Source organism: Microbacterium sp. LMI12-1-1.1, from assembly GCF_040676455.1.
In the GTDB taxonomy this organism is placed as follows: domain Bacteria; phylum Actinomycetota; class Actinomycetes; order Actinomycetales; family Microbacteriaceae; genus Microbacterium.
Genome location: NZ_JBEGIA010000016.1, coordinates 1 through 112,771, shown reverse-complemented (window position 1 = coordinate 112,771; position 112,771 = coordinate 1). Strand labels below are relative to the sequence as shown.

The 112,771-nt window shown below is 70.7% G+C and carries 107 protein-coding genes (1 of these 107 cut by a window edge); 73 read left to right on the top strand and 34 right to left on the bottom strand.

Going from position 1 to position 112,771, the window contains the following annotated elements:
* On the top strand, positions 1-311 hold the final stretch of the coding sequence (locus MRBLMI12_RS18635) for an ATP-dependent 6-phosphofructokinase (protein ID WP_363357732.1). The gene continues 718 nt to the left of window position 1, outside the view; 311 of the gene's 1,029 nt are visible here — the last part of the coding sequence; its start codon lies off the left edge, out of view; it ends in the stop codon at positions 309-311.
* A gap of 343 nt (positions 312-654) precedes the next feature.
* Here MRBLMI12_RS18635 and MRBLMI12_RS18630 read toward each other — a convergent pair whose 3' ends face one another.
* Complete coding sequence (locus tag MRBLMI12_RS18630) at positions 655-2,799, bottom strand: S9 family peptidase (RefSeq protein WP_363357731.1); 2,145 nt, start codon at positions 2,797-2,799, stop codon at positions 655-657.
* Between the two features lie 156 nt (positions 2,800-2,955).
* Between MRBLMI12_RS18630 and MRBLMI12_RS18625 the strand changes: the two genes are divergently transcribed.
* The 5 genes from MRBLMI12_RS18625 (at position 2,956) to MRBLMI12_RS18605 (ending at position 7,919) form a co-directional block, all read left to right on the top strand.
* Positions 2,956-4,272 carry an inorganic phosphate transporter gene (locus MRBLMI12_RS18625; RefSeq protein WP_363357730.1) on the top strand — a complete coding sequence of 439 codons (1,317 nt, stop codon included), beginning with the start codon at positions 2,956-2,958 and terminating at the stop codon, positions 4,270-4,272.
* On the top strand, positions 4,269-4,598 hold the full coding sequence (locus MRBLMI12_RS18620; protein ID WP_331908233.1) for a peptidase: 330 nt from the start codon (positions 4,269-4,271) through the stop codon (positions 4,596-4,598). Before MRBLMI12_RS18625 ends, MRBLMI12_RS18620 begins: the two co-directional genes overlap by 4 nt.
* A 58-nt stretch (positions 4,599-4,656) precedes the next feature.
* Positions 4,657-5,625, top strand: a complete 969-nt coding sequence (locus tag MRBLMI12_RS18615; RefSeq protein ID WP_363357729.1) for a phosphodiesterase — start codon at positions 4,657-4,659, stop codon at positions 5,623-5,625.
* 149 nt (positions 5,626-5,774) lie between these two features.
* Positions 5,775-7,256: an aspartate ammonia-lyase gene (locus tag MRBLMI12_RS18610; RefSeq protein ID WP_363357728.1), complete on the top strand. Its 1,482-nt coding sequence runs from the start codon at positions 5,775-5,777 to the stop codon at positions 7,254-7,256.
* A 60-nt stretch (positions 7,257-7,316) separates the two neighbouring features.
* The gene (locus MRBLMI12_RS18605; RefSeq protein ID WP_349427006.1) at positions 7,317-7,919 is read left to right on the top strand and encodes a DUF4190 domain-containing protein; all 603 of its coding nucleotides are present in this window, start codon (positions 7,317-7,319) and stop codon (positions 7,917-7,919) included.
* Positions 7,920-7,982: 63 nt separating this feature from the next.
* Here the strand turns inward: MRBLMI12_RS18605 and MRBLMI12_RS18600 are convergent, their stop codons facing one another.
* Complete coding sequence (locus tag MRBLMI12_RS18600) at positions 7,983-8,846, bottom strand: fumarylacetoacetate hydrolase family protein (RefSeq protein ID WP_363357727.1); 864 nt, start codon at positions 8,844-8,846, stop codon at positions 7,983-7,985.
* Positions 8,847-8,931: 85 nt separating this feature from the next.
* On the opposite strand from MRBLMI12_RS18600, the gene MRBLMI12_RS18595 reads away from it, so the two are divergent.
* The 3 genes from MRBLMI12_RS18595 (at position 8,932) to MRBLMI12_RS18585 (ending at position 11,470) form a co-directional block, all read left to right on the top strand.
* On the top strand, positions 8,932-10,158 hold the full coding sequence (locus MRBLMI12_RS18595; RefSeq protein WP_349427008.1) for a PrsW family intramembrane metalloprotease: 1,227 nt from the start codon (positions 8,932-8,934) through the stop codon (positions 10,156-10,158).
* 197 nt (positions 10,159-10,355) lie between these two features.
* Positions 10,356-10,724 (top strand): FKBP-type peptidyl-prolyl cis-trans isomerase, encoded by a 369-nt coding sequence (locus tag MRBLMI12_RS18590; protein ID WP_331912438.1) that lies wholly within the window; start codon positions 10,356-10,358, stop codon positions 10,722-10,724.
* 182 nt (positions 10,725-10,906) lie between these two features.
* Positions 10,907-11,470, top strand: coding sequence for a YceI family protein (locus MRBLMI12_RS18585; protein WP_308869745.1), 564 nt, complete (start codon positions 10,907-10,909; stop codon positions 11,468-11,470).
* 64 nt (positions 11,471-11,534) lie between these two features.
* Here MRBLMI12_RS18585 and MRBLMI12_RS18580 read toward each other — a convergent pair whose 3' ends face one another.
* Complete coding sequence (locus MRBLMI12_RS18580) at positions 11,535-12,182, bottom strand: NAD(P)-dependent oxidoreductase (RefSeq protein ID WP_363357726.1); 648 nt, start codon at positions 12,180-12,182, stop codon at positions 11,535-11,537.
* 99 nt (positions 12,183-12,281) lie between these two features.
* Between MRBLMI12_RS18580 and MRBLMI12_RS18575 the strand changes: the two genes are divergently transcribed.
* Entirely contained in the window at positions 12,282-13,229 is a 948-nt protein-coding gene (locus tag MRBLMI12_RS18575; protein WP_363357725.1) for an AraC family transcriptional regulator, read from the top strand.
* Positions 13,230-13,250: 21 nt separating this feature from the next.
* On the opposite strand, the gene MRBLMI12_RS18570 is transcribed toward MRBLMI12_RS18575, so the two are convergent.
* Entirely contained in the window at positions 13,251-14,192 is a 942-nt protein-coding gene (locus MRBLMI12_RS18570) for a DMT family transporter (protein ID WP_414686236.1), read from the bottom strand.
* Between the two features lie 308 nt (positions 14,193-14,500).
* On the opposite strand from MRBLMI12_RS18570, the gene rpsO reads away from it, so the two are divergent.
* A complete protein-coding gene (gene rpsO, locus MRBLMI12_RS18565; protein WP_056121136.1) occupies positions 14,501-14,770 on the top strand; it encodes a 30S ribosomal protein S15 in 270 nt (89 codons plus the stop codon).
* A gap of 108 nt (positions 14,771-14,878) precedes the next feature.
* Here the strand turns inward: rpsO and surE are convergent, their stop codons facing one another.
* The 4 genes from surE to MRBLMI12_RS18545 all read right to left on the bottom strand — a co-directional run bounded on the left by surE (position 14,879) and on the right by MRBLMI12_RS18545 (position 19,186).
* Positions 14,879-15,673 (bottom strand): 5'/3'-nucleotidase SurE, encoded by a 795-nt coding sequence (gene surE, locus MRBLMI12_RS18560; RefSeq protein WP_363357724.1) that lies wholly within the window; start codon positions 15,671-15,673, stop codon positions 14,879-14,881.
* Positions 15,670-16,749, bottom strand: coding sequence for a 1-phosphofructokinase family hexose kinase (locus tag MRBLMI12_RS18555; protein ID WP_363357723.1), 1,080 nt, complete (start codon positions 16,747-16,749; stop codon positions 15,670-15,672). The genes surE and MRBLMI12_RS18555 overlap by 4 nt, the downstream gene beginning before the upstream one ends.
* 70 nt (positions 16,750-16,819) lie before the next feature.
* On the bottom strand, positions 16,820-17,881 hold the full coding sequence (locus MRBLMI12_RS18550) for an isopenicillin N synthase family dioxygenase (protein WP_363357722.1): 1,062 nt from the start codon (positions 17,879-17,881) through the stop codon (positions 16,820-16,822).
* A 153-nt stretch (positions 17,882-18,034) separates the two neighbouring features.
* The gene (locus MRBLMI12_RS18545; protein ID WP_363357721.1) at positions 18,035-19,186 is read right to left on the bottom strand and encodes an epoxide hydrolase family protein; all 1,152 of its coding nucleotides are present in this window, start codon (positions 19,184-19,186) and stop codon (positions 18,035-18,037) included.
* Between the two features lie 67 nt (positions 19,187-19,253).
* Between MRBLMI12_RS18545 and MRBLMI12_RS18540 the strand changes: the two genes are divergently transcribed.
* The gene (locus MRBLMI12_RS18540; protein WP_363357720.1) at positions 19,254-20,204 is read left to right on the top strand and encodes a helix-turn-helix transcriptional regulator; all 951 of its coding nucleotides are present in this window, start codon (positions 19,254-19,256) and stop codon (positions 20,202-20,204) included.
* Positions 20,205-20,237: 33 nt separating this feature from the next.
* On the opposite strand, the gene MRBLMI12_RS18535 is transcribed toward MRBLMI12_RS18540, so the two are convergent.
* Complete coding sequence (locus MRBLMI12_RS18535; RefSeq protein WP_363357719.1) at positions 20,238-21,413, bottom strand: acyltransferase family protein; 1,176 nt, start codon at positions 21,411-21,413, stop codon at positions 20,238-20,240.
* Between the two features lie 131 nt (positions 21,414-21,544).
* Here MRBLMI12_RS18535 and MRBLMI12_RS18530 point away from each other — a divergent pair, with 131 nt between their 5' ends.
* The gene (locus tag MRBLMI12_RS18530; RefSeq protein ID WP_363357718.1) at positions 21,545-23,137 is read left to right on the top strand and encodes a carboxylesterase/lipase family protein; all 1,593 of its coding nucleotides are present in this window, start codon (positions 21,545-21,547) and stop codon (positions 23,135-23,137) included.
* A 13-nt stretch (positions 23,138-23,150) separates the two neighbouring features.
* Positions 23,151-24,032, top strand: coding sequence for an alpha/beta fold hydrolase (locus MRBLMI12_RS18525; RefSeq protein ID WP_363357717.1), 882 nt, complete (start codon positions 23,151-23,153; stop codon positions 24,030-24,032).
* A gap of 56 nt (positions 24,033-24,088) precedes the next feature.
* Here MRBLMI12_RS18525 and MRBLMI12_RS18520 read toward each other — a convergent pair whose 3' ends face one another.
* The 4 genes from MRBLMI12_RS18520 to MRBLMI12_RS18505 are packed head-to-tail and all read right to left on the bottom strand — an operon-like array spanning position 24,089 to position 29,436.
* On the bottom strand, positions 24,089-25,006 hold the full coding sequence (locus tag MRBLMI12_RS18520; protein WP_414686235.1) for a carbohydrate ABC transporter permease: 918 nt from the start codon (positions 25,004-25,006) through the stop codon (positions 24,089-24,091).
* Positions 25,006-25,941, bottom strand: coding sequence for a carbohydrate ABC transporter permease (locus MRBLMI12_RS18515; RefSeq protein WP_414686234.1), 936 nt, complete (start codon positions 25,939-25,941; stop codon positions 25,006-25,008). Before MRBLMI12_RS18515 ends, MRBLMI12_RS18520 begins: the two co-directional genes overlap by 1 nt.
* Position 25,942: 1 nt before the next feature.
* Complete coding sequence (locus tag MRBLMI12_RS18510; RefSeq protein ID WP_363357715.1) at positions 25,943-27,229, bottom strand: ABC transporter substrate-binding protein; 1,287 nt, start codon at positions 27,227-27,229, stop codon at positions 25,943-25,945.
* Between the two features lie 38 nt (positions 27,230-27,267).
* Positions 27,268-29,436, bottom strand: coding sequence for an alpha-galactosidase (locus MRBLMI12_RS18505; protein ID WP_363357713.1), 2,169 nt, complete (start codon positions 29,434-29,436; stop codon positions 27,268-27,270).
* 125 nt (positions 29,437-29,561) lie between these two features.
* On the opposite strand from MRBLMI12_RS18505, the gene MRBLMI12_RS18500 reads away from it, so the two are divergent.
* From MRBLMI12_RS18500 to MRBLMI12_RS18485, 4 genes are all read left to right on the top strand, one after another.
* Complete coding sequence (locus MRBLMI12_RS18500) at positions 29,562-30,677, top strand: ROK family protein (RefSeq protein ID WP_363357712.1); 1,116 nt, start codon at positions 29,562-29,564, stop codon at positions 30,675-30,677.
* A 24-nt stretch (positions 30,678-30,701) separates the two neighbouring features.
* Complete coding sequence (locus MRBLMI12_RS18495; protein WP_363357711.1) at positions 30,702-32,474, top strand: glycoside hydrolase family 13 protein; 1,773 nt, start codon at positions 30,702-30,704, stop codon at positions 32,472-32,474.
* A gap of 178 nt (positions 32,475-32,652) precedes the next feature.
* On the top strand, positions 32,653-33,852 hold the full coding sequence (locus MRBLMI12_RS18490) for an LLM class flavin-dependent oxidoreductase (RefSeq protein WP_349429116.1): 1,200 nt from the start codon (positions 32,653-32,655) through the stop codon (positions 33,850-33,852).
* 1 nt (position 33,853) lies between these two features.
* Entirely contained in the window at positions 33,854-34,498 is a 645-nt protein-coding gene (locus tag MRBLMI12_RS18485) for an FMN reductase (RefSeq protein WP_363357710.1), read from the top strand.
* 12 nt (positions 34,499-34,510) lie between these two features.
* Here the strand turns inward: MRBLMI12_RS18485 and MRBLMI12_RS18480 are convergent, their stop codons facing one another.
* Positions 34,511-35,350, bottom strand: coding sequence for a DNA/RNA non-specific endonuclease (locus MRBLMI12_RS18480; RefSeq protein WP_363357709.1), 840 nt, complete (start codon positions 35,348-35,350; stop codon positions 34,511-34,513).
* Positions 35,331-35,990, bottom strand: coding sequence for a DedA family protein (locus tag MRBLMI12_RS18475; RefSeq protein ID WP_363357708.1), 660 nt, complete (start codon positions 35,988-35,990; stop codon positions 35,331-35,333). The genes MRBLMI12_RS18480 and MRBLMI12_RS18475 overlap by 20 nt, the downstream gene beginning before the upstream one ends.
* A 139-nt stretch (positions 35,991-36,129) precedes the next feature.
* Here MRBLMI12_RS18475 and MRBLMI12_RS18470 point away from each other — a divergent pair, with 139 nt between their 5' ends.
* Complete coding sequence (locus MRBLMI12_RS18470; RefSeq protein ID WP_363357707.1) at positions 36,130-38,103, top strand: glycosyltransferase; 1,974 nt, start codon at positions 36,130-36,132, stop codon at positions 38,101-38,103.
* Between the two features lie 46 nt (positions 38,104-38,149).
* On the opposite strand, the gene MRBLMI12_RS18465 is transcribed toward MRBLMI12_RS18470, so the two are convergent.
* Entirely contained in the window at positions 38,150-38,833 is a 684-nt protein-coding gene (locus MRBLMI12_RS18465; RefSeq protein ID WP_363357706.1) for a response regulator, read from the bottom strand.
* Entirely contained in the window at positions 38,830-40,089 is a 1,260-nt protein-coding gene (locus MRBLMI12_RS18460; RefSeq protein ID WP_363357705.1) for a sensor histidine kinase, read from the bottom strand. The genes MRBLMI12_RS18465 and MRBLMI12_RS18460 overlap by 4 nt, the downstream gene beginning before the upstream one ends.
* A gap of 184 nt (positions 40,090-40,273) precedes the next feature.
* On the opposite strand from MRBLMI12_RS18460, the gene MRBLMI12_RS18455 reads away from it, so the two are divergent.
* Complete coding sequence (locus MRBLMI12_RS18455) at positions 40,274-41,725, top strand: cation:dicarboxylate symporter family transporter (protein ID WP_363357704.1); 1,452 nt, start codon at positions 40,274-40,276, stop codon at positions 41,723-41,725.
* Positions 41,726-41,814: 89 nt separating this feature from the next.
* On the opposite strand, the gene MRBLMI12_RS18450 is transcribed toward MRBLMI12_RS18455, so the two are convergent.
* From MRBLMI12_RS18450 to MRBLMI12_RS18440, 3 genes are read right to left on the bottom strand one after another with little or no spacing between them, the layout of a single operon-like run.
* On the bottom strand, positions 41,815-42,501 hold the full coding sequence (locus MRBLMI12_RS18450; RefSeq protein ID WP_363357703.1) for a YrhK family protein: 687 nt from the start codon (positions 42,499-42,501) through the stop codon (positions 41,815-41,817).
* A gap of 35 nt (positions 42,502-42,536) precedes the next feature.
* Positions 42,537-42,722 carry a hypothetical protein gene (locus MRBLMI12_RS18445; RefSeq protein WP_363357702.1) on the bottom strand — a complete coding sequence of 62 codons (186 nt, stop codon included), beginning with the start codon at positions 42,720-42,722 and terminating at the stop codon, positions 42,537-42,539.
* Between the two features lie 15 nt (positions 42,723-42,737).
* Positions 42,738-42,920, bottom strand: coding sequence for a DUF5302 domain-containing protein (locus MRBLMI12_RS18440; protein WP_308869768.1), 183 nt, complete (start codon positions 42,918-42,920; stop codon positions 42,738-42,740).
* A 335-nt stretch (positions 42,921-43,255) separates the two neighbouring features.
* On the opposite strand from MRBLMI12_RS18440, the gene MRBLMI12_RS18435 reads away from it, so the two are divergent.
* The 3 genes from MRBLMI12_RS18435 (at position 43,256) to MRBLMI12_RS18425 (ending at position 47,651) form a co-directional block, all read left to right on the top strand.
* Positions 43,256-45,547 carry a polyribonucleotide nucleotidyltransferase gene (locus tag MRBLMI12_RS18435; RefSeq protein ID WP_349427043.1) on the top strand — a complete coding sequence of 764 codons (2,292 nt, stop codon included), beginning with the start codon at positions 43,256-43,258 and terminating at the stop codon, positions 45,545-45,547.
* A gap of 316 nt (positions 45,548-45,863) precedes the next feature.
* On the top strand, positions 45,864-46,925 hold the full coding sequence (locus MRBLMI12_RS18430; RefSeq protein WP_363357701.1) for an aldo/keto reductase: 1,062 nt from the start codon (positions 45,864-45,866) through the stop codon (positions 46,923-46,925).
* Between the two features lie 123 nt (positions 46,926-47,048).
* The gene (locus tag MRBLMI12_RS18425) at positions 47,049-47,651 is read left to right on the top strand and encodes a histidine phosphatase family protein (protein ID WP_349427045.1); all 603 of its coding nucleotides are present in this window, start codon (positions 47,049-47,051) and stop codon (positions 47,649-47,651) included.
* Between the two features lie 23 nt (positions 47,652-47,674).
* Here MRBLMI12_RS18425 and MRBLMI12_RS18420 read toward each other — a convergent pair whose 3' ends face one another.
* Complete coding sequence (locus tag MRBLMI12_RS18420) at positions 47,675-48,148, bottom strand: GNAT family N-acetyltransferase (protein WP_349427046.1); 474 nt, start codon at positions 48,146-48,148, stop codon at positions 47,675-47,677.
* Between the two features lie 72 nt (positions 48,149-48,220).
* Between MRBLMI12_RS18420 and dapB the strand changes: the two genes are divergently transcribed.
* Complete coding sequence (gene dapB / locus MRBLMI12_RS18415; RefSeq protein WP_363357700.1) at positions 48,221-49,036, top strand: 4-hydroxy-tetrahydrodipicolinate reductase; 816 nt, start codon at positions 48,221-48,223, stop codon at positions 49,034-49,036.
* Positions 49,033-49,482 carry a tetratricopeptide repeat protein gene (locus MRBLMI12_RS18410; RefSeq protein ID WP_363357699.1) on the top strand — a complete coding sequence of 150 codons (450 nt, stop codon included), beginning with the start codon at positions 49,033-49,035 and terminating at the stop codon, positions 49,480-49,482. The genes dapB and MRBLMI12_RS18410 overlap by 4 nt, the downstream gene beginning before the upstream one ends.
* A 40-nt stretch (positions 49,483-49,522) precedes the next feature.
* On the opposite strand, the gene MRBLMI12_RS18405 is transcribed toward MRBLMI12_RS18410, so the two are convergent.
* From MRBLMI12_RS18405 to MRBLMI12_RS18390, 4 genes are all read right to left on the bottom strand, one after another.
* Entirely contained in the window at positions 49,523-50,452 is a 930-nt protein-coding gene (locus MRBLMI12_RS18405; RefSeq protein ID WP_363357698.1) for a TIGR01777 family oxidoreductase, read from the bottom strand.
* Entirely contained in the window at positions 50,445-50,870 is a 426-nt protein-coding gene (locus tag MRBLMI12_RS18400) for an OsmC family protein (protein ID WP_363357697.1), read from the bottom strand. The genes MRBLMI12_RS18405 and MRBLMI12_RS18400 overlap by 8 nt, the downstream gene beginning before the upstream one ends.
* A 103-nt stretch (positions 50,871-50,973) precedes the next feature.
* Positions 50,974-51,585 (bottom strand): DUF4395 domain-containing protein, encoded by a 612-nt coding sequence (locus tag MRBLMI12_RS18395; protein WP_363357696.1) that lies wholly within the window; start codon positions 51,583-51,585, stop codon positions 50,974-50,976.
* Complete coding sequence (locus MRBLMI12_RS18390) at positions 51,578-52,015, bottom strand: TlpA family protein disulfide reductase (RefSeq protein WP_349427053.1); 438 nt, start codon at positions 52,013-52,015, stop codon at positions 51,578-51,580. The genes MRBLMI12_RS18395 and MRBLMI12_RS18390 overlap by 8 nt, the downstream gene beginning before the upstream one ends.
* A gap of 141 nt (positions 52,016-52,156) precedes the next feature.
* Here MRBLMI12_RS18390 and MRBLMI12_RS18385 point away from each other — a divergent pair, with 141 nt between their 5' ends.
* The 16 genes from MRBLMI12_RS18385 to MRBLMI12_RS18310 all read left to right on the top strand — a co-directional run bounded on the left by MRBLMI12_RS18385 (position 52,157) and on the right by MRBLMI12_RS18310 (position 67,623).
* Positions 52,157-52,966, top strand: coding sequence for a thymidylate synthase (locus MRBLMI12_RS18385; RefSeq protein ID WP_363357695.1), 810 nt, complete (start codon positions 52,157-52,159; stop codon positions 52,964-52,966).
* Positions 52,963-53,496: a dihydrofolate reductase gene (locus MRBLMI12_RS18380; RefSeq protein ID WP_363357694.1), complete on the top strand. Its 534-nt coding sequence runs from the start codon at positions 52,963-52,965 to the stop codon at positions 53,494-53,496. Before MRBLMI12_RS18385 ends, MRBLMI12_RS18380 begins: the two co-directional genes overlap by 4 nt.
* Before the next feature lie 10 nt (positions 53,497-53,506).
* Positions 53,507-54,271 (top strand): SDR family NAD(P)-dependent oxidoreductase, encoded by a 765-nt coding sequence (locus tag MRBLMI12_RS18375; RefSeq protein ID WP_349427056.1) that lies wholly within the window; start codon positions 53,507-53,509, stop codon positions 54,269-54,271.
* 52 nt (positions 54,272-54,323) lie between these two features.
* Positions 54,324-55,301 (top strand): 4-hydroxy-tetrahydrodipicolinate synthase, encoded by a 978-nt coding sequence (gene dapA, locus MRBLMI12_RS18370; protein WP_363357693.1) that lies wholly within the window; start codon positions 54,324-54,326, stop codon positions 55,299-55,301.
* Between the two features lie 72 nt (positions 55,302-55,373).
* Positions 55,374-57,050 (top strand): ribonuclease J, encoded by a 1,677-nt coding sequence (locus tag MRBLMI12_RS18365; RefSeq protein WP_363357692.1) that lies wholly within the window; start codon positions 55,374-55,376, stop codon positions 57,048-57,050.
* A gap of 117 nt (positions 57,051-57,167) precedes the next feature.
* Positions 57,168-57,662 carry a GNAT family N-acetyltransferase gene (locus MRBLMI12_RS18360; RefSeq protein WP_363357691.1) on the top strand — a complete coding sequence of 165 codons (495 nt, stop codon included), beginning with the start codon at positions 57,168-57,170 and terminating at the stop codon, positions 57,660-57,662.
* Positions 57,663-57,772: 110 nt separating this feature from the next.
* Positions 57,773-60,517, top strand: coding sequence for an FtsK/SpoIIIE family DNA translocase (locus tag MRBLMI12_RS18355; RefSeq protein WP_363357690.1), 2,745 nt, complete (start codon positions 57,773-57,775; stop codon positions 60,515-60,517).
* Between the two features lie 68 nt (positions 60,518-60,585).
* On the top strand, positions 60,586-61,158 hold the full coding sequence (gene pgsA, locus MRBLMI12_RS18350; protein ID WP_363357689.1) for a CDP-diacylglycerol--glycerol-3-phosphate 3-phosphatidyltransferase: 573 nt from the start codon (positions 60,586-60,588) through the stop codon (positions 61,156-61,158).
* A gap of 53 nt (positions 61,159-61,211) precedes the next feature.
* The gene (locus MRBLMI12_RS18345; RefSeq protein ID WP_349429117.1) at positions 61,212-61,673 is read left to right on the top strand and encodes a CinA family protein; all 462 of its coding nucleotides are present in this window, start codon (positions 61,212-61,214) and stop codon (positions 61,671-61,673) included.
* Between the two features lie 168 nt (positions 61,674-61,841).
* The gene (locus MRBLMI12_RS18340) at positions 61,842-62,150 is read left to right on the top strand and encodes a helix-turn-helix transcriptional regulator (RefSeq protein WP_308869790.1); all 309 of its coding nucleotides are present in this window, start codon (positions 61,842-61,844) and stop codon (positions 62,148-62,150) included.
* 45 nt (positions 62,151-62,195) lie between these two features.
* Positions 62,196-62,420 (top strand): DUF3046 domain-containing protein, encoded by a 225-nt coding sequence (locus MRBLMI12_RS18335; protein ID WP_349427062.1) that lies wholly within the window; start codon positions 62,196-62,198, stop codon positions 62,418-62,420.
* A 258-nt stretch (positions 62,421-62,678) separates the two neighbouring features.
* On the top strand, positions 62,679-63,734 hold the full coding sequence (recA, locus tag MRBLMI12_RS18330; protein WP_363357688.1) for a recombinase RecA: 1,056 nt from the start codon (positions 62,679-62,681) through the stop codon (positions 63,732-63,734).
* Positions 63,734-64,588 (top strand): regulatory protein RecX, encoded by an 855-nt coding sequence (locus MRBLMI12_RS18325; protein ID WP_363357687.1) that lies wholly within the window; start codon positions 63,734-63,736, stop codon positions 64,586-64,588. The genes recA and MRBLMI12_RS18325 overlap by 1 nt, the downstream gene beginning before the upstream one ends.
* Before the next feature lie 107 nt (positions 64,589-64,695).
* Positions 64,696-66,246, top strand: coding sequence for a tRNA (N6-isopentenyl adenosine(37)-C2)-methylthiotransferase MiaB (gene miaB / locus MRBLMI12_RS18320; protein ID WP_363357686.1), 1,551 nt, complete (start codon positions 64,696-64,698; stop codon positions 66,244-66,246).
* A gap of 7 nt (positions 66,247-66,253) precedes the next feature.
* Positions 66,254-67,204, top strand: coding sequence for a tRNA (adenosine(37)-N6)-dimethylallyltransferase MiaA (gene miaA / locus MRBLMI12_RS18315; RefSeq protein ID WP_363357685.1), 951 nt, complete (start codon positions 66,254-66,256; stop codon positions 67,202-67,204).
* Positions 67,201-67,623 carry a GNAT family acetyltransferase gene (locus MRBLMI12_RS18310; protein ID WP_349427067.1) on the top strand — a complete coding sequence of 141 codons (423 nt, stop codon included), beginning with the start codon at positions 67,201-67,203 and terminating at the stop codon, positions 67,621-67,623. The genes miaA and MRBLMI12_RS18310 overlap by 4 nt, the downstream gene beginning before the upstream one ends.
* Here MRBLMI12_RS18310 and MRBLMI12_RS18305 read toward each other — a convergent pair.
* Positions 67,610-69,265, bottom strand: a complete 1,656-nt coding sequence (locus MRBLMI12_RS18305; RefSeq protein WP_363357684.1) for a cytochrome b — start codon at positions 69,263-69,265, stop codon at positions 67,610-67,612. The two genes, MRBLMI12_RS18310 and MRBLMI12_RS18305, sit on opposite strands and share 14 nt — an antisense overlap.
* A gap of 124 nt (positions 69,266-69,389) precedes the next feature.
* On the opposite strand from MRBLMI12_RS18305, the gene dapF reads away from it, so the two are divergent.
* Positions 69,390-70,262, top strand: a complete 873-nt coding sequence (gene dapF, locus MRBLMI12_RS18300) for a diaminopimelate epimerase (protein WP_363357683.1) — start codon at positions 69,390-69,392, stop codon at positions 70,260-70,262.
* 6 nt (positions 70,263-70,268) lie between these two features.
* On the opposite strand, the gene MRBLMI12_RS18295 is transcribed toward dapF, so the two are convergent.
* Complete coding sequence (locus MRBLMI12_RS18295) at positions 70,269-70,916, bottom strand: class I SAM-dependent methyltransferase (protein ID WP_363357682.1); 648 nt, start codon at positions 70,914-70,916, stop codon at positions 70,269-70,271.
* 104 nt (positions 70,917-71,020) lie between these two features.
* Between MRBLMI12_RS18295 and hflX the strand changes: the two genes are divergently transcribed.
* On the top strand, positions 71,021-72,538 hold the full coding sequence (hflX, locus tag MRBLMI12_RS18290; protein ID WP_363357681.1) for a GTPase HflX: 1,518 nt from the start codon (positions 71,021-71,023) through the stop codon (positions 72,536-72,538).
* A 52-nt stretch (positions 72,539-72,590) separates the two neighbouring features.
* On the opposite strand, the gene MRBLMI12_RS18285 is transcribed toward hflX, so the two are convergent.
* Positions 72,591-74,552 (bottom strand): S9 family peptidase, encoded by a 1,962-nt coding sequence (locus MRBLMI12_RS18285; RefSeq protein ID WP_363357680.1) that lies wholly within the window; start codon positions 74,550-74,552, stop codon positions 72,591-72,593.
* A gap of 275 nt (positions 74,553-74,827) precedes the next feature.
* Between MRBLMI12_RS18285 and MRBLMI12_RS18280 the strand changes: the two genes are divergently transcribed.
* Both MRBLMI12_RS18280 and metE read left to right on the top strand, forming a co-directional pair.
* Positions 74,828-75,790, top strand: a complete 963-nt coding sequence (locus MRBLMI12_RS18280) for a methylenetetrahydrofolate reductase (RefSeq protein WP_363357679.1) — start codon at positions 74,828-74,830, stop codon at positions 75,788-75,790.
* A gap of 95 nt (positions 75,791-75,885) precedes the next feature.
* Positions 75,886-78,216, top strand: coding sequence for a 5-methyltetrahydropteroyltriglutamate--homocysteine S-methyltransferase (gene metE, locus MRBLMI12_RS18275; RefSeq protein ID WP_363357678.1), 2,331 nt, complete (start codon positions 75,886-75,888; stop codon positions 78,214-78,216).
* On the opposite strand, the gene MRBLMI12_RS18270 is transcribed toward metE, so the two are convergent.
* Both MRBLMI12_RS18270 and lexA read right to left on the bottom strand, forming a co-directional pair.
* Entirely contained in the window at positions 78,213-79,751 is a 1,539-nt protein-coding gene (locus MRBLMI12_RS18270; protein WP_363357677.1) for a hypothetical protein, read from the bottom strand. The genes metE and MRBLMI12_RS18270 overlap by 4 nt on opposite strands.
* Before the next feature lie 106 nt (positions 79,752-79,857).
* A complete protein-coding gene (gene lexA / locus MRBLMI12_RS18265) occupies positions 79,858-80,538 on the bottom strand; it encodes a transcriptional repressor LexA (protein ID WP_349427076.1) in 681 nt (226 codons plus the stop codon).
* 383 nt (positions 80,539-80,921) lie between these two features.
* On the opposite strand from lexA, the gene MRBLMI12_RS18260 reads away from it, so the two are divergent.
* The 7 genes from MRBLMI12_RS18260 (at position 80,922) to MRBLMI12_RS18230 (ending at position 86,831) form a co-directional block, all read left to right on the top strand.
* The gene (locus tag MRBLMI12_RS18260) at positions 80,922-81,266 is read left to right on the top strand and encodes a LysM peptidoglycan-binding domain-containing protein (protein WP_349429118.1); all 345 of its coding nucleotides are present in this window, start codon (positions 80,922-80,924) and stop codon (positions 81,264-81,266) included.
* A gap of 71 nt (positions 81,267-81,337) precedes the next feature.
* Positions 81,338-82,432 carry a histidinol-phosphate transaminase gene (locus MRBLMI12_RS18255; RefSeq protein WP_363357676.1) on the top strand — a complete coding sequence of 365 codons (1,095 nt, stop codon included), beginning with the start codon at positions 81,338-81,340 and terminating at the stop codon, positions 82,430-82,432.
* Entirely contained in the window at positions 82,429-83,037 is a 609-nt protein-coding gene (hisB, locus tag MRBLMI12_RS18250; protein WP_363357675.1) for an imidazoleglycerol-phosphate dehydratase HisB, read from the top strand. The genes MRBLMI12_RS18255 and hisB overlap by 4 nt, the downstream gene beginning before the upstream one ends.
* Entirely contained in the window at positions 83,034-83,705 is a 672-nt protein-coding gene (hisH, locus tag MRBLMI12_RS18245; protein WP_363357674.1) for an imidazole glycerol phosphate synthase subunit HisH, read from the top strand. The genes hisB and hisH overlap by 4 nt, the downstream gene beginning before the upstream one ends.
* A gap of 73 nt (positions 83,706-83,778) precedes the next feature.
* On the top strand, positions 83,779-84,525 hold the full coding sequence (priA, locus tag MRBLMI12_RS18240) for a bifunctional 1-(5-phosphoribosyl)-5-((5-phosphoribosylamino)methylideneamino)imidazole-4-carboxamide isomerase/phosphoribosylanthranilate isomerase PriA (protein WP_349427080.1): 747 nt from the start codon (positions 83,779-83,781) through the stop codon (positions 84,523-84,525).
* Positions 84,509-85,300, top strand: coding sequence for an SseB family protein (locus MRBLMI12_RS18235; RefSeq protein WP_363357673.1), 792 nt, complete (start codon positions 84,509-84,511; stop codon positions 85,298-85,300). The genes priA and MRBLMI12_RS18235 overlap by 17 nt, the downstream gene beginning before the upstream one ends.
* A 136-nt stretch (positions 85,301-85,436) precedes the next feature.
* Positions 85,437-86,831: a pyridoxal phosphate-dependent decarboxylase family protein gene (locus MRBLMI12_RS18230; protein ID WP_363357672.1), complete on the top strand. Its 1,395-nt coding sequence runs from the start codon at positions 85,437-85,439 to the stop codon at positions 86,829-86,831.
* A 116-nt stretch (positions 86,832-86,947) separates the two neighbouring features.
* Here the strand turns inward: MRBLMI12_RS18230 and MRBLMI12_RS18225 are convergent, their stop codons facing one another.
* A complete protein-coding gene (locus MRBLMI12_RS18225) occupies positions 86,948-87,316 on the bottom strand; it encodes a DUF1844 domain-containing protein (protein WP_163620451.1) in 369 nt (122 codons plus the stop codon).
* A gap of 348 nt (positions 87,317-87,664) precedes the next feature.
* On the opposite strand from MRBLMI12_RS18225, the gene infC reads away from it, so the two are divergent.
* The 10 genes from infC to pheT all read left to right on the top strand — a co-directional run bounded on the left by infC (position 87,665) and on the right by pheT (position 97,201).
* Positions 87,665-88,339 (top strand): translation initiation factor IF-3, encoded by a 675-nt coding sequence (gene infC, locus MRBLMI12_RS18220; RefSeq protein WP_349429119.1) that lies wholly within the window; start codon positions 87,665-87,667, stop codon positions 88,337-88,339.
* 71 nt (positions 88,340-88,410) lie between these two features.
* Positions 88,411-88,605 (top strand): 50S ribosomal protein L35, encoded by a 195-nt coding sequence (gene rpmI / locus MRBLMI12_RS18215; protein ID WP_349427083.1) that lies wholly within the window; start codon positions 88,411-88,413, stop codon positions 88,603-88,605.
* 30 nt (positions 88,606-88,635) lie between these two features.
* Positions 88,636-89,019 (top strand): 50S ribosomal protein L20, encoded by a 384-nt coding sequence (rplT, locus tag MRBLMI12_RS18210; RefSeq protein ID WP_045297244.1) that lies wholly within the window; start codon positions 88,636-88,638, stop codon positions 89,017-89,019.
* 250 nt (positions 89,020-89,269) lie between these two features.
* Entirely contained in the window at positions 89,270-90,070 is an 801-nt protein-coding gene (locus tag MRBLMI12_RS18205; RefSeq protein WP_363357671.1) for a TrmH family RNA methyltransferase, read from the top strand.
* Between the two features lie 87 nt (positions 90,071-90,157).
* Positions 90,158-90,949: an amino acid ABC transporter ATP-binding protein gene (locus MRBLMI12_RS18200; RefSeq protein ID WP_414686233.1), complete on the top strand. Its 792-nt coding sequence runs from the start codon at positions 90,158-90,160 to the stop codon at positions 90,947-90,949.
* A 62-nt stretch (positions 90,950-91,011) separates the two neighbouring features.
* Positions 91,012-91,926: a glutamate ABC transporter substrate-binding protein gene (locus MRBLMI12_RS18195; protein WP_349427086.1), complete on the top strand. Its 915-nt coding sequence runs from the start codon at positions 91,012-91,014 to the stop codon at positions 91,924-91,926.
* A 72-nt stretch (positions 91,927-91,998) separates the two neighbouring features.
* Complete coding sequence (locus MRBLMI12_RS18190; protein ID WP_363358228.1) at positions 91,999-92,655, top strand: amino acid ABC transporter permease; 657 nt, start codon at positions 91,999-92,001, stop codon at positions 92,653-92,655.
* Positions 92,652-93,551: an amino acid ABC transporter permease gene (locus MRBLMI12_RS18185; RefSeq protein ID WP_363357670.1), complete on the top strand. Its 900-nt coding sequence runs from the start codon at positions 92,652-92,654 to the stop codon at positions 93,549-93,551. The genes MRBLMI12_RS18190 and MRBLMI12_RS18185 overlap by 4 nt, the downstream gene beginning before the upstream one ends.
* A 54-nt stretch (positions 93,552-93,605) precedes the next feature.
* Positions 93,606-94,646 carry a phenylalanine--tRNA ligase subunit alpha gene (gene pheS, locus MRBLMI12_RS18180; RefSeq protein WP_363357669.1) on the top strand — a complete coding sequence of 347 codons (1,041 nt, stop codon included), beginning with the start codon at positions 93,606-93,608 and terminating at the stop codon, positions 94,644-94,646.
* Positions 94,646-97,201, top strand: coding sequence for a phenylalanine--tRNA ligase subunit beta (pheT, locus tag MRBLMI12_RS18175; protein ID WP_363357668.1), 2,556 nt, complete (start codon positions 94,646-94,648; stop codon positions 97,199-97,201). The genes pheS and pheT overlap by 1 nt, the downstream gene beginning before the upstream one ends.
* A gap of 71 nt (positions 97,202-97,272) precedes the next feature.
* Here the strand turns inward: pheT and MRBLMI12_RS18170 are convergent, their stop codons facing one another.
* Positions 97,273-98,703: a PLP-dependent aminotransferase family protein gene (locus tag MRBLMI12_RS18170; RefSeq protein WP_363357667.1), complete on the bottom strand. Its 1,431-nt coding sequence runs from the start codon at positions 98,701-98,703 to the stop codon at positions 97,273-97,275.
* Between the two features lie 80 nt (positions 98,704-98,783).
* On the opposite strand from MRBLMI12_RS18170, the gene MRBLMI12_RS18165 reads away from it, so the two are divergent.
* The 9 genes from MRBLMI12_RS18165 to argH all read left to right on the top strand — a co-directional run bounded on the left by MRBLMI12_RS18165 (position 98,784) and on the right by argH (position 108,665).
* Entirely contained in the window at positions 98,784-99,356 is a 573-nt protein-coding gene (locus MRBLMI12_RS18165) for a dihydrofolate reductase family protein (protein WP_363357666.1), read from the top strand.
* Positions 99,357-99,432: 76 nt separating this feature from the next.
* On the top strand, positions 99,433-100,413 hold the full coding sequence (locus MRBLMI12_RS18160; protein WP_363357665.1) for an NAD-dependent epimerase/dehydratase family protein: 981 nt from the start codon (positions 99,433-99,435) through the stop codon (positions 100,411-100,413).
* 246 nt (positions 100,414-100,659) lie between these two features.
* Complete coding sequence (locus MRBLMI12_RS18155) at positions 100,660-101,835, top strand: N-acetyl-gamma-glutamyl-phosphate reductase (RefSeq protein WP_363357664.1); 1,176 nt, start codon at positions 100,660-100,662, stop codon at positions 101,833-101,835.
* Positions 101,832-102,989, top strand: a complete 1,158-nt coding sequence (argJ, locus tag MRBLMI12_RS18150) for a bifunctional glutamate N-acetyltransferase/amino-acid acetyltransferase ArgJ (protein WP_363357663.1) — start codon at positions 101,832-101,834, stop codon at positions 102,987-102,989. The genes MRBLMI12_RS18155 and argJ overlap by 4 nt, the downstream gene beginning before the upstream one ends.
* Entirely contained in the window at positions 102,986-103,885 is a 900-nt protein-coding gene (gene argB, locus MRBLMI12_RS18145) for an acetylglutamate kinase (RefSeq protein WP_349427095.1), read from the top strand. Before argJ ends, argB begins: the two co-directional genes overlap by 4 nt.
* Positions 103,882-105,096, top strand: coding sequence for an acetylornithine transaminase (locus MRBLMI12_RS18140; RefSeq protein ID WP_363357662.1), 1,215 nt, complete (start codon positions 103,882-103,884; stop codon positions 105,094-105,096). The genes argB and MRBLMI12_RS18140 overlap by 4 nt, the downstream gene beginning before the upstream one ends.
* Positions 105,093-106,016: an ornithine carbamoyltransferase gene (gene argF, locus MRBLMI12_RS18135; protein ID WP_349427097.1), complete on the top strand. Its 924-nt coding sequence runs from the start codon at positions 105,093-105,095 to the stop codon at positions 106,014-106,016. The genes MRBLMI12_RS18140 and argF overlap by 4 nt, the downstream gene beginning before the upstream one ends.
* 28 nt (positions 106,017-106,044) lie before the next feature.
* On the top strand, positions 106,045-107,238 hold the full coding sequence (locus tag MRBLMI12_RS18130; RefSeq protein ID WP_363357661.1) for a heparan-alpha-glucosaminide N-acetyltransferase domain-containing protein: 1,194 nt from the start codon (positions 106,045-106,047) through the stop codon (positions 107,236-107,238).
* Positions 107,235-108,665 carry an argininosuccinate lyase gene (argH, locus tag MRBLMI12_RS18125; RefSeq protein ID WP_363357660.1) on the top strand — a complete coding sequence of 477 codons (1,431 nt, stop codon included), beginning with the start codon at positions 107,235-107,237 and terminating at the stop codon, positions 108,663-108,665. Before MRBLMI12_RS18130 ends, argH begins: the two co-directional genes overlap by 4 nt.
* A 21-nt stretch (positions 108,666-108,686) precedes the next feature.
* On the opposite strand, the gene MRBLMI12_RS18120 is transcribed toward argH, so the two are convergent.
* Together MRBLMI12_RS18120 and MRBLMI12_RS18115 are read right to left on the bottom strand one after the other, a co-directional pair.
* A complete protein-coding gene (locus tag MRBLMI12_RS18120) occupies positions 108,687-109,283 on the bottom strand; it encodes a hypothetical protein (protein WP_363357659.1) in 597 nt (198 codons plus the stop codon).
* 79 nt (positions 109,284-109,362) lie between these two features.
* Positions 109,363-109,980 (bottom strand): DNA-binding protein, encoded by a 618-nt coding sequence (locus MRBLMI12_RS18115; protein WP_363357658.1) that lies wholly within the window; start codon positions 109,978-109,980, stop codon positions 109,363-109,365.
* Between the two features lie 204 nt (positions 109,981-110,184).
* On the opposite strand from MRBLMI12_RS18115, the gene tyrS reads away from it, so the two are divergent.
* Both tyrS and MRBLMI12_RS18105 read left to right on the top strand, forming a co-directional pair.
* Complete coding sequence (tyrS, locus tag MRBLMI12_RS18110) at positions 110,185-111,471, top strand: tyrosine--tRNA ligase (protein WP_404909887.1); 1,287 nt, start codon at positions 110,185-110,187, stop codon at positions 111,469-111,471.
* 42 nt (positions 111,472-111,513) lie between these two features.
* Positions 111,514-112,362 carry a DUF4184 family protein gene (locus MRBLMI12_RS18105; protein WP_363357656.1) on the top strand — a complete coding sequence of 283 codons (849 nt, stop codon included), beginning with the start codon at positions 111,514-111,516 and terminating at the stop codon, positions 112,360-112,362.
* Positions 112,363-112,771 lie beyond the last annotated feature (409 nt).

Sequence of the window (112,771 nt, the reverse complement as noted above, 5' to 3'; positions counted from 1 at the left end):
CGTTCAACCGCCCGCGCCTCGGCGGTATCAGCGAGGTCCTCGCGCCCGAGATCGAGCGCATCACCGGCATCGAGACGCGCTCGACCGTGCTCGGCCACATCCAGCGCGGCGGCTCGCCGTCGGGCTTCGACCGCGTGCTCGCCACCCGCCTCGGCCTGCACGCCGCCGACGCCATCATGGACGGCGCGTGGGGCCAGATGGTCGCCATGCGCGGCACCGACATCGTGCGCGTCCCCTTCGCCGAGGCCCTCGGCGAGCTCAACACGGTCCCCCTCTACCGCTACGAGGAAGCCGCCGCCCTCTTCGGCTGACGTCTCTGGCGTCGAACCGGACGACGAAGGGATGCCTCGCCTCGAGGGACCCGCTCGATCTGCGGGATCCGCTGGTCGGCCGGCGGGATCTGGCGCTCGCATCGCGACCCAGCGAGAACGTCGATGAACTTCCGGTTCGCACGGTTCACCTCAGGTCGGTGGGCACCAGGATGTCGATGAACTTCCGGTTCACACGGCTCACCTCAGGGCTGTGTGAACCGGAAGTTCAGTGGCGATTTTCAAGTGTTCGGACCCGCGGTGCCGGTATCGCCCCTCTCTGGGAGGAATCGAGACCACTCACCGGGCGGAGTCGCGACTGACCGCCGGCGTGCCGCGCCGCCCGTCAGGCGTCGGCCACGCCGAGCACGTCGAGGAGCCAGGCGAGCTCGAAGGAGCGCTCGCGCCAGGCGTTGTAGCGACCGCTCACGCCGCCGTGACCGGCCACCATTTCGCACTTCAGCAGCGCGTCGGCACCGACCTCGCGCAGCCGCGCGACCCACTTGGCCGGCTCGACGTACAGCACGCGGGTGTCGTTGAGCGAGGTGACGGCGAGGATGCGCGGGTAGGCGACATCCGTCCGCACGTTCTCGTAGGGCGAGTACGACTTCATGTAGTCGTACACGTCGGCGTTGTGCAGCGGGTCGCCCCACTCGTCCCACTCGATGACGGTCAATGGCAGCGACGGGTCGAGGATCGTCGTGAGCGCGTCGACGAACGGCACGTCGGCGAGAACGCCGGCGAACAGCTCGGGCGCCAGGTTCGCCACCGCACCCATCAGGAGTCCTCCCGCCGAACCGCCCTCGGCGACCAGCTGCGACGGGGTCGTGTAGCCGTGGTCGATGAGATGCAGGGCGCTGTCGACGAAGTCGGTGAACGTGTTGCGCTTATTGAGCAGCTTGCCGTCCTCGTACCACTGACGGCCCATCTCGCCCCCGCCGCGCACGTGGGCGACGGCGAACACGACCCCGCGGTCGAGCTCCGACAGGCGCGGAACCGAGAACCCGGGCTCGATCGAGTGCTCGTACGACCCGTAGCCGTACAGGTGCACGGGGCGCGGCGCGGCGCCGGCGTCGCCGAACGACCGCTTGTAGACCAGCGAGATGGGGAGCTGGGTGCCGTCCTGGGCGGTCGCCCACACTCGCGCCTGCGCGTAGTCGTCGGGCTCGTAGCCGCCCAGCACCGGCTGGCGCTTGCGCAGGTGCAGCTCGCCGGTCGCGACGTCGAGGTCGTAGACGGTGCCCGGCGTGACGAATGATCCGTAGCCGAGGCGCAGGAGCGGGGGAGCCCACTCCGGGTTGCCGCCGGTCCCCACCGAGTACAGCGACTCGTCGAACGCGATCTCGCTGACCTCGCTGGTCGCGTAGTCCAGCATGCCGAGCCGGGCGAGCCCGCCACGGCGATAGCCGACGACGCCCCAGTCGCGGAACGTCGACACGCCCAGCAGCCGCTCGCCAGGGCGATGCGGGATCACGACCGCGCGCTCACCGGCCGGGTCGGATGCCGCCACCCGCACCAGCTCGAAGTCGAGGGCGTCGTCGTTGTGGAGGATGAAGAGCACGTCCTCGCCGTCGACGACGGCGTGCTCGGAGTCGTACTCGACGCCCTCGGTGCGCGGCCACACGACGCGCGGCTCGCCCCGCAGGTCGTCGGCATCCAGCAGCCATTCCTCCGAGGTGATCGACGAGCCCAGGCCGATGACGAGGAACCGGTCGCTGCGGGTGAATCCGGCGCCGACCCAGAACCTCTCATCGGATTCGTGGAACAGCTTCGCATCGTCCTCGACGGCCGTGCCGAGCTCGTGGAGCCACACGGTGTCGGGCCGCCACGCGTCGTCCACGGTCGTGTAGACGATGAAGCGGCCGTCGGGGGAGAAGGTGGCACCGGCGAAGGTGTCGGGGATCTCGTCGGGCAGCTGCTCGCCGGTGACGAGATTGCGCACGCGCACCGTGTAGCGCTCGTCGCCGGCGACATCGACGCCGAAGAGCATCAGGGTGCCGTCGCTCGTGACCTCGAAGCTGCCCAGCGAGAAGAACTCGTGACCGTCGGCCTCGATGTTGCCGTCGAGCAGGATCTGCTCACCGGGCACCTCGACGTCGGGGGAGAGCTCGGGCGGCGTCCAGTCGTCGGGCGAGGCGAGCGGCGCACGGCACTGGATGCCGTACTGCTTGCCCTCGACGGTGCGGCCGTAGTACCACCACTGGCCGCGGCGGGTCGGAACCGACAGGTCGGTCTCGAGCGTGCGGCCCTTGATCTCGCCGAAGATGCGCTCGCGGAGCCCCTCGAGGTGGGCGGTGCGCTGCTGCGTGTAGGCGTTCTCCGCCTCGAGGTGGGCGATGACAGCGGCGTCCTCCTTCTCACGGAACCACTCGTAGCGGTCCTCGACGTCGTCGCCGTGGTGCGAGCGGACGGTGATCCTGCTGTCGGCGACCGGAGGACGGATGCCGGCGGCAGGGGCGGACGGGGCGGGTACGGGGTCGCTGAGAGTCACCGTTCCACGCTAGTCGCCTCCGAGTTGACCGTCAGGGTCGCCGATGTAGGATTCTTCCTGGCCGGTTGCCGGTACCTGAATTCTTGGTGAACTGTTCGTTCGTCGCGCCGATCTCGTCGGCACCATCTCTCCACTCCTCCTCACCGAAAGCGAACGGTGGAAACCGCAACCCTCATCATCGTTCTGGTGATCGCGCTGGCGCTGTTCTTCGATTTCACGAACGGCTTCCACGACACGGCGAACGCGATGGCCACGCCCATCGCCACCGGTGCACTCAAGCCCAAGACCGCGGTGCTCCTCGCAGCGGTCCTCAACCTGGTCGGCGCGTTCCTGTCGACGGAGGTGGCTCAGACCATCTCGGGCGGGATCATCAACGAGGAGCAGATCTCCCACGACATCTTCCCGGAGATCATCCTCGCCGGCCTCATCGGCGCCATCACCTGGAACATGCTCACGTGGCTGCTGGGGCTTCCCTCATCGTCCTCACACGCGTTGTTCGGCGGGCTCATCGGCGCCACGATCGTCGGCGTCGGCGTCACGGCGGTCGACTTCGGTGTCGTGATGTCGAAGGTGATCCTGCCGGCGTTCATCGCCCCGGTCACCGCCGGGCTCATCGCCTTCACCGCGACGAAGCTCGCCTACGCGCTCACCCGGCGCTACGACAGCAAGCCCGACGGGCGCGACGGCTTCCGCTTCGGGCAGATCTTCACGTCGTCCCTGGTCGCTCTGGCGCACGGCACGAACGACGCGCAGAAGACCATGGGCATCATCACGCTCCTGCTCATCACGGCCGGCCTGCAGTCCGCATCGAACCCCGAACCGCAGACCTGGGTGGTGTTCGCCTGCGCGATCACGATCGCCCTCGGCACCTACATGGGCGGCTGGCGCATCATCCGCACGCTCGGCAAGGGGCTGACCGAGGTCAAGCCGGCTCAGGGCTTCGCGGCCGAGGCGTCGACGGCCTCGACGATCCTCGCCTCGAGCGCCCTCGGCTTCGCGCTGTCGACCACCCAGGTCGCGTCGGGCTCGGTCATCGGATCCGGCCTCGGACGCCGGGGGTCCCAGGTGCGGTGGCGCACGGCGGGCCGCATCATGGTGGGCTGGGTCCTGACCCTCCCTGCCGCGGGCGCGGTCGGCGCCGTGGCTGCTCTGATCGTCGTGTGGCTGCCCGTCTGGGGCGTCATCATCGACGCCGTGCTCGCCGTCGCGATCATCCTGTTCCTCTTCCTGCGCTCGCGCCGCGACGAGGTGACGGCGGCGAACGCGATGAGCGAGGTCGCCGACTCGGGCCGCGCGGTCAAGGTCAAGCGCAACCCGCCGCCCACACGCCGCCAGCGTGCCATCGCCCGTGAAGAGGCGCGGCGCGTGGCAGCCGCGCAGACCGCGGCCAATACCGCGGCGAAGAAGGCGGCGAAGGCGGCGAAGGCCGCCGAGCGATCCGCGAACGGCCCGAAGAGCGGAGGCCCGCGATGACCATCCACTGGGAATCGTTCGTACAGGTCTTCATCGCGGCCTTCACCTCGGCCGTCCTCGTCGTCGGCTTCTACGCGCTCGGCCTGCGTCTCCTCGTGCGCGCCGGCCGCGCGCCGGTCGTCGCGCCCGCCGAGTTCACCGACGCCATCACCGTGATCACCGAGAAGGAAGCGCGCCGCGCCGAGAAGGCTGCCGCGAAGGCCGCCAAGCGCAGTCCGCTGACCGATGGTCAGAAGCGTGTGGCCCTCGTGGCCGCCTATCTCTGCTTCGGCGTCTGCGCCGCCGCCGTCCTCGGCGGGCTGCTCCTCATCCTGTTCAACCACTGAGGCGCAACGGCCGTCCGCCGCATGAGCGGTGTCGGCACGAGCGCCTAGGCTGGGGCCCATGGTCCCCACGCCCGCTTCCGGCGCCGCCGGTGCAACGCCCGATTCCGCCGGGCGCGTGGGTTCCGCCGCGTCCGTGCAGTTCGGTCAGCATCCGGCCGCCCGGCGCACGCTGCTGCACATCAGCGACACGCACCTGCTGGCGGGCAACCCGCCGCTCGGCGGGCGCTTCGACACCGCGGCGAACCTGGCACGCACGCTGGTCGCGGTCGAGGCCACCGGCATCCGTCCCGATGCGATCGTGTTCACGGGCGACCTGACGGATCTCGGCGAGCCGGCGGCCTACCGGGCCCTGCGCGAAGCCGTCGAGCCGGTCGCCGAGCGCCTCGGTGCTCCCGTGGTGTGGGTGGCAGGCAACCACGACGAGCGGCCGGCGCTGCGCCGCGACCTGCTCGGACTCGAGCCGACGCAGGAGCCCGTCACCGGAGTGTGGGATCTCGGCGGCCTGCGGCTCATCGGGCTGGACTCGACGGTGCCCGGCTGGCACCACGGCGATCTCGACACCGCACAGCTGGAGTGGCTGCGCGCCGTGCTCGAGACCCCTGCCCCGCTCGGCACGATCCTCGCGCTGCACCACCCGCCGCTGCCGTCGCATGTGCCCCTGTTCGACATCCTCGAGCTGCGAGACCAGGGGCGCCTCGCCGAGGTGATCGCGGGCACCGACGTGCGCGCGATCCTCGCAGGGCACCTGCACTATTCGACGAGCGGCACGTTCGCGGGCGTCCCGGTGAGCGTCGCCGCCGCCACCTGCTACACGATGAACCTGGCGCGGGCCGCGGTCGACGTGAACGGCATGGACGCCGGCCAGTCCTTCCACCTCGTGCACGTATACGACGACACGATCACCCACGCCGTCGTCCCCGTCGTCGAGGCGCCCACCGCCGACGTCTTCTCCGCGGAATGGGTGGAGCGGATGTCGCGGCTCACGCCCGAGCAGCGGCTCGAGGCGTTCTCGCGCAAGCCCCACTGAGCGCGCTCGAACTCCGCCGGCGGGCCGCCCCCGTGTACGCGGCGACCCGGTTCGCTGTACGCCGCGTATAGGCCGGCGCGAAGGTGTCGCGAGTAGTCTCGAAGCATCCCGGCACACCGCTGTGAACGACCCACGAGGACACCACACACATGTCACTGGACGCAATGACGCGAACCCGCATCGAGACCGACTCCCTGGGATCCCTGGAGATCCCCGCTGACGCGTACTGGGGCATCCACACCGCCCGCGCGCTGGAGAACTTCCCGATCTCGAAGAGGCCGATCTCGGTCTATCCCGACCTGGTGCGCGCGCTCGCCATGGTGAAGCAGGCCTCCGCCCGCGCGAACCGTGAGATCGGGGTGCTCGATCCGGCCAAGGCCGATCTCATCGATCGTGCCGCGCAGCTCGTCATCGACGGGCAGTTCCACGACCAGTTCGTCGTCGGCGTGATTCAGGGCGGCGCCGGCACCTCGACGAACATGAACGCGAACGAGGTCATCACGAACCTCGCCCTCGAGCTCGCGGGGCGACCGAAGGGCGACTACGCGTTCCTGTCGCCGATCGACGACACCAACCGGAGCCAGTCGACGAACGACGTCTACCCGACCGCGGTCAAGGTGGGGCTCGGTCTCGACCTCAAGACCCTGCTCGAAGAGCTCGACCTGCTGCGCCGGGCGTTCCTCGCCAAGGCGGTGGAGTTCCACGACGTCCTGAAGGTCGGCCGGACGCAGCTGCAGGATGCCGTGCCGATGACCCTCGGTCAGGAGTTCCACGGCTTCGCGACCACGCTGGGCTACGACCACCAGCGCCTCACCGAGAACGCGTACCTGCTCTACGAGATCAACATGGGCGCGACGGCCATCGGAACAGGCATCACCACCGACCCGTCCTACGCTCCAGTGGTGCTGCGGCACCTGCGAGAGATCTCCGGCCTCGACCTCGCGACCGCGAACGACCTCGTCGAGGCGACGAGCGACACCGGTTCGTTCATGTCGTTCTCGGCGTCGCTGAAGCGCAACGCGATCAAGCTGTCGAAGATCTGCAACGACCTCCGGCTGCTCTCGTCCGGCCCGCAGGCAGGGTTCGGCGAGATCAACCTCCCGGCTCGCCAGGCAGGCTCGAGCATCATGCCCGGCAAGGTCAACCCGGTCATCCCCGAGGTCGTCAATCAGGTGGCGTTCGCCATCGCCGGCGCCGATCTGACCGTGACGATGGCCGTCGAGGGCGGGCAGCTGCAGCTGAACGCGTTCGAGCCGGTGATCGCGCACTCGATCTTCCAGTCGATCACCTGGCTGCGCCAGGCCATCCTCACGCTGCGCGTCAACTGCGTCGAGGGCATCACCGCGAACCGCGAGCGTCTCGGCGCCATGGTGGGCTCGTCCGTCGGCGTGATCACGGCGCTCACGCCGTTCATCGGCTACGCGGCCGCGGCGGCACTGGCCAAGACGGCCCTGCTCACCGGCCACAGCGTCGCCGACCTCGTCGTCGAGGCGGGTCTCATGTCACGCGAGCAGGTCGCCAAGCAGCTGTCGCCCGCCCGACTCTCCGGGCTCGAGACGGTGACCGCCGCGATCCCGATCCAGCAGGCGCCGGAGGACGTGGTCGTGGAGCAGGCCGCCGACTCTCGCTGATCTGTTGCCGCGGGAGGCTCCGGATCGATAACGTCAGGAGACTCGAACGAAAGGCGAGAAATGACCGATCCGCAGAACCCGGCCGCACCCGAGCCGCCTCAGCAGCCCGCGTCGGAGCCGACTGCGCCTCAGCCGCCCGCCGATGCGCCTGCCGCGCCCGCAGAGGCGCCCGCTCCCGCCGCGCCGGAGTACGCGGCCCCCGCTGAGCCGGAGGCCGCGCCCGCCGCTCCCGAGTATGCCGCCGCGCCTGCCGCGCCGGAGTATGCCGCCGCGCCGGCCGGCCCCGCCCAGCCCGACTACGCCGCAGCCCCGCCTGCGTACGCGGCGGCCCCGCCGGCCGCCTACGGCGCGCCCGCGGACGCTCCGGTGCCGGGCAAGACCCTCGGCATCGTCGCCCTCGTCGTGGTGTTCTTCGCGTCGCTGGTCGGCCTGATCCTCGGCTACGTCGCGCGCTCGCAGAGCAAGAAGGCGGGCGTGAAGAACACCCCCGCGAAGGTGGCGATCATCCTGGGCTGGATCTTCCTGGTCCTCAGCATCATCGCGACGATCATCATCGTCATCGTGCTGGTCAACGGTGCCGGCGCGGCCCTGCAGGAGCTGTGCGAAGGGATGGCTCCCGGAGAGTACGAGCTCAACACCGGCGGCACGATCACCTGCCCGTGACCCGCTGAATCAGCTGCACGCGATGCCCCCGCTCCCGATCGGAGCGGGGGCTTCGTCGTGCGATCAGCCGAGGATGCGGCAGTGGGTCGTCAGTGCGCCGATGCCGTCGATCCCGACGGTGACTGTCGAACGGTCGCGCAGGAACACCTGCGGATCGCGCGAGTAGCCGGCGCCTCCGGGGCTGCCGGTCGAGATGAGCGTTCCGGGCAGCAGGGTCGCCGATTTCGACAGGTGCGAGATGAGCGTCGCGACGGGCCGCACCATCTGGCCGGTCGTCGCATCCTGCAGGGTCGTGCCGTCCAGCACGGTCCAGATGTGGAGGTCCTGCGGATCGGGGATCTCGTCGGCCGTGACCACGAACGGGCCGGTGGGCGTGAAGCCGTCGAACGACTTGCAGCGCGACCACTGGGCCTCGGAGTACTGGATGTCGCGCGCCGTGATGTCGTTGACCACGGTGTAGCCCCACACGTGGTCGAGTGCGTCGTCGGGGGAGACGTCCTTCGCCGGGGTGCCGATGATGACCCCGAGCTCCGCTTCGTAGTCGACGGACTCGCTCAGCGAACGCGGCCAGATCGTCGTGCCGTCGTGCCCCGCCAGTGAGTTCGGCCAGAGGACGAACACGGTCGGGGTGGAGTCCGTCTTCAGTCCCAGCTCGCTGGAGTGCGCGGCGTAGTTCAGGCCGATCGCGAGGATCACGGGCGGTGTCAGGAGCGCCGACGCGAAGCCCATCGTGTCGAGCGGATGCCGCGTGCCCCGGCCCGCGGCATCCCGCACGCGTGCGAGCAGCGCGTCGCCGCCGGCGATCAGCTCCTCGAGGACGCGCGGAGCTCCGTCGAACAGTGCCTCCACGAGGATCGCCTCGTCGCCCTCGATGAGTGCAAGCCTCGGTTCGGCCGACCGCGGCGGCACGACATGGGCGAAGCGCATTCCCCCAACCTAGCCGGACGCCCGCGCCGACGGGCGACCTGCATTCGCGCGGCGGTGGAGCGTTGTGCAGCCATAGGCTGAGCGCATGACGCACGACCCCGGTGCCGCCCGGCCGCGGCCCTCGCTCACTCCGCCCGAGTTCGCCTCCGCCCTCGCGCAGCCGCGCAACGCGACTCCCGCGACGATCGCGCCGCCGGCGACCTCGCCGGCCCCGGTGCAGATCCCCACCGCGGTGGCGCCGCGCCGCGGGCGCACGGCGTCGATCTGGATCGTCGGCATCCTCGTCCTCATCCTGATCGCCCTCATCGGCTACTTCCTCAACGCGCTGGGACCGGGCGCCTCGCTGATCGGGATGCTGCTGGCAGTGGTGCCGCTGATCGGCGTGCTGTTCGCCGTGCGCATCGTCGACCGATGGGAGCCCGAGCCGCGCTCGCTGCTGATGCTGGCGGTGGGCTGGGGCGGCATCGCCGCCGTCGGCATCGCACTGGGCATCGACCTGCTGCTGTCCATGGCGTTCGGCCCCGCCACCGGCGCCCGCGAGGTGCTCCAGACCGTGGTGCAGGCCCCGGTCGTCGAGGAGTTCGCGAAGGGCCTCGGGGTCTTCCTCATCTTCGCGACCGCGCGACGCGCCTTCGACGGCCCGGTCGACGGCATCGTCTACGGCGCGCTCATCGGGGCCGGCTTCGCGTTCACCGAGAACATCCAGTACTTCGCGGTGAGCTTCATCCAGGGGGGCGCTGCCGAGACCTCGATGACGTTCTTCCTCCGCGGCATCCTGTCGCCGTTCGCGCACGTGATGTTCACCAGCGTCACCGGCTTCGCGCTCGGCCTCGCCGCACGCCGCGGCCTCTCGACCGGGCAGGCCGTCGGTCCCTGGCTGGTCGGGCTCGCCGGCGCCATCGCGCTGCACGCCTTCTGGAACGGCTCCGCGATGTTCGGCGATTTCTTCGTGCTCTACCTCACGCTGCAGGTGCCCCTCTTCATCGGCTTCATCCTCGGCATCATCGCGCTGCGGCGCGAGGAATCCCGGCTCACGAGGCGCCGGCTCGGCGACTACGCGGCCGCCGGGTGGTTCACGCCGCAGGAGGTCGACATGCTCGCGACCTCGGCCGGCCGCAAGGCGGCGCTGGGCTGGGCGCGCACACTGCGCGGCGACCGCACGGCGCTCATGAGGACCTTCATCGCCGATGCCACCGCGCTCGCCGCCACCCGCCAGCGCGCCATCACCGGCCGCGACCCGCATGCGGTCACCGAGGAACGGGCACTGCTGGAGAAGACGGCCGCGACGCGCGCGGCCATGTTCGCGCCGTAGGGGCGGACATCGGCGGGAGCCGGTCATATCAAGACTCAGCGCTCGGTGCCGCGGCGATGCCTGCGTGTCTACCGAGCGCTGAGTTGGTCTGCGACCAGGATGCCGGGGGGCCGCGCGAGTGTCAAGAGAACGCTCGGCGGTTCCCCTGACGGCGAACTGATCCGGCATCCGCGATCACGGGATGGTTGGATGGTGTCATGACTGACGACCGCACCAAGCCCGAGATCGACGCACCCGCCGGACCGGCGCCTGCCGACCTGGTCGTCCGCGACATCGTCGTGGGCGAGGGCGCCGAGGCGAAGCCCGGCGACACCGTGACCGTCCACTACGTGGGCGTCGAGTACGAGACCGGCGAGGAGTTCGATTCGTCGTGGAACCGCGGCGAGAGCATCCAGTTCCCGCTGCGCGGTCTGATCCAGGGTTGGCAGGACGGCATCCCCGGCATGAAGGAAGGCGGGCGCCGCGAGCTCGTCATCCCGCCGCACCTCGCGTACGGACCCGCCGGAGGCCACTTCCTCGGCGGCAAGACGCTGATCTTCATCATCGACCTCATCAAGGTCGGCTGAGCCTGTCGAAGACTGACGGAACCTCGTCGTTCGGAGGGGCGGATGCTGCGGCATCCGCCCCGTCGTCGTGTCCGGCATGAGAAATCTTTCATTCACCGGAATAGATCTCCCCATCGACCGCGTTGACGTCCATCGAGCCCATCGCCGCAGCTGCGGTGATCCACCCCACACGAAGGACGGCCATGACCGACACCACCACGATCGACGTTCCCGGCTACAAGGCAGGCACCTGGGTGCTCGACCCCGCGCACAGCGAGGTCACCTTCAGCGTGCGCCACATGATGATCTCGAAGGTGCGCGGCACGTTCGGCATGAAGAGCGCGACGCTCGTCGCCCCCGAGAACCCGCTCGACGCGCAGGTCGAGGCGAGCGTCGACGTGACCTCGGTCGACACCAAGGACGAGGGGCGCGACAACCACCTCCGCTCCGGTGACTTCTTCGACGCCGAGAACCACCCGACCATGGAGTTCCGCTCGACCGGCGCCCGCATCGCCGACGGCGACTTCCTGGTCGACGGCGACCTCACGATCCGCGGCGTCACCAAGCCGGTGACCTTCGAGTTCGAGTTCGGCGGCTTCGGCACCGACCCGTGGGGCAACTACAAGGCCGGCGCCACCGCGAAGACCGTCGTGAACCGCGAGGACTTCGGGCTCACCTGGAACGCCGCACTCGAGACCGGCGGCGTGCTCGTCGGCAAGGACGTCACCATCACGCTCGAGCTGCAGGGCGCCCTCCAGCAGGACTGACCGCAGCGTCGCATAAGAGCGGATGCCTCGATCCGAGGCATCCGCTCTTCTGCATGTGCGCGGATCAGCCCGAGACCGACACCGTCTCGCGTACCCGGTCGGTGCTCTCGACGAGCTCGGCATGGACACGAGCGACGCCGCGGCGGGCGACTCTGTTGCGGCGGATGCTGCCGTCGGTCGACGTGAAGTGCTCGGCGGACTCATCGTCGGTCAGGTACACCGGCTGGACGATGGTCCAGTCGAGCTCCGATCCCCGCAGGACCCCCTCTTGAATCTCGGAGTCGATGATCTGCGGGCGGATGAGCAGTGCGAACAGGATCCGATCGGTGAGCCGCAGCAGGGCGCGCGTGTCGCCGACGCCGTACGACGACTGCACGACGAGCCGGCTCACGCCCGCGCGCCGCGCCGCCGCCACGATCGCGGCCGTGCCCTTCGAGCGCACGTCGTCGGCGGTGCCCTGAGCGCCGCGCAGCCGCACCCTCAGCGGGGGCTCCGAGATGCCGAGCGTCACCACGATGGCGTCGTGGCCGGGCACGACGCCATCGAGCACGGAGGCGCGTGTGGCGTCGCCGTCGACGCGCGCCAGACCTGCGCGGCTCGGCAGCGAGGAGGCGTGGCGCGCGAGCGCCGTGACCCGGTGGCCGCGTTCGAGCAGGGCATCGCAGACGGCGCGGCCGGATCCGCCGGTGGCGCCGATGACGAGGATGTTCATGAGGTTCTCCCTTCGGTGGTGAACCCACCCTCGCAGTCGCACACAGGATGATCTATCGTCAAAAGTACGTATTCCATGACTGATCGTCCGGGAGGCTTCATGAGTGTCACCATGCCGTGGGACACGGAGGACGCCCTGACTGCTGCGCTCTACCGCGTCCGCATGCGCGGCGCGTTCTATTCGTGGACGGAAGCGTCCGCGGAGGGTTCCGTGGAGATGCCGCAGTTTCCGGGCACGCTCAGCTTCCACATCGTCGCGCACGGGACGGCACACCTCGAGGTCGAGGGTGCCGATACTGTCCCGCTCGATGCCGGGATGCTCGCGCTCGTGCCACGGGGGATCGGGCACCGCATCTCGACGAGTCCCGGTGCGCAGGTCGTGGGACGCGCCGACCTCCTGCCGCAGACGATGCTCGGCGACGCCTTCTCGGTGCTGAGGATCGGGCCGGAGGCCGCCGATCCGCCCCTGGCGATGCTGTGCGGCGTGGTCGCGTTCGACTCGCCCGCGGTCGATGACATGCTCGCGGTGCTGCCGTCGGTCGTCATCGTCGACTCGGCCAGGCATCCGGTGATGGCGGCACTCCTGCCGCTGCTCGCGCGCGAGCTGCGGGAGCCGAAGCCCGGGGGAGATGCCGTCGCCACGCGGCTGGCGGACGTGCTCGTCGTCGAGACCGTCCGGGCATGGCTGGCCGACCAGGAGTCGGAATCGAGCGGGTGGCTCGCTGCGCTGCGGGATCCGCAGCTGGGCGCCGCACTCGCCGCGGTCCACCGCGATCCGGGGCACCCGTGGACTCTCGACGCGCTCGCGCGCCGCGCGACGATGTCACGCTCGGTCTTCGCGGCGCGGTTCACCGCTGTGGTCGGCACGCCGCCGATGACCTATGTGTCGGCGGCGCGGATGCGCGCCGCGCGCGCGATGCTCGCCGGAGGACGCAGCGTCGCGGCGGTCGCCGCCGCGCACGGCTACGGATCCGAGGCCGCGTTCAGCCGCGCCTTCGCGCGCGTGATCGGTGAGACGCCGGGGCGCGTCCGCCGGGCCGCGGCCTGAGGAGAGTCGATCGGGCGCGTGTCAGGAGCGCGGTCGCCGGCGCAGGCGGTCCTGCGCGAGCAGGATGCCGAGGAAGACGACGAGTGCGCCGAGGGGCTCGTTCCACGAGATCGTCTCGCCCAGGATGACGATGCCGAGGATGACTCCGACCACCGGCGTGATGTAGGTGACGGTGGAGGCGCGCGTGGGACCCCACGCTCGGACGGTGTTCTGGTTCCAGACGTACGCGATCCCGGTGCCGAGGCAGCCGAGCAGGACGAGGCTCACGACGATGGGCACGTCGAGGCGTACCGGGGTCAGGACGAGGAACGGCGTGAGCACGACCATCACCGCGCCTGCCATGGCGATGTAGCCGAAAGTGAACGCCAGTGCCGACATCCCCGTGTTCGAGACGAAGCGCCGCATGTACGCGAAGCTGAAGCCGTAGCTCGCGGTCGCCCCGAGGATCGCCAGCTCGGCGACGAGGCTGCCGCCCAGCGCGAGGCCTTGCCACGGCGCGATGATCGCGATCACGCCCAGGATGCCGACGCCGATGCCGATGACCTGCACCGCCTTGAGGCGCTCCACGCGGAACACCAGCCAGGCCATGATCGCGGTCATGATGGGAGTCGTCGCGTTGAAGATGCTCGCGACGCCCGAGCTCACGTGCTGCTGCGCCCACGAGAACAGCAGGAACGGGATGACGCAGAAGGTCATCCCGAGCACCGTCAGGTGGCCCCAGACGCGGAGGCTGCGCGAGAGCTGCTCGCGGCGCAGGAGGACGAGCGCGCCGAGCGTGAGGGCGCCCAGCAGGATGCGGGTCCAGGCGACCTGCGCCGGGGAGATGCCGGTCAGCGAGACCTTCATGAAGAGGAAGCTCGAGCCCCACACGATTCCGGCGAGCACGAACTGCACCGTGATCCAGCGCGCGGAGGGCAGTCGCTCTGCGCGTGTCACGGGAGCCATGTCGGTCGTCGATGCCACGTGGCCACCCTACGGTCGCCCTGCGACGCCGGGGCGCGCGGTCGGCTGCGACGTCCGAAATCCGCCGATCTGCGGCGGTTCGGCTACGTTGCGGCGACGGTCAGGGGACGGGATTCTCGACGTCGTACGCCCGGATGCCGGCGAGCGTCGACCCGATTCGGACGTACCCGGGCTCAGCGTGAGCGCGTTCGCCGCGGCATCCGTCTGCTGGTAGACTCTTCAGGTTGCCGTTAGATCGGCCGCGGATAAAGAGAGCTCGCGCATCAGGCGTCGGGCGCCGCGCAACGACGAGAAAGGGGATCCCATCTATGCCACTCGAATCAGACGCCAAGAAGGCGATCATCGAAGAGTACGCGACGCACCCCGGTGACACCGGATCCCCCGAGGTGCAGGTCGCGATGCTGACGCAGCGCATCAAGGACCTTACAGAGCACCTGAAGGAGCACAAGCACGACCACCACTCGCGTCGTGGTCTGTTCCTGATGGTCGGTCAGCGCCGTCGTCTGCTCGGCTACCTCCAGGACATCGACATCAACCGCTACCGGTCGCTGATCGAGCGCCTCGGACTCCGCCGCTAAGGCATCGCGCACCAGCGTTCTATCGCGCGAAACATTCTTGGAGGGCCTCCCCACGGTGTGGGGAGGCCTTCATCTTTTCCGCTGATCGCTGAGCCCGCGGGGTTCGCCTCACGCCTCGCGCTGCGAGGCTGCCGACCGCGACGGGCGGGCGGATGCGCGTGACGCCTCGAAGCCGAGTGGCAGCTGCGACACCGTATCGAGGCCGGTGAGCGTGACCCATCCCTCCGCCAGGAGTGCGGCGTCGCTGCCGGGCTGCGGGGTGTTCGGCAGGTCCTCGACCGCCAGGCGGATGTGGCCGGCGTCCCGCTCGCTCAGCGTCGTCTGCACGATGCCGAAGGGGGCGAGGGCGGCCTCGACCGCCCCGCGGTTGTCCGGCGCGTTCGGGACGTTGACGTTGACGACGGTCCCGCGTGGCCGCTCGAGCAGGAACGGCAGGACGCCGATCGCGGCGGCGGAGGCGGCATCCCAATGGAACTGCTCCGGATTCATGCCGACGTCCAGTGACACCGCGGCCGCCCATGCCCCGTTGAGGCCGCCGGTCAAGGCAGCGCCCACGGTTCCGGAGTGCAGGATGGCGCGGCCGACGTTCGCGCCGTGATTGACTCCCGACAGCACGAGCTCGGCCGGGTCGCCGAAGGCGCCGTGCGCCGCGATGAGGGCGATGAGCCCCGGGCCGCCGCGCACCGCGAAGGCGGCGATGCCTTCGAGCCCGGGAAGCTCGCGGCGCTCGATCGCGATACGGCCATCCTCCTCGGCGGCCACGATCGACGCGCTGGAGCCGCTGGACTGCCGGACGGGCGCCGCGATGGTCACCTCGAGACCGGCGTCACGGGCGGCACGGGCGAGGGAGTGGAGGCCCGGGGCGTCGATGCCGTCGTCATTGGTGATGAGCGTGCGGGTCATCGCGGGTTCCCCGATTCCGCCGTCTCGGGGTGCCCGGCCCGCGGCGAGCCGCCCGACGGCGCCCCGCCCGGCGGATGCTCCGCCGGCTCTGCGAGGGCCGCGAGCCCGTCCGGACTGACGTGGCCCGTCACCGGCTGATCCATCCCCGCCTCGGCCTCATCGAGCAGCTGCCTTACTGTCACCGCCGATCGCAGCGCCGCGATCGCGTCGGGATCGCCGGTTCCCAGCCCGTGTCGCGTGACGTTCAGCGCGGCCGCGGCGGCGCCGGTCAAGATCGCATCGCGCACGCTCTCGCCGCGCGCGATGCCGGCCGCCACGCCTGCGGTGAGCGAATCACCGGCGCCGCGCGTGTCGGCGACCTCCAGGCGCGGTGCCGTGACCTCGAGGAATCCGTCCGGATCGAGCAGGAGCATGGGTTCGGGCGAGCGCGAGACGATCACGGCACGCGCCCCCTCCTTCCGGAGCCGCCTCATCGCGGCCATGATCCCCGCTGCGGAGTCGTCGTCGATACGCCCGTCGCTCGCCAGCTCCTCGTCGCTGACCTTGAGCACGTCGACGCCGCCCTCGACAGCCGCGTCGAGCCGTGCGCCGGCGAGATCGACGACGACCGTGGCGCCCCCGGCGTGAAGATCGGCGGCCAGCCGGCGGTAGGTGTCGGCAGGGAGCGTCTCGTCGCCGGCCGGTCCGCTGAGGATCGCCAGGCCGGAGGCGAGTCCCTCGCGGAGGGTCACACCGTAGAGCTCGTCGAGATCGTGCCGGGCGAGGGGGTCACCGCCCGTCTCGGCGATGATGCGACGCTCGCCGCCGCGGCGATCGTGCACGTAGGCCGAGCCCTTCCCGGGCCGCTCGACGCCTGCGACGGTGAGGCCCTCGTCTTCGAGCAGATGCCGCAGCATCCGCCCGATCTCGCCGGTCAGACTGCAGCACATCGTCACCGAGACACCGAGTCGCAGCAGCATGCGCGCCTGCCAGACGCCCTGGCCGCCGGCGTGGACATGGATGTCCGGCTCGTCGTCGTGCTCCTCGACGGTGACGGTGAGCGTCGGGGAGGGGGCGAAGATCGTCACGTCGCTCATACCGCCACGCTAGGCGCGCGTCCCGCCGTCGAGGACCCCCTTGCACGGCGCGGGGAGACCTGCAAGAACGTCAGGCGGAGGAGCCCGATGCCACCGCTTCCCGGGCGCTCGGCTCGGAAGCCGCCGCACGCGCCGCCACGAGGTCCGCATGGTGGATCCCGGCGACGTCGGGGTGGGCGCGCAGGCGCGACTTGAGCGCGTTCTCGCCGTAGAGCGCGTGTATCGGATTCGACGGGTCCTGCGTGACACCGCGCGCCTGCGCGGCGAGCTCGTCGGGCAGCTCGATCAGCGGGAGGCGCTTGTCCAGCGCGGGGTTGAAGAAGAACGGGACCGAGATGCGGTCGTCGGGGTACTTCGGCGAGATGACCCGGTGCTTGGTCGCGATCAGGTAGCCCTGCGTGGCGTGCTCGAGCAGCTCGCCGATGTTGACGACGAACGCGCCCGGTACCGGGGGCGCATCCACCCACTGTCCATCACGCTCCACCTGGAGTCCGCCCTTGCCGGGCTCGACCCACAGCAGCGTGAGCACCCCGGAGTCCTTGTGGGCGCCGACTCCCTGCTGGGGCGTCGGGTCCTCCTTGCCGGGGTAGCGGACGATCTTGATGAGCGTGGACGGCTCGCCGAAGTGCTCGTCGAAGTAGTTCTCCGCCGCCCCGAGCGACAGCGCCCAGGCGCGCAGCAGCTTGCGCGCGACGCCCGACAGGTGGTCGTGCCACTCCGTCACGACGTCGCGCAGCTCGGGCTGCGCTTCGGGCCAGAGGTTCGGCCCGATGAGGCGCGCGAAGTCCGGGGCATCGGGCTCCGTCACGGCCTCGCGCTCGGGGCCGATGTCGATCTGCTCGCGCCAGTCGACCTTGCCCTGCGTGCGCTCGCCGCCGATGCGCGTGTATCCGCGGAAGTGCGGGCTGTTGACGTTCTCGATCGCGAGCTTGTCGGCTTCGGGGAGGGCGAAGAACCCGCGGGCGGCGCGGTGCAGACGTGCTTCCAGCGCGGGCGAGACGCCGGTGCCGGTGAGATAGAAGAACCCGACGTCGTGGGTCGCCGCGCGCAGTTCGTCGCGGAACTGCGCGGCCGCCTCGGCACCCGCGTCGAGCCGGGAGAGGTCCAGGATCGGCAGATTGAGCTCGGTCATGAGGCGAGGCTAGGCGGATGCCGCGGCATCCGCTCGGTTTGTTGCGTACCGTTTCTGCCCCCCCACGTTCACTTGCGCTGAACGTACGCGACATGCCCGGCGTGGCGTACATCCAGCGCAAGTGAACATAGGGGGCGGGGAGCACAGGGGGCGTCAGGCGCGGGCGAAGAAGGTCCGGATGTCGGTGACCACCAGCTCCGGCACCTCCAGCGCCGCATAGTGGCCGCCCGTCTCGAAGCGGCTCCAGTGGACGATGTTCGTGTTGTCGCGTTCCGCGAACACCTTGATCGTCTGGAAGTCGTCCTTGAACACGGCGACACCCGTGCGGGCGCCGCTCACGCGCGGCTCGGCATCCGCCAGCGCATTGTCGCGGTAGGCACGGCTCATGCCGGCCGACGCGTTGGCGAACCACGCGACGCTCACCTCGGTGAGGATGGCGTCGAGGGGGACGAGGCTGGTGCCGTTGCCGAAGGAGTTGAACAGCTCGGCGTAGGCGAGGTGCCCCACCGGCGAGTCCGACAGCGCCGCGGCGATGGTCTGCGGACGGGCGGCGTTCATCGTGTTGTAGGCGCCCACGGACTGGAACCACTGCATGTGCTCGAGCCCGGCGTAGTCCTGGGGCTCCAGCTTCTCGAACTCGGCCGGGTCGCCCGACGGGAACGAGAACAGCTGCAGCACGTGCAGGCCGAGGAACCCCGCGGGATCGAGCAGCCCCAGCTCGCGCGCGACCATCGCACCGTTGTCGCTGCCGTGGATGCCGTACGAGTCGTAGCCCAGACGGCGCATCAGCGTGTCGTAGGCGGCGGCGACGCGCGCGGTGGTCCAGCCCGGCTGCGTGACCGGCTGGCTGAAGCCGAACCCCGGCGCATCGGGCACGACGACATCGAAGGCGTCCTCGGCGCGGCCGCCGTGTGCGACGGGGTCGACGAGCGGGCCGATCATGTCGAGGTAGTCGACGAACGAGCCCGGGTACGTGTGCGCGAGGATCAGCGGCGTGGCGCCCTCGTGCGGCGAGCGCACGTGCACGAAGTGGATCGGCTGCCCGTCGATCTCGGTGAGGAAGTGCGGGAACTCGTTCATGCGCGCCTCGGCATCGCGCCAATCGAAGTCGTCGCGCCAGCGTGCGACGGCATCCGCGAGGTACTGGTGGGGCGTTCCCGACTCCCAGTCATCGGAGGGCGCCGGCTGGGGGAGCCGGGTGCGCGCCAGGCGGTCGGTGAGGTCGTCGAGGTCGGCCTGCGGCACGTCGATGCGGAAGGGGCGGATGTCGGTGGTGGCGGTGGTGGCGGCGGTTGCGGTGTTCATGTCTACGACGCTACGGTCGAAACAGGCAGGTTCTCTTCCTGATATCCGAGATCACGAAACGAGCGAGATGGCCGACACATCCGCGCGGATGCTCGCACTCCTCGCGCTGCTGCAGAGCCGCCCGCGATGGCCGGGGCCGGAGCTGGCCACGCGACTCGACGTCTCGGTGCGGACCATCCGCACCGACATCGAGCGCCTGCGCTCGCTGGGCTACCCCGTCGAGGCCGAACGCGGCCGCGCCGGGTCGTACCGGCTGGCGGCGGGCGGCAAGCTTCCACCGCTGCTGCTGGACGACGAGGAGGCGGTCGCCGTGGCGATCGGGCTGCGCGTGGCCCGCGGCGTGGCCGGCGTCGACGAGGCGGGCGCCCGCGCGCTCGCGAAGCTGCTGCAGGTGCTGCCCGAGCGCCTTCGGCCCACCGTGGATGCGGTGGCGGCGACCATCGACAGCGGCCCCGAGAACGTCGGCACCGACGCACCCGATCCCGAGGTCGATCCCCGCGTGCTGAGCGCGGTCGCGCAGGCGGTGCACGCGGGGGAGTGGCTGCGCTTCGACGACCGCGGCACGGCTCGACGCGTCGAGCCGTACCGGCTGCTCAGCTGGCAGCGCCGCTGGTACCTCGTCGCGCGCGATCCCGACACCCAGGAGTGGGAGACGTTCCGGCTGGACTGGATCGAGCCGCGTATGCCGACGCGGCGTCGCTTCGACCCCGTGCCGGTGCCCGGGGGAGACTTCACCGCCTTCGCGCTGCGCTCGATCGCGGCCGCCGGGTGGAACGTCCATGCGCGTCTGCGGATCGCCGCGCCTGCGGAACAGGTGATCGCGCGCATCAACCCGACCGTGGGCGTCGTCGAGGCGGTGGGGCGGACGACGTCCGTGCTGGTGACGGGCGCCGACAGCCTCGAGACCATCGCCGCCTACATCGGCATGCTGGGCATGGACTTCACCGTCGACTCTCCGCCCGAGCTCGTGCCGCACCTGCAGCGCCTCGCGGAGCGCTACGCGCGCGCCGCAGGCTGATCGCGAAGGCGCAGTGACGGTGCGCCACGCCGGTCAGCCGTTCTGGCGGGGATCGGGCCGGGGCGCCCGCGGTTGCTCGCGCGGCCGGCGCGAACCGGTGGGATCGCTGCGACGACCCTCGCGTCGCGCCAGCGTGCGGTCGGCGAACAGCCACGCCGGGCGCGGCTCGACGAGCGGGCGGAAGACGCGGCGCACCGGGCGCGTCGCCAGCCCCAGTGCGATGAGCACCGAGCCGACGATGACCAGCGGCAGCCAGAGCCAAGTGGGCTCGGCGTTGCGCAGCAGGCCGTTCTCGCGGAACGGGTACAGCACGAACGAGTGCAGCAGGTAGACGTACATCGTGTACTGGCCGAAGTGCGTCCACCAGTGGGTGTCGCGCGGAAGCAGCGCGAAGAACGCCGTCGACAGCAGCACCGCCACCATCATGAGGACGAGGCGCACGCCGCCGGCCCACCACTGGGTGCCGCCGATGGACGCGTAGTTCTCGTCGTAGAAGAGCCACTCCCGCAGGTTCATGGCTCGCCAGTCGTCGACGAAGAACCACGCCGCCCAGGCGGCGATGGCGAACAGGCCGATGCCTCCGGCGAACACCCACCACGGGCGGCGGTCCAGCAGCCGCAGCCGTGCGACGACGTCGTGCTCGCGCAGCCACCAGCCGAGGGTGAAGAAGGGCAGCAGGCCCAGGGTGCGCGACAGCGAGAACGTCGAGTCGATGTTGGGCAGGTAGCCCGCGCCGATCGAGATCACCACCGTCCACAGCAGTGGCCAGCGCAGCAGCGCGAGGTAGGGGAGCACGACGCGGAAGATGCCCAGCGCCAGCAGGAACCAGAGCGTCCACGAAGGCTGGGTGAGGTTGGGGTTGGCCTGCCCTTCGACGAGCCACTTCGTCAGGGTCCACAGTCCCTCGAACACGACGTACGGCACCAGGATGTCGGTGATGACACGCGCCATCTGGGTCTTCGTGGGGGCATCCGACTTGGAGAAGTAGCCCGAGATCACGGCGAACGCCGGCATGTGGAACGCGTACACGACGAGGTAGAGGCTCAGCGCGATGTCGGAGTCGTACGTCAGCCGCTGCACGGCGTGACCGAGCACGACCAGGACGATGCAGGCGAAGCGGGCGTTGTCCCAGAAGGGCGTGCGCCGTCGGGGGCGGGCGATCGACCCCGTCGGGGTGGTCGCCGTGGGGGGAGCGCTGCTGCCGGTCATCGTCACCTCTCGCCGGGGCGCAGACCAGACTATCCGGGGATGATCCGCTTCGCCTCCGCTTGACACCGAGTCCCACGCGGGCTGAGTCTGAGTACGGCAGCGCCGCCGACGTGCGCCAGGAGGAGACCACGATGACGGTGCCCATGCCCTCTGCCCGCGGCGCCCAGCCGGTGCAGGACGCCCCTGCGCGCACGAGCACCACGACGACAGAAGTCGCGGCCGGCGCGCCGGACGACGCGCGTCCCGTCGTGCGGATCGGCGGCGGTCTCGTTCGCGGCACCCGGGAGGGAACGCTCGATCGTTTCCTCGGCATCCCTTACGCCGCCGCGCCGGCCGGCGGTCTCCGCTTCCGCGAGCCACAGCCGGCACCGCCATGGGAGGGGGAGCGGGATGTCTCGGCCTTCGGTCCCACGGCTCCGCAGGCGCCCTATGGCGGCGGCCTCGAGAAGTACCTGCCGACCGTCGAGATCGCCGGCGACGACATCCTCACGGTGAACGTGTGGACGCCGGCCGACCGCCCGGCAGATGCGGCGCTGCCGGTGCTCGTCTTCGTGCACGGCGGCGCACTCACCCGCGGCGCGGCAGCGCTGCCGGCCTATGACGGGCAGACGTTCGCACGGCACGGCATCGTGTACGTCTCGATCCAGTACCGGCTCGGCCAGGAAGGCTTCGCGGTGCTCGACGACGTGCCGCAGAACCTCGGCGTGCTCGACCAGCAGGCGGCGCTGCGCTGGGTGCGGCGCGAGATCGCGGCCTTCGGCGGCGACCCTGCGACGGTGACCGTGATGGGCCACTCCGCCGGCGCCAACACCCTGACCGCACTGCTCGCCCTGCCACACGCCACGGAACTGTTCGACCGCGCGATCCTCCAGTCAGGGCCGCTCTCCGCGCAGTCTTCGAAGAAGGCCGGACGCATGACGCGCGAGATCGCGAAGAGGTTGAAGGTCTCTGCGACGCGCGCCGGAATCGCCGCGGTGAAAGCGGAAGAGCTGGTGGCGCAGCAGCGGGCGATCGCCGCGGGCGGCTCGCCGCTCGGCCGCGGCCCCAGCGTTGCGCTCGCCATCGGCGGCGACGCCGTGCCCCGCAATCCCCTCGACGCCCTGCTCGCCGGCGCCGGCCGCGGCATCCCCGTGCTGATCGGCTCCACGAGCGAGGAGTACCGGCTCTGGTTCGTGCCCAGCGGAGTGCTCGACCGGATCACGAATCGCACCCTGGCCCTCGCCCGCCTCGCGTCGCGGGTGCCCTCGCGCATCGTGAAGGCGCACCGTGCCCGCCGGCCCGATGCGACACCGGGCGAGGTGCTCGGTGAGGTGGTGACCGACGTTCTCCTGCGCGGCCCGATCGCGAGGTTCGCCGACAGCCGGACAGACGACCCGGCTGCGCCTCACAGCCGGGTGGTCGATTCGGCAGCCGCCTCCCCGACGTGGGTCTACGAGTTCCGGTGGCGCAGCCCCGTCGACCGTCTGGGCGCCGCGCACGGAATGGAGCTCGGCTTCGTGTTCGATCGCATCGACACGCCCGACGCCGCGGCTCTGGGCGGCCATGCCGGTCCGCAGACGCTCGCCGACGCCATGCACCGCGCCTGGGTGTCGTTCGTGGTCACGGGCGATCCGGGATGGGAGGCCTGGTCGAGCCGGCGGCCGGTGCAGGCGTTCGATGCCGACGGCGGCCACATCGACTACGCGCCGCGTCAGGACGAGCTCGACGGTCTTCCCGAGCGGTAGTCTCACAGTCGCGATGACGACGATCGACGACGCGCTCGAGCGCGACCAGGCCCTGCCCGACCTCGACTGGCACGTGTTCCCCGACGGTACCGAGCGCGATCTGTTCCGTGCCCCGAGCGGCGGCCTCGCCAGGGTCCGTCTGGGCGACCCCGCCGCGCCACGCGTGGTGCTCGTGCCCGGCGTGGCGGGATCGAAGGAGGATTTCGTCCTGCTGTTCCCGCTCCTCGCGGCCGCCGGTTACCGCGTCGAGGCGTACGACATCGCCGGACACTACGAGTCGATGGACGCGGGGCCGCAGCACCTCGATCCGCCCCGCGAGTCCTACGACTACCCGCTGTTCGTCGACGACCTGATCGCGATCCTCGAAGCCGGCGGACCGGCGCACGTGCTCGGCTACAGCTTCGCGGGCCTGGTGACGGAGCTCGCGCTGGTCGCGCGCCCCGACCTCTTCCGCAGCCTCACGCTGATGGCGGCGCCGCCGGCGACGGGCCAGGTGTTCCGCGGCGTGAAGCACATCGGCCCCATCTCCGACATGTCGCCGCACCGTGCGGCGGGGCTCATCCTCTGGGGCATCCGCTACAACCTCAACCGCACGCCCCCCGGACGCATCGCGTTCGTGCGCGAGCGGCTCGGGGTCACCGGCCGCGCCTGCATCGACGACGTCGTCGGCCTCATGATGGCCACGCCCGATTTCTCGGACGACGTCGCCGGGATCGAGATCCCGAAGCTCATCGCCGTCGGGGAGCATGACCTGTGGCCGCAGGCGCAGCACGACGCCTATGCGCTGCGCATCGGCGCGCGTGTCGCGACTTACGCTACGGGACACGCTCCCTGCGAGACGGCCCCGCACCAGCTCGTGCGCGACATGCTGCGGCTCTTCGCCGACGCGCAGTGACAGCACGGTCCCCACGGCCCCTCCACTCGGAGAGGCCGTGGGGACCGTTCCCCTGATCACTTGATCGAGCCGCGCGTGACGCCGGAGATCACCCAGCGCTGGCTGAAGATGTAGACGATCAGCAGCGGTGCCATCGCCATGAGGTAGGACGCGAACGCCACGGTGTAGTCCGTGTTGAACTGCCCCTGGAACACGTACTGCGCGAGGGAGAGCGTCCGTGCGGAGGGCTCGGTCAGCACCACGAGCGGCATGATGAAGTCGTTCCACGCCCAGACGCACGTGATGATGCCGACAGTCGCGTTCATCGGCATGAGGAGCGGGAAGATCACCGACCAGAAGATCCGCCAGGTGGAGGCGCCGTCGACCCGCGCCGCCTCCTCGAGCTCGATCGGGATCGAGCGGATGTAGGCCGTGTAGATGAAGATGTTCAGCGACAGCCCATAGATCGTGTAAAGGATGATCATGCCGGCCTGGTTGTCGAGCCCGAGGATCGACGTCTGCTTGACCAGCGGCAGCATGATGATCGGGAACGGGATGAACAGCGCGGCGAGCAGGTAGAAGAACACGCCCTTGAAGAACGGCCGGTGGATGTTCCGGGCCAGGGCGTACGCCACGATCGAGCTCGTCAGCAGCGTGAAGACCACCGAGCCGACGGTGATGATCGCCGTGTTCAGCAGTGCCTGCGGGAAGCTCGTGCGTACCCAGGCGTCGGCGAAGTTCTCCCACCGGATCGGGTTGGGAAGCTCGAACCCGGTGCCCTGCGTCAGCTGATCCGGTGTCTTGAGGGCGACGACGACGGCCAGGTACAGCGGGATCAGCACGGTGAGCGAGCACACCGCGATCAGGGCGGTCGCCCACCAGTTGGTCCTGCGGGTGTCGTCGTCGGGCGCACCTCGCCGCTTGCGTCCGGTGTTGGCCGTGACGGCGTCCACATCCTGTTCCAGCTGTGATGCGGTGTTGGTCATGGTGGTCATCAGAAATCGGCCTCTCTGCGCTGAAGGACCCGGAATTGGAAGAGCGAGACGATCGTGATCACGATGAAGAACACCACCGCGTTGGCCGTCTGGTAGGCGAACTCGCCGCCCGAGAAGCCGCCCCGGAAGATGAGCAGCGTCACCGATTCGGTCGACGTTCCCGGTCCGCCGTTGGTGAGCGCGACGATCGGGTCGAAGACCTGCAGGAAGCCCTTCAGGCTCAGCACCACGTTGATGGTGAAGAAGGCGCCGATGAGCGGGAACGTGATCGAGCGGAACTGCCGCCACGGCGACGCGCCGTCGAGAGACGACGCCTCGTAGAGCTCTGCGGGGATCGTCTGCAGCCCCGAGAGGTAGATGATGATCGCGAACGCGCAGGCCTGCCACACCGCCAGCGCGACGATGGCCGTCCAGGCCCACGTCTCGTTGGTCAGGATGTTGTCTCGGAAGAGCGGGATGCCCGACAGGATCTTCGGCAGCGAGTTCGAGAAGAAGAACTGGAACACGTAGCCGATCACCAGGATCGCCAGGATGTAGGGCACGAAGTACACGCCGCGCCAGAAGTTGCGCGCCTTGATCTTGGCGTTGAGTCCGAGCGCGATGGCCAGCGAGAACGCGTTCGTGAGGATCGTCGCGACGATCGCGAACAGGAACGAGAACCCGTATGCCTGCAGCACGCGATCGTCGCGGAACAGGTTGAGGTAGTTCGACAGGCCCACGAAGTTCCAGGCGCCGTAGCCGGCGTAGTTCGTGAAGCTGAAGAAGATGCCCACGACGACCGGCAGGGTGTGGAAGGCGGCGAATGCGATGACCGCCGGCCACACCATCCAGTAGTAGGTCGCGGGGGCGTGGGACGAGTCCGTGCGCGTGCGGGTGGCGCGCTTGCGGGCGCTGCCGGCCGGAGTGGATCGAACGGCTTCGGTGAGGGTGGCCATGTCATTCTCCCGTCACGGGGATCGTGCGGGCGGCCACTTTGGCCCACTCGCTGTCGAGGGTCTTGAGCGCCTTCTCGGTGTCTCCATCGAAGAGGAACTGCTGGTCGGTGGGGATCAGCGGGACCGCCGGCGGGATCTGATGGTCGATGAAGCCGGTGATCCTCTGGTCTTCGAAGAAGGGCCGCACGGACTGCAGTGCGGGATCGTCGCTGAGCTCGGCCTCCTCGACCGAGGGCACCATGTTCTGCGATTGCGCGAAACGCTCGATCACGTCGGGCTGGAACACGTAGTCGATGAATCGCATCGCCGCATCGTGCTTCGGGTTGTCCTTGCCGAGGGTGAACACCACGTCGACGCCCGAGACGAGCAGGCTCTCACCGGGCTCGTCCGTGGGGTAGGGGAAGATCCCCATCCGGATGTCGGGGTTCACCTGCTTGATCGGATTGGTGGCCCAGATGCCCTGCAGCAGCATCGCGGACTCGCCACGCGCGAACGCCGCGTTGCCGTCGTCGTACGTCTTTCCGCGATAGCCCTCCTGCATGTACGAGTAGAGCTGGTACTGCCGATCCATCGCCTCGGTGAAGTCCTTCTCGAACGACACCTCGGATTCCGGGCCCACGTCCGCGCCCTGCTCGCGCATCTTGTCGAAGAATCCGTCCTGCGCGGGATACGCGCCGAGGGCGTTCCACGAGGGGATGCCGGTCCACGAGTCGGCCAGGGTTCCGTAGAACGGCTGGATGCCGGCATCCATGAGCGCATCGCAGACAGCGATGAGCTCGTCCCACGTTTCGGGGACCTCGAGGCCCTGCTGGTCGAAGATGTCCTGGTTGTAGATGATGCCGTTGGCGTTGTTCACGTACCCGAGGCCGTTCACCTCGTCCCCGTAAGTGCCCAGGTCGGCGAGGATCTCCTGCACAGCCGGGTTGATGGTGTCGAGCACCGGTTCTTCCGAGAAGTCGTAGAACACCCCGGCTTGGGCGAGCCGGCCGAAGTTGCCGTTGGCGTTGAGGGTGATGACATCGGGGACGCGATCCTTCACCAGGAGCGTCCGGATCGCGGTGTCCGCGTCCGCCACCTGGTTCTGCACGACGCGGATGTCGGGGTTCTCCGCCTCGAAGTCCGCGATGATCTCGTTGAAGTCCTCGAGCGCCTCGCCCTTGAACTGGAAGAAGTTCAGGGTCGTGACGCCGTCGGCCGGCTGTTGTGCGCAGCCGCCGACGGCGGCGGCCGTTGCGGCGATGGCGGCGACCGCGAGCGGCCGGATCCATCGTCGGTGAGTGGTTCTCATCGTGCGCCTCCTTGCGCGTGGGGTGGGAAGAGGTGTGTTCAGTTCTCGGCGGTGAGTTCGACGACCATGGCCTGCTGCGGGCGCTGCACGGGTGCGCGGACACCCGCCTCGGCGAGCTCGCGGCCTGTCAGCAGGGGCGCCGCGTCCGCCCAGGCGAGCGGCGACTGCCCCGCGTCGGCGCCGTCGCGCATCAGCACGCGGAGGCGGTAGCTGCGCGCGGGGTCGAGCCCGGGCATGCGGATCCGTCCCGGCGGGTAGGCGGCGCTCGTGGCGGCCTGGACGATCGTGAAGACGGCGGATGCCGCATCCGCGGCGACCATGCCCCGCACATCGATCCCCGGTTCGGTGCCGTCGACGTGGACGACCCGGCCCGATGCGATGAGCGGGCGCAGGCGCTTCGCGAGCGCCACCCACTGCGCGATGCCGGTGCGTGTGGCGTCGTCGAGCGTGGTGAGATCCCACTCGATGCCGAAGTGGCCGAACAGCGCGACGGCGCCGCTCAGGCCGAGGGAGACCGTGCGTCCCGACGAGTGGACGACGGGGCTCGTCAGGTGCATGCCCAGCATCTCGGGCGGCACGACGATGCCGGTGTGCCTCTGGTTGTCGAGGCGCTCGAGCGGATCGAGGCTGTCACTGGTCCAGACACGGTCGGTGCGGTCGAGGATGCCGAGATCCACGCGCGCACCGCCCGACGCGCAGCTCTCGATCTCGAGGCCGGGGTGGGCGGCCTTCAGCTCGTCCAGCAGACGGTAGACCGCGAGGGTGTGCTCGTGCACGCGCGCATTCCCGGCCGGTCCGCCGCCGGCATCCACCAGATCGCGGTTGTGGTCCCATTTGAGATAGGCGATCGGGTACTCGTCGAGGAGGGCGTGAAGGCGTGCGGCGATGTGGGCGTAGGCCTCGGGGTGCGAGAGGTCGAGCACCTGCTGCTGCCGCGCGGACGGCGGGAGCGACATCCGTCCCCGCAGGATCCAGTCCGGATGCCGGCGCGCGAGGTCGCTGTCGGGGTTGACCATCTCGGGCTCGACCCAGAGTCCGAACTCCATGCCGAGCGCGCGGACGTGATCGACGAGCGGGTGCAGGCCGTCGGGCCAGACCTCCCCGTCCACCGTCCAGTCGCCGAGGCCCGCGGTGTCGTCGCGGCGACCTTCGAACCAGCCGTCGTCGAGGACGAAGCGCTCGACGCCGACGGATGCCGCGGCATCGGCGAGAGCCGTGAGCCGCTCGAGCGAGTGATCGAAGTACACGGCCTCCCATGTGTTCAGCGTCACCGGGCGCGGGCGCCGCGGGTGCTGGGGGCGCGCGCGCCACTCGTCGTGGAATCGTCGGGACAGCTCCGTGAGACCGTCGCCCCACGAGCCGATGACCCAGGGGGAGCTGTAGGCGGCGCCGCTCGGCAGGACGATCTCGCCCGGCAGGAGGAGCTCGCCACCGGCGAAGAAGGCGTCGCCGCTCACCGTGCGTTCCGCGAGGACGCGGTGGTTTCCGCTCCACGCCACGTGGATGCCGTGCACGCGCCCGCCCTCGAAGCCGAAGCCGGGGCGGCCCGCAGCGAGGAGGATCGCGGCGTCCGCACCGGTGCGGCCACGGCGGCTCTCTCTGACGTGGGAGCCGAAGGTGAGGCCTCGCCGTTGGGGCGAGCGCTCGCGCAGGTGGTGCCCGGTCGTGTCGAGGACCTCGGTCGCGTCCCAGGGCAAGGGGAAGGTCGGCTGCACCGTCTGCAGGACGTAGGCAGTGGCGCCGGTGTTGCGCACCGTGATGCGCTGGCGGAAGAGCCCGCTCTGCCCGATGCGCAGCTCGGCCCGCACGGCGAGTCCGGCCTCTGCATCGGCGAGGGCGATGCTCGCCCGGTGCTCGCCCGCCTGCACGTCGACGACCCTGAGGAGGATGCTGACCCCCGAACCGTCGCGGTGTCCCTCGAGAGCGGGCGTGCCGAACCATCCTTCGGCGCCCGTCGGCAGGAGCGTCAGAGCCGGCGTGGCGTCGAGGCCGCCCGAGACGCGCTGGCCGCGCGCCGCGATCGCCAGCCCCGCGAGTGTGGCGGGTGTCGAGTCGACGAGCGCGGCACCCCAGTGGACGATCGCGGGCGCGGGGGCGGCATCGAGGTCGACGACGACGCTCGTTCCGCCGCGCCTGAGGTGGAGCACCCGCGCGGCCGGAGCGGGAGCGGTGTGCTCGGCGTCGAGCAGCGGGTCGGTCCTGTGCATGGAGTTAGTTCTAGCATGGAAGTAATAGAGACTGCAAGGGTCGGAATGGTCGATAGAAAGGTGCTGATACCGCGCGATTCGTGCCATGATGGAATCATTGCCCACGGGGAGGGGAGCCGCCGACGATGCTGACGGACAGCGAACGTGCGCTCGCGCGAGCGGTGCTCATCCACGGGCCCATCGCGCGCAGCGCGCTCACGAACCGCCTGGGCCTGTCGCCGGCGAGCCTCACCCGGCTGGCCAAGCCGTTCCTCGACCGCGGCTATCTCGTGGAGCTCGACGATCTCGCGGACGGGTTGGTCGGGCGCCCCGTCCGGCCGCTCGATGTCGCACCCGGGCTCGGCCGTTTCGCCGGTGTCAAGGTCACCGGCGATGCCCTCGAGGTCGTCGTGACCGACGTGCGGGCCGCACTGCTCGCCCAGCGCACCGCCGCGCTCGACACCCATGAGCCGACCGGCGTCGCCGCGCGGATCGCCGAGGTGATCCGCGCGCTCGAGGTCGAGGCGCTGGTCGGCGTCGGCGTCGCGCTGGGCGGTGCCGTCGATGACGGCACCGTGCGCTACGCGCCGTTCCTGGAGTGGGAGGACGTTCCCTTCGCGTCCCTGCTGGAGCAGGAACTGGGTGTTCCGGTCGCGCTCGAGAACGATCTCGTCGCGCTCGCCGAGGCGGAGCGGTGGTTCGGTCTCGGCCGCGGCATCCCGGGCTTCGTCGTTCTGACGATCGGCGCGGGCGTCGGCTATGGCCTCGTCGTGGGCGGCGAGGTCGTGCGCTCGGCCGAGGCGGGCCTCGGGCTGGGCGGACACATCCCGCTGAACGACAACGGTCCGCTGTGCCAGGCGGGGCACCGCGGCTGTTCGCAGGCCATGCTCACGTCGGGCTCCATCGCGGCGCAGGTCTCGGCGGCGATGCAGCGCCCCATCTCGTACGACGAGGCTCTCGAACGCGCCGTGGCCGGCGAGCCGGCAGCTGCCGCGGTCGTCGACGCCGCGGCTGATGCGCTCGGCCGCCTGATCGCGCTCGCCGCGAATCTGACCTTCCAGACCGCTGCGGTGCTGGCCGGCGAGGGCATCGGGCTCTTCGCGATCGCCGAGGACCGTGTGCGTGCCGCCATCGCCGCCGGGCGCGATCCCCGCGCCGAGCCGGTGCGGCTGTACGTCGACGACTCGGGATTCACGGCGTGGGCTCGTGGCGCAGCCGCCGTCGCCATCCAAGCCGCCGTCGATCGGCTGCGACTCGACTGACCCCTCACCGACCAGGACGCCCTCATGAGCCACGACCCCAAGACCGCATCTGCAGACATCGCTGCCGACGACACGCCCGCCTGGTGGACCGGTGCCGTCGTCTACCAGATCTATCCGCGGTCGTTCCAGGACTCCGACGGCGACGGCGTCGGTGACCTGCGCGGCGTGCTGCGCCGCATCGACCATCTCGTGGAGCTCGGCATAGACGTGGTGTGGTTCTCGCCGATCTATCGCAGTCCACAGGACGACAACGGCTACGACATCAGCGACTATCGCGACGTCGACCCGCTGTTCGGCACGTTGGCAGACCTCGACGATGTCATCGCCGCACTGCACGAGCGGGGCATTCGCGTCGTGATGGACCTGGTGGTCAATCACACCAGCGACGAGCATCCGTGGTTCGTCGAGTCGCGATCGTCCAAGGACTCCGTACGGCGCGACTGGTATTGGTGGCGTCCGCCGCGGGAGGGCATGGCGGCCGGCGCACCCGGCGCCGAGCCGACGAACTGGGCCTCGGCCTTCTCGGGGCCCGCATGGGAGCTCGACGAGGCGACGGGGGAGTACTACCTCCACCTGTTCAGCCGCAAGCAGCCCGACCTCAACTGGGAGAACCCGGACGTCCGGGCGGCCGTCTACGACATGATGCGCTGGTGGCTCGACCGCGGCGTCGACGGCTTCCGCATGGATGTGATCAACCTCATCTCGAAGGTGGTCGGCGCGGACGGATCGCTGGCCGACGGCGTGGTCGTGGACGGGCGCTTCGGCGACAGCCGCCTGCAGACGGTCAACGGCCCGCGCCTCCACGAGTTCCTGCAGGAGATGCACCGCGAGGTGTTCGAGGGCCGCCGCGAAGCGCTGCTGCTGGTGGGCGAGACGCCCGGCGCCACCGTCGAGGACGGCCGCCTGTTCACGGACCCCTCCCGCCGGGAGCTCGACATGGTGTTCACGTTCGAGCATGTCCACATCGATCACGGCCCCGGTGGGCGGTTCGATCTGCGCCCGCTCGACCTGCGCGAGCTGAAGGCGACGATGGCGCGCTGGCAGCACGGGCTGTTCGACGCCGGCTGGAACGCGCTGTACTGGGAGAACCACGACCAGCCCCGCAGCGTCTCGCGGTTCGGCGACGACAGCGCGTATCGCCGGGAGTCCGCGACGATGCTCGCGACGGTGCTGCATCTGCACCGGGGCACGCCGTACGTGTACCAGGGCGAGGAGCTCGGGATGACGAACGCGCACTTGCGCGAGCTCTCGGACTATCGCGACATCGAGTCGCTCCGCTTCGCCGCCGAAGCCCGTGCCCACGGCCGGCTCACCGACGAGCAGCTCGTGGAGGCGCTCGGATCGGGCAGTCGCGACAACTCGCGCACGCCGGTGCAGTGGGACGCGACCGCGTCGGCGGGATTCACGACCGGCACGCCGTGGATCGGGGTGAACCCGAATCACGTGACGGTCAACGCGGAAGCGGAGCGCGCGGATCCGGCATCCGTGTTCCACCACTACCGCCGCCTCATCGCGCTGCGTCACGACGACCCGGTGGTGCGGCTCGGCGACTTCGCCCTGGTCGCGCCGGATCATCCTCGCGTCTACGCGTTTACGCGCTCGGGCGAGGGTCCGACCCTCTTCGTCGCCGGCAACTTCTCGGGGGACCCGCAGGACATCGAGGTCGACGGGGTCGATCCGGCGTACGCAGAGCTCGTGATCGGCAATTACGACGACCGGCCGCCGGTGGCGTCTGGCGTGATGACGCTGCGGCCGTGGGAGGCCGTGGTGCTGCGCGCGGCGCCCCACCACCCGTGATCGTGCGGATGCCGAGAGTCGGCGGCATCCGCTCGGGAATAACCTTGGTACGCACGCGTTGCACGAGATACATTCATTTGCATAGATTCGTCCGCGACGGAGATCCCGCACGGCGAACGGAGCCCTGAGTCAGGGGAGCGGAGAAGCGATCGTGAGCGAGAGCACCACGTGGTCGGGAATGCAGTTCGGCATCTTCACGGTGAGCGACATCACCCAGGACCCGACCGACGGCACCACGCCCAGTGAGGCCGAGAGGATCCGGGCGACCATCGAGATCGCCAAGCACGCCGAGGAGGTGGGCCTGGATGTCTTCGCCCTCGGCGAGCACCACAACCCGCCGTTCTGGTCGTCGTCGCCCACCACGACGCTCGCGTACATCGCCGCGCAGACCGAGCGGCTCATCCTGTCGACCGCGACGACGCTCATCACCACGAACGACCCGGTGAAGATCGCCGAGGACTACGCGATGCTGCAGCACGTGTCGGGCGGGCGGACCGACCTCATGATCGGGCGCGGCAACACCGGCCCGGTGTATCCGTGGTTCGGCAAGGACATCCGCCAGGGCCTGCCGCTCGCGATCGAGAACTACAACCTGCTGCACCGCCTGTGGCGTGAGGACGTCGTGGACTGGGAGGGTCAGTTCCGCACGCCCCTGCAGGGCTTCACGTCGACCCCGCGTCCGCTCGACGGCGTGGCGCCGTTCGTGTGGCACGGCTCGATCCGCACCCCCGAGATCGCGGAGCAGGCGGCCTACTACGGCGACGGCTTCTTCGCGAACAACATCTTCTGGCCGAAGGAGCACTACCAGCGCCTGATCCAGCTGTACCGCCAGCGCTACGCGCACTACGGTCACGGCACGCCCGAGCAGGCGATCGTGGGCCTCGGCGGCCAGGTGTTCATGGCGGCGAAGTCGCAGGACGCGGTGACGCAGTTCCGCCCGTACTTCGACAACGCGCCGGTCTACGGCCACGGCCCGTCGCTCGAGGACTTCAGCGAGATGACGCCCCTCACGGTGGGCTCGCCCCAGCAGGTGATCGATCGCTACGCCGCCATGCGCGACACGTACGGCGACTACCAGCGCCAGCTCTTCCTCATGGACCACGCCGGCCTGCCGCTGAAGACGGTGCTCGAGCAGCTCGACATCCTGGGCGGTGAGGTCGTCCCGGTGCTCCGCAAGGAGCTGCAGAAGAACCGCGCGCCGGAGGTCCCGGATGCCCCGACCCACGCGAACCTCGTGGCCGCGGCCTATGGCGACCAGGCGCCGCGCCAGGCGGTGCCCGGAGCGAACCGTGGCGACAACCTCGTGGGAACCAGCCCGTACCAGGACAGCCCGGCGCCCGCGGGCGCCGCGTTCGGCCTCGGCCGGAAGGAGGCGTGACATGACCGCGCGTCGCATCGCCGTCATCTCGGCAGGCCTGTCGAACCCGTCCTCGACGCGCATGCTCGCCGACCGGCTCGCCGCCGCGACGACGAAGCAGCTGTCGGAGCGGGGCATCGAGATCGAGGTCGACGTCTTCGAGCTGCGCGACTACGCGCACGACATCACGAACAACCTCCTGACGGGGTTCGCTCCGCCCGCCCTGGAGTCCGTGATCAACGCGGTCGTCTCGGCCGACGCGGTCATCGCGGTCACGCCGATCTTCTCCACGAGCTACTCGGGGCTGTTCAAGTCCTTCATCGACGTGCTCGACCCCGATGCCCTCACCGGCAAGCCCGTGCTGATCGGCGCGAACGCGGGCACCGCCCGCCACTCGCTCGCGATCGACTACGCGATCCGGCCGCTGTTCACGTACCTGCACGCCGAGCCGGTCTCGACCGGCGTGTTCGCCGCGTCGAGCGACTGGGGTGCGTCGGCCGACAACATCGCGCCGCTCGCAGAGCGGATCGACCGCGGTGCGCGCGAGCTCGCCGATGCGATCGCGCGGCGGGAGCCGGCGACCGACTCGGATCCGTTCGATCCCGCCAACTACCTGGGCGAGGGCCGCTCGTTCGGCCACCTGCTGGGCGGTCTGGCGGGGGAGTAGCCCCGCGAACCCTCAGTCCAGCACGATGTCCTCCGGTGCGCGGAGGGGGCGCCACGCGTCCTCTCCGCGCACCGCGGTGCCGGCACGCCCGACCTGGCGCATCACGTCGGCGTCGACGAGCTCTCCGAGATCGACACCGGTGAGCGTCTCGATGTCGGAGATCGGCACCTGGAACGTGCGGAAGGCACCCAGCGAGGGCACGGCGAGGGCTCCCTGCGTCACGTCGATGAGCTCCGACTGGTCCAGCAGGAAGCCCGCCGCCGCAAGGCGCGGCGATGGCCCTCCCTCCTGTGTCGCCCACGCGGCGACCTTGAAGAAGCGGCGCGGGATGCGGATGCCGCGATACGGCGGGTCGTCGTCGGCGAGGACCGGGGCCGTGAAGACGCTCAGCCGCTCGTCGGTCGTGTCGGCGAACTCCAGCACATGGTCCTCGAGACCCAGCCACAGCTCCTTCGACTGATTGAACCCGCTCGCCTGCGGGGCCGCGTTGGGATAGACGAAGGTGGCCTCCATCGCCTCGCGCGCCTGCACGGTCGTGCCCCATCCCGGATCCCGGCGACGCACCAGGTGCCCGCGATCGAGGTCGTTCGACGCGTAGACGGCGGGGCCGGCCTGCTCCGCCGCGGGTGCCCGGGCATCCAGCTGCCATTCGCCCGTGCGTGGCAGGTCGCGCAGCGAAGAGCCGTCGATGTTCACCGCCGTCACCACGGCGAGCCGCCGCTGCGGCTCGAGCAGGATCGTGAACCGCGGGTAGGTGAGGAGGCGCACCTCACGCGCCGCCGACGGGCGCGGGAGGGGGAGCGGGATGCCGAGGAACCGCTCATCGTATGCGTCAAAGGTCTCGTCTGCCACGAGTCCATCCTGGCTGGTCGCGCCGACGGTCGACGCGCGAGCCGATGGCACGGCCGCCGCGCAGGCGACGCGCGAGCACCGCGTCGATGCCGATGCCGACGCCCACCGCCACCACCACCGAGACGACCACGGCGACCACCGGCCCGCCGGGCAGCAGCGTCGCCACCGCCGCGCCGATGAGCGCCTGATACAGCGCCCACAGGGATGCCGCCAGCGCATCGACGGCCAGGTACCGCGCGGCGCCGATCCGGGTCGCCCCCGCGGCGAGGTTGACCGCGAGACGGGCGAACGGGATGAAGCGCGCGGTGAACAGCACGAGCGCCGTCCGCTGCTCGAGGCGCGCCTGCGCCCACGTCAGCGCGGCACGCACCCGCGGTGCCCGCATCCAGCGCCACCGGTCGAGCCCGATCGTGCGCCCGACGAGATAGCAGGCGGCGTCCCCGGCGATCGCGGCGACGGTCGCGACCGCGATGACCGCGCCCAGGGGCGGCTCCCCGCCGGACACCGAGAGGGCGCCGAACGCCGTCACCGCCGCCTCGCCCGGGATCACCACGAGGAACGCGTCGCCCAGAACCAGCGTGAACAGCACGACGAGTGCCCACGGACTCCGCGCGACCTCGATCAGCAGCTCCTCGACCACGTCTCCTTGGTACTCCGCCGCGGTGAACGGCGACGGAACGGGGCACGTCCGGTGGCGTGCCGAGGTGCATCGGGTGAACACTTCCGTGCGCGCGCCGGTTCGCGGCATCCGCCCCGTTCCACCCGGTCACCCTGGAGGCGTGAGAGTCGCACTGCTCGCCGAGTCGTTCCTGCCCCACATGAACGGGGTGACGGGTTCGGTGCTCCATGTCCTCCGTCATCTCGCCGCCGAAGGCCACGAGACCCTCGTCATCGCGCCGCGCGCCGGCGAGATCACCACCGACCTCCACGGCGCCCGCACCGAGCTGCTGCGGTCGACGCCGCTGCCGTCGTACCCGGAGGTGCGCATCGTCTTCGCCCGGGCCGCGCGCCTGACGGCGATCCTCCGCGAGTTCCGGCCCGACGTCGTGCACCTGGCGTCGCCGTTCGTGCTGGGCTGGCAGGGCCTCGCCGCCGCCGACGCGCTGCGCGTGCCGGCCGTCGCGGTCTATCAGACCGACGTCGTCGCGTACGCGGAGAAGTACGGGATGCCGCAGGCTGCGGCCCTCGTCGGCCGCCACGTCGCGCGGCTGCACCGGCGCGCCACACTCACGCTGGCTCCGTCGACAGCGTCTCTGCAGCAGCTCGAAGCTCTCGGCGTCGACAGGCTGCGCCGATGGGGCCGGGGCGTCGACACCGCCCGCTTCGGCCCGGAGCGGCGGAGCGACACGTGGCGCGCGCGCGTCGCCCCGGGCCGCACGATCGTGGGCTACGTCGGCCGGCTCGCACCCGAGAAGCAGGTCGAAGACCTCGCCGCGCTCGCCGGCATCGACGGCACGCGCCTGGTGATCGTCGGCGACGGGCCCGCGCGCCCCGCGCTCGAGCGGGCGCTGCCCGATGCCGTGTTCACCGGTCACCTCACCGGCAGCGCGCTCGCCGAGGCACTGGCGAGCTTCGACGTGTTCGTGCATCCGGGGGAGAGCGAGACGTTCGGCCAGACGATCCAGGAGGCTCTCGCCAGCGGCGTGCCCGTCGTGGCGACCGGGATCGGCGGGCCCGTCGACCTGGTGCGATCGAGCGTCGACGGCTGGCTGTACCGCCCCGGCGATCTGCGTGACCTCCGCGCCCGCGTCGCCGACCTCGCCGGCGACGCGGGCAAGCGCCGTGCCTTCGCGGTGGCGGCCCGCGATTCGGTGCGCGACCGCTCGTGGGATGCCCTGTGCCGTCAGCTCGTCGGGCACTACGAGGACGCACGGATGCTGCGCCCCCTCGACGACGCACAGCGCCGGCGTGCCGGCATCCGTCCATCGTCGCCCGCCGCCGTGGCCGCGGTCCGGCCGCGCTGGTCGCGTTACGTCGCCCTCGGCGACTCGCTCACCGAAGGACTCTGCGACACCTCCCGTATGCCGGCGGGGCAGTACCGCGGCTGGGCGGATCGCCTGGCGCAGCTGCTCGCGCACGAGGCGACCGGCACGGCGCCGTTCCGCTACGCGAACCTCGCCGTGCGCAGTCGCCGGGTGCGCCACCTCACGGCCGAGCAGCTTCCGCAGGCGCTGTCGCTGCGCCCCGACCTCGTGTCGATCCTGATGGGCGCCAATGATCTCGTCGGCCGGCGCGTCGACATCACCCGGCTCGCGGCGGAGCTCGAGGCGTCCGTCCGCACGCTGCGGGACGCCGGTATCGACGTCCTCCTCGTCACACCGTTCCTTCCACGCCGACGCGCGGCGGTCCTGTTCGAGCGCAGGTTCGCCGCGTTCGCCTCCGAGCTGCGGCGGATCGCCGCGGGCACCGGCGCCCTGCTCCTCGACCTCGACGCGATCCCCGCCATCGGCGACCTCGAGCTCTGGGCGTCCGACCGGGTGCACCTGCGTTCGCGAGGACACCGGTTCCTGGCCTATCGCGCGGCCGAGACCCTCGGCGTCCGCGATGCCGAGGCGCTCGGCGGACTCGACGCCGCCCTCCACGCCGACGACGACCCGGTCGCACAGGGGACGTGGCTGAGCCGCGACGTCCTGCCCTGGGCATGGCGCCGTCTGAGGGGACGCACGGCGGGCGACGGCGTCGCGCCGAAGCACAGCGCGTACGTCGTCATCGGCGGGGGCGGCGAGGTGCGCTCCCGCAGCCGGACCACGTGACCCGCTCCGGGGCTCCCGGAGCGGCGCCGACGCGGCTCCTGCGGTGTCAGGCGCCGTCGCGCCAGGCGTACTCCGACTCGGGCCGGCCCGGGGTGCCGTAGCGCGGCGAACGGCTCACCCGGCCGGCCTCGACCAGGTGCTCGAGGTAGCGGCGTGCCGCGACGCGCGACATCCCGAGCCGCGCGGCGGACTCCCCGGCCGACACCGGTCCGTGCTCCCGCACATCGGCCGTCACCTTCGCGAGCGTGTCGCCCGCGAGTCCCTTGGGAAGGGCCACGGGCAGCGCGGGACGGAATGCGCCGAGCAGCGCGTCGATCTCCGACTGCGTCGGCGACCCCGCCGCCTCCGCCGCCCGCTGGCGATACTCGCGGTACTGCTCGAGGCGCTCGCGGAAGACGCCGAACGTGAACGGCTTGACCAGGTACTGCGAGACCCCCAGGCTGACCATCTGGCGCACCACGTCGGCATCGCGGACGCCGGTGACCGCGATGACGTCGACATCGGACGCCCGCGCGCGGATCTGTCGCAGGACGTCGAGTCCGGTGCCGTCCGGCATCGTGACGTCGAGGAGCACGAGATCGATGTCTGCGGCTCGGCCGAGGATGGCCGCCACGGCCGCCCGCGCACCCGTGCACTCCGCGGCCACGCGGAACCCGTCGAGCCGCTCCACATAGGTGCGGTGCAGCTCGAGCGTCAGCGCGTCGTCGTCGACGAGCAGCACCCCGATCACGGCCGCCTCGCGGGCAGCACGGCCGTGAAGGTGGTCGGCGCGGCGTCGATCGAGATGCTCCCGCCCGCGTCCTCGACGATCGACCGCACGAGCGCCAGGCCGACGCCACGCCCGTCCGCGCCCGCGGGCTTGGTCGAGAACCCGTGCTCGAACACCCGCTCCCGCAGATCGTCCGGGATGCCGGAGCCGCTGTCGGTCACGACGATCCGGAGCCCGCCCGGCAGGGCCGGCTCGAAGGCGATGCGCACCCAGCGCGGCGGCTCGCCCGAGGCCGCGGCATCCAGCGCGTTGTCGATGAGGTTGCCGACCACCGAGACGGCGTCCACGGGCGAGAGCACGCTGCGCGGGGCGGCGGGGTCGATCTCGGCACTCCACTCGACGCCGTGCTCGCGAGCCTGCGCCGCCTTGCCCAGGAGCAGCGCGCCCACCGTCGGGTCGCCGTCGCGGCGCGCGGCGACCTGGTCGACCAGCGCCTGACTCTGGCGGGACGTCTCGGTGAGGATCTCGATCGCCTCGCGGGTGCGGCCGAGCTCGAGCAGCGACACGGCGGTGTGCATGCGGTTGCCGTGCTCGTGCGTCTGCGCCCGGAGCGCCTCGCCCAGGGTGCGCATCGACTCGTATGAGGCGACGGCGTCGCGGATGCTGCCGGCCGGCAGATCCCCCGCCAGCCGGCGCGTGGTGCGCCGGGCGAGGAGGGCGCCCGCGAGGCCCGCCACGAGCACCGCGAGCACGATCACGATGACGAACGGAAGCCGGGGGAGGAGGTCGGAGGCGATGCTGCCCACAGTCCGGCCCACCGACACCCAGCCGACGACGACGCCGCCCACTTCGACCGGCACGATCGTCCGCACCGACGGGCCGAGCGTGCCCGCGAACTCCTCGGTCAGCGGCACGGGCTCCGTCGGGATCGTTCCGAGATACGTGCGCCCGATCTCGGCGGGATCGCGGTGGGTGACGCGGATGCCGTCGGGCGTCATGATCGTGACGAAGTCCACGCCGGCGCCGGCCATGATGCCCTCCGCGAACGGCTGGAGGACGGCGGTGGCGTCGCCGGCGGCGAGAGCGTCCGCCACGGACGGTGCGACGGCGATCGACGTCGCGACCCCGCGCGTCACCTCCTCTGCCTCCGCCCGGGCGGAGCGCTGCGCATCGAGGACGAGGAGCACCGCGAGCAGCGCGACGAGGACGGCGACGGCGGCCGCCACGGCGACGAAGACCAGCGACGCCGCGCTGACACGGCGAGCGTCTGCGCGCATGCGACCTCCTCGTGGCTGTGCTCGCTCCATCCTCCCCCGCCGGCGTCGATCGCGGGCCCGCGATTCCGCGACCAATACGACCACAACTCAGCGCACCTACCGGCGACGCGCACGCTGGGCACAACGTCGGACCCGCATCCGGTTCCGGCGGCTCGGACAACGACTGTTCACACAGGAGGCGATGATGGCTCTTTCGACCCGGACGACTTCGTTCACCCTTCCCGGCTTCAACTGGCGCCGTGGCAAGCAGGCATGGGACAAGCACACGTGGCTCTATGTCGCGGTGATCGCCGCGGTGGTGCTGGGTGCGGCGGTGGGGCTTCTCTGGCCCGAGGTGGGACAGGCGATGCGGCCCCTCGGCGTCGCGTTCGTCAGCCTCATCAAGATGATGATCGCGCCGATCATCTTCTGCACGATCGTCGTGGGCGTCGGCTCGATCGCGAAGGCCGCGACGGTCGGCAAGATCGGCGGGCTCGCCCTCCTGTACTTCATGGTGATGTCCACGTTCGCGCTCGCGATCGGCCTCGTCGTCGGCAACCTCCTGCATCCCGGCGAGGGCCTCAACATGGCGACCGCGACCTATGAGGCTACGGCCGAGGCCAAGACGACCGAGCAGTTCCTCCTCGGCATCATCCCCACGACATTCTTCTCCGCCTTCACGGGGGAGAGCGTCCTCCAGGTGCTGTTCATCGCCCTGCTCGTCGGCTTCGCGCTCCAGCAGATGGGCGCCAAGGGGCAGCCGATCATGAACGCGGTGAAGCACCTGCAGGCGCTGGTCTTCCGCATCCTGGGCATGATCCTCTGGCTGGCGCCGATCGGCGCGTTCGGCGCGATCGCCGCCGTCGTCGGCGACACCGGCATCGCGGCGATCTGGAGCCTGGGCCTGCTCATGGTCGCGTTCTACATCACCTGCATCGTGTTCATCGTCGGGATCCTCGGCACGCTGCTGTACGCGGTGACCCGGGTGAGCATCTTCAGCCTCATCAAGTACCTCGCCCGCGAGTACCTCCTCATCGTGGGAACGTCGTCTTCGGAGTCGGCGCTGCCGCGCCTGATCGCGAAGATGGAGCACCTGGGCGTCTCCAAGCCCGTCGTCGGCATCACCGTGCCCACCGGGTACTCCTTCAACCTCGACGGCACGGCGATCTACCTCACGATGGCGTCGCTGTTCATCGCCAGCGGCATGGGCGCGCCGATGTCGATCGGCGAGCAGATCGGCCTGCTGGTGTTCATGATCATCGCGTCGAAGGGTGCCGCCGGCGTCACCGGCGCAGGTCTGGCGACTCTGGCCGGTGGCCTTCAGGCCTACCGCCCCGACCTCGTCAACGGCGTCGGCGTCATCGTCGGAATCGACCGGTTCATGTCGGAGGGCCGCGCTCTCACGAACTTCACCGGGAACGCGGTGGCGACGGTGCTGATCGGCTCGTGGACGAAGGAGTTCGACGCCTCGCGCGCCCGGCGGGTGCTCGCCGGCGAGCTGCCGTTCGACGAGGCCACGCTGTCGGGCAGCGACCACGACGGGATGTCGGAGTCGCCGGATGCCGTGGGCGTCCAGGGCCTTGAGGAGGCCGCCGTCGTGGAGGCGGAGGCCAAGGAGCAGCGCGCGCGGGATCGTGCCGCGCAGCTCACGCGCTGACCCGGAGACCTCCGCGCCCTCGTGCCACGGCACCGGGGCGCGGAGTTCTGCGTCGGCAGGCTAGGCGCGCCTTTCGCGGTGCGACCGGTTCACCCCGCCGGGTGACGGCGAAGGCGCTTGAGGATGTCGCCGTGGTGGATGGTGCGGCGTGACAGCACGGCGGCGGCGAAGAAGCAGAGGGCACCGATCGCGGTGCCGAGGTTCGTCCACCTCAGGCTGACGAGATCGCCCGTGGCCGGCACCACATAGGCCGCGACCGCGGACACGCCGAACGCGATCGACCCGAGCATGTTGAGGCCGGTGCCGTGCCAGGTGCGGGCATCGCGATCCCACAGGCGCTCCCGACCGCGGGTGGCCTCGATCGCCAGGAAACTCGACACCAGGAACGCGACCGACCCCCAGGCGTCGGGGCGCCATCCGACGCCGACCGCGTCGGGACGGGCTATCGCGGCGAGCAGTGCGACGAGCGTCGAGGCGTTGAACAGCAGCGTCCCGGCGAACTGGATGGCGGCGGACCACCAGTCCGCGCGGTCGGGCCGGTTCGTGCGTCCTCTCGGCGGACGGCGTCCACTGAGAAGCAGCTGGATCAGCGCCGCGACGGTGAAGAACACGGAGCCGACGAAGAACGTGACGTTGGTCCACACCGTGCCCGCCCAGTCCGCATACAGCGGCAGCGCTCCCGCGAAGAAGCACAGCGAGCCGATCGCGAAGCCCCATGCCTCCCGGCGGAGCCGCCGCACCCTGTCGGGCGCGACGCCCGCGACGTCATCTGCCACGGCTGCGGCGTCCTCCTGGTGCGGGGAGCCGTCGCTCACGCGTCGGGATCGAGCTCGCCGGACTCGACGGCCGACTCCCGCTCCTCCAGATCGAGCTCGTCGACCTGCTTCTCGACCGATTCCATCGGGTCGAGGGTCGCCGGTGGCAGCTCGAACTCGGCGTCGTCGTCGAGCGGCACATCGCGCTCGTCGTCGGGGATCCGCTCACGGAAGTCGCTCATGCCGGCCTTCGATCGTCAGCCGCTCTTGCGGCGGAACTCGCGCTTGGTCACAGCCCCGTGGGTCCCGTGAACGGCCGAGTCTCCGTCGAGGTGGGACTCTCCTTCGCGGTGCTGCGCATTCTTCTTGTCGAGTGCTTCCTTGAACTTGCGCTTCATCTCATCGGATGCCGCGCCCGCCGGCTTCTCGTCGGTGCTCATGACCCCCACCCTACGCACGCCCGGCGACGATGTCATTCGGAGTTTCCCCGCGGCCCGCCGACGGTGAGGCCGGGACGGGCACCACTGATAGGATCGGACAGGCTGCCCTCGGGCATCCGCTCAATTCAATATGAGCTCACGGAGCAGGCCGGCAGCTAGCTGGTCCCCTGTGGTGGTCTCCTCGTCGCACCGGCGCCGGGTGGATTTCTACTGGTGGCCAGTGCTGGCGCGAATCGCGGCGATCGCCGCGCGCCGAGATCTGCCTGTTCCTGCTCCTTCGCACAAGCTCGTGCGCGAAACGCGCGTGCGAGCCTAAACAAAGAAGGAGAGACCTCTTGGAAGGTCCTGAAATCACCGCCGCGGAAGCCGTTCTCGACAACGGCCGCTTCGGCACCCGTACCGTCCGGTTCGAGACCGGACGTCTCGCGCAGCAGGCGCAGGGCGCGGTCGCCGCCTACCTCGACGAGGAGACGATGCTCCTCTCGGCCACGAGCGCGAGCAAGCAGCCCCGCGAGGGCTTCGACTTCTTCCCGCTGACCGTCGACGTCGAAGAGCGCTCGTACGCCGCGGGCAAGATCCCCGGTTCGTTCTTCCGCCGCGAGGGTCGCCCCTCGACCGAGGCGATCCTGGTGTGCCGTCTCATCGACCGCCCGCTGCGCCCGTCGTTCGTCGACGGCCTCCGCAACGAGGTGCAGATCGTCGTGACCGTGCTCTCGATCGCGCCGGGCGAGTTCTACGACGCGCTCGCGATCAACGCGGCCTCGCTGTCGACCCAGATCTCGGGTCTGCCGTTCTCGGGCCCGATCGCCGGTGTGCGCCTCGCGCTCATCCCCGGCCACGGCGAGAACGCCGACCAGTGGATCGCCTTCCCGACCGTGACGCAGCTCGAGGACGCCGTCTTCGACCTCATCGTCGCCGGTCGCGTCATCACCGATGCCGATGGCAACGAGGACGTCGCGATCATGATGGTCGAGGCCGAGGCCACCGAGGGTTCGTGGAACCTCATCAAGGGCGGCGCGACCAAGCCGAACGAGCAGGTCGTGGCCGAGGGCCTCGAGGCCTCGAAGCCCTTCATCAAGCAGCTCGTCGCCGCGCAGAACGTCGTCGCCAACACGGCTGCCAAGGAGATCAAGGAATTCCCGGTCTTCCTGCCCTACAGCCAGGAGACGTACGACTTCGTCGCGGGTCGGGCCTACGACCGTCTCGTGCCGATCTACCAGATCGCCGAGAAGCAGGAGCGTCAGAACGCCGACGACGCGCTCAAGGACGAGGTCAAGGGACAGCTGCTCGCGGCCGTCGAGGCCGGGGAGCTCCCCGCCGTCGCGACGCTCGAGTTCTCGGCCGCCTACAAGTCGGTGACCAAGAAGATCGTCCGCGGTCGCATCCTCGCGGAGGGTGTCCGCATGGACGGCCGCGGCCTCGCCGACATCCGTCCGCTCGACGCCGAGGTGCAGGTCATCCCGCGTGTCCACGGCTCGGCGATCTTCCAGCGCGGCGAGACCCAGATCCTGGGCGTCACCACGCTGAACATGCTCAAGATGGAGCAGCAGATCGACTCGCTGTCGCCCGTCACGCACAAGCGCTACATGCACCACTACAACTTCCCGCCCTACTCGACCGGTGAGACCGGCCGCGTCGGTTCGCCGAAGCGTCGCGAGATCGGGCACGGCTTCCTCGCCGAGCGCGCGCTCGTGCCGGTGCTGCCCAGCCGCGAGGAGTTCCCGTACGCGATCCGTCAGGTGTCCGAGGCTCTCGGCTCCAACGGCTCGACGTCGATGGGCTCGGTGTGCGCGTCCACGCTGTCGCTGCTGAACGCGGGTGTGCCGCTGCGCGCTCCCGTCGCAGGCATCGCGATGGGTCTCGTGTCGGACGAGGTCGACGGACAGACGCGCTACGCCGCGCTGACCGACATCCTCGGCGCCGAGGACGCCCTGGGTGACATGGACTTCAAGGTGGCCGGCACCAGCGAGTTCGTCACGGCGATCCAGCTCGACACGAAGCTCGACGGCATCCCGTCGTCGGTGCTGACCGCCGCGCTGCAGCAGGCCCGCGAGGCCCGCCTGACGATCCTCGGTGTGCTCAACGCCGCGATCGACGGTCCGGACGAGATGGCGCCCACGGCGCCGCGCGTCATCAGCGTGCAGATCCCGGTCGACAAGATCGGCGAGCTGATCGGCCCGAAGGGCAAGACGATCAACGCGATCCAGGACGAGACCGGCGCGCAGATCTCCATCGAGGAGGACGGCACCGTCTACATCGGCGCGACCGACGGCCCGTCGGCCGAGGCCGCCCGTGCCCAGGTCAACGCGATCGCCAACCCCACCAACCCGGAGGTCGGCGAGCAGTTCCTCGGAACGGTCGTGAAGATCGCGACGTTCGGCGCGTTCATCTCGCTCCTGCCCGGCAAGGACGGCCTGCTGCACGTCAGCGAGGTCCGCAAGCTCGCCGGCGGCAAGCGCGTGGAGAACGTCGAGGACGTGCTCAACGTCGGTCAGAAGCTCCTCGTGAAGATCACGAAGATCGACGACCGCGGCAAGCTCTCGCTCGAGCCGGTGCTCGAAGAGGCGGCCGACCAGGAAGGCCGCGCTGCGGCCAGCGAAGGCCCCGAGGGTCCCGCCGAAGGCTGAACGGCAGCGCTGCAGGGCTCGCGCCCCCACTGACCGCGTTCAGCGGGCGTGAAAGCCGCAGGTTCACGGATGCCCGTCCCTCGTCCGAGGGGCGGGCATCCGTCGTCCGGTCTGCAGATCGCTCAATCTGTCCCCCGAAAGGGGGACAAATCGGCAAGGACCCGGGGTTCGTGATGAAAGCGTTATGTAATGTTTATCGACAGTTCGCCTCAGTGACCGGCGTGCTGTCCGGACTGTCCTAGCCTGTGAGTACGCGCCGGGGGGCGCGCGCACAGTGATCACGAAGCCCCGAGGGGCAGTCGTGAGGGGGTGGGACATGGCTTACTTCGGCGTTGACTCGACGCTCCCACCGGCGAGCCCGGATGCCGCGACCACCGCTCCCACGCCGCAGAGCGGCAGCGCACGCGGTCCGCACCCGTCCGCCCCGATCCCCGTCCAGGGCCCTTCGGTGGGCAGCAATGTCCGCGTCGCACTCGGGGAGAGCGGCGCCGACGTGTTCCCCCTGATCCTCGGCGCCGCCGAATTCGGGTGGAACGTCGACCTGGAGTCGAGCCATGCGATCCTCGACGCCTACGTCGAGCTGGGCGGCAATGCGGTGCACACCGCCGACAGCTACTCCAGCGGCCGCAGCGAGCACATCATCGGCCAGTGGCTGCAGTCGCGCGGCCTGCGCGACGACATCGTGCTCGCGGTCCGCGTCGGCGGCCACGCCGACAACCCCGGGCTCGGGCCGGTCAACCTGGTGCGGGCCGTCGAGGCCTCGCTGACGCGGCTGCGCACCGACCGCATCGACGTGCTCTACCTCGATGCGACGACCGACCCGGGATCCTCTCTCGAAGACACGCTCGCGACGGCGGAATGGCTCGTCGAGGCCGGCAAGGTCCGGGCGCTGGGCGCCATCGGATACAGCGCGGCGCAGCTCGTCGAGGCGCGCATCTTCGCGTCGGCGGGCTATCCGCGCATCACGGTGCTGGACGTCCCCTTCAACGTGCTGCGCCGCCACGAGTTCGATGCCGACCTGCGCCTCGTCGCGGGTGCGCAGGGGATGGCCGTGACGCCGTCCCACGCTCTCGAGCACGGGTTCCTGGCGGGCCGGCAGCGGTCGAAGCTGCGGGGCGCCCTGTCGGTGCGCGGCGCGCAGCTGGCAGCGAACCTGAATCGTCGCGGCAGCCGGACGCTCCGTGCGCTCGACGCCGTCGGTGCCGAGCTCGGCGTGCCCGACGCCGCGGTGGCCATGGCGTGGCTGCTCGCGCAGAAGCTCGTCGTCGCGCCGATCGTGAACGCGTACGCGCCGCAGCACGTCGAAGAGCTCGTGCAGGGCGTCGGCGTCCGGCTCAGCCGGGCCCAGCTGTCCGATATCGCGCGCGCCTCGGAGTAGGGCCGAACGCTCCCAGAGCGGGGGCGACGCGCCCCTCCACAGCCTCGCGGGCGGCGTCTATGGGGTGTCGTAGTGTGGAGGAAGTGCCTTCCCCGGCACGTGACCCCCGACGGAGTGAGCTGCGTGACGCACTACATCTACCTCGTGCGGCACGGCGAACACCAGGATGCCGAGCACGGACTGATCGACGGGCCACTGTCCCCTCGCGGGCGCCGGCAGGCGGCGCTGCTCGCGGATCGACTCTCGGGGGTTCCGTTCGACGCGGTGTGGCACTCGCCGCTCGAGCGGGCGAGCCAGACCGCACGGGCGGTGGCCGAGCGCATGCCCTCGCTGTCCCCCGAGCCGTCGGCGCTGCTATTCGACTGCGTGCCCACCGGCATGACCGACGAGACGCCGGCGGCCTTCGAGCCGTTCTTCGGCTCGGTCACCGAGGCCGAGGTCGAGGCCGGACGCGCACAGATGGCCGATGCGACGAGCGAGTTCCTCGCCCGCAAGCGCGGCGAGGTGCACGAGCTGCTCATCACGCACAACTTCGTGATCGCGTGGTTCGTCCGAGAGGTGCTGCAGGCGCCGGACTGGCGGTGGATGACGCTGAACCAGGCGCACTGCGGCCTGACCGTGATCGCGCAGAAGCAGGGGCGCCCGTGGACGCTCCTGTCGCACAACGACATGGCGCACCTGCCCGTCGAGCTGCGCACCGGCCTTCCCGAGGTCTACCCGGTCTGACGCGGCCCACGACCGGCCTGCGCTCAGAGCGCCTTGCCGTACCAGCGGGAGGCGTTGGGGTTGTCGTTGTAGGGCTCGATGGCCTCGAAGCCGGTGCGCGCGTAGAGGGCGCCGGCCGCCTCGAGCGAGTGGTGGGTGTCGAGCACGAGCTCGGCCGCCCCGAACTCGCGGGCTCGCCGCTCCAGGTCCTCGACGATGAGGCGCCCCCAGCCGCGGCCGCGCGTGGACGGGCGGAGGTAGAGGTGCTTGAGCTCGTAGCGGGTGCCGAGCGGCCCCTCCGCGATGAGACGGATGCCGCCGCAGCCCTGGGCGACGCCCTCGTCGTCGTCGAGCACGACGAAGACGCCTGCGGGCGGCATGAACGCCGCCGGATCGGGGAAGGTGGTGCGATACGAGACGCCCTGGACCGCGAACCCTTCGGTGCGGATCTGGAAGTACTCGGCCAGGAGTGCGTGTGCATCGGGTGCGTCGACGGGGGAGGAGCGCAGTTTCACCACCCCTCCAGGGTAGGCGTCGGCGCGGCTGCCGCCCGCCAGGAGTGGTGTCCGGGCGCCGCCTAGGATGGATCCATGACGACACGCGTGGCCATCGTCGGCGGCACCGGGAAGCTGGGCGCGATCATCCGCGACGCGGTCGAGGCCGAGCCCGGGTTCGAGGTCGCGGGCGTCCTGTCGTCGCGCTCCGAGCTGTCCGAGCTCGACGGCGCCGATCTGGTGGTCGACGCCTCGACGCCGGCGGTGTCGATCGATGTCGTGCGTGCGGCGATCGAGCGCGGCATCAACGTGCTCGTGGGCACCTCCGGGTGGTCCGCCGAGCGCATCGCTCTCGTGCGCCCGCTCGTCGAGGCGGCGGGCACCGGCGCGGTCTTCATCCCCAACTTCTCGATCGGCTCGGTGCTGGGCTCCGCCCTCGCGGCGGCCGCGGCGCCCTTCTTCCCCTCGATCGAGATCGTCGAGGCGCACCGCGAGACCAAGATCGACTCGCCGAGCGGCACCGCTGTGCGCACCGCCGAGCTCATCGCGTCCGCCCGTGAGACGGTGGGCCCGGTCGAGTCGCCCCACGTCGACCAGCGCGCCCGCGGACAGCAGGTCGCCAGCGTGCCGATCCACTCGCTGCGCCGCCCCGGAGTCGTCGCCCGCCAGGAGACGATCCTGTCGGGAGCCGGCGAGTCCCTCACGATCGTGCACGACACCGTCGAGCCCGCGCAGGCGTACGGTCCCGGCATCCGTCTCGCCCTCGCGGCGGCGCGCGACGCCACCGGAGTCATCATCGGACTCGACAGCCTGATCGACATCGGCATCGGCGGTCGCGCGGCACCCGCCGACGGGCGACCCGTCGACGAGGGTGGGGTGCCCGGCCAGGTCGCCCGCGCGACCGGCGCATGAGCGCTCGCATCGGCGTCGTCGTCATGGCGGCGCTGCTCGCGCTGTACATCGTGCTCGTCGGGCAGCGCGCGTGGCTGCTGATCGCGAGCGGCGATCCGATCGGCATCGCGATGGGCATCGCCCTCGTCGTCCTCCCGGTCATCGCCGCCTGGGCGCTCGGCCGCGAGCTGTGGTTCGGCGTCCGTGCGCAGCAGCTCGGCCGGCGGCTGGAGGCTGAGGGAGGGCTGCCGGCCGACGAGGTCGCGGTGCGCCCGAGCGGCCGCGTCCTGCGCGAGGACGGGGATGCCGTGTTCCCCGCGTACCGCGCGGAGGCCGAGGCCCACCCCGACGACTGGCGGGCCTGGTACCGGCTCGGCCTCGCCTACGATGCCGCCGGCGACCGGCGGCGTGCGCGCGAGGCGGTGCGGACCGCGATCCGCCTCGAGACCGGCGACCGTCCCCGCTGATCGGCGCCGTCGGCCGGTCGCAGCGAGCCGGCGCGCGGGATCAGGATGCGGCGGGCACGGCGGCGGCGACCGCGTCCTCGACGGTCGGATGCGAGAACTCGAAGCCCGACAGCAGTAGCGCGGAGGGCACGACGTGCGCGTCCGAGGTGAGGAGCGCCTCGGTGGCGTCGGGGCCGAGCACGAGTCTCATGCCCCAGACCGGCGCGCGCAGCAGGAACGGGCGGTTCATCCGCACGGCGAGGGCGAATCCGAGATCGTCGGCCGTGGCGCGCGTGGGGCCGGCGAGGTTGACCGGACCGGTGAGGCGGGCGTCGATGACGTGGCGGATGGCGCCAACCTCGTCGTCGAGCGAGATCCACGGCCACACCTGCGTGCCTCGGCCGATGGGCCCGGCGACGCCGAGCCGGGTGAGGAGCAGCAGGGGTTTCAGCACGCCGCGCGGGTGCACGATCGGTGCGGTGCGGACGACGGCAACCCCGGCATCCGGCCCGGCGTCGAACGCCGCGGCCTCCCATTCGCCGCACAGGTCGGCGAGGAACGACTCGCCGCGCGGTGCGTCTTCCGGGAGCCGCGCGCCCGGCCGGGAGCCGTAGTAGCCGACGGCCGACCCCGACACGAAGTGAGGGGCGTCCGTTCCCAGTTCCCGCACCGCGCGGGCGAGGGCGCGGGTCGGTACGATGCGCGACCAGAGCAGCGTGTTCTTGTACTTCGCGGTCCAGGGGAATCGCCCGATGCTCGCGCCGCTGAGCCCGACGACGGCGTCCGCGCCCGCGAGCACGGCGGGATCGAGCGGCTCGGCCGTCGTCAGCCACTCGACCTCGTCGGCGGTCTCGGGCGGACGGCGCACGAGCGTCGTCACCGTGTATCCATCGGCGCGGAGGCTCTCGACGAGCGCCCCGCCGACGAGCCCTGACGCCCCCGCGACGACGATCCGCCGACCGCCCCCGGCGGGCGGACGGCCTTCAGGCAAGCGTCGCCTCGAGGGTGATCTCGATCCCGGCGAGGGCCTGCGACACCGGGCATCCGCTCTTCGCGCTCTGCGCGATGCGCTCGAAGTCCTCGGGTTCGAGGCCCGGCACCACGGCGTTGACGTTGAGGTGGCTGCCGGTGATGCCGGTGCCCGGCTTGAAGGTCACCGAGGCGGTGGTGTCGATCGATTCCGGGGGAGTGCCGTTCTCGGCGAGCGCGAGCGAGAGCGCCATGCTGAAGCACGACGAGTGTGCCGCGGCGATGAGCTCCTCGGGGGTCGTGACCGAGGTCGAGCCTTCGCTGCGCGCCTTCCAGTTGACGGGGTAGGTGCCCAGGCCCGACGACACCAGGCTGACCTCCCCGGACCCGTCGAACAGTGCGCCCTTCCAGGCGGTGGTGGCTTCGCTGGTGACGGTCATGTGGGGCCTCCTCGCTCGCTCGGCGCCCGCGTGGTGGGCGTCTCGCGTCAGCCTAACCGCGACGGATGCCGTGCCGCGACGGTTCGGCCGCGACGGCGTCTCGTCAGGCCGAGGCCGGGCGGGCGCGACCGACGATTCCGGCGCGCTGCAGCAGCAGATACAGCTGGCAGCCCAGGCACAGTCCGAAGACGGCGTTGAGGAAAGCGGCGACGAAGGCGGCCGCGGCGGCGATGGTGAGAGCCCACGGCACGCCGAGCAGGTGCAGCGCGAGCCCGATGACCGACACGAACAGACCGACGCCCTGTGCGAAGCGCGGCGGGCGCGGGTCCTCGAGTTCCGTCGGAGGCGCCAGGCGCGGCGCGACGACGGTGCGGTACAGCGCGCCCCAGGGCGCAGTGCGGGGTGAGAGGACTCCCCAGAGGAACAGCAGGGCGATCACGAGCAGGAGGAGGAACGCCGGGTCCAGGAATCGCTGCGCCGGAGACGCGAACGTGATGAGCCAGGCAGGATGTCCCGCGACGAAGGCGAAGTCGACGGACCCGACGAAGCCGAAGGGGAGGGTGTCGCCGAGCTGCGCCGTCGACAGTCCCGTCAGCCCGAGGAAGACGTCGATCAGCAGCAGCAACGCGGTGATGCCCGCGACGAAACGCGGACCGCGCGGGTCGATGCCGCGCTGCGATCGCCGTCCGGCGGCGGCATCCGTTCGCTCAGACATTCGCGTCCTCGGAGATCAGCCGGTTGAGCTCCAGTTCGAGCACGTCGCGGCTCGGGGCGCCGCCGAAGCGCGTCTGCACGACCCCGTCGCGGTCGAGCACGAGCGTCGTCGGCGTCTGCAGCACGTGGAAGTGCTTGGCGATGTCGGGGCGGTGCGTCAGATCGACGTCGAGGTGCCGCACTCCCGGATGGCCGTCCGCGATGTCGGCGAGTGTCCGATGCACACCGGGGCAGCGCGCGCACATCTCGGTGCTGAACTGCAGGAGCGTCGCGACTTCGCCGAGCCCGTCTGCGCCTAGCCGGGCGGGCTCGATGACCTCGTGTGCGACGTTGTGACGTGCTCGAGGCTGACGCCACTTCACGAACACGCCGATCGCCACGGTCGCCGCGAGGAGGGCGGCGAGGGCGATGAGGGCTCCGACCAGGGTCACAGCAGATCAGGCTAACCCCTTTCGCCTGCGTACGGGCCGAATGCACCGATATGTCGCCTCCGCCGTAACACGACCGTCGCGTGAGCCCGTCGCGGCGCGGCCCCGACCCGCGCGGCGCGGGCCGCGGGTATCGTGGCAGCCGTGACGACGCCGATCCCGACCCCGTACGAGGACCTGCTGCGAGACGTGCTCGAGAACGGCACGCACAAGGACGACCGCACCGGCACCGGCACCACCAGTGCCTTCGGACGCCAGATCCGGTTCGACCTCTCCCAGGGCTTCCCCCTCATCACCACCAAGCGCGTGCACTTCAAGTCGATCGCGTACGAACTGCTGTGGTTCCTGCGCGGCGAGTCGAATGTGGCCTGGCTGCAGGAGAACGGCGTCACCATCTGGGACGAGTGGGCGGATGCCGACGGCGAGCTCGGCCCGGTCTACGGCGTGCAGTGGCGTTCGTGGCCGACGCCGTCCGGGGAGCAGATCGATCAGATCGCGCTCGTGCTCGATCAGATCCGTGCGAACCCGGACTCCCGGCGCCTGATCGTCTCGGCATGGAATCCCGCCGACATCCCCGACATGGCTCTGGCACCCTGCCACGCGCTGTTCCAGTTCTATGTGGCCGACGGCAGGCTGTCGTGTCAGCTCTACCAGCGCAGCGCCGACCTGTTCCTCGGTGTTCCCTTCAACATCGCCTCGTACGCGCTGCTGACCCTCATGGTGGCCCAGCAGGCGGGCCTCGAGCCCGGCGACTTCGTCTGGACCGGCGGCGACTGCCACATCTACGACAACCACCTCGAGCAGGTGCGCGAGCAGCTGACCCGCGAGCCGTACCCGTACCCGACGCTGCGCATCGCCCGCACCCCCGCCTCGATCCTCGACTACCGCTACGACGACTTCGTGCTCGAGGACTATCAGCACCACCCTGCGATCCGCGGCGCCGTCGCGGTATGACCTCTTCGATCGGCCTCATCTGGGCCGAGGCGCACGACGGCGTCATCGGCGCGCAAGGCGGCATGCCGTGGCACGTCCCTGAAGACCTGGCGCACTTCAAAGCCCTCACGCTCGGTGCGCCGGTCGTCATGGGACGCCGCACGTGGGAGTCGTTCCCGGCGCGATTCCGCCCGTTGCCGGGCCGGCGCAACATCGTCATCACCCGCCAGGAGGAGTGGGCTGACACCGGCGCCGAGCGGGCCGGCTCGCTCGAGGCCGCTCTCGCCGTGGCCGCCGAAGGCCGACCGGAGCGGATCTGGGTGATCGGCGGTGGGCGGCTGTTCCGCGAGGCGATCGATCTCGCCGATCTCCTGGAGGTCACGGAGCTCGATCTCGAGGTGCCTGGCGACACCCACGCACCGGATCGGCGCGGCTGGCGGACGACATCGGTCGACCCGGCCGAGGGGTGGCACACCTCGCGCACCGGCATCCGCTACCGCTTCCTGCGGCTGGTGCCGGAGCATGAGCGCGCCGCTCGCCCGCCCCAATAAGCTGGCGCGCATGGCGAAGACGGCGCTCATCACCGGTGCGAGCTCGGGGCTCGGCGCGGAGTACGCGAGGCAGCTGGCGGCGAAGGGCGCAGACCTGGTGCTCGTCGCCCGCGACAGGCAGGCGCTCGAGCGCCTCGCGGTGGGCCTGCGCTCGACGTACGGCGTGGAGGTCGAGATCCTCGCCGCCGACCTGCTGAAGGCCCGCCAGCGCGAGAAGGTCGAGGCGCGCGTCGCCGACGAGACGCGGCCCATCGAGGTCCTCGTGAACAATGCCGGGTTCGGGCTGCCGCTGGCATTCGAGGCGAATGACATCGAGGACGAGGCCCGCCACCTGCACCTGCACGTCGAGGTGCCGATGCGGCTGACGCATGCCGCGCTGGGCGGGATGCTCGCCCGCGGCCACGGACGGATCGTGAACGTCGCGTCGGTCGCGGCATTCATCCCGCGGTCCACGTACGGCGCCTGCAAGGGCTGGCTCGTGAGCTTCAGCCGCTGGGCGAACGGACGCTACGGGCCGCGGGGCGTCACGGTGACGGCAGTGTGCCCCGGCTACACGCACACGAGCTTCCACGAGCGCCTCGGCCTCGCTCCGGGCGAGGAGGGGGTGTCCGACCTGATGTGGCTGGACGCGCGGGACGTGGTCGCGGAGTCCCTGCGCGACGCCGCCCGCGGCAGGGCGGTGTCGATCCCGTCCCGCCGGTACAAGGTGCTCGTCGCCCTCGCACGCTTCGCGCCGCCCTCGCTGGCGGCCCGCATCGGCGAGCGCGGGCGCTAGACGCCGGGACCGGCCGCGCGCGGCGGGCGCGGCATCCGGATAATCTGAAGTCATGACGCATACGGGCAACCCTTTCGGACAGGTGCTCGTCGCGCTCGTCACCCCCATGACGGCCGACGGCGAAGTCGACTGGCCCGCTGTCGAGAAGCACATCGACGACGTCATCACCGCGGGCGCCGACGGCATCGTCGTCACCGGCACCACCGGTGAGACGTCGACCCTCACCGACGCGGAGAAGATCCGCCTCGTGGAGGTCGGAAAGGATGTCGCGGCCGGCCGGGCGAAGATCATCACGGGCGGCGGGTCGAACGAGACCGCGCACGCGATCGAGCTCTACAAGGCCAGCGAGAAGGTCGGCGCCGACGCCATCATGATCGTCACGCCGTACTACAACAAGCCCACGCAGGCGGGCATCCTCACGCACTTCCGGCTCGTCGCCGACGCCACCGATCTGCCGGTGATCCTGTACGACATCCCGGGCCGGACCGGGGTGCCGATCAGATACGAGACGATCCTGCGCCTCGCCAAGCACCCGAACATCCTCGCCATCAAAGACGCCAAGGGCGACTTCAGCGAGGTGAGCCGCGTGCTCAACCAGACCGACCTCATGTACTTCTCCGGCGACGACGCCAACGTGCTGCCGCACCTCTCGATCGGCGCCACGGGCCTCATCGGCGTGACCGCGAACATCGCGCCCGCGCCGTACCGAGCCATCGTCGACGCCGTGAACGCCGGCGATCTGAAGACCGCGACCGCAGCCCACATGCAGCTGGAGCCGCTCGTGCGCGCGGTGATGACGCACGTTCCCGGCACCGTCTCGGCGAAGTACATCCTGCACGGCCTCGGCCGCATCGGGAGCCCACGCGTGCGCCTGCCGCTCGTGGGGCCCGAGGAGTGGGAGGCCGCCAAGATCGAGGACGAGCTCGCCCTCGTCACGGATGTGCCCGGCGCGGACTTCTCCAACTTCCGCCCCGACCGCAACGCCGCCGCCGGCGGTGCCCTGCCGAAGGTCTCAGGCACCACGAGATGACGACCGTGCCGTCGCCGATCGGGCGATGGCACGCTGATGAACGGATGCCGTGCATCCGGAGGAGGCTTCACAATGCCCACCACCCCGTACGACCCGCCCGAGCTCGCAGCCGGAACCCTCCGGGTCGTCCCCCTCGGCGGCTTGGGCGAGGTCGGCCGCAACATGACCGTCTTCGAATACGGCGGCAAGCTGCTGGTCGTGGACTGCGGCGTCCTGTTCCCCGAGGAGCACCAGCCCGGCGTCGACCTGATCCTGCCGGACTTCGAACCGATCAAGGGGCGCCTCGACGACATCGTCGGCGTCGTGCTCACCCACGGCCACGAGGACCACATCGGCGCGGTGCCGTACCTGCTGAAGCTCAAGAGCGACATCCCGATCGTCGGCTCCGGCCTGACCCTCGCGCTCACCGAGGCGAAGCTCAAGGAGCACCGCATCCGGCCGTACAGCCTCACGGTGGCCGAGGGCCAGCGAGAGCACCTCGGCCCGTTCGAGCTCGAGTTCATCGCGGTGAACCACTCGATCCCCGACGCGCTGGCTGTCGCCATCCGGACACCGGCGGGCACCGTGCTCGCGACCGGCGACTTCAAGATGGACCAGCTTCCGCTCGACGGGCGCCTCACCGACCTGCGGGCGTTCGCGCGGCTGGGGGAGGAGGGCGTGGATCTGTTCCTCGTCGACTCCACGAACGCGGACGTGCCGGGGTTCACCCCTCTGGAGCGCTCGATCGGACCCGTGCTGGATCAGGTCATCGGCAAGGCTCCGCGGCGGGTGATCGTGGCGAGCTTCTCGAGCCACGTGCACCGCGTCCAGCAGGTGCTCGACGCCGCGGCCGCCCACGGCCGCCGCGTGGCGCTCCTCGGCCGCAGCATGCTGCGCAACATGACCATCGCCGAAGACCTCGGCTACCTCCACGTGCCCGAGGGTGTGCTGATCGACTACAAGAAGGCGCGTGACCTCCCCGAGGACCAGATCGTCTACATGTCGACCGGCTCGCAGGGAGAGCCGATGGCCGTGCTCAGCCGCATGGCGAACCTCGACCACGCGATCGAGCCCGGGCCCGGCGACACCGTGATCCTCGCGTCGAGCCTCATCCCGGGCAACGAGAACGCCGTGTACCGCGTCATCGACGGGCTCACCAAGCTCGGGGCGACCGTCGTGCACAAGGGCAACGCCAAGGTGCACGTCTCGGGCCACGCAGCCGCCGGCGAGCTGCTGTACTGCTACAACATCCTGAAGCCGAAGAACGTGCTGCCGGTGCACGGCGAGTACCGCCACCTGATGGCGAACGCCCGCCTCGCGCAGGACACCGGGATCGCGGCCGAGCGCACATTCCTCGCCGAGAACGGCACCGTCATCGATCTCAAGGACGGCGACGCGCGCATGGTCGGCCAGCTCGACCTGGGCTTCGTCTACGTGGACGGATCGACCGTGGGCGAGATCACGGATGCCGACCTCAAGGATCGCCGGATCCTCGGCGAAGAGGGCTTCATCTCGGTGATCGTGGTCGTCGATGCCTCGACCGGCAACGTGATCTCGGGACCGGAGGTGCACGCCCGCGGCTTCGCCGAGGACGACGCCGTCTTCGAGGACGTCAAGCCCAAGATCGCCGCCGCGCTCGCCGAGGCCGCCAAGTCGGGCGTCCGCGATCCGCACGCGCTGTCGCAGATCGTGCGCCGTACGATCGGCCGCTGGGTGAACCAGTCGCTGCGTCGCCGGCCGATGATCGTGCCGCTCGTGATCGAGGCGTAGCCCCCTCGCTCAGGACCGGGTGTTCCGGGGCTGCGCTCTGCGCGCGTCGGAAGGCGATGCGTCGATCGGTCAGCGCCCGTTATCGCGTCGTAACGTGCGCGCCGTAGCATCGCCCTCGTGGCCTCTTCGTTCCGCATCCGTCCCGCCGTGTCGGCAGACGGCGTGTTCCTGGGCGACATGGTCGTCGAGGCGGCGAACTGGCGGCAGGGCGGCGCACGGCCGCGGCACGAGGTCATGAGCGGGGCGGATCACCGGCGCTACGTCTCCGGTTGGATGCGCCCGGGCGACGCCGGCTTCGTGGCGGAGGATCTGAACGGCGAGCCCGTGGGCGCCGCGTGGTATCGGATGCTTCCCCGCAGCGATCCGGGGTTCGGGTACGTCGGAACGGGTGTCCCGGAACTGATCATCGGCGTCCGCCCGATCTTTCGGGCCCACGGCGTCGGGCGGGCCCTGCTGCAGCGGCTGTGCGAGCACGCGGGCGCCCAGGGCTTCGCGCGCATCAGCCTGAGCGTCGAGCGCGGCAATTTCGCGTCGACGCTGTACCGCAGCGAGGGCTTCGCCGTGACGCAGAGCGGCTCGGGTCGCGACACGATGGTGAAGCGGCTGCGCTGATCCTGCGGGGCGCCCGCGGCGCGATTCGGCAGCTGTCCACGACGCCGCGCGTCGATGGCCGGGCGGCGTGGTTGCGCGGAAATGTCGGGCCGCCGCCGTAGCGTGGAGGGATGGCCAGGAGCTCAAGCCCGACCAAGGGTTCGCGCGCGTCTTCGAGCGCGTCGACGAGCGCGCGTTCGAACGCGTCGTCGACGGCTCGCAAGCCCGCAGCCGCCAAGCCGGCCCCCGCGCCCAAGCGCTACGTCGATCAGCCTGAGCGGCCCCCCGTCGTCGTGCGGGCCTGGCTCGGCCTCGCCCACGCGACCGGCGGCCTGTTCCGTGCTTTCGGCCCCGAGACGCTCGAGAAGGACCAGCGCCGCGACGGCTTCCCGTTCCTGCTGGTGCTGCTGGCGGTCGCCGGCGCCGTCAACGAGTGGTTCTTCATCGGCAGCGAGGTCGCGAAGACGATCAGCGCCTACTCGGTAGGCGCACTCATCGGCCGTGAGGCCTTCGTGCTGCCGGTGCTCCTGCTGATGCTCGCGGGCTGGATGTTCCGGCATCCCTCGTCGGTGCACGACAACGGCCGCGTCGGCATCGGCTTCGGGCTGCTGCTGGTTACGATCGCCGGTTTCTGCCATGTCGCCGGGGGTCGCCCTCAGCCGAGCGAGTACCTTCCCGCGCTGAGCGCGGCGGGCGGGCTGTTCGGATGGATGCTGGGCGAGCCGCTCGCCATCGTGCTGACCGACGTCGGCGCGTACATCGTCCTGTCGCTCCTGGCAGTCCTCAGCGTCCTGATCATCACCAAGACGCCGCCGAACCGCATCGGACGCCGTCTCGGCGAGCTGTACGCGTGGATGTTCGGCGCCGAGCCGCGGGAGGAGAAGGCGACGGATGCCGCCGCCGACGCCGCCCGGGAAGACGAGGGCGATCCGTCGATCCCGTTCTGGCGTCGCAACAAGACAGGCCGGGAGAAGGACCCTGAGGGCGGGCTCGGATCCCAGGACCTCACCGAGCTGCTGCCGGCGGGCTCGGCGCAGGGCGGATTCGAGCAGGCCATCGTGCCGCCTGTCACACCGCCGCCCGCGCCGGCTGCGGACGCGCTCACCGAGGTCATCGATCCCGCCGTGCTGTCGGCGGCCAAGGCGGCCACCTCGTCGCGCACGTCGCTGCGCGACGACGCACAGGTCATCGAGGACGACGGGACCCTTCCCGGCCTCGACGGCATCGGCTCGAGCACCGCGGTCGACTCGCCCTCGGCGCCCTACCGGCTGCCGTCCGTCAACGCGCTGGCGGCGGGCTCGCCGCACGTGGCACGCTCGCAGGCGAACGACGACACGGTGCGCGCGATCACCAGTGTGCTCGACCAGTTCTCGGTCGATGCGCGGGTGACGGGCTTCTCGCGGGGTCCGACAGTGACGCAGTACGAGATCGCGCTCGGCCCGGGTGTCAAGGTCGAGCGCATCACCGCCCTCACCAACAACATCGCGTACGCGGTCGCCTCGAACGAGGTGCGCATCCTCGCGCCGATCCCCGGCAAGAGCGCGATCGGCGTCGAGATTCCGAACATCGACCGCGAGATCGTGACGCTCGGCGACGTGCTCCGCTCGACCACCGCCACCAACCAGACGCATCCCATGACGATCGGCGTGGGCAAGGACGTCGGCGGCGGCTACGTGGTGGCCAACCTCGCCAAGATGCCGCACCTCCTGGTGGCCGGCTCGACCGGTTCCGGAAAGTCGAGCTTCGTCAACTCGATGATCACGAGCCTCCTGATGCGCGCCAAGCCCGCCGATGTGCGCATGGTGCTCATCGACCCCAAGCGGGTCGAGCTCACGTCGTACGCCGGTGTGCCGCACCTCATCACCCCCATCATCACGAACCCCAAGAAGGCCGCCGAGGCGCTGCAGTGGGTCGTGAAGGAGATGGACATGAGGTACGACGACCTCGCCTCCTTCGGCTTCCGCCACATCGACGACTTCAACAAGGCCGTCGTGGCCGGCGAGATCACCCTTCCGCCGGGCAGCGAGCGCGTGCTGAAGCCGTACCCGTACCTCCTCGTGGTGGTCGACGAGCTCGCCGACCTGATGATGGTGGCCCCGCGCGACGTCGAGGACTCGATCGTCCGCATCACCCAGCTCGCCCGGGCCAGCGGCATCCATCTCGTCCTCGCGACGCAGCGACCGTCGGTCGACGTCGTCACGGGTCTCATCAAGGCCAACGTGCCCTCGCGGCTCGCGTTCGCGGTGACCAGTGTCACCGACTCCCGCGTGATCCTCGACCAGCCCGGCGCCGACCGCCTGATCGGCCAGGGAGACGGCCTGTTCCTGCCGATGGGCGCCTCGAAGGCGATCCGCGTGCAGGGCGCGTGGGTGAGCGAGAAGGAGATCGAGTCGGTCGTCAAGCACGTGACGAACCAGGCGCGTCCCGAGTACCGCGCCGACGTGGCTGCCGTGGCCGAGAAGAAGGAGATCGACGCCGACATCGGCGACGATCTCGAGCTCCTGCTGGCGGCCGCCGAGCTGGTGGTGTCGAGCCAGTTCGGGTCGACGTCGATGCTCCAGCGCAAGCTGCGCGTCGGCTTCGCGAAGGCCGGACGTCTCATGGACCTCCTCGAATCGCGCGAGGTCGTCGGCCCTTCCGAGGGATCGAAGGCCCGGGACGTGCTCGTGACCGTCGAGCAGCTGCCGTCGGTGCTCGCGCGCATGCGCGGCGACGATGTGCCCGCCGCGGCGCCGGCAGCGCCCGCCGCTCCTCCCGCTGCACCCGCGGACGATCGGTACGGAACGGATGCCGTGGGCTCCCAGTACGACGGCTACCCCGTGGTCGAGGGCGAAGACGGCTCCGAGGACGCGTGGGGGCTCACCGGCCGCGACTGAGCGGCCGCGATCCATCGGCCGCGCTCGGGTGGGCTCGCCCGTGCCGTGGGCGCCGATAGGCTCGGGCCATGGCGATCCCCCGGCAGCTGCCCAACGCGATCACGATCGTGCGCATCCTGTGCGCGCCGGTCTTCCTGTGGATGCTCCTCGCCGACGGGGGAGCGGACGGGGCGCTGCGCTGGTGGGCCGCTGCGCTGTTTATCGTGGCGATCGCGACCGACGGGATCGACGGCTACCTCGCGCGCAAGCACGACATCGTGACCGATCTCGGCAAGCTCCTCGATCCCATCGCCGACAAGGTGCTCACCGGATTCGCGTTCATCGGCCTGTCGATCCTCGGCGAGCTTCCGTGGTGGATCACGATCGTCGTCCTGATCCGCGAGATCGGCATCACGGTCTATCGCTTCATGGTGGTGAGCGACCACGTGCTCGCGGCCGCCTGGATGGGCAAGCTCAAGACTCTCGCCCAGGGCGTCGCCCTGTCGCTCGCGCTCCTACCGCTGTGGACGCTCGTCGGCGACTGGATCTTCTGGGTCAACGGCGCGCTCATGACGATCGCTGTGGTCCTCACGATCGCCAGCGGCATCGACTACATCGTCACGGAGATGCGGGCTGCGCGCGCCAAGCGGAGCGGTGCGTGACGGACACCGCAGCCGGCCGGCCGGCGAGCGGGCGCGAGGCGGCGCCACCGGGAATTCCTCATGCTGCTGCGCTGCTGGGTCGGCTGGCCGGACGAGGCTGGTCGATCGCGGCGGCCGAGTCGCTGACGGGCGGGCGCGTCACGGCCTCGCTCGTCGATGTGCCGGGCGCCTCCGCGCACGTGCGCGGAGGGATCGTCGCCTACGCCACAGACGTCAAGGCCAGTCAGCTCGGCGTCGATGCCGCACTGCTGGCCGAGCGGGGACCGGTGGATCCCGATGTCGCCGCGCAGATGGCGCAGGGCGTGCGACGCGCTCTGCGCGCCGACGTCGGCCTCGCGACCACCGGTGTCGCCGGTCCTGATCCGCAGGACGGCCGGCCGGTCGGCACCGTCCACGTCGCCGTCGCGACGCCCGAGAGGGTCGTCGTATCGTCCCTCGCACTGTCCGGATCGCGCGACGAGATCCGCACGCAGGCCGTGCACCGGGTGCTCGAGCTCGCGCTCACCGTGGTCTGAGGCATCCGGGATCCGTCGCTCCGGCTCCGGGAACAGAAGGTGTTTCGTCTCGGTTACATTCGGTGATTCCCACCCATTGCCCAGTTGTCGGGATTAGATTGGCATCATCCGGTGCTGTACTGTTGGGCACCCGGAAGACGGTGGAATCAGAAGTGAGGAGGGGCCCTGATGATCCTGGTACGTCAAGAAATCGGTGAAGTGCTTCGTGATTTCCGCCAGCAGAAGGGGCGCACCCTCCGCCAGGTCGCCAGTCGCGCGAGTGTCGCGCTGGGCTATCTGAGCGAGGTCGAGCGCGGCCAGAAGGAGGCCTCGAGCGAGATCCTCGCCTCCGTGGCCGAGGCTCTGGACGTCCCCATCTCGACGATCATGCGCGAAGTCGGCGATCGCATCTCGGTGCTCGAGGGAATCCAGACGTTCCCCGACGTGGTCCCCGACGACCTGGTCGCCTCGGTCGACGCCGAGCTCTCCCTGCGCTGATCCGGCCTCCTCGCCTGCAACCGACCTCAGGGACCGACGATCGCCATGCGCCGCAGTGAGTTCGACCGCGCGGTCGCGGACGAATTCGGCGCGCGTGCCGGCGTCGTCGTGACCGATCTCTTCCTGTCGAAGGTCGGCGGACGCACCGCCGCGCAGGCGATCGCGGCGGGCGTCGACCCGCGCGAAGTCTGGCTCGCGCTGTGCGACGAGCTCGACGTTCCCGCCGAACGCCGCTACGGCGTCGGCCGCCTCGAGCCGCGTCGTCGCTGACCCGCTCCGCCCCCTTCTCGGCCGGGCCGCTCTGCGGCGTGTCATCGAATAAGTGTTCGATTACGGCGTAGGCTCCTGCACAGCAGGTGTCGAGAGCGTGTTTTCCACGGACGCGGACGGAGCGAAGACGGATGTCGGAGCCCCTCCCTAACGTGAACAGCGTCGAACGACACCTCACGCCTTGTCGCAGCATCCGTCCCACCGGGCCGGAGCGCGACAGCCTACAGGCGACGGAACGCGAGCATAGAGGAGCACGTCATGCCATCACCCGTTGACCGCGAGAAGGCCCTGGAATCGGCCCTCGCCCAGATCGACCGGCAGTTCGGGAAAGGCTCGGTGATGCGCCTCGGCAGCGACGAGCGCGCTCCCGTCGAGGTCGTGCCCACCGGCTCGATCGCCCTCGATGTCGCCCTCGGCATCGGCGGGCTCCCGCGCGGCCGCATCATCGAGATCTACGGCCCGGAGTCGTCGGGTAAGACGACGCTCACCCTGCACGCGATCGCCAATGCACAGCGCGCGGGAGGCATCGCCGCGTTCATCGACGCGGAGCACGCCCTCGACCCCGACTACGCGCAGAAGCTGGGCGTCGACATCGACGCGCTGCTCGTGTCGCAGCCCGACACCGGTGAGCAGGCGCTCGAGATCGCCGACATGCTGGTGCGTTCCGGCGCCATCGACCTCATCGTGATCGACTCGGTCGCGGCGCTCGTGCCCAAGGCCGAGATCGAGGGTGAGATGGGCGACTCGCACGTGGGTCTGCAGGCGCGCCTCATGTCGCAGGCGCTCCGCAAGCTCACCGGTGGTCTCAACCAGACCAACACCACGATGATCTTCATCAACCAGCTGCGCGAGAAGATCGGCGTGTTCTTCGGCTCGCCCGAGACCACCGCGGGCGGCAAGGCGCTGAAGTTCTACGCATCGGTGCGTCTCGACATCCGTCGCATCGAGACCCTGAAGGACGGCACCGAGGCGGTCGGAAACCGCACGCGCGTCAAGGTGGTCAAGAACAAGATGGCGCCGCCGTTCAAGCAGGCCGAGTTCGACATCCTGTACGGCGTCGGCATCTCGCGCGAGGGCAGCCTCATCGACTTCGGTGTGGAGCACGGCATCGTCAAGAAGTCCGGCGCCTGGTACACCTACGAAGGCGAGCAGCTCGGCCAGGGCAAGGAGAATGCCCGCAACTTCCTCATCAAGAACGCGGACGTCGCGGCCGAGATCGAGTCGAAGATCAAGACGAAGCTCGGCATCGGCGTCCCCAAGGGTGCCGTCGAGGGCTCGGTCGAGGACGAGCTCGCAGCGCGCCGGCCGGCCTGATGGTCCGATTCGTCGACAGCGGGGACGAGTCCGACGTCGAGACCGACGACGGACTCGCACCCGTGACCCCGCTCTTCGGCGGCGGGGGAGCACGTGCGTTCCCGAAGACCGCTGCCGAGGTGCAGCAGGCGCTCGAGGATCGCCTTCACACGCCTGTCGACGATTCGCCCTTCCCCGGCGCGGCAGCTGCGGCGAGGAGCGATCCGACCTCGGAGGGTGTCCAGGAGCGAGCCGAGCCCCAGGATGCCCCGCCGACGGCGGGGGAGGATGCCCCTCCCATCGACCTGGCCGCAGAGCGTGCGGACAGGACGCGCTCGCGTGGTCACAGCAGATCCCGCGAACCATTGGATGGCGACGCCGACGCGGCGGCGACTGCCGAGCGCGGTCTCGTGAAGAAGCTTCGCGGCAGGCAGCTGTCGGTGTCCGAGGCGAAGACGTACCTCGGCCAGTACGACCTCGACGGCGACGCCGTCGGTGCGATCCTCGACGCCTTCCTCGAGCGCGGCTACCTCGACGACGCACGCCTCGCCGAGCAGGTCGTGCACGCCGGAGTCGACCGCAAGGGGCAGGGGCGCCAGGTCATCGCCCAGAGCCTCGCCAAACGAGGCGTGCCTCGCGACGTGGCAGACGCCGCGCTCGCGGAGCTTCCCGACGACGACGCCGAGCGCGCACTCGAGTTCGCGCGGACGAAGGCCGGATCGCTGCGTGGGCTCGAACGCGACGTCGCACTGCGTCGCCTGGCAGGACAGCTCGCACGGCGCGGATACGGCGGCTCCCTGGCGTTGAACGCCGCGCGGACGGCGCTGGAAGAGACGACGCGTCCCGCCGGCCGCGTGCGGTTCGAAGAGCGCTGAGCGGGCGCCGGCGCACCCGTCCGACGTCGCCCGCCGTTCGCCGACGCGGCGGGCACGGCATCCGTCCAGACTCCCTGCCTGCGCGCGGCTCGTAGAATGGCGACATCATGTCTTCGCCTTCCGCTTCCCCGACTCTCATCGCGCCGTCGCCGGCCGCGAACGACGTCGATGGCCGTGCCCGCACCTACGAGGTGCGCACGTTCGGCTGCCAGATGAACGTGCACGACTCCGAGCGCCTCTCCGGTTCGCTCGAGAGCGCCGGCTACGTCCGCGCAGAAGCCGGCGAAGAGGCCGACGTCGTTGTCATCAACACCTGCGCCGTGCGCGACAACGCCGCAGGCAAGCTCTACGGCACGCTCGGCCACCTCAAGTCGCGCAAGGACAAGCACGACGGCATGCAGATCGCCGTCGGCGGATGCCTGGCCCAGATGGACAAGGACGTCGTCCAGCAGAAGGCGCCCTGGGTCGATGTCGTATTCGGCACGCACAACATGGGGTCGCTGCCGAGCCTGCTCGAGCGCGCGCGCCACAACGGCGAGGCCGAGCTCGAGATCCTGGAGTCGCTCGAGATCTTCCCGTCGACCCTGCCCACGAAGCGCGACAGCATCTACAGCGGCTGGGTGTCGATCTCGGTGGGCTGCAACAACACGTGCACGTTCTGCATCGTGCCCAGCCTGCGCGGCAAGGAGAAGGACCGTCGCCCCGGCGACATCCTGAACGAGATCCGCCTGCTGGTCGACGACGGCGCGATGGAGGTAACGCTCCTGGGTCAGAACGTCAACTCGTACGGCGTCGAGTTCGGCGACCGTCAGGCCTTCGGCAAGCTGCTGCGCGCGGCGGGTGAGATCGACGGCCTCGAGCGCATCCGTTTCACGAGTCCGCACCCGGCCGCCTTCACCGACGACGTCATCGACGCGATGGCCGAGACCGCGGCCGTCATGCCGCAGCTGCACATGCCGCTGCAGTCCGGCAGCGACCGCATCCTCAAGGCGATGCGCCGGTCGTACCGCAGCGAGCGGTTCCTCGGCATCCTCGACCGGGTGCGCGCCAAGATGCCCGACGCTGCGATCTCGACCGACATCATCGTCGGCTTCCCCGGCGAGACCGATGAGGACTTCGAAGACACGATGCGCGTCGTCGAACAGGCGCGCTTCGCGAGTGCGTTCACGTTCCAGTACTCGATCCGCGAGGGCACGCCGGCGGCCACGATGCCCGACCAGGTGCCGAAAGAGATCGTGCAGGAGCGCTACGAGCGCCTGATCGCCCTGCAGGAGCGCATCTCGCTCGAAGAGAACCAGAAGCAGCTCGGTCGCGAGGTGCAGGTGCTGGTCTCGATGGGCGAGGGCAAGAAGGATGCCGAGACGCACCGGCTCACCGGTCGCGCCGAAGACAATCGCCTCGTTCACTTCGAGGTGCCCACGGGGTCCGAGATCCCGCGGCCCGGCGACGTCGTCTCGGTCGTCGTGACGCACGCCGCGCCGTTCCACCTGCTCGCCGACGCACCGGACGGCGTGCCGCTGCGCATCCGCCGCAGCCGCTCCGGTGACGCGTGGGACCGTTCGCAGGCGGAATCCTGCGGCGTGCCGACACCGGCGGGCGACGCCGGCGCGCCGCGCGCGGTGTCGCTGGGACTGCCGACCCTCCGCATCGGCGGCTGACCCGACCGTGAGCGACGGCCCCTCCGCAGACGACGCTGCGGCCTTGCAGCCGCGGCTGTGGGCCGTGGTCGGCGCGACGGGGACCGGCAAGACCGCGCTGTCGCTCGATCTCGCCGAGGCGCTGGCCGTGCGCGGTCGAGGGGTCGAGATCGTCAACGCCGATGCGATGCAGCTCTACCGCGGCATGGACATCGGCACGGCCAAGCTCCCCGAGGCCGAGCGGCGCGGCATCCCGCACCACCTCTTCGACGTGCTCGAGGTCACCGACGACGCGGCCGTCGCCTGGTATCAGGATGCCGCGCGCACCGCGATCCGCGAGATCCACGGCCGCGGCGCCGATGCGATCCTCGTGGGCGGCTCGGGGCTGTATGTGTCGAGCGTGCTCTTCGACTTCCGCTTCCCGCCCCGCGACGAGCAGCTGCGGGCGCGTCTCGAGGGCGAGCTGGACGTTCACGGCCCCGGCGCCCTCTACGCCCGCCTGCGAGAGCTCGACCCGGCCACCGCGGCCAGGGTCGATCCCCGCAACGGACGCCGCATCGTGCGCGCACTCGAAGTGCTCGAGCTCGGAGAGCGCACGCACGGCGCGGCGCTTCCTGAAGAGCCGGTGCTGTGGCACGCGGCGACTCGCGTCGTCGGCGTGGCGGTGCCCCGCGACGAGCTGGTCGTCCGCCTCGACGCCCGCGTCGAGGCGATGTGGCGCGACGGGATCCTCGACGAGGTCCGCGCGCTGCGTGAGAGGGGGCTCGAGCGCGGCGTCACCGCGCGGCGCGCGATCGGCTACGCGCAGGCGCTCGCACAGCTGACCGGCGAGATGACCGAGGCCCAGGCGATCGCCGAGACCCAGGCGCTGACCCGCCGGTACGCCCGCCGGCAGGTCTCATGGTTCCGGCGCTATGACGCGCTGCGGTGGGTGGAATCCGGAGCGGATGCCGCTGGCCTGGCAGACTCGTCGGCATGAGCATCGCGATCCGGCCCTTCGAACTGGCCGACACCGAGGCTGTGGTGTCGCTGTGGCAGGCCACGGGCCTCACCCGCCCGTGGAACAACCCCTACCAGGACATCAACCGCAAGCTCTCGGTGCAGCCGGAGCTGTTCCTCGTCGCCGTCGCCGCCGGCGCGATCGTCGGCTCCGTCATGGCGGGATACGACGGGCACCGCGGATGGCTCTACTACCTCGCGAGCGATCCCGCCCGGCGAGGGGAGGGCATCGGACGCCGCCTCGTCGAGGTCGCCGAGGAGCGGCTCCTGGAGCTGGGCTGCCCCAAGGTGCAGCTGATGGTCCGCCCCGAGAACAACTCGGCGCACGGCTTCTACGGGGCGCTCGGCTACGAGACGTTCGAGACGTGGGCCACCGGAAAGCGTCTCATCGCCGACTGACAGGCGCCTCGAGCGCTCGCGTGCTGTCACGCGGCTCGTGATCGGCGGGCTCGGCGTCGATGCGGCCCCCGTTGTAGTACCTGCGCATACCCAGGCGCAGGCGACGCGTGAGCGGACCCGCCTCGCCCGTGATCGGCTCATGAGCGCTTCCCGTCGGATCGTCCGGCATCGCGAGACGAGCCCGCTCGGTCTCGTCGAGTGGTTGGTGGATCTCGACGTACTCGCCGCCCGGGAGGCGGACGATCCGCCCGGTCTCGTACCCGTGCCGGAGCAGGCCGGCGTCCTTCCGCTGCAGACCGAAGCAGACGCGGCGAGCGATCGTGAACGCCACGAAAGGCGCGACGATGAGCGCCACCTGCAGCGCGGTGATCACGTGCTCGATGCTGACCGAGAACGCGGTGGCGATGATGTCGGCGCCGCCCGCCGCCCAGAGGACACCCACGAACACGAGTCCGGCGACGCCGAGGCCGGTGCGCGTCGCCGCGAAGCGAGGCCGGTCGAGGAGGTGGTGGTCCCGACGGTCTCCCGTGACCCACTCCTCGAGGAACGGGTATGCGGCGACGGCGGCGAAGAAGGCGCCGACGACGGCGAGCGGGGCCAGGACCGCCATCGTCCAGGTGCGGCCGAGCCACACGAACTCCCAGCCCGGCGGCACCAGGCGCAGGGCGCCGTCGAGGAACCCGGTGTACCAGTCCGGCTGGCTTCCTGCACCGGCGTTGCCCGGGTCGGCGGGACCGTAGAGCCAGATCGGGCTCACCGTGACGGTCGCCGAGATCAGCAGCAGCAGCCCTGTGACGACGAGGAACAGCCCGCCCGCCCGGGTGGCGGCTGTCGGGACGAGAGCCACGCCGACCACGTTCTCGGGCGTGCGGCCGCGACCGGGGAACTGCGGCGGGCCATGCCGCCACGCCGCGAGGGCGCGGAGCGCGACGAGCGCGAGGAGCGCTCCGGGAAAGACCACGATGTGGAGCGGATACAGGTTCTCGATGATCCGGCCCGGAAACGCCCCGCCGAAGAGGACGGACGCGAGCCACGTGCCGATGACCGGGATGCCGAGGAGGATGCCCTCGACGATCCGCAGGCCGGTGCCCGACAGCATGTCGTCAGGCAGTGCGTAGCCGCTCCACCCGCTCGCAAGGGCGGCGATCAGCGCCAGGAGCAGCAGCACCCACATGGCACGCCGGGGCCGTCGGAAGGCGCCGGTGAAGAAGGTCGACACCAGCTGCACGGTGATCGCGGCGGGCAGGAGCAGTGCTGCCCAGTGATGCGCCTGTCGCAGGACCACGCCGCCCGGCACGTCGAACGTGACGTGCATCGTCGAGGCGAACGCCTTCGACACCTCGGTGCCGTGAAGGGGAGCGTACGACCCGGCGTACACCGTGCCCTCGCTCGACGGTGTGTAGAAGAACATCAGCAGGATGCCCGTCACCGTCACGACGACGAGGGACCCCAGCGTGACGGCCCCGAACACGTTGGTCCAGTGGGTGGGGACGCGGCGGCGACGGAGCTCCGCCCAGGTGCCGTCGATGCGGTGACCGAACACGGTGATGCTCCCGAGGCGCTCGGCGAGCCGGTCGGTCTGCGACCGGCGACGCCCGTCCTCGCCGCGAGCCCGGTCGGTCTCGATCGCGATGCCGCGCATGCTGTCTCCTCCTGATGGTCCTACCCACAAGACACCGCGGCGTGCCGGGATGTGACAGCGCCGGCGCCACCGACAGCGACCGCAGCCGCGGAGGAGGGAGCGCCGGCGACCGTAGACTGTGACGATGCCGCAGACGATCGCGTTCACCAAGGGCCACGGCACCGGCAACGACTTCGTGATCGTCCCCGACCCCGACGGCGCGCTCGATCTCACCGACGACCAGGTCGCCGTGCTGTGCGACCGGCGCTTCGGCATCGGCGGCGACGGCATCCTGCGGGTGGTGCGGGCGAGCGCGATGGCCGAGGGAGCCGACGCGGCGGCTTCCGGAGCCGAGTGGTTCATGGACTACCGCAACGCCGACGGCTCGAAGGCCGAGATGTGCGGCAACGGCATCCGGGTGTTCGCCCGCTACCTCGTGGATGTCGGCTGGGCCGACGTCGACGCTGCACCGCTCGCGATCGGCACCCGGGCCGGCGTCAAGACCGTCACCCGCAGCGATCGCGGCTTCGAGGTCGACCTCGGCCGGTTCGCGGTCGACGACTCGGGCGTGCTGGTCCGCACCCGCGGCGGTGGAGCGCCGCGTCCCGGCATCGGGATCGACGTGGGCAACCCGCATGTGGTCGTGGCGCTCCCCGACGACGTCGAGCTGGAGGGCCTCGACCTCGCGGCGCAGCCGCAGCTGCACCCGGAGCCCGCGCATGGCGCGAACGTCGAGTTCGTCGTGCCCAGCGACCCTCTCGTGCGCGACGGCGTCGGGGCGATCCGCATGCGCGTGTTCGAGCGTGGAGTCGGCGAGACGCTGAGCTGCGGTACGGGCGTCGCGGCCGCGGCGCTGGCCGTGCGGCACTGGGCAGGTCCCGCCGCGCCCGACCACTGGGTCGTTGACGTTCCCGGCGGCACGCTGGGCGTGCGGATGCCGGAGCTCGACGGCGAGCGGCACGTGCTGCTGTCAGGGCCGGCGACCCTGGTCTACACCGGCGACGTCACGCTCGCGTAGCGGCGCTCAGAGTTCGGGCAGCGTGATCGGCTCGCTCTGGGGCGAGCCGTGGCGTCGCACCTTGAGCACCCGGAATCCGCGCGCCGTCGCGGCGCGGTAGACGCTGAAGCGACGATCGAGCGTCGACGCGAGCCATCGCTGGAGCGAGTCCGACCCGAGATTGCGCTGGACCACCAGCCAGGCGTCGGCGCGCTCGTCGAGGCGGGGGATCCACCGCTCGAGCAGGCCGTGCAGCTCGTTCTTGCCGACGCGGATGGGGGGATTCGAGCGGATGGTGCGGAACACGACGTCGTCGGGAACATCGTCGGGCAGCGCGGCGTTGACATTCGTGAGCCCGAGATCCGCCGCGTTGCGCCGCACGAGGTCCAGTGCTCGTTCGTTCACGTCGACGGCCCACACGGTCGCGTGCGGGGCGTCGAGTGCGAGGCTGAGTGCGATCGGTCCCCACCCGCAGCCGAGGTCGAGGAAGTTCCCTCCAGCCGGCGGCGGGGGAGTGTTCGACAGCAGCACCGCGGTTCCCGAGTCCACATGGTCGGGGCTGAAGACGCCCCCGGCTGTGGTGACCTCGAGATCGCGTCCGGCCAGCGAGACGCGGATGCGGCGCAGATTCTCGGGGCTGGCGGGCGTCGCACTGAAATAGTGGTCGCTCCCCATGGCTGACGAGCCTAGCGGAGGTGCTCCCCGGGAGGGGAGCGTAGAATTCACGGATGCCGCGAACCGGCCGATGAGCGTCGGAAAAGGCATCCCGAAAGGAACACATGACGGATACGACGACACCCCAGAGCACCGACGAGACGCCGGTCGACCCGGTGGATCGCGTGCTGGCGCGCGCCGAAGCGCGCTCGGGGGTGCACGTCTTCGGAGCCGCCCAGGCGCTCCAGGACGAGACCACGATCGGGCGCGCAGACACCGACGGCGAGCAGTGGGACCGCGAGGAGCGTGCGGCGCTGCGCCGCGTTCCGGGGCTCTCCACCGAGCTCGAGGACGTCACCGAGGTCGAGTACCGCCAGCTGCGACTCGAGAACGTCGTGCTGGTCGGCGTGCACGCGCAGGGCGAGACGGAGGACGCCGAGAACTCGCTGCGCGAGCTGTCGGCGTTGGCCGAGACCGCCGGCGCCGTCGTGCTCGACGGCGTGCTGCAGCGGCGGCCGCACCCGGATCCCGCGACCTACGTGGGACGCGGCAAGGCCGAGGAGCTGCGCGACATCGTCGCCGCCGTGGGCGCCGACACCGTGATCGCCGACACCGAACTCGCACCGAGCCAGCGACGTGCACTCGAGGACGTGGTGAAAGTCAAGGTGATCGACCGCACGACGGTGATCCTCGACATCTTCAGCCAGCACGCCAAGAGTCGCGAGGGCAAGGCGCAGGTCGAGCTCGCACAGCTCGAGTACCTGCTCCCGCGCCTGCGCGGCTGGGGTGACTCGATGAGCCGCCAGGCAGGTGGCCAGGTGGGCGCCGGCGGCGCGGGCATGGGCTCGCGCGGACCCGGTGAGACGAAGATCGAGCTCGATCGTCGTCGCATCCGCACGCGGATGGCCATGCTGCGCCGGCAGATCCGCGAGTTCGCACCGGCGCGCGACGCAAAGCGCGCCGAGCGCAAGCGGAACACGATCCCCTCGGTCGCGATCGCCGGGTACACGAACGCCGGCAAGTCGTCGCTGCTGAACCGGCTGACGAGCGCGGGCGTGCTGGTCGAGAACGCCCTCTTCGCGACGCTGGACGCGACCGTCCGGCGCAGCGAGACGAGCGACGGCCGCGTCTACACGCTCACCGACACCGTCGGGTTCGTGCGCAACCTGCCGCACCAGCTGGTCGAGGCGTTCCGCTCGACGCTCGAAGAGGTCGGCGATGCCGACGTCATCGTGCACGTGGTCGACGGCTCGCACCCGGATCCGGCCGCCCAGCTCGCGACGGTGCGTGACGTGATCGGCGATGTCGGGGCGCGCGACATCCCCGAGCTGATCGTGTTCAACAAGGCTGATCTCGTCGACGACGACACCCGTCTGCTGCTCCGCGGTCTCGAGCCGAGGGCGATCTTCGCGTCGTCGCGCACCGGCGAGGGCATCGAGGAGCTCCGGACGGCGATCGAGGACGCGCTGCCGCTTCCGGCGGTGGAGGTGCGCGCACTGGTGCCGTACGACCGCGGCGACCTGGTGTCCGCCATCCACGAGCAGGGCATGATCCTGTCGCAGGAGCACGAGGAGGGCGGCACGGCCGTCCACGCTCGCGTGGGCGAGCATCTCGCCGCGCGTCTCGCTCCGTTCGAGGTCTGACGCGCGTCGTCCCGCTCCTGCCGGGCGCAGGAGCGGGACGGCATGCGCGCGTTCAGGCGAGATCGAGCCGCGGTACGCCCGGCGTCTCGAACCCGAGGACCTGGCCGAGGAACGACAGCTCGGCCTCCATCGTGCGCACGAGCGTGTCGGCGCTGCGGAAGCCGTGGCCTTCACCCTCGAACGCCAGGTACGCGTGCGGGACGCCGTTCGCCGCGAGGGCGTCGCGCACGGCCTCCGACTGCGAGGGCGGCACGACCCGATCCTCCAGCCCCTGCTCGATCAGCAGCGGCGTCCGCATCCGGTCGAGGTGCGTCAGCGGTGACCGCTCGACGTACAGCTCCTCGGCCTCGGGGAGCGGGCCGACCATCCCGTCGAGATAGCGGGCCTCGAAGTCGTGGGTGTCTTCGGCGAGACGGCGCAGGTCCGCGACGCCGTAGCGGCTGATGCCCGCGGCGAAGGCGTCCGAGTTCGCGAGTGCGCAGAGCACCGTCCATCCGCCGGCGGAGCCTCCTGCGACGGCCAGACGACTCCCGTCGGCCGTGCCCGACGCGGCCAGGCCGCGCGCAGCAGCGACCACGTCGTCGACGTCGACGACGCCCCACTGTCCGAGCAGGCGCTCCCGGTAGGCCCGTCCGTACCCGCTCGAGCCGCCGTAGTTGACGTCGAGCACGCCGATGCCGCGGCTCGTCAGGTAGGCGATCTTGCCGGATGCCGCGCCGCCGACGTGATCGGTCGGCCCGCCGTGGACGAAGATCACGTACGGCGGCTTCTCGTCGCCGGGCCCGACGACGCGCGGGTTGGTCGGCGGGTAGTCGAACGCGTGCACGGGTCCATGCGGCCCGGGCACGGTGACGGCGCGCGCCCGCGGCATCCAGTCCGCGCCCCAGGGGGAGGCGCCGCCGACGACCAGCCGCGCCGTTCCGGGGTCGTCGACGTCCAGCTCCCAGAGCCCGGCACCGCCGGAGCCGGCGCCGGAGACGAGAACACGGCGGCCGCGGGCGTCCTCGATCGAGAGCCGCGTGACGGCGTCGAGCGGCAGCACGCGCGCCGTTCCGTGGAGGTCGATCAGCACGAGCGCGTCCGACCCGTCGGTCTGCACCGCGACGACGCGGCCGTCGTCCAGGGCCGTGAACCAGCGGGTGCCGAGCACCCACAGCGGCCCCCCGGTGTCGGCATCGCCCGGCGCGACCTGTTCGTGGTGAAGGTCGGCCGTGAGCCGAAGGCGCCACAGGTTCCACCTGCCGGTCGGATCGTCGGCGTACAGCACGTCGTCGTCGCCGACCCACACCGGCTGCAGCGGCGAGTGCGCCTCGGCGGGAGACGATTCGCCGCCCGCCACGGTCGTCCACTCCACGACCTCGCCGCCGTCGAGTCGCCCGACGCGCAGCTCGGCGCGGTCCCAGGCCATGTTCGGGTGGTTCCAGGCGATCCACGCGAGGTGCGCACCGTCCGGCGAGAGCGCGGGATGGGCGACGAAGTCGCTGCCGCCGGCGAGCGACGTGAGGCGTTCGGGATGCTGCAGCGCGGAGCCGTCGAGGGGGACGACGACGATGTCGCGCACCGGCGCGGCACCCGCCGTGTGGTCCTCCCGCACGGCCAGCAGCCGGCCGTGCTGCAGCGTGAGCCCGCCGTAGCGGACGTCGCCGGCGTCGGGCGTGAGCGGGCGCGGCTCGTCGTCGGGGGCGAGGCGCCAGATGCGCTGGTCGGACTTCTCCACGAAGTAGAGCACGCCGTCGTCGTCGGCGGTCCACGATCCGCCGCCGTACTCGTGCACGCGCGACCGCGCACTCCACGGCGCCGGGAGCACATCGACGACGGCGCCGGATGCCGCCCGCCGGCGCACGGCGGAACGTCCTCCCTCCTCGGCGACGGACTCGCCCCACCAGACTTCGGGCCGGCGGCGGCCGCTGCCGACGAAGCGGGCGCCCTCGAGGCGGGGAGATGCGGCCGACACCTCCGCCGCGGCGATCGGAGAGGGCCAGCTGCCGTACGGGAGAACGTCGGGTGTCGTCACGCAGACCACGGTACGACCAACGGTGCGCGTCGAGCGATCGAAACAGAAGGTCACAGGAGGCCGGGCGCGGGACTGCTCCGCTACCGTGGACGCATCGACGCCCGGTCGTCCGCGAGGACGCCCCCGAACCTGGGGGTTCCGGGCAGGAGCGACAGCCGAGCCCGGCACCCGCCCGCGATGACACCCCTTCCGCCGCACGGCGGAGGCGAGGTGCCGCGGCCGTCCGGGTCTTCCCGTTCGGCTGAGCCCGAGTCCGATCCCTGAGAAGCAGGCCCATGTCCATCGACCTGAGCACTCCTCCCGTGCCGATCTCGTTCGAGGTGTACCCGCCCCGATCCGATGCCGGCGTCGCCGCCCTCCACGAGACCATCCGCCATCTGGCGTCCGTCGACCCCCGGTTCATCTCGGTGACCTACGGCGCGGGCGGCTCGACCGGCGGACGCTCGCTCGAGCTGCTGACCCACATCCTGCGCGAGACCCACGTCGAGCCGCTTGCGCACCTGACGTGCGTGGGCAACACCTACGCGGGCGCCAACACGCTGATCCGGGAGTTCCTGGATGCCGGCATCACGAGCTTCCTCGCCCTGCGCGGCGACCCGCCGGCCGGGGCCTCCGAGGACGACGTCTTCCTGGGCGACCTCTCAAGCGCCGCCGAGCTCGTGCAGCTGATCGACCGCGTGCAGGCCGAGCGCGAGCCGTACACCGAGGCGCTGATCCCGGGTGTGCCGGGAGCCGTGCGCGTCGAGAAGCGGGCGCAGGTCGACATCGCGGTCGCGGCATTCCCGAACGGTCACCCCCGCTCGCGCCACGCGCTCGAGGACATCGACGCCCTCCTCGCCAAGCAGGCGGCGGGCGCCACGCTCGCGATCACCCAGCTGTTCTTCCACGCCGACGACTATCTCGCTTTCGTGGCGCGTTCGCGCGACGCCGGAGTGACGATCCCGATCCTCCCCGGCATCATGCCGATCACCTCGGGCGCTCGGCTGCGCCGCGTGCTCGAGCTGACGGGGGAGCAGCTGCCCGCCGACCTCGCCATCGCGCTCGACCTCGAGCCGACCGCGGAAGGGCAGCGCGAGGTGGGCATCGCGCACGCCGCGCGCCTCGCCCGCGAGGTCGTGGACGGCGGCGCGCCCGGCATCCATCTGTACGCGTTCAACAACCACGACACGGTGCTCGACGTGCTGCGTGAAGCCGGGGTGCTCGCCTCGGCGACGCGAATGCCCGACGCCGTCCACTGACCCGGACGCCGCGATCCGTCGGATGCCCCGACGGTCTCTTCGGCGACCCCCGAGAACCCCCACTCCGAGATGAACGAAGCGAAAGAGAGAGCACGATGACCGAACCCCGCATCACCTTCCCCCACGGCACGATCCTGGGCTATCCCCGGATCGGGCGCCGCCGCGAGCTGAAGCGCGCGGTCGAGGCGTATTGGTCCGGCCAGACCGACGCCGAGACCCTCGAGCAGACGGCGGCCGGACTGCGCCGCGCGACGCGCGAGCGCCTCGCCGAGCTCGGCCTCGGTCGCGACGACTCGTCGATCCCGGAGTCGTTCTCGTTCTACGACCAGGTGCACGACGCGGCCGTCACGGTCGGCGCGCTGCCCGACCGGTTCGGCGCGCTCCGCGATGCCGACGGCGGCATCGGCCTGGACGCGTACTTCACCGCCGCGCGCGGTGCGGGCGAGGACGCCCCCCTCGAGATGACCAAGTGGTTCGACACGAACTACCACTACCTCGTGCCCGAGGTCGGCCCCGAGACGGTCTTCGCCGTCTCGAGCGACCGCTTCGCGCGCCAGGTGGCAGAGGCGAAGGCTGACGGATTCACCGTTCGCCCGGTGATCGTGGGCCCGGTGACGCTCCTCGCGCTCGCGAAGCCGACGGATGCCGCGCCCCAGGGCTTCGACCCCCTCAGCCGGCTCGACGACCTGCTGCCGGTGTACGCGGAGCTGCTGGCGAGTCTGCGAGCCTCGGGCGCCGAGTGGGTGCAGCTGGACGAGCCTGCGCTCGTCAGCGAGAGCCTGCCGGCCGACGCGGCCGCGCTGGCGGATGCCGCGGCCCGCGCATATGCCGCGCTGGGGGTGCGTGGCGACCGGCCCGCGATCCTCGTCGCGGCCGGCTATGCGCAGCTGTCGACCGAGGCGTGGACGGCGCTCGCGGCCGCTCCTATCGAGGCGGTCGCCATCGATCTGACCCGCGGTGCGGTGCCCGAGGCTGTGCCGGGCCTGGACCGCAAGACGCTCGTGGGCGGGGTCGTCGACGGACGCAACGTGTGGCGAGGCGATCTCGACGCCGCGTGGGAGCGGCTGCAGGCGCTGCACGCGCTCGGAGCGTCGGAGATCAGCGCGGGCACTTCGACCTCGCTGCAGCATGTGCCGCACGACGTCGAGGACGAGACGACGCTCGACCCGCGCCTGGTGACGTGGCTGGCGTTCGCCGACCAGAAGGTGACGCAGGTGGCGAGCCTCGCGCGCGGACTGGTCAGTGGCCGTCCGGCCATCGCGGACGCGCTGGCCGAGGCATCCGCCGCGCTCACGGATCGGCGCAGTGCGCCTGGCGTGCGCGATGGAGCGGTGCGGGAGCGGGCGTCGGCGCTCGGTGCGGACGACTTCGCCCGCGGCGACTACGACGACCGCGTGGCGGCGCAGGAGGTCGAGCTCGCACTCCCGGTCCTGCCGACGACCACGATCGGATCGTTCCCCCAGACCGGCGACATCCGGCGCGCGCGTGCGCGGCACGGCCGCGGTGAGCTCAGCGCCGACGAGTACGAGAGCTTCCTGCGCGATGAGATCGCGCAGGTGGTGACGCTGCAGGAGGACATCGGGCTCGATGTTCTCGTGCACGGCGAGGCCGAGCGCAACGACATGGTGCAGTACTTCGCCGAGAACCTCGAGGGCTTCGCGGTCACCGAGAACGGCTGGGTGCAGTCCTACGGCTCGCGCGCGACCCGGCCGTCGATCCTGTGGGGCGACGTCGCGCGTCCCGAGGCGATCACCGTCGCATGGTCCGCCTTCGCGCAGTCGCTGACCGACAAGCCGATGAAGGGGATGCTGACCGGTCCGGTGACGATCCTGGCGTGGTCGTTCGTCCGCGACGACCAGCCGCTGGGGGAGACGGCGAACCAGGTGGCGCTCGCCCTTCGCGACGAGATCGCCGACCTCGAAGGCGCCGGCATCCGCGTCATCCAGGTCGACGAGCCGGCGCTGCGCGAACTGCTGCCGCTCAAGCGCGCCGACCAGCCGGCCTACCTGGAGTGGTCGGTCGGCTCGTTCCGCCTCGCGACCGCCGGCGCTGCGCCGGCCACGCAGGTGCACACGCACCTCTGCTACTCGGAGTTCGACGTCGTGATCGACGCGATCGCGGCGCTGGACGCCGACGTGACCTCGATCGAGGCGGCCCGCAGCCGCGGCGAGGTGATCGGAGACATCGCGACGTCCGGCTTCGCCGCCGGCATCGGACCGGGCGTCTACGACATCCACTCGCCGCGCGTGCCGTCGGTGGACGAGATCACTCAGCTCCTCGACCGCACGGTCGCCGAGCTGCCGCTGCGCCGCGTCTGGGTCAATCCGGACTGCGGGCTGAAGACCCGCGGGTACGACGAGACCGTGGCGTCGCTGAAGAACCTCGTGGCGGCGACGCAGGCGGTGCGGGCGACCGTGCCGGCCTAGGAGCCCTTCTTCGATCCGGGTGCCGCGGCCGCGTCGGTCGCGGCATCCGTCTCGATCACGAGAGTGTCGGCGTCGGGGTCGGCGGGATCGCCGTCGACGATCACGACGGTGTCGGCCTCGCCGTCGACGGCAGGCACCGACTCGGCGGCACCGGCGGCAGCTGCTGCTTCGTCGGCGAGTGCAGCGGCGGCCGCGGCCTCTTCGGGACGGCGCTGCAGCAGCTCGAACACCCACCAGACGATGAGCCACACGACGAGCACGAGGAACACCTCGCCGACCGAGAGCGGGCGCAAGAGCATCAGCCACACGATGGCCAGGGCTCCGAGCACGATCCGCACGAGCACGCGCTGGGCGTAGAGCCACGCGCCGAACCGGCCCGTGTCGACACCGCGCTTGAGCAGGGCACCCCGCGCGCCGGCGTTGATGGAGGCGACGCCGCCGCGCGCGGCGCGTGCGCCCCGCCAGCGGCCCGACATCCAGGCGATGACGGCGATCACCACGCCCAGCAGGGTGAGGACCACCGCGGTGTCGCGCATCGCCGAGGTGATCTGTTCGTACATCGATGCGAGGGCGCCCGCCGGAACACCGAGGTTCGGCGCGCTGAGCGCGAGGATCGACCCGCCGATGCCCAGGCCCATCGCCAGCACGCCCGCGCCGAGCGCGATGCCGACGCCGGTGCCCAGCACGGCGGTGGACCGTCGCCGTGCGATGAGGATGCCGGCGAGGAAGAGCACCAGCGCGACGATCGGGGTCCACCAGCCCGCGGCGACCGCGAGGTTGTAGACGGTGCCGACGACGGTGAGCGCGTCGCTCTGCGCGACCACGATGGTCCTGTCGATGACCGGGATCGACTCGGCGAACCCGATCCCGCGGTCGACGAGCCGCTTCTTGACCTCTTCGATGATCGGCCCGAGCTGGATGCCGACCTCGCCGTTCTCGCCGATGACCACCGCACCCGAGGAGGTGCCGCCGGCTGCGACCGCCGCGAGCGATCGGTGGCTCGCGCGCAGCGCCGTCTCCCACACATCCGCGAAGGCGTCGGACTCCACCAGCCGGGTGACCGTGGTGTCGACGAGGTTCTGGAGGCCCTGGGCGGCGGGCGCGCGGAGCAGGTCGAGTGCGGCGAGAGCGCGCGGCGGCAGGTCGAGCTGCTGGATGCCGTCGAACAGGTCGTTGGTGAGGCCTTCGAGGTCGAGGGAGTCCTCGATGGCGACGGTCACCTGATCGGCGACCATCGCCTGCACCTGCGGGTCGTCGGCGAGCGGTGCGAACGTCTCGACGAATCGCGTCTCGTCGACGAGTTCGACGCGCGCCCAGGCGGCGACGATGGAGACCGGCACGAGGATCGTCGCGATGACGATGCACAGCGCCGACAGGAAGGCCCGCCAGCGGTTGCCGTGCGGCCTGTCCGTGGCCGCGGCCGTCACCGGTGGTGAGGGCGGCGTCTCGGCGCGCAGGCGGGCGTTCTCGGCTTCGAGGGCGTCGAGGCGCGCGCGGAGCGCGGCAGTCTCGTCTGCGGCGGTGAGGTCGGTCATTCCCCCCTTATAGCGCCTGCGGATGACGCACCGCCACCCACCTCGCGGTTCGGCGTCGAACTCCGGCCTCGAACGCGTCCGACACCGGGATCCGTCGGCGCGAGGTTCAGACGGCGCGCAGTACCGCGACGACCTTGCCGAGCACCGTGGCCTCGTCGCCCAGAATGGGCTCGAACGCGGAGTTGCGGGGGAGCAGCCACGTGTGGCCGTCGCGCTGACGGAACGTCTTGACCGTCGCCTCGCCGTCGAGCATCGCGGCGACGATCTCGCCGTTGTCCGCGGTGGCCTGCGACCGTACGACGACCCAGTCGCCGTCGCAGATGGCCGCGTCGATCATCGACTCGCCCGACACCTTCAGCATGAACAGGTCGCCCTTGCCGACGAGCTGGCGGGGGAGCGGGAAGATCTCCTCGACCTGCTGCTCGGCCGTGATGGGCACGCCGGCGGCGATGCGGCCGACGAGGGGCACCAGTGCGGCATCGCCCACGGAGGGCGAGGTGTCGGCGGGGCTCTCGGTCGCGGTGCCGGGCAGGTCGATCAGCACCTCCATCGCGCGGGTCTTGCCCGCGTCGCGACGCAGGTAGCCGCTCAGCTCGAGCTGGTTGAGCTGGTGGGTGACGCTGGAGAGCGACTTCAGGCCCACCGCGTCGCCGATCTCGCGCATGCTCGGCGGGTAGCCGTGCCGTGCGATCGACCGCTGGATCACCTCGAGGATCGCCAGCTGCTTGTCGCTGAGGCTCTTGCGCCGACGAGTCTGGGGCTTGTCTCGCCCGGCCGCGTCGCTCATCTTCCGGCTCCGTCCTGCGCTCGGCGGTGGAGCGCTGTTTCTTCGAATGTCGGAGGCCCGTGGTGGGGTTCTCGTATCGAAACCGTATCCGGATCGCGGGCATCTGGGGAACAACCCGGCCGCGTGTCGCGTTCGAGAGATCGGCGCCCGGATCCGGTATTGACATCCTACAGACTCGAAGATAGCTTCGGAAGAGAGGTTCGCATTCTCCACTCCCGGCCGAGTGGAGAATGCGAATCTCTCCCCATCAGGAGGAGCCCAGCATGACCGCGATCGACTTCACGACATCCGTCCCGTCGCCGACGCGCGCCGCGCGTGTCGCGGCGCAGCGCGTGCACGGCACGGCACGGCAGCTCGCCGGGGGCACTCCGCAGCAGGCGTTCATGCGACCGGCGGCTGCGCCGTCGACGCGACTGCGCCTCACGATCCGCGGCCGGAGAGTGCTGGCCGCGATCGCCGCTCTGCCCGCCGTCATCGCGCTGAGCGCCGCTGTCATCGGCGGCGGCGCGGCTCTGGCCTCGCGTGACGCGGGCGCGCCTGCAGGTTCGTTCAGCACGGTGACCGTGGCTGACGGCGACTCGCTGTGGAGCATCGCGGAAGACATCGCCCCCGATCGCGATCCGCGCGACGTCGTCGATGAGCTCGTGCGACTGAACGCTCTCGACAGCGTCGTCGTGCAGGCCGGTCAGAGCATCGCGATCCCGGCAGCCTACGACAGCGGACGCTGAGCCGCTCCCGTCGGTCGGGTGACCGTCGCCCGGCGTCACGCGGCGGTCGAGCAGCACCGCACGCGCCTACCATGGGAGAGGTGAGTGCACGTCTCGAAGACCTCCCCATACGCGCCGATCTCCGCGGCCAGAAGCCGTACGGTGCCCCGCAGGCGCCGCTGCCGGTGGCCCTCAACGTCAACGAGAACACGCATCCCGTTCCGCCGGAGGTCGCCGACGACATCCTGGACTCGATCGCGCGGGCGCTCAGCGATGTGAACCGGTATCCCGACCGCGAGTTCACAGCCCTGCGCGAGGGCTTCGCCGGCTATCTCGGCCACGGCCTCACCCGCGACGAGATCTGGGCGGCCAACGGCTCGAACGAGGTGCTCCAGCACATCCTGCAGGCGTTCGCCGGACCGGGCCGCACGGCCTTCGGCTTCGCACCCACCTACTCGATGTATCCGCTGCTCACCCGCGGTACCGGTGCCGAGTGGATCTCGGGCACCCGAGCGGCCGACTACTCGATCGCGGCGGACGATGCCGCGGCCCAGGTGTCGGACGCCTCTCCCGACGTGGTGTTCCTGTGCTCGCCGAACAACCCCACCGGCACCCCGCTCGGACTCGACGTGGTGGAGGCCGTGTACGAGGCGACGGACGGCATCGTGATCGTCGACGAGGCGTACTTCGAGTTCGCGCCGCACGACGAGCGGTCCGCCCTGACGCTGCTGCCCGATCGCGAGCGGCTCGTCGTGTCGCGCACCATGAGCAAGGCGTTCGCGTTCGCGGGTGCGCGCGTGGGCTACATGGCTGCCGACCCGGCGCTCATCGATGCGCTCCGGCTGGTGCGCCTGCCGTATCACCTCAGCGCGCTCACGCAGGCGGCGGCGACCGCGGCGCTGCGGCACGCGCCCACGATGCTGGGCATGGTCGACGAGATCGTCGCGCAGCGCGACCGCATCTCGGCGACGGTCGAGGCGCTCGGCTACACGCCCCACGAGTCGTGGACGAACTTCGTGCTGTTCGGGGGAGTAGCCGACCCGGCGGCCACGTGGCGCGCGCTCTACGACGAGGGGGTGCTCATCCGCGACGTCGGCATCCCGGCGCACCTGCGGGTCACGGCGGGCACCGACGAGGAGACGACCGCCTTCCTCGACGCCCTCGCCTCGGTAGGATCGGCGGCATGAGCGCCGCACCACGAACCGCCTCGCTGCGACGGGCGACGAGCGAGTCGACCGTCGAGCTCGAGCTCGATCTCGACGGCACCGGCCGCAGCCGCATCGACACGACGGTGCCGTTCTTCGACCACCTGCTCACGGCGTTCGCCAAGCACTCGCTCACCGATCTGACGGTGCGGGCCTCGGGCGACACCGACATCGACGCGCACCACACGGTGGAGGACATCTCGATCGTGCTGGGCCAGGCGATCCGCGAGGCCCTCGGCGACAAGTCCGGCATCTCGCGGTACGGCGACGCCCTCGTGCCCCTCGACGAGGCGCTCGCGCAGGCCGTCGTCGACATCAGCGGCCGTCCCTACCTCGTGCACACCGGCGAGCCTGCAGGCTTCGAGCACCACCTCATCGGCGGCCACTTCACGGGGTCCCTCGTGCGCCACACGTTCGAGGCCATCTCGTACAACGCCGCGCTCACGGTCCACGTGCGGGTGCTGTCGGGCCGCGACCCGCACCACATCGCCGAGGCCGAGTACAAGGCCTTCGCGCGCGCGTTCCGCCAGGCGAAGGCGCTCGACCCGCTGGTGCACGGCATCCCGAGCACGAAGGGCGCCCTGTGAGCGAAAGCACGCCCTCCCGCGGCGAGCGGCCGCTCGTGGCCGTCCTCGACTATGGGTCGGGCAATGTGCACTCTGCCGTCAAGGCGCTGGTCGCGGCGGGAGCGGATGCGCGGCTGACGGCTGATCGTGGTCTGATCCGCGACGCCGACGGCCTCTTCGTGCCGGGTGTCGGCGCCTTCCGCGCGGTGGCGGAGGCGCTGCGCGCCAGCCGCGGCGACGAGCTCATCGAGCGTCGCCTCGCCGGCGGACGCCCGGTGCTCGGGGTCTGCGTCGGCATGCAGATCTTCTTCGAGCGCGGCGTCGAGCGCGGCGTCGACACCGAGGGACTCGGCGAATGGCCGGGTGTCGTCACCGAGCTCGACGCACCCGTCCTGCCGCACATGGGCTGGAACACCGTCGAGCCCGGCGAGGGCACACGCCTCTTCCGCGGCATCGAGCACGAGCGGTTCTACTTCGTGCACTCGTTCGGTGCCCAGAAGTGGCTGCTCGACGTCCAGCCGCCGTTCCCCCAACCGGTCCTGACCTGGTGCGACTACGGCGCACCGTTCCTCGCAGCGGTCGAGAACGGCCCGCTGTCGGCCACTCAGTTCCACCCCGAGAAGTCGGGGGATGCCGGCATCCGACTGCTGGCGAATTGGATCGACGGGCTTCGCAGGGCTACCCTCTGAGACCGTGCCGTCTGCGGGAGCGCGTGCTTCCGGGATCCGCCCCCCACAGCTTTCGATGCCTGAACCAGGAGCCATGAACGATTTCGCGTCCACACCCAAGCTCGTCCTCCTGCCCGCCGTCGACGTCGCCGACGGCAAGGCCGTCCGCCTGACGCAGGGCGAGGCGGGTACCGAGACGAACTACGGCGATCCCGTCGACGCCGCGCTCGACTTCGCACGGCAGGGCGCCGAGTGGATCCACCTCGTCGACCTCGACGCCGCCTTCGGCCGCGGCAGCAACGTCGGCGTGCTCCGCAAGGTGATCAAGCAGGTCAAGGGCGTGCAGGTCGAGCTGTCGGGCGGCATCCGCGACGATCGCACCCTCGAGGCTGCGCTCGAGAGCGGTGCGTCGCGGATCAACCTCGGCACGGCCGCGCTCGAGAACCCTGAGTGGGCTGCCGACGTCATCGGCCGCTACGGCGACGCGATCGCGGTGGGCCTCGACGTGCGCGGCACGACCCTGGCCGCCCGCGGGTGGACCCGCGAGGGCGGCGACCTGTGGACGGTCCTCGACCGTCTCGAGTCGGCCGGCTGCAGCCGGTACGTCGTCACCGACGTCACCAAGGACGGCACTCTCAAGGGTCCGAACCTCGACCTGCTGCGTGAGCTCACCTCGCGCACGCCGAAGCCGGTCGTCGCCTCGGGTGGCGTGTCGAGCCTCGACGACATCGCAGCCCTGCGCGATCTCGTCCCGCTCGGTGTCGAGGGAGCGATCGTGGGCAAGGCGCTGTACGCCGGCGCGTTCACGCTCGCCGAGGCGCTGGATGTCGCCGGATACTGATCCTCCTGCCGTCCCGGGTCACGGACCCGGCGGCGACTCCGCCGGCGTGCCCTGGGAGGGGCGCAGCTTCCAGTCGAACCCGCATGCCTCCGACGACGGCTCCGCCGACCCGGCGCTGCTGGCGGCACTCACCGCGTTCCGCGCGGGCTCGGGCGGGCAGCGAGAGGTGATCGACGCCTACCGGGCGGCCCGCCTGCTCATCCCGCTCGTCGCCGAGAAGGGCGACCACGGCATCGGCGCCCACGGCCTCGAGGTCGACAAGACCCAGGAGCTGTCGATCGTCACCGTGGCCGCGCCCGACGGACGCCGGGTGCTGCCGGTGTTCTCGTCCGTGGATGCGATGAAGCGATGGGATGCCGAGGCCCGGCCGGTTCCCGCCGACGGCGTCCGCACCGCGCTGTCGGCCGCCGCGGACGACACCGATCTCATCGTGCTCGACCCGGGCTCCGACACCGAGTTCGTCATCCGTCGCCCAGCCGTGTGGGCGATCGGCCAGGGAAAGCCGTGGGAGCCGAGCTTCCTGTCGCCCGAGGTCTTCGCCGGACTGCACGACAGCATCGGCGGCGAGCTGGCGGTCATCGATCTGTCCGTGGAGCCCGGCGACCCCGACGCACGCCTCCGCGGGCCGGAGCTCGTGGTGCGCCTTCACCTGATGGACGGCCTCGAGAAGGCCGAGCTCGACGCCGTGCTGGCGCGGCTCGCCTCGCGGTGGGCCGCGGATGACCGCATCGCGGTGCTCGTCGACTCGCTCACGGTCAAGCTCGTCCGCGCCTGAGCCGGCGTAACCGACCCCCGTGCGGCGGGGCCCATGGCCTCAGGCTCAGGCTCAGGCTCAGGCGCAGCCGTTCGCCTCGGCTCTTGCGGCCGGGACCGCGCGCGGCGCATGATCGGGTCGGCGAAGGGGGCCCGGCATGGACGACGGCGTGACCGTGGAGCAGTACCGGGAGGCGCTCGAGGTCGCCCATCGACACGCGTTGAGCTGGCTGGAGGCGCTGGCCGATCGCCCGATCCGTCCGGAGGCCGACGCCGACGGGATTCTGACGAGGCTGCCCGACGTCCTGCCCGATGAGGGGATGCCGCCGACGGCGGTGGTCGAGGAGCTCGCGGACGCAGCCGGGCCGGGTCTCATCGCGCTCGGCTCGCCGCGGTTCTATGGCCTGGTCATCGGCGGGACCTACCCGGCTGCGCTCGCCTCGGATTGGCTGGTTTCGGCGTGGGATCAGAACGCCGGTGCGCGGCAGCTGACCCCGGCGGCTGCCGCGGTCGAGGAGGTCGCCGCCTCCTGGCTCCTCGAACTGCTCGGCCTGCCCGCCGGGAGCGGTGTGGGATTCGTGACGGGTGGGACGATGGCCAACTTCACGTGCCTCGTCGCGGCACGTGACGCCGTCCTGCGCGGCGCCGGCGCGGACCCCGCGGCCGGGATCCAGCAGGCACCCGTCATCCGCTTCCTCGCGGGCGACGCCGTCCACGTGTCGATGGTGCTGGCAGGTCGGCTCGCGGGTCTGGGAGCGCCGAGGACCGTCGGCGCAGATGATCAGGGGCGGATCGATGTCGGCGGGCTCGAGCGGGCGCTCGCCGAGGGAACGGGGCCGGCCATCGTCGCGCTGCAGGCGGGCGACGTGCACTCGGGTGCCTTCGACGACTTCGCGAACGCGGTCGAGGTCGCCCACAGAGGCGGCGCCTGGGTGCACGTCGACGGGGCGTTCGGCCTCTGGGCGGCCGCGAGCCCGCGCCTGCAGCACCTCGTCGCCGGACTCGCCGGCGCCGATTCGTGGGCCACCGACGCGCACAAGACGCTCAATGTGCCGTACGACTGCGGCGTCGCGATCGTGCGCGACGAGGCCGCGATGACGGCTGCGCTCGGGGCGCACGCCGCGTATCTGCCCGCGATCATGAGCGTCTCCGATCCGTACGACCGCGTCCCCGAGTTCTCGCGCCGCGCGCGGGGCGTGCCGGTCTGGGCGGCGCTGCGCTCCCTCGGCAGGGACGGCGTGGTGGCGCTGATCGACGGGCTGGCGGATGCCGCGGCGACGCTCGCCGCCGGGTTCGGCGAGATTCCCGGCCTCGAGGTGCTCAACGACGTCGTGTTCACCCAGGTGAGCCTCGCCGCGCCGGACGACGCGATGACCGCGGCGCTGGGGGAGTGGCTGCGCGACGAGGGGACGGTCTGGGCCTCGTCATCGGTGTGGCGCGGCCGCACGGTGGTGCGCTTCGCGGTGAGCAATCACGGCACCGATGCCGAGGCCGTGCGCCGCACGGTGGACGCCGTGGCGCGCGGCGCCGCCGCGCTGGGCATCGAGGGCTGAGCGCGATCGCGCCCGTCGTCAGGTCTGCCTGCCGTGGGTGTCGACGCGCTTCGCTCGCTCAACCTTGACCCGTCGCACATCAACGCTCGCTGGCGCTCGCATCGACCCGCGACACGTCAAGTGACGGGCCCGGTCCACTTCTCGCCGGGGCCCTTGCCGATCGGATCGGGGATCACGGATGCCTCGCGGAACGCCAGCTGCACCGAACGCAGGCCGTCGCGCAGCGAGCGTGCGTGCATGTCGCTGATCTCGGGGGCGCCCGCGGTGATGAGGCCGGCCAGGGCGTTGATGAGCTTGCGCGCCTCGTCGAGGTCGGTCTGCGTCGCGGGGTCGTCGGCGAGGCCGACCTTGACCGCGGCAGCGCTCAGCAGGTGCACGGCGGCGGTCGTGATGACCTCGACGGCCGGCACCTCGGCGATGTCGCGCGAGGCGGAGGCCGCGGCGCGCTCCTGCTCTTCCCAGCGGGCCTGACGCTCGGCATCCACCGCCGTCGTGCTCGTCGTATCGCCGTCCTGGTCTCGAATCGTGTCCACGCCGTTCTCTCTGATAGACTGCTGCGGTCTCCGGTGCGTTCTGTACCGGATCGGAAAGTGGATCACATCCCACCCGCGCTTGCCGTTCCAGGCTACCGGGTCATGCACTCCGCCCCGACCGTCCTGCGGCCACGCAGAAACGGGAGGGGTAGCCGCCAGGGCAACCGCGCGGGAGCTCCGTCACAGGAGAGGGTGCAGGAAGTCGGCGCTCGAAGCGTCTGACGGGTGGAGTGGATCTTCCTCCGCCCGCGACATGAACATGTGTCGCGGTGGTCCAACCCATAACCCAAGGAGTTCCGCATCAGCGATCCCCGCACCAACGACCGCATCCGCGTCCCCGAGGTCCGCCTCGTCGGACCCGCGGGTGAGCAGGTCGGCGTCGTCCGCATCGAGGTGGCGCTGCGCCTGGCCCAGGAGGCCGACCTCGATCTCGTCGAGGTGGCCCCGAACTCGAAGCCGCCCGTGGTCAAGATCATGGACTACGGCAAGTTCAAGTACGAGGCTGCGCAGAAGGCCAAGGAAGCGCGTCGCAATCAGGCGAACACCGTCCTCAAGGAGGTCCGGTTCCGTCTGAAGATCGAGGCCCACGACTACATAACCAAGCTCAAGCGCGCCGAGGGCTTCCTGCAGGCGGGCGACAAGGTCAAGGCGATGATCCTGTTCCGTGGCCGCGAGCAGTCGCGCCCCGAGCAGGGTGTGCGTCTCCTCCGCAAGTTCGCGGAGGACGTCGCCGAGTTCGGCACGGTCGAGTCCAACCCGACGATCGACGGCCGCAACATGGTGATGGTGGTCGCCCCGCACAAGAACAAGTCCGAGGTGAAGACCGAGCAGAACGCGCAGCGCGCCGCCAACAAGGAGGCAGCGCGTTCCGCCCGCAGCGGCGGTGGCCCGCAGGGCGACGCCGACTCGGAGAGCTCCGACACCGCAGCCGAGACAGCTCCGGCCGCCGAGTCCGAGACCGCCACGGCCGAATAGGCCCCCACAGACTCCCGCACCGCGGGATACCGACTCCCGCCTGGGCGGGAAGTGAAACGAAGGAAGAAGAGATGCCGAAGCAGAAGACCCACTCGGGCGCCAAGAAGCGCTTCAAGGTCACAGGCACCGGGAAGCTCATGAAGCAGCAGGCGAACCTTCGCCACAACTTCGAAGGCAAGCCCAGCCGCCGTACCCGCCGCCTGTCGCAGGACCAGGTCCTCGCGAAGGGCGACGCCAAGGTCGCCAAGAAGCTCCTCGGCCTCTGAGCGCCGACGCAGGAATAGGAATCAATCGAAATGGCTAGAGTCAAGCGGGCCGTCAACGCCCACAAGAAGCGTCGCGTCATCCTCGAGCGCGCCTCCGGTTACCGGGGCCAGCGCTCGCGTCTGTACCGCAAGGCGAAGGAGCAGGTCACCCACTCGCTCGTCTACGCGTACCGCGACCGTCGCAAGCGCAAGGGCGACTTCCGCCGTCTGTGGATCCAGCGCATCAACGCCGCTGCCCGCCAGAACGGCATCACGTACAACCGCTTCATCCAGGGCCTCGGCCTCGCGGGTGTGCAGGTCGACCGTCGCATGCTCGCCGAGCTCGCGGTGAACGAGCCCAAGACGTTCGCGTCGCTCGTCCAGACCGCCAAGAAGGCGCTGCCCGAGAACGTCAACGCTCCGAAGAGCGCCTGACGCCGGTTCGCCGTCTCGAAAGGGGCGTCCTCCTCACGGGGGCGCCCCTTTTCGCGTCCGCCGCCCCCGCGTTCCCTGCTCCGCCGCCCCCGCGTTCCCCGCTCCGTCGCTCCGCGCTGACCGCGAGACCCCACCCGACGGACGAGACCCCGGGGTTCTCCCACCGTCTCGTCCGTCCGCTGGGGTCTCGCGCTGAGGTGGCGGCGGAATCCGTGGCGGCGGGAGGATGCCGCGACCCTAGACTGATGCCGTGCTCGAGAACCCTCGCTCTCCGCGTGTCCGCGCCGTCGCGAAGCTGACCAAGCGGAGCGCCCGTCAGGAGACGGGGCTGTTCCTGCTCGAGGGGCCGCAGGCGGCCCGCGAGGCGCTGGCGTACCGTCCGGAGACGCTCGTGGAGATCTTCGCCACGCCGTCCGCACTCGAGAAGCACACCGACCTGCGCGACGCCGCGATGGATGCCGGTCTGGAGGTCGTGTACACGACCGAGGCGGTGCTCGACGCGATGGCCGACACCGTGACGCCCCAGGGGATCGTCGCCGTCGCCCGGCAGTCGCCGACGTCGGTCCGCGACGTGTTCGCGGCGTCACCGCGCCTCGTCGCGATCTGCGAGGAGGTCCGCGACCCGGGCAACCTCGGCACCATCATCCGGGCGGCCGACGCCGCCGGGGCGGATGCCGTCATCCTCACCGGGCGCACGGTCGACCCTTACAACCCGAAGGTCGTCCGCGCGACGACCGGCTCGCTCTTCCACGTGCCGGTCGCCGTCGGCGTCGACCTCGCGACGGCGGTCCAGAAGGCCCGCGCGGCCGGAGTCCGCGTCATCGCGGCCGACGTAGGGGGAGGGGACTTCCTCGCCGCCCGCGACGTGCTCGCCGAGCCGACCGCGTGGCTGTTCGGCAACGAGGCCCGCGGCCTCGACGACGACGCCCTCGCGCTGGCGGACCTCTCGCTGCGACTGCCGATCTACGGCGCCGCCGAGTCGCTGAACCTCGCGACGGCCGCCAGCGTGTGCCTGTACGAGACCGCCTTCGCGCAGCGCGCCGCCGGTTGACCCTGCGCTGTTCCCGCGCTGTTACAACACGGTAAAGACGCGGCGCGCTACTGGTAGAGCCTCCCCGCGGCGCCATAGGGTGACCGTATGACGACGCCCGATGACAGCTCGCCGAAGACGTCGAACATCAACGTCCGTCGCGGCGATCCCCTGGTCCAGATCACCGACGTGCAGAAGCACTACGGCGACTTCCAGGCACTCAAGGACATCGACCTGACGGTCAATCGCGGCGAGGTCGTCGTGGTTATCGGCCCGTCGGGGTCTGGAAAGTCCACCCTGTGCCGCACGATCAACCGCCTCGAGACGATCACGAGCGGCACCATCACGATCGACGGCAAGGAGCTTCCCAAGGAGGGGAAGGAGCTGGCGACGCTGCGCGCGGACGTCGGCATGGTGTTCCAGTCCTTCAACCTCTTCGCCCACCTGTCGATCCTCGACAACGTCACGCTCGGGCCGCTCAAGGTGAGGGGCATGAAGAAGGCGGATGCCGAGAAGATGGGTCGTCAGCTGCTCGAGCGCGTCGGTGTCGCTCAGCAGGCGGCGAAGCTGCCGGCGCAGCTCTCCGGCGGACAGCAGCAACGCGTCGCGATCGCGCGCGCCCTCGCCATGCAGCCCAAGGTCATGCTCTTCGACGAGCCCACCAGCGCGCTCGACCCCGAGATGATCAACGAGGTGCTCGACGTCATGGTCGGCCTCGCCCAGGACGGCATGACGATGATCGTCGTCACCCACGAGATGGGCTTCGCGCGCAAGGCGGCCGATCGCGTCGTCTTCATGTCCGACGGGCAGATCGTCGAGGAGGCGACCCCGGAGGAGTTCTTCACGAGCCCCCGGAGCGACCGCGCGAAAGACTTCCTCTCGAAGCTGCTGACCCACTGAGACTCGCGCCTCACAGCGGCGCGGAAACGAAGAAGACGCATACGCAACCCAGGAGGAATCACATGCGCAAGACACGAATCAGCGCCTCGATCGCGGGAATCGCGCTCGCGGCCATCGCCCTGACCGCTTGCAACAGCGGCACGCCGGGTGCGGACCCGACCGAGGACGGCGGCGACGGCGGCGACGACACCACCGCGCTGTGGGAGGTCGCGACGGACGTCCAGATCGAGGGCAGCCCGACATTCGACGCCATGACCGAGCGTGACGGCGTCATCGTGGGTGTCAAGAACGACCAGCCCGGTCTGGGCTACGAGGATGCCACCACCGGTGAGCGCACCGGCTTCGATGTCGACATCGCACGCTGGATCGCGGCATCCCTCGGATTCGACGAGGACCAGATCGAGTACGTCACCATTCCCTCGGCCAACCGCGAGCAGGCGCTCGTGAACGGGGACATCGACTACTACGTCGGCACCTATTCGATCACCGACACCCGCAAGGAGCTGATCGACTTCGCCGGTCCGTACTTCCTCACGGGTCAGGGCCTGCTCGTCGCGGCCGACAACGAGGACATCAACGGCCCCGACGACCTCGAGGGCAAGATCGTCTGCTCGGTGACGGGCTCGACGCCGCTGCAGCGCATCCGCGATGAGTTCAACCCCGGCGACACCGTCGAGTACGACACGTACTCGCAGTGCGTCGAGCAGCTGCTCGCCGGCTCGGTCGACGCCATCACGACCGACGAGGCGATCCTCGCCGGCTACGTCGCGCAGCGTCCTGACGAGCTGAAGATCGCGGGTGAGCCCTTCAGCGAAGAGCGCTATGGCGTGGGCGTGGCCAAGGGCGACACCGTCATGGTGGAGCACATCAACACGCTGCTGACCGACGGCGGCGACGTCTGGACGGCGCTCTTCGATGAGCACCTGGCGCCCGCCGGCATCACGGGCACGCAGCCCGAGGTCGACCCGGCCTCGTGACGCACGGTGGTGGCGGCGCCTCACGCGTCGCCACCACCTCCCCGGCGTGACGACTACGAGAGGAGTGGGCCGCTGAACGTCATCACCGACAACTGGGATGTCTGGGCCGAAGGCCTGATCGGGACGCTGATCCTGTTCGTCGCGGGAGGGCTCCTGGCTCTCATCCTCGGGATCATCGTGGGCGCGATGCGCGTCTCGCCGATCCCGGTAGCGCGGAGCATGGGGTCGCTCTACGTGAACACGATCCGCAACACCCCGCTCACGCTGGTGTTCTTCGCGTTCGCCTTCGCGCTTCCGCCGCTGCTCGGACTTCGTCTCACTGCCGACGTGTCCCTCACGCTGGCCGTGTGCGCGCTCGGCATCTATACGGCGACATACGTCGCCGAGACGATTCGCTCGGGCATCAACACCGTTCCGGTCGGTCAGGCCGAAGCGGCACGTGCCATCGGCCTCACGTTCGGGCAGGTCATGACGCTGGTCGTCATGCCGCAGGCGTTCCGCTCCGTGATCCCGCCGATGATGAGCGTCTTCATCGCACTGCTGAAGAACACGACCGTAGCCGCAGGCTTCGGCGTGGTGAACCTCGGCGCCGCCCGGAACTACCTGAGCGAGCGCGGTGCCAACCAGATGCTCGTCATCATCTGGGTCATGATCATCTTCGTCGTGCTCGTCCTGCTGCTCTCCTGGGCGCAGCGAGCGCTCGAGAACAAGTGGAGGGTCGCCCGATGAGTTCCGTCCTCTACGACGTTCCCGGACCCCGCGCGATCGTCCGCAACCGCATCCTCGGTGTCATCACCGTCGTCGTGGTCGCCGCGGTCCTGGGCTTCTTCCTCTGGCGGCTGATCGACACCGGCCAGTTCACAGCCGAGAAGTGGCAGGCCTTCACCTACACGAACGTGTGGGTCCAGATCGGCCTGGCCACGCTCCGCACGCTCGCCGCGTTCGCCGTCGCCGCGATCGGCGCACTCATCCTGGGCTTCGCGCTCGCGATCGGCCGGATGTCCGATCACGCGTGGATTCGCGTGCCCGTCGGTGCGGTCGTGGAGTTCCTGCGCGCCGTGCCCGTCCTGGTCTTCATGTTCCTGCTGTACTACGGGCTCCCTGTCATCGGAATCCGGATGGCGCCCTACTGGGCCGTCGTCATCGCGCTCATCGCCTACAACGGCTCGGTTCTCGCCGAAGTCATCCGTGCCGGCGTGGAGTCGCTCCCGCGCGGCCAGAAGGAAGCCGGCTACGCGATCGGCCTTCGCAAGTCCGGCGTCATGCAGCTCGTGCTGCTGCCGCAGGCGATCCGAGCAATGATGCCGGTGATCATCGCCCAGTTGGTCGTGACATTGAAGGACACGGCGCTCGGTTTCATCATCACCTACCCCGAGCTGCTGTTCTACGCACGCTTCATCGGCTCGCAGTCAGAGCTCGGGTCGCCGATCATCCCGGCGACGATGATCGTCGGCGCGATCTACATCGGCCTGTGTCTCATCCTCTCGTTCGTCGCGAACACCGTCGAGAAGCGACTGCGTCGCTCGTCGGTCGGCGTGCGGATCGCGCAAGCCGAGCAGCCGACCCAGGAGATCACAGACACCGAGCTCATCGTGACGCAGCGGGGAACGGGGTCACCCGGCTGAGCCCGCACAGAACGCGGCGGGGCGAGGCATCCGCTCTCGGTAGACTCGGTTCTCGTGTCTGATGCTCACGAGATCACGCCCGAGGCGGTGGAGGCGGCCGTTCAGGCGGCGCTCGACGCCGTCGCCGCGGCCGGCGACACGGCCGCGCTGAAGGCCGCCCGCTCCGCGCACGCTGCCGAGGGCTCGCCGCTGGCGAAGCTCAACGCGCGACTGCGGGAGGTGCCGAACGACAAGAAGGCCGAGTTCGGCAAGCTCGTCGGTCAAGCTCGCGGCCGGGTGACCCAGGCGTTCGCGGCGCGCGAGGAGGAGCTCGCCGCGGCGGAGACCGCTGCGAAGCTCGAGGCGGAGCGCGTAGACATCACCGCATTGGCGGCCCGCGCGCGCGTCGGCTCGCGGCATCCGATCTCCCTCCTCCAGGAGCAGATCGCCGACATCTTCGTGGGCATGGGCTGGGAGATCGCGGAGGGTCCCGAGCTCGAGCACGAGTGGTTCAACTTCGACGCGCTGAACTTCGACGTCGACCACCCGGCGCGTCAGATGCAGGACACGTTCTTCGTCGACCCGGTCGAGCGACACCTCGTGATGCGCACGCACACCAGCCCCGTCCAGGTGCGCTCGATGCTCGAGCGCGACCTGCCGCTGTACGTGCTGTGCCCGGGGCGGGTCTACCGCACCGACGAGTTCGACGCGACGCACCTGCCGGTCTTCACGCAGTTCGAGGGCATCGTCGTCGACAAGGGCATCACGATGGCCCACCTCCGCGGCACGCTCGACCACGCCGCCAAGGTGCTGTTCGGCGCGGAGGCGAAGACCCGCTTCCGAGCGAACTTCTTCCCCTTCACCGAGCCGTCTGCCGAGCTGGACCTCTGGCACCCGACCTTCAAGGGCGGCGCGCGGTGGATCGAGTGGGGCGGCTGCGGCATGATCAACCCCAACGTGCTGCGCGCGGCCGGGATCGACCCTGAGGAGTACTCGGGCTTCGCGTTCGGCATGGGCGTCGAGCGCACGCTCATGTTCCGCAGCGACGTCCAGGACATGCGCGACATGGCCGAGGGCGATGTCCGCTTCAGCGAGCAGTTCGGAATGGTGGTCTGATGCGCGTCCCGCTCTCATGGTTGCGTGAGTACGCCGACGTTCCGGCGGATGCTTCGCCCGAGGACGTCCTCGCGGCGCTCGTGCGCGTCGGCTTCGAGGAGGAGGACGTCCACCGCTTCGAGCTGCAGGGCCCCATCGTCGTCGGCGAGGTGCTCGAGTTCGTCGAGGAGCCGCAGTCCAACGGCAAGACGATCCGCTGGTGCCAGGTGCGCGTCGCACCCGACGGCGAGCCCGCCGCGGACGGCGGCGACGCGGTGCACGGCATCGTCTGCGGTGCCCGCAACTTCTTCGCGGGCGACAAGGTCGTCGTCACCCTTCCGGGCGCCGTGCTTCCCGGACCGTTCCCGATCGCGGCGCGCAAGACGTATGGGCACGTGTCGGACGGCATGATCGCCTCCGCGCGCGAACTCGGCCTCGGCGAGGAGCACAACGGAATCCTCCGGCTCGTCGAGCTGGGCATCGACGCGCCCGTCGGCACCGACGCGATCTCGCTGCTGGGCCTCGACGACGTCGCCGTCGAGATCAACGTGACTCCCGACCGCGGGTACGCACTCTCGATCCGGGGCGTCGCCCGCGAGTACTCGCACTCGACCGGTGCCGCATTCCGCGACCCCGCCGAGCGCGCGTGGGACGAGATCGCACCCGGCCAGGGTTTCCCCGTCACCGCCGACGACGCCGCACCCATCCGCGGCCGTGCGGGCGTGACCGAGTTCGTCGCCCGTGTCGTGCGTGGCGTCGACCCCACCAAGCCCACGCCGGCGTGGATGATCGCGCGCCTGTCGCTCGCCGGCATCCGTTCGCTCGGCATCCTGATCGACATCACGAACTACGTGATGCTCGAGCTCGGCCAGCCCATCCACGGCTATGACCTCGACAAGCTGCAGGGCGGGATCACGGTGCGCCGAGCCACCGCGGGCGAGAAGCTCGAGACGCTCGACGGCAAGGTCCGGACGCTCGATGTCGAAGACCTGCTCATCACGGACGAGTCCGGCCCGATCGGTCTCGCGGGCGTCATGGGCGGTGGCGCCACCGAGATGAGCGACGCGACGCGCAACGTGCTCATCGAGGCCGCGACGTTCGACACCGTCTCGATCGCGCGCACGGCGCGCCGGCACAAGCTGCCCAGCGAGGCCTCACGCCGCTTCGAGCGCGGCGTCGACCCGCTCGTGCCGTTCGTCGCCGCGCGCCGGGTCGCCGACCTGATGGAGGAGTACGCCGGGGGCACGAGCGACGACGAGTACGGCGCCGCGCTCTTCGCCGAGGTGTTCATGCCCGGCATCGAGCTTCCGCCGCTGTTCGTGCAGCACCTCATCGGGGTCGACTACACGCCCGGGCAGATCGAGGCGGCGCTCCGCCTCATCGGCTGCGAGGTCGTGCCGGCCGAGGACGACGCCGCCGGCTGGCAGGTCATCCCGCCGTCGTGGCGCCCCGACCTCACCGACAAGTGGACGCTCGCCGAGGAGGTCGCCCGCATCGAGGGCTACGACCGCATCCCGTCGGTGCTGCCGCTGCCCCCGTCGGGCCGCGGGCTCACCCCCGCCCAGCAGGGCCGCAGTCGGGTCGCCAACGCGCTCGCGGCCGCCGGGTACGTCGAGACGCCGTCGTTCGGATTCACCACCGAGGAGCAGAACGACCTGCACGGCTCGCCCTCGGGCGAGCACCTGCCGAGCGTCAAGCTGGCGAACCCGCTCGACGGCCAGTCGCCGTTCCTGCGCCGCTCGCTCGTGCCGGGACTGCTCCAGGTCGCGCACCGCAACGTGGCGCGCGGACTGACCGACCTGTCGCTGTTCGAGACCGGTGTCGTCTTCCTCCCCGAGCCCGGAGTGCAGTACGGCACGTCGCACGTGCCCCCGCTGGCCGTGCGCCCGGATGCCGCGACGCTGACCGAGCTCGACGCCTCCATCCCGCCGCAGCACCGCCACATCGCCGTGCTGCTCACGGGCAACCTCGTGGCCAAGCAGCCCGGTGTGGCGCCGGTGGCGGCAGAGCTCGCCGATGCTCTGGACGCCGTCCGCACCATCGCCGCGGCGGCGGGCGTCACGATCGACGTGGCACAGTCGGAGCGCGCCGCGCTGCATCCGGGCCGCACGGGCGTGCTGTCGGTCGCCTCGGCGAGCGCGGGGGATCGCTTGGAGGTGGGCTACGTCGGCGAACTGCTGCCGGCGGTGGCCGAGGCATCCGATCTTCCCGGTCGCGTGATCGTCGCCGAGCTCGATCTCGATCTCGTCCTGTCGCTGGCGGGCGAGAAGGTCGTCGCCGCGTCGCTGTCGGGCTTCCCGGCCGCGACGCAGGACGTGTCGCTCGTACTGCCCGCCGATGTGCCGGCCGCCGAGGTGCAGGCCGCGCTCGCCGAGGGGGCGGGCGAGCTGCTGGAGTCGCTGCGGCTCGTCGACGACTACCGCGGACAGGGTGTGCCCGAGGGCGCGAAGAGCCTGACGTTCGCGCTGCGCTTCCGCGCTCCCGACCGGACGCTCACCGCCGCCGAGGCCACCGAGGCGAAGCTGGCCGGCGTCGCCGCGGCGACCGAGCGCTTCGGTGCGACCCTGCGCGAGTAGCGCGAGCACGAGTCCACCATGGATGCCGCCTCCTGACGGGGCGGCATCCGTCGTTCCGGCGGCGCGGTCCCTCAGCCGCCGCCCGGCCGAGCCGGTCGAGCGCGTGACGCCGCCTCGATGGCCTCGCCCAGCTGCGCGATGCCCTCCCGCACGGCTTCGTCGTCGATGTTCCCGAACCCCAGGACGAGCGCCGGCGGCAGATCGCTTCGCGCTCGTGCGAACGACGCCAGACCCGTGACGCGCAGCGAGCGGTCGGTCGCCTCGGCGACGACGCTGAGCTCGTCGACGCCCGGCGGCAGGCGGAGGATGCCGTGGAACCCGGCGGCGAGTCCGGTCAGGGAGGCTGTCGGGAGGAGGCGTTCGAGAGTGTTGAGGACCACCGCGCGCCGAGCCGAGTAGACGCTCCGCATTGCGCGGACGTGCTTGTCGTGGCGGCCGGACTCGATGAGCATGGCGAAGGCGAGCTCTTCGAGCGCAGGGCCGCCGCGGTCCGCGACGAGTCGTCGCGCGGCGAGGTCGTCGGCGAGCGGCCCTGGTGCCGCGATCCAGCCCACGCGGGTCGCGGGGGCGTGCGTCTTGCTCGCCGACCCGATGAGCACCACGCGATCGGGCGCGAGACCCTGGAGCGCGCCGACCGGCGTGCGGTCGTAGCGGAACTCGGAGTCGTAGTCGTCCTCGATGATCCAGGCGCCGGTGTCTGCTGCCCACTCCATGAGCTCGAGCCGGCGAGCTGCCGACAGCACGACGCCGGTCGGAGACTGGTGCGCCGGTGTGACGAGCACGGCGTGAGCTCCGGCATCCACCAGCAGGTCGGCGCGGACGCCGTCCGCATCCACCGGGATCGGTGCGAGCTGGATGCCGGCGGCCCGGGCCACGCCATCGACGCTCCGGTCTCCGGGATCCTCCACCGCGAGCACGCGCACGCCGCACGCCGCGAGGGCGGGCAGCACCAGAGCGAGCGCCTGGGCGAACCCCTGGCACAGCAGCACGTGATCGGCGGCCGTCGCGGCGGCGCGCACGCGCCGCAGATGGTCCGCGATCGCCGCCCTTGCCCGCGGGTGACCTCGGCCGTCCGCATAGTCGAGATCGCTCGACCTGATCCGCCGCGTCGCCTCGCCGTGCGCCCATGCCCAATCGGCCGCGGGGAACCTGCGCAGGTCGGGAACCCCGGGGCGCAGGTCCCAGCGCGGCGGTGCGACGCCGGCGCGCGGCGGCGGCGTCTGGCTCGCCGGAACGGCGCCGGACGAGACGCGGGTGCGCGCACCCGCGCGCGAGACCAGGTACCCCTCGGCGCCGAGCTGCTCGTAGACCCGGACGATGGTGCCGCGGGCGACACCGAAGTGCTCCGCGAGCTCGCGCGTCGACGGCACTGCGTCTCCTTCGCGGAGGACGCCGGCGCGGACCGCGTCCCGCAGCGCGGCTTGCAGCCGTGTTCCCCACCGGGGGCCGGCTGCCACGGCGAGCGCGAGCGAGAGATCCGAAGTGGTCCAGTTCTGCGACATCCCAGTGGACCATACCACTGGACCACTTGCGCCGTAGTCTTCTGACGCCGGAAGCTCCGGCGGTGGGAGGAGGGGCAGACATGGGCTCGACGGTGCTGTACGTCACGGTCTCGGTCGATGGGTACGCGGCCGCACCCGGGGACGACCTGTCCCGGCTGCATCGGTGGCTCGACGATGCCGGACCGCAGGGCGGCGACGACGTCGCGAGGGAACTGGTCGAACGATTCCGCAGCGCGGGCGCCATCATCTTCGGCCGCCGCACCTGGGACGCAGGCCAGGAGCCATGGGGCGACGATGACGTCTTCTCGAGCCCGGTGTTCGTGGTGACGCACGAGTCTCGGGCACCCGAAGCCAGGAACGGCACGCTGTTCACCTACGTCTCGGGCGAGCCGTCGAGCATCCTGGCGCAGGCGAAGGCCGTCGCGGGCGACGCCGAGGTGGTGATCATGGGAAGTCCGCACACGGCGCAGCAGTTCCTCCGCGCCGGCCTCGTGGACCTGCTCCTCCTGCACATCGCTCCCGTGCTGGTGGGCGGTGGGATCCCGCTGTTCGCCGACCTGCCGGCATCCCACGAACTGGAGCTTCTCTCCTGGCGTCGGGCGCGCGACGTGTTCGCCGTGGAGTATGCCGTGCTCCCCGCCGACGGACGCTGAGAGCACGGGCTGCAGGGGTCCGGCGACGGGGCCGGGGCTCTGGCCACCCCGCGAGCGCGTCTGGTTGGGTGGTGACATGACCGACGTGCTGGTGCTGGGCGGGACGGGCTGGTTGAGCGGGCGCATCGCCGAGCGGTGGACGGATGCCGGCGCCGCCGTCACCTGCCTCGCTCGAGGCGGGCGGGAGGCACCGTACGGCGCCGCTCTCGTCGTCGGCGACCGGGACGCAGCCGACGCCTACGCCCCGGTGGCGAGCCGGGACTGGGACGAGATCGTCGATGTCTCATCGAATCCGGCGCACGTCGCATCCGCCCTCGAGGCGCTGAGCGACCGGATGCGGCACTGGACGTACATCTCGACGGTGTCGGTCTACGCCGCGGACGACGAGCCCGGCGCCGACGAATCTGCCGGACTGCTCCCGCTCGGCGACCCCGGCGCGGACGAGGACTACGGTCGCGCGAAAGTGCGGGCCGAGGCATCCGTCCGAGAGTCGCTCGGTTTCCGCGCGGCGATCGTTCGCCCGGGCCTCATCGTGGGCCCCGGTGACCCCACCGACCGGTTCGGCTACTGGGTCGGGCGGTTCGCACTCGCCGGCGACGAGGATGTGCTCGCGCCAGAGACGCCGGATCGTGGCGCGCAGGTGATCGATGTCGACGACCTCGCCGAGTTCGTGCAGGCGATCGGGCGAGAGCGGTGGACCGGCGTCGTGAACGCGGTGGGCGATCCCGTCGGCCTCGACCGGCTGCTCGCAGACGCCCGTGAGGTGGCCGGGCACACAGGATCCGTCGTGTCGGCGGACGATGCCTGGCTCGAGGCGCAGGGGGTGGCGTACTGGATGGGTCCGCGCTCGCTGCCGCTGTGGCTGCCCGCCGGCATGCCGGGTTTCTGGACCCGCTCGAACACCGCGTACCGGCTGCTGGGGGGCCGGCTGCGCCCTCTGCGCGAGACGCTCGCGCGCACGCTGGCGGACGAACGCGAGCGCGGCCTGGCCCGCGAGCGCCGCGCGGGTCTCACGCGCGACGAGGAGCTCGGGCTGCTGCGCGAGCTCCTGGTGTGATCCCGGCGAGAGCCGCTCGCGCTCGCATTCGATTTGCGGATGCCGCGACCGGGCGGCTATCGTCGGCCCATGCCTTCGGCGACCCAGGGACTTCCGACGCTCCTTCCGAGCGTCGCTCCCGCGCGCCGACGCCGTCTGGGCGAGCGCCGACTCTAGGCGACCCCCGCACCGCCGTCCTCGTCAGGGACGTCTGCGAGCGGGCGTCGCCGTCTCCGGCCCGCAGCCCCAGACTCTAAGGTGGAATCCATGACATATTCGGTCGCCGTTTCCGGCGCATCCGGCTATGCGGGCGGCGAGATCCTGCGGATCCTCGCCGCGCATCCCGACGTCGAGATCCGCACCGTGACCGCGCACTCCAACGCGGGACAGCCGCTCATCCAGCACCAGCCGCACCTGCGGTCGCTCGCTCACCTCACCCTCGAGCAGACCACGCCGGAGGTGCTCGCCGGGCACGACATCGTGTTCCTGGCGCTCCCGCACGGGCAGTCGGGGCAGTACACCGACGCGCTCGGCGACACGCCCCTGGTGATCGATGCGGGCGCCGACCACCGTCTCGAGTCGGTCGCCGACTGGGATCGCTTCTACGGCGGCGACTTCCACGACCCGTGGGTGTACGGCGTTCCCGAGCTCCCCGTCGCCGGCTCGAAGCAGCGGGACCGGCTCGTCGGTGCGACCCGGATCGCCGCGCCGGGCTGCAACGCCTCGACCGTGAGTCTGAGCCTCGCTCCGGGCGTCGCGGCCGGAGTCGTCGACCCTTCCGACATCGTGACGGTGCTGGCGGTCGGACCGTCGGGCGCCGGCAGGAGCCTCAAGACGAACCTCCTGGCCAGCGAGGTCCTCGGCACGGCGAATCCGTACGCGGTGGGCGGCACGCACCGGCACATCCCCGAGATCCGCCAGGCCCTCGCCGCCGCGCGCAGCGCCCGGTCGTTGAGCGAGCGAGGAACGTGGTCGTTGAGCGAGCTTGCGAGTCGAGACGCAGAGACGAAACGCCCCGAGCATGCCGACGACGTCTCGTCTCGCTTCGCTCGCTCAACGACCGATGCCGCGGACCAGGGCATCCGGATCTCGTTCACCCCCGTTCTGGTGCCCATGTCGCGCGGCATCCTCGCCACGTCGACGGCGCCCATCGCGCCCGGTGCGACCGACGACGAGATCCGCGCCGCGTGGGAGGCCGCCTACGGCGACGAGACGTTCGTGCAGCTGCTGCCGGCGGGGGAGTTCCCGCGCACGGCCGACGTGCTGGGCGCGAACACGGCGCTGATGGGTCTGGCGATCGACCGGGCTGCGAACCGGGTGGTCGTCGTGACGGCCGTCGACAACCTCGTCAAGGGCACGGCCGGAGCCGCCGTGCAGTCCATGAACATCGCGCTGGGCCTCGCCGAGGGCACCGCGCTCACCGTGAACGGAGTTGCCCCGTGAGCGTCACCGCGCCCCAGGGATTCGAAGCGGCGGGCGTCGCCGTCGGGCTCAAGTCGACCGGCAAGCCCGACGTGGCCGTGGTCGTCAACCGTGGGCCGCTCAAGGTCGGCGCCGCAGTCTTCACGAGCAACCGCGCGAAGGCGAACCCGATCCTGTGGTCGCAGGAGGTGGTCCGCGACGGCGTGGTCGAGGCCGTCGTGCTCAACTCCGGTGGCGCGAACTGCTTCACCGGTCCGTTCGGCTTCCAGACCACGCACCAGACCGCCGAGAGGGCCGCGGAGCTGCTGGGCGTGAGTGCCGGCGACATCCTGATCTGCTCGACGGGGCTGATCGGCACCGGCGACGAGGTCTTCCGCGGCAAGGTGCTCACCGGCACCGAGCAGGGCATCGCCGAGCTCTCCGTCGACGGCGGCGAGGCGGCATCCCTCGCCATCATGACCACCGACTCGCGGCCCAAGCGCTCCGCCGTGACGAAGGACGGCTGGTCGATCGGGGGCATGGCGAAGGGCGCCGGGATGCTGGCACCCGGCCTCGCCACCATGCTCGTGGTGATCACGACCGACGCCGTCCTCGACGCCGCCCAGGCCGACGCGGCGCTGCGTCAGACGACCGGGCGCACATTCGACCGGCTGGACTCCGACGGCTGCATGTCGACCAACGACCAGGTCACCCTCATGGTGAGCGGGGCGTCGGGCGTCACGCCCGATCCGGATGCCTTCGCCGCGGCGCTCGGCGACGTCTGCAAGGACCTCGCGCAGCAGCTGCAGGGCGACGCCGAGGGCGCGAGCCACGACATCACCATCCAGGTCATCAACGCCGCTTCCGAGCAGGACGCCGTCGAGGTGGGCCGCTCGGTCGCCCGCAACAACCTGTTCAAGGCAGCGATCTTCGGCAACGACCCGAACTGGGGCCGCGTGCTCGCCGCCATCGGCACCACGCAGGCCGAGTTCGACCCCTACGACGTGGACGTGTGGATGAACGGCGTCCGCGTGTGCTCGCATGGGGGCCCCGACGCGCCGCGAGAGGACGTCGATCTGACGCCCCGCGCGACCGATCTCATCATCGACCTGAAGGTCGGGGCGGCGGAGGCGACGATCCTCACCAACGACCTCACTCACGACTACGTCCACGAGAACAGCGCCTACTCCTCATGACTGACCTGCAAGAGACCGATCCCGGCGAAGCCAGCGCGCGCGCCGTGACCCTCATCGAGTCGCTGCCCTGGCTCCGGCGGTTCCGCGACCAGATCGTCGTGGTGAAGTACGGCGGCAACGCGATGGTGAGCGAGGAGCTGCAGGATGCCTTCGCCGCCGACATCGCCTACCTCCGCTACGTCGGGGTGAAGCCGGTCGTGGTGCACGGCGGGGGCCCTCAGATCTCGTCGATGCTCGATCGCCTGGCGATCCCGAGCGAGTTCAAGGGCGGCTACCGCGTCACCTCCACCGAGGCGATCTCGGTGGTGCGGATGGTGCTCACCGGGCAGATCAATCCGCAGCTCGTGTCGAAGATCAACGCGCACGGCCCCGTCGCCACGGGGCTCAGCGGTGAGGACGCGGGCCTGTTCGGCGGCCGCCGCCGCGGCGTGGTCATCGAGGGCGTCGAGCACGACCTCGGCCGGGTCGGAGATGTCGTCGAGGTCGATCCGCAGCCCGTCCTCGACCAGCTCGCGGCGGGCCGCATCCCCGTGGTGTCGAGCATCGCTCCCGACCTCGACCACCCCGGGCACTCGCTGAACGTCAACGCGGATGCCGCGGCATCCGCCCTCGCTGTCGCGCTGGGCGCCGCGAAGCTCGTCGTGCTCACCGACGTGGCCGGGCTCTACGCCGACTGGCCCAACCGCGACTCGCTCGTGTCGCACCTGACCTCGACGGAGCTTCGGGCGATGCTGCCGACGCTCGAGTCGGGCATGATCCCGAAGATGGCGGCGTGCCTGGAGGCCGTCGAGGGCGGCGTGGAGACCGCTGCCATCATCGACGGACGGGTGCCGCATTCGGTGCTCGTGGAGATCTTCACCAGCAAGGGAATCGGAACAGAGGTGGTGCTCGGATGACGTGGCAGGACGATGCGGGGCGCGACCTCGTGAGAAGCTTCGGCGCTCGCATGCAGATGTTCGTCCGCGGTGAGGGCTCGTACCTCTGGGACGCGGACGGCAAGCGGTACCTCGACTTCCTCGCCGGAATCGCGGTGGACTCGCTCGGCCACGCGCACCCGGTGTTCGTCGACGCGATCGCGACCCAGGCGGCGACGCTGGCCCACGTGTCGAACTACTTCGCGACGCCGCCGCAGCTCGCCCTCGCGGCGACGCTGAAGCGTCTCGCCGGCACCGGCGACGACGGGCGCGTGTACTTCGGCAACTCGGGCGCCGAGGCGAATGAGGCCGCGTTCAAGCTCACCCGCCTGCACGGCGGCGCCGAGCGCCCGCGGATCCTCGCGCTGAACGACGCGTTCCACGGGCGGACGATGGGAACGCTCGCCCTCACCGGCAAGCCGTACATGCAGGAGCCCTTCCTGCCGATGACTCCGGGCGTCGAGTTCATCGACTCGACGGTGGAGGCGCTCGAGGCGGCGATCGACGACCGCGTCGCCGCGCTGTTCGTCGAGCCCGTCAAGGGCGAGGCGGGCGTGCTCCCGCTGCCGGAGGGCTACCTCGCCGCGGCCCGCGAGATCACCGAGCGGCACGGGGCGCTGCTCATCATCGACGAGATCCAGACCGGCGCCGGCCGCACGGGGGAGTGGTTCGCCTTCCAGCACGAGGGCATCACCCCTGACGCGATCACGGTCGCCAAGGGCATCGGCGGCGGCTTCCCGATCGGCGCGCTCATCACCTTCGGCAGCGCGAGCGAGCTGTTCTATCCCGGCACGCACGGCTCGACCTTCGGCGGCAACGCGCTCGGCACCGCCGTCGCGGCGGCCGTGCTGGGCGAGATCGAGCGCGCCGACCTGGTCCGCAACGCCGCCGAGCGGGGCGCCCAGCTGCAGGCGGCGATCGAGGGCATCGACTCCGCGCTGATCGACGGATGCCGCGGCACGGGGCTCCTGATCGGCGTCGGGCTGCGGCATCCCGTCGCCAAGGCGCTGGTCGCTGCGGCGCAGGAGCACGGGCTGGTCATCAACGCGCCGAACGACGAGACCATCCGCCTCGTCCCGGCGCTCACGATCGGCGACGTCGAGATCGACGAGTTCGTCGAGCTCTTCACGGCATCGCTGCGCACGGTGGAGGACGCCCTGGTCCTCGAGTCCCCGACGGAGGTTCCCGCATGACCCGCCACCTGCTGCGCGACGACGACCTGACCCACGCCGAGCAGGACGAGATCCTCGATCTCGCCGTCGCGCTGAAGAAGGACCGCTGGAAGCTCAAGTCCCTCGAAGGACCGCAGACGGTGGCCGTCATCTTCGACAAGTCCTCCACGCGCACGCGCGTGTCGTTCGCCGTCGGCATCGCCGACCTCGGCGGGTCGCCCCTCATCATCTCGACAGCCAACAGCCAGCTCGGCGGCAAGGAGACCCCGGCCGACACGGCCCGCGTGCTCGAGCGCCAGGTCGCCGCGATCGTGTGGCGCACCTACGCGCAGGCCGGCCTCGAGCAGATGGCCGAAGGCACGCGTGTACCGGTCATCAACGCGCTCAGCGACGACTTCCACCCCTGCCAGCTGCTCGCCGACCTGCTCACGATCAAGGAGCACAAGGGCGAGCTGAAGGGGCTCACACTGGCGTTCTTCGGTGACGGCAAATCGAACATGGCGCACTCCTACGTGCTCGCCGGAGTCACGGCGGGCATGCACGTGCGCGTCGCATCGCCCGAGACGTACGCCCCGCGTGATGACGTGATCGCCGACGCGGACCGCCGTGCGGCCGAGACCGGCGGATCCGTCACCCTCTACACCGACGCGAACGAGGCGGCGGCCGGCGCAGACGTGATCGTCACCGACACCTGGGTGTCGATGGGCAAGGAGGAGGAGAAGCTCGAGCGGCTGCGCGACCTGGGCGGGTACAAGGTGACCCAGGAGCTCATGGCTCTCGCGCAGGACGACGCGATCTTCATCCACTGCCTTCCCGCCGACCGCGGGTACGAGGTCGACGCCGAAGTGATCGACGGGCCGCAGAGCGTGGTCTGGGACGAAGCCGAGAACCGGCTCCATGCCCAGAAGGCCCTGCTCGTCTGGCTCCTCCGCCAGGACTGACCGCGTCGGCGCGCAGGGGTCCCGGTCGGTGAGCGAGCGAAGCCAGACGGAGCGCGCCGTGGTGCATGAGGACGGCTGGCTCGCGTCGCGCTGGATCCGGCTGAGCGGCCCCGGCCGCATCGGCGGGGTCGATCTCGCGCGCGGGCTGGCGGTGCTCGGCATGTTCGCGGCGCACCTGCTGTGGATCACCGGGTCCTTCGACTGGACCCGGCCCGACACCTGGATCACGGTCGTCGAGGGCCGGTCGTCGATCCTGTTCGCGACACTCGCCGGCGTCTCCATCGGCCTGATGACAGGCGGACGGATGCCGCTGCCCGCGGCACGCATGACCACGGCGCGCGGGCGGCTCGCCGTCCGGGCGGGTCTGCTGTGGGTCCTCGGCATCCTGCTCATCGCCACGGGCGTACCGGTGTACGTGATCCTCCCGGCTTACGCCCTGATGTTTCTGCTCGCGCTCCCGCTGACATCGCTGCCGGCCCCCGTGCTGCTGCCGCTCGCGGGGGCGCTGGCCGTCGTCATGCCCTTCGTGCAGGTCCTTCTCGACGCGCTGCCGCTGTGGACGTCGCCCGCCGGGCCTGCGGTGTCGACGGCCCTCGGCTGGCACTATCCGTTCACGACGTGGATCGCGTTCGTCGTCGCGGGACTCGGCGTTGCGCGATCCGGGGTGACCCGCCTGCGGGTGCAGGTGTGGCTGGTCGTGGCCGGCGCACTCCTCGCCGCGGCCGCCTACGGGGCGGATGCCGCCACCGGCGCACGCCCCGAGGCGGAGGCGGCCTCGTTCCTCGGGGCGCTCTGGACGGCGCGACCGCACTCCACGGGTCTGCTCGAGGTCGTCGGGTCCGGGGGCTTCGCCCTCGCCGTGCTCGGCGTGTGCCTGCTCCTGTGCCGCACCGTGGTGCGGTGGGTGGTGCTGCCGCTGCGCGCCGTCGGCGCGATGCCGCTCAGTGCGTACACGCTGCAGCTGGTCGTGTGGGCGGCGATCGCGACCGCGACCCTCGACCGCGTCGGCGACCTCGCCGGGTTCCGGGAGCTGCAGCCGTTCTGGCCGCTCACCATCGCCACCGTCGTGCTCTGCACCGCGTGGGCGCTTCTCATCGGCCGCGGCCCGCTCGAGACCGCGCTGGATGCCGCCTCGCGCTTCGCCGTCCCGGGCGACCGCCGATCCGGCGGCGGGGCTGACGAGCGAGGGCGCACGAGCCCTGCGGATAGGCTTGTCGAGTGAGTGAATCGAAGGCTGACGGCACCAACGAAGGCGCACTGTGGGGAGCCCGCTTCGCCACGGGACCGTCCCCGGAACTGGCAGAGCTCAGCCGATCGACGCATTTCGACTGGGACCTCGCGCTCTACGACATCGCCGGCTCGCACGCGCACGCCAAAGCGCTCGCCGCCGCCGGGTACCTCACCTCTGACGAAGAGCTCGCCATGCACGACGGGCTCGACGTGCTCGCGCGAGGCCTGACCGAGGGCACACTGCGGCCCGCGGCATCCGATGAAGACGTCCACGGCGCACTCGAGCAGGCGCTGATCGGTGTCGTCGGCGCGGAGCTGGGCGGCAAGCTGCGCGCCGGCCGCAGCCGCAACGATCAGATCGCGACGCTCGTGCGGATGTACCTGCTCGACCACTCGCGCACGGTCGCGCGCGAGATCCTGCGTCTCGTCGATGCCCTCGTCGCGCAGGCGGAAGCGCACCCCGACGCCGTCATGCCCGGTCGCACCCACCTGCAGCACGCGCAGCCGGTGCTGCTGGCCCATCATCTGCAGGCGCACGCCTGGCCGCTGCTGCGCGACCTCGAGCGCCTGCGCGACTGGTCCGCCCGCGCCGCGGTGTCGCCGTACGGCGGCGGCGCGCTCGCCGGCTCGACGCTCGGGCTGGATCCGCAGCTCGTCGCGCGCGAGCTCGGTCTCGACCGGCCCGCCGAGAACTCGCTCGACGGCACGTCGTCGCGTGACGTGGTCGCCGAGTTCGCGTTCATCGCGGCGATGATCGGCATCGACGTCTCGCGCTTCGCGGAGGAGATCATCCTCTGGAACACGCGCGAGTTCGGCTTCGTGACGCTCGACGACGGATATTCGACGGGTTCGAGCATCATGCCGCAGAAGAAGAACCCCGACATCGCCGAGCTCGCCCGCGGCAAGGCGGGCCGGCTCATCGGCAACCTCACCGGGCTGCTGGCGACCCTCAAGGCGCTCCCGCTCGCGTACAACCGCGACCTGCAGGAGGACAAGGAGCCGGTCTTCGACTCGGTGCGCACGCTCGAGACCGTCCTGCCGGCGTTCGCCGGCATGGTGGCGACGATGCGGTTCCACACCGACCGCATGGCGGCGCTCGCCCCCCAGGGCTTCTCGCTCGCGACCGATGTCGCCGAGTGGCTCGTCAAGCGCGGCGTGCCCTTCCGCGATGCGCACGAGATCTCGGGCCACCTGGTGCGCGTCTGCGAGGACAACGGGATCGAGTTGCACGAGGTCACCGACGAGCAGCTCGCGTCGGTGTCGGCGCACCTGTCGCCCGAGGTGCGCGAGGTGCTGAGCGTCGAGGGCTCCGTCGCGAGCCGCACCGGCGTCGGCGGGACGGCTCCGGTCAGAGTGGCCGAGCAGCGGACCGAGCTGATCCAGCGCGTGCAGGCGACCGCCCACGCCCTCGGACTCTGAGCCTCGGGCTCCGGCCGGCGATCACCAGATCGCGAGGCGGACGAGCGCGCCGACCACGCACGCCCACACCAGGCTCGCGAGGGTTCCGATGATGAACCGCTCCCGTGCCTCGGCGCTGGCGAGCTCGGAGAACCGGCCGATGCCCTTCAGCGCCACCACCACAGCGATCGCCTCGGGGAACCCGGCGATGATCCCGAGCGCGACCGCGACGCGTTCGAGGTAGCCGATGGTGGTGCCGCCGCGCATCACCTCGCGGACGGCGCCTTCGCCGGCGACCGCTCCCGGCAGGGACGGGGCACGCAAGAGGATGCCGCCGTTGTCGCCCTCTTCCACGCGGCCGTGGCTGGCGATGTCGAGTATGCGACGCGTGATGGGGTTCCCGCCGAGGACCGCCAGGGTGGTTCCGAGCAGTGCGATGCCCAGGCCGAGGAGCAGCGGCACGTCGACGGGCGAGACCGTCACCGCCAGCAGGCACAGCACGACGAGGACGCCCGCGACGATGAGCGGCACGTCGGTCGGCCGGCGCAGGCTGACGACCACCAGCACGAGCGCTGCGCACAGAGCGACGAACAGGAAGATCGAGAGCGCGGCGGTCAGCACGACGTCGGGGAGGACCATGGCGTCAGTCTGGCACGAGCCCCGGACGGCGCCCGGGTGCGGCATCCCGTACGCGCGAAGCCGGTCGTCGCCGTCGCGCTCACCCGCGTTCGGGCGGCGAGACGGTGCGCGCCCCGTCGTCCAGGCGCGCGAGCACGCGTGCCAGTGCGGGGACGGCGGCCTCCTCGACGCGCAGCGCCGCTGCCTTGGCGCGCAGGCTGATCGCGCCCTCCGACACGCCCAGGCGTGCGGCGGCGTCGCGCTGGGTGAGTCCGTCGGCGAGCAGGTCGTAGACCTCCCACCCCTCCGGCGTGCGGCGGTCGCGCAGCTCGATGAGAAGGCGGACGAGCGCTTCGGCGTCCTCTCCGCCCGCGGGTGCGGTGACGGCCAGCCGGGTCGGTGTCTTCTTGGCGCGATCGACAGCGTCCCTCGCGTTGATGAAGGCCTCCCCGCGTGCCGCCCGGACGCTCTGCGGGAGCGGCGACTCGACCGCGCCGACACCGACGCCGACGGCCCATTCGCCGGCCCTGGTCAGCTCGAGAACGATCGACAGAGCCGCCGAGGCGTCGGCGACGGCGACCTGCAGCTCGTCGCCGGCCGTGCGCTCGGGCGGCAGTGCGAGCCCTCCGCTGCCGTGGCGCGTGACGACGGCGAGAGCGGACGGGACGGCGTCGGCGTTGACACGGCTGGCGCGCTGATCGGCGGTGAGGACGTACATCGCTTTCCTTTAGTCCAGGAGATTGAGTAGTGGCAAGTTTAGCATTGAAGCTATATGTAGACAGCCTCTTGGCTAAAGCAATGTCGACTTCAGCTAGATAGCTATAGCGATCTCACAACGTAGCCGCCTGGGCAGCACTCATCCCGGCCACGCACGGGCCGCCGCATCTGCGCTGATAGCCTGGCTCGCGTGTCTGAAACCCTCGTGAGCGCGACCGCGCCTGCGATCGACCCGGCGTTCGAGAACGTGTGGGACGAGATCGTATGGCGTGGACTCGTGCATGTGTCCACCGATCAGGAGGCGTTGCGCGCCCTTCTCGCCGGGGACCCGATCACGTATTACTGCGGCTTCGACCCGACTGCGCCGAGTCTGCACCTCGGCAACCTCGTGCAGCTTCTGACGATGCGCCGCCTGCAGCTCGCGGGCCACAGGCCGCTGGGCCTCGTGGGCGGATCGACCGGCCTCATCGGCGACCCGCGCCCCTCGGCCGAGCGCACGCTCAACACCAAGGAGACGGTGAACGAGTGGGTCGGGTACCTGCAGTCGCAGGTCGAGCGATTCCTCAGCTTCGAGGGTGATAACGCCGCACGCATCGTCAACAACCTCGACTGGACGGCGCCCATGAGCGCCATCGACTTCCTGCGCGATATCGGCAAGCACTACCGCGTCGGCACGATGCTCAAGAAGGAGGCGGTCGCCGCGCGCCTGAACTCCGAGGCGGGCATCAGCTACACCGAGTTCAGCTACCAGATCCTGCAGGGCATGGACTACCTGGAGCTCTACCGCCAGTTCGGGTGCGTCCTGCAGACCGGCGGCAGCGATCAGTGGGGCAATCTCACCAGCGGCACCGACCTCATCCACCGCGTGGAGGGTGCATCGGTGCACGCCATCGGCACCCCGTTGATCACCAACAGCGACGGCACGAAGTTCGGCAAGAGCGAGGGCAACGCCATCTGGCTCGATGCCGCGATGTGCAGCCCGTACCGCATGTACCAGTTCTGGCTCAACACCGACGACGCCGACGTGGTGCAGCGCCTCAAGATCTTCACGTTCCTCACGCGGGCCGAGATCGAGGAGTACGAGAGGCTCGTCGTCGAGGAGCCGTTCCGTCGCGCCGCGCAGAAGCGCCTGGCGCTGGAGGTCACCACCCTCGTGCACGGGACGGATGCCGCGGCGGCGGTGATCGCGGCATCCGAGGCGCTCTTCGGCCAGGGCGACCTCGTTGCGCTCGATGCGACGACGCTGCGCCACGCGCTCGAGGAGCTGCCGAACGCGGCCGTGCCGGCAGGGTCCGCCGTGGTGCAGGCGCTCGTCGACACGGGACTGGTCGCGAGCCTGTCGGAGGGTCGCCGGGCGATCGCGCAGGGTGGGGTCTCGCTGGACGGTGTGAAGATCGAGGACGACGCCGCGACGGTGACGGGTGCGCTGCCCGGCGGAGTCTCCGTGCTCCGGCGCGGCAAGAAGACGCTCGCGGGCCTCTTCGTCGGCTGACGCGGCGCGGTGAGCAGCGCGACGCCGGCGACAGGGTGACGGATGCCGTTCACCCCGAGCCACGCTGTCGTCGCGCTGCCGTTCCTCCGCTCGCCGCTGGTGCCCGCCGCGATCGCGATCGGCGCGATGGCGCCGGATCTGCCGCTGTTCGTCCGAGGACTCCCGCTTCACTACGGCCGCACGCACGCGTTCGGGTGGCTGCCGGCGACGGTCCTTCTCGCGCTCGTCCTGCTGCTCGCCTGGCGGTGCGTTCTGCGGCCCGCCGCGCGTGAGCTGTCGCCGCGATGGCTCGCCGCGCGGCTGCCGGGGGAGTGGGATGCCGGCGCCGGCGCCGCGTGGCGAGAGACGTTCGCGATCGCTCCGCCCGGCGGGCGGCGTGTGCCGTGGACCGGGATGCTGGTGCTGGTCGTCTCGCTGCTCATCGGCGTCGTGAGTCACATCGTGTGGGACCTGTTCACGCACGAGGGCCGGTGGGGCACGATTGCGATCCCCGCGCTCGCGGCGGACTGGGGAGCGCTGCCCGGCTACAAGTGGCTGCAGCACGGGTCGAGCGTGGCCGGTCTCGCGATCATCGGCGTGTGGATGCTGGTGTGGCTGGGCCGACGACCGGCCGCGGCATCCGTTCCGCGCGTTCTGGCCGATGCCGTGCGCTGGGCGTGGTGGGTCTCGCTCCCCGTCGTGCTCGCGGCGGCCTGGGCGTGGGGCCTCGCGGCGCACGGTCCGCTCGACGCCGAGTTCACCGCCGCGCATCTCGCGTACCGGGTGCTTCCGCCGGCGTGCGCGGTATGGGGTGCGTCGACGGTGGTCGTGTGCATCGTGATCCAGGTGCTGCGCCGGCGCGCGGTCTCGAAGGGTGTTCACGGTGAGAACCGCGGAATCACGGGGCTCTAGACCGACGACACGCCCGGGATGTGGGGTGGATTCGACGGCGGGGGCGGTTCGGCGTAATGTTCTTGTTGTTCGCCCCAAAGGGTAGAGCGGAAGGCCGGAAGGCCTGGCTCCCCTCAAGCAGTGAACGACCTCCACTCCTGAAGATCCGCTTCACGGATCGTCCGCTTGCGGACAGGTGTGGAACCTCGTTCGAGGAGCTCCGGTCGATTTGACGGGATCGCTTCGGCGAGATAAGATAGTGAAGTTGCCCAGCCGGGGCAGCGAGTCGAGAGATTCGCGCTGGCTGGTGCGTCCGATCTTTGAGAACTCAACAGCGTGCACTTGTCAAATGCCAATTTTTGTATCCTCGCTGACCATTTGTTTGGTTGGTGGGGGTCCTTTTTGGATCAATTCATGGATGTCAGTTTGA

Bases quoted from the DNA above. Each gene is read 5' to 3' on its own strand.
- MRBLMI12_RS18195 (WP_349427086.1), top strand. From the start codon at position 91,012: ATGCGCAAGACACGAATCAGCGCCTCGATCGCGGGAATCGCGCTCGCG.
- MRBLMI12_RS18335 (WP_349427062.1), top strand. From the start codon at position 62,196: ATGCGCCGCAGTGAGTTCGACCGCGCGGTCGCGGACGAATTCGGCGCG.
- MRBLMI12_RS18270 (WP_363357677.1), bottom strand. From the start codon at position 79,751: ATGACCGACCTCACCGCCGCAGACGAGACTGCCGCGCTCCGCGCGCGC.
- MRBLMI12_RS18490 (WP_349429116.1), top strand. From the start codon at position 32,653: ATGCAGTTCGGCATCTTCACGGTGAGCGACATCACCCAGGACCCGACC.
- MRBLMI12_RS18430 (WP_363357701.1), top strand. From the start codon at position 45,864: ATGGCTTACTTCGGCGTTGACTCGACGCTCCCACCGGCGAGCCCGGAT.
- dapF (WP_363357683.1), top strand. From the start codon at position 69,390: ATGCCGCAGACGATCGCGTTCACCAAGGGCCACGGCACCGGCAACGAC.
- MRBLMI12_RS18585 (WP_308869745.1), top strand. From the start codon at position 10,907: ATGACCGACACCACCACGATCGACGTTCCCGGCTACAAGGCAGGCACC.
- rplT (WP_045297244.1), top strand. From the start codon at position 88,636: ATGGCTAGAGTCAAGCGGGCCGTCAACGCCCACAAGAAGCGTCGCGTC.
- MRBLMI12_RS18555 (WP_363357723.1), bottom strand. From the start codon at position 16,749: ATGAGCGACGTGACGATCTTCGCCCCCTCCCCGACGCTCACCGTCACC.
- MRBLMI12_RS18375 (WP_349427056.1), top strand. From the start codon at position 53,507: ATGGCGAAGACGGCGCTCATCACCGGTGCGAGCTCGGGGCTCGGCGCG.
- MRBLMI12_RS18255 (WP_363357676.1), top strand. From the start codon at position 81,338: ATGGGAGAGGTGAGTGCACGTCTCGAAGACCTCCCCATACGCGCCGAT.
- MRBLMI12_RS18115 (WP_363357658.1), bottom strand. From the start codon at position 109,980: ATGTACGTCCTCACCGCCGATCAGCGCGCCAGCCGTGTCAACGCCGAC.
- MRBLMI12_RS18355 (WP_363357690.1), top strand. From the start codon at position 57,773: ATGGCCAGGAGCTCAAGCCCGACCAAGGGTTCGCGCGCGTCTTCGAGC.
- MRBLMI12_RS18155 (WP_363357664.1), top strand. From the start codon at position 100,660: ATGACATATTCGGTCGCCGTTTCCGGCGCATCCGGCTATGCGGGCGGC.
- MRBLMI12_RS18260 (WP_349429118.1), top strand. From the start codon at position 80,922: ATGCGACCGGCGGCTGCGCCGTCGACGCGACTGCGCCTCACGATCCGC.
- MRBLMI12_RS18105 (WP_363357656.1), top strand. From the start codon at position 111,514: ATGCCGTTCACCCCGAGCCACGCTGTCGTCGCGCTGCCGTTCCTCCGC.
- MRBLMI12_RS18230 (WP_363357672.1), top strand. From the start codon at position 85,437: ATGGACGACGGCGTGACCGTGGAGCAGTACCGGGAGGCGCTCGAGGTC.
- MRBLMI12_RS18365 (WP_363357692.1), top strand. From the start codon at position 55,374: ATGCCCACCACCCCGTACGACCCGCCCGAGCTCGCAGCCGGAACCCTC.
- MRBLMI12_RS18515 (WP_414686234.1), bottom strand. From the start codon at position 25,941: ATGGCCACCCTCACCGAAGCCGTTCGATCCACTCCGGCCGGCAGCGCC.
- rpsO (WP_056121136.1), top strand. From the start codon at position 14,501: ATGCCACTCGAATCAGACGCCAAGAAGGCGATCATCGAAGAGTACGCG.
- MRBLMI12_RS18610 (WP_363357728.1), top strand. From the start codon at position 5,775: ATGTCACTGGACGCAATGACGCGAACCCGCATCGAGACCGACTCCCTG.
- hflX (WP_363357681.1), top strand. From the start codon at position 71,021: ATGACGGATACGACGACACCCCAGAGCACCGACGAGACGCCGGTCGAC.
- dapA (WP_363357693.1), top strand. From the start codon at position 54,324: ATGACGCATACGGGCAACCCTTTCGGACAGGTGCTCGTCGCGCTCGTC.
- MRBLMI12_RS18160 (WP_363357665.1), top strand. From the start codon at position 99,433: ATGACCGACGTGCTGGTGCTGGGCGGGACGGGCTGGTTGAGCGGGCGC.
- MRBLMI12_RS18540 (WP_363357720.1), top strand. From the start codon at position 19,254: ATGGCCGACACATCCGCGCGGATGCTCGCACTCCTCGCGCTGCTGCAG.
- miaB (WP_363357686.1), top strand. From the start codon at position 64,696: ATGTCTTCGCCTTCCGCTTCCCCGACTCTCATCGCGCCGTCGCCGGCC.
- MRBLMI12_RS18380 (WP_363357694.1), top strand. From the start codon at position 52,963: ATGACCTCTTCGATCGGCCTCATCTGGGCCGAGGCGCACGACGGCGTC.
- hisB (WP_363357675.1), top strand. From the start codon at position 82,429: ATGAGCGCCGCACCACGAACCGCCTCGCTGCGACGGGCGACGAGCGAG.
- MRBLMI12_RS18605 (WP_349427006.1), top strand. From the start codon at position 7,317: ATGACCGATCCGCAGAACCCGGCCGCACCCGAGCCGCCTCAGCAGCCC.
- dapB (WP_363357700.1), top strand. From the start codon at position 48,221: ATGACGACACGCGTGGCCATCGTCGGCGGCACCGGGAAGCTGGGCGCG.
- MRBLMI12_RS18520 (WP_414686235.1), bottom strand. From the start codon at position 25,006: ATGACCACCATGACCAACACCGCATCACAGCTGGAACAGGATGTGGAC.
- MRBLMI12_RS18460 (WP_363357705.1), bottom strand. From the start codon at position 40,089: ATGCGCGCAGACGCTCGCCGTGTCAGCGCGGCGTCGCTGGTCTTCGTC.
- MRBLMI12_RS18170 (WP_363357667.1), bottom strand. From the start codon at position 98,703: ATGTCGCAGAACTGGACCACTTCGGATCTCTCGCTCGCGCTCGCCGTG.
- MRBLMI12_RS18590 (WP_331912438.1), top strand. From the start codon at position 10,356: ATGACTGACGACCGCACCAAGCCCGAGATCGACGCACCCGCCGGACCG.
- pgsA (WP_363357689.1), top strand. From the start codon at position 60,586: ATGGCGATCCCCCGGCAGCTGCCCAACGCGATCACGATCGTGCGCATC.
- MRBLMI12_RS18500 (WP_363357712.1), top strand. From the start codon at position 29,562: ATGCTGACGGACAGCGAACGTGCGCTCGCGCGAGCGGTGCTCATCCAC.
- MRBLMI12_RS18445 (WP_363357702.1), bottom strand. From the start codon at position 42,722: ATGAGCGACTTCCGTGAGCGGATCCCCGACGACGAGCGCGATGTGCCG.
- MRBLMI12_RS18510 (WP_363357715.1), bottom strand. From the start codon at position 27,229: ATGAGAACCACTCACCGACGATGGATCCGGCCGCTCGCGGTCGCCGCC.
- rpmI (WP_349427083.1), top strand. From the start codon at position 88,411: ATGCCGAAGCAGAAGACCCACTCGGGCGCCAAGAAGCGCTTCAAGGTC.
- MRBLMI12_RS18235 (WP_363357673.1), top strand. From the start codon at position 84,509: ATGTCGCCGGATACTGATCCTCCTGCCGTCCCGGGTCACGGACCCGGC.
- MRBLMI12_RS18140 (WP_363357662.1), top strand. From the start codon at position 103,882: ATGACGTGGCAGGACGATGCGGGGCGCGACCTCGTGAGAAGCTTCGGC.
- MRBLMI12_RS18595 (WP_349427008.1), top strand. From the start codon at position 8,932: ATGACGCACGACCCCGGTGCCGCCCGGCCGCGGCCCTCGCTCACTCCG.
- MRBLMI12_RS18280 (WP_363357679.1), top strand. From the start codon at position 74,828: ATGTCCATCGACCTGAGCACTCCTCCCGTGCCGATCTCGTTCGAGGTG.
- pheT (WP_363357668.1), top strand. From the start codon at position 94,646: ATGCGCGTCCCGCTCTCATGGTTGCGTGAGTACGCCGACGTTCCGGCG.
- priA (WP_349427080.1), top strand. From the start codon at position 83,779: ATGAACGATTTCGCGTCCACACCCAAGCTCGTCCTCCTGCCCGCCGTC.
- recA (WP_363357688.1), top strand. From the start codon at position 62,679: ATGCCATCACCCGTTGACCGCGAGAAGGCCCTGGAATCGGCCCTCGCC.
- MRBLMI12_RS18550 (WP_363357722.1), bottom strand. From the start codon at position 17,881: ATGACCGAGCTCAATCTGCCGATCCTGGACCTCTCCCGGCTCGACGCG.
- argF (WP_349427097.1), top strand. From the start codon at position 105,093: ATGACCCGCCACCTGCTGCGCGACGACGACCTGACCCACGCCGAGCAG.
- MRBLMI12_RS18615 (WP_363357729.1), top strand. From the start codon at position 4,657: ATGGTCCCCACGCCCGCTTCCGGCGCCGCCGGTGCAACGCCCGATTCC.
- MRBLMI12_RS18185 (WP_363357670.1), top strand. From the start codon at position 92,652: ATGAGTTCCGTCCTCTACGACGTTCCCGGACCCCGCGCGATCGTCCGC.
- MRBLMI12_RS18310 (WP_349427067.1), top strand. From the start codon at position 67,201: ATGAGCATCGCGATCCGGCCCTTCGAACTGGCCGACACCGAGGCTGTG.
- MRBLMI12_RS18485 (WP_363357710.1), top strand. From the start codon at position 33,854: ATGACCGCGCGTCGCATCGCCGTCATCTCGGCAGGCCTGTCGAACCCG.
- surE (WP_363357724.1), bottom strand. From the start codon at position 15,673: ATGACCCGCACGCTCATCACCAATGACGACGGCATCGACGCCCCGGGC.
- MRBLMI12_RS18495 (WP_363357711.1), top strand. From the start codon at position 30,702: ATGAGCCACGACCCCAAGACCGCATCTGCAGACATCGCTGCCGACGAC.
- MRBLMI12_RS18400 (WP_363357697.1), bottom strand. From the start codon at position 50,870: ATGACCGTCACCAGCGAAGCCACCACCGCCTGGAAGGGCGCACTGTTC.
- MRBLMI12_RS18600 (WP_363357727.1), bottom strand. From the start codon at position 8,846: ATGCGCTTCGCCCATGTCGTGCCGCCGCGGTCGGCCGAACCGAGGCTT.
- MRBLMI12_RS18525 (WP_363357717.1), top strand. From the start codon at position 23,151: ATGACGACGATCGACGACGCGCTCGAGCGCGACCAGGCCCTGCCCGAC.
- MRBLMI12_RS18395 (WP_363357696.1), bottom strand. From the start codon at position 51,585: ATGTCTGAGCGAACGGATGCCGCCGCCGGACGGCGATCGCAGCGCGGC.
- MRBLMI12_RS18295 (WP_363357682.1), bottom strand. From the start codon at position 70,916: ATGGGGAGCGACCACTATTTCAGTGCGACGCCCGCCAGCCCCGAGAAT.
- MRBLMI12_RS18325 (WP_363357687.1), top strand. From the start codon at position 63,734: ATGGTCCGATTCGTCGACAGCGGGGACGAGTCCGACGTCGAGACCGAC.
- metE (WP_363357678.1), top strand. From the start codon at position 75,886: ATGACCGAACCCCGCATCACCTTCCCCCACGGCACGATCCTGGGCTAT.
- MRBLMI12_RS18530 (WP_363357718.1), top strand. From the start codon at position 21,545: ATGACGGTGCCCATGCCCTCTGCCCGCGGCGCCCAGCCGGTGCAGGAC.
- MRBLMI12_RS18165 (WP_363357666.1), top strand. From the start codon at position 98,784: ATGGGCTCGACGGTGCTGTACGTCACGGTCTCGGTCGATGGGTACGCG.
- argB (WP_349427095.1), top strand. From the start codon at position 102,986: ATGACTGACCTGCAAGAGACCGATCCCGGCGAAGCCAGCGCGCGCGCC.
- MRBLMI12_RS18575 (WP_363357725.1), top strand. From the start codon at position 12,282: ATGAGTGTCACCATGCCGTGGGACACGGAGGACGCCCTGACTGCTGCG.
- MRBLMI12_RS18545 (WP_363357721.1), bottom strand. From the start codon at position 19,186: ATGAACACCGCAACCGCCGCCACCACCGCCACCACCGACATCCGCCCC.
- MRBLMI12_RS18620 (WP_331908233.1), top strand. From the start codon at position 4,269: ATGACCATCCACTGGGAATCGTTCGTACAGGTCTTCATCGCGGCCTTC.
- MRBLMI12_RS18455 (WP_363357704.1), top strand. From the start codon at position 40,274: ATGGCTCTTTCGACCCGGACGACTTCGTTCACCCTTCCCGGCTTCAAC.
- MRBLMI12_RS18580 (WP_363357726.1), bottom strand. From the start codon at position 12,182: ATGAACATCCTCGTCATCGGCGCCACCGGCGGATCCGGCCGCGCCGTC.
- MRBLMI12_RS18535 (WP_363357719.1), bottom strand. From the start codon at position 21,413: ATGACCGGCAGCAGCGCTCCCCCCACGGCGACCACCCCGACGGGGTCG.
- MRBLMI12_RS18305 (WP_363357684.1), bottom strand. From the start codon at position 69,265: ATGCGCGGCATCGCGATCGAGACCGACCGGGCTCGCGGCGAGGACGGG.
- MRBLMI12_RS18340 (WP_308869790.1), top strand. From the start codon at position 61,842: ATGATCCTGGTACGTCAAGAAATCGGTGAAGTGCTTCGTGATTTCCGC.
- MRBLMI12_RS18120 (WP_363357659.1), bottom strand. From the start codon at position 109,283: ATGGTCCTCCCCGACGTCGTGCTGACCGCCGCGCTCTCGATCTTCCTG.
- MRBLMI12_RS18410 (WP_363357699.1), top strand. From the start codon at position 49,033: ATGAGCGCTCGCATCGGCGTCGTCGTCATGGCGGCGCTGCTCGCGCTG.
- lexA (WP_349427076.1), bottom strand. From the start codon at position 80,538: ATGAGCGACGCGGCCGGGCGAGACAAGCCCCAGACTCGTCGGCGCAAG.
- MRBLMI12_RS18440 (WP_308869768.1), bottom strand. From the start codon at position 42,920: ATGAGCACCGACGAGAAGCCGGCGGGCGCGGCATCCGATGAGATGAAG.
- MRBLMI12_RS18200 (WP_414686233.1), top strand. From the start codon at position 90,158: ATGACGACGCCCGATGACAGCTCGCCGAAGACGTCGAACATCAACGTC.
- MRBLMI12_RS18505 (WP_363357713.1), bottom strand. From the start codon at position 29,436: ATGCACAGGACCGACCCGCTGCTCGACGCCGAGCACACCGCTCCCGCT.